Source organism: Jeotgalibacillus malaysiensis (assembly GCF_044789845.1).
GTDB lineage: Bacteria > Bacillota > Bacilli > Bacillales > Jeotgalibacillaceae > Jeotgalibacillus > Jeotgalibacillus malaysiensis_A.
In genome coordinates, this window is the sequence record NZ_CP085252.1 from 1052501 (window position 1) to 1167843 (window position 115343).

Annotated in this window: 103 protein-coding genes, 2 rRNA genes and 4 riboswitches (2 of these 109 running past the window's edge); of the genes, 76 read left to right on the forward strand and 29 right to left on the reverse strand. The window is 43.3% G+C overall.

Annotated elements, in window-relative coordinates:
* The 4 genes from LG330_RS05910 to LG330_RS05925 form a co-directional block, all read left to right on the forward strand.
* Positions 1-1418: ribosomal RNA gene (locus LG330_RS05910) — 23S ribosomal RNA — on the forward strand (it extends 1509 nt beyond the left edge of the window).
* A gap of 186 nt (positions 1419-1604) precedes the next feature.
* A 5S ribosomal RNA gene (rrf, locus tag LG330_RS05915) occupies positions 1605-1720 on the forward strand.
* A gap of 343 nt (positions 1721-2063) precedes the next feature.
* Positions 2064-2723, forward strand: a complete 660-nt coding sequence (locus tag LG330_RS05920; RefSeq protein ID WP_404408210.1) for a type 1 glutamine amidotransferase domain-containing protein — start codon at positions 2064-2066, stop codon at positions 2721-2723.
* A 116-nt stretch (positions 2724-2839) separates the two neighbouring features.
* Complete coding sequence (locus LG330_RS05925; protein ID WP_404408212.1) at positions 2840-3130, forward strand: hypothetical protein; 291 nt, start codon at positions 2840-2842, stop codon at positions 3128-3130.
* A 43-nt stretch (positions 3131-3173) separates the two neighbouring features.
* On the opposite strand, the gene LG330_RS05930 is transcribed toward LG330_RS05925, so the two are convergent.
* Positions 3174-4118, reverse strand: coding sequence for a Gfo/Idh/MocA family protein (locus tag LG330_RS05930; protein ID WP_404408214.1), 945 nt, complete (start codon positions 4116-4118; stop codon positions 3174-3176).
* Positions 4119-4277: 159 nt separating this feature from the next.
* Here LG330_RS05930 and LG330_RS05935 point away from each other — a divergent pair, with 159 nt between their 5' ends.
* The 16 genes from LG330_RS05935 to LG330_RS06010 all read left to right on the forward strand — a co-directional run bounded on the left by LG330_RS05935 (position 4278) and on the right by LG330_RS06010 (position 19590).
* Positions 4278-4847: a DUF2179 domain-containing protein gene (locus tag LG330_RS05935; protein ID WP_404408215.1), complete on the forward strand. Its 570-nt coding sequence runs from the start codon at positions 4278-4280 to the stop codon at positions 4845-4847.
* On the forward strand, positions 4828-5022 hold the full coding sequence (locus tag LG330_RS05940) for an NETI motif-containing protein (RefSeq protein ID WP_322422470.1): 195 nt from the start codon (positions 4828-4830) through the stop codon (positions 5020-5022). The genes LG330_RS05935 and LG330_RS05940 overlap by 20 nt, the downstream gene beginning before the upstream one ends.
* Before the next feature lie 70 nt (positions 5023-5092).
* Positions 5093-5193, forward strand: a riboswitch (purine riboswitch).
* A 289-nt stretch (positions 5194-5482) separates the two neighbouring features.
* Positions 5483-5971 (forward strand): 5-(carboxyamino)imidazole ribonucleotide mutase, encoded by a 489-nt coding sequence (purE, locus tag LG330_RS05945; RefSeq protein WP_404408217.1) that lies wholly within the window; start codon positions 5483-5485, stop codon positions 5969-5971.
* Positions 5968-7116 carry a 5-(carboxyamino)imidazole ribonucleotide synthase gene (gene purK, locus LG330_RS05950; RefSeq protein ID WP_404408219.1) on the forward strand — a complete coding sequence of 383 codons (1149 nt, stop codon included), beginning with the start codon at positions 5968-5970 and terminating at the stop codon, positions 7114-7116. The genes purE and purK overlap by 4 nt, the downstream gene beginning before the upstream one ends.
* Complete coding sequence (gene purB, locus LG330_RS05955; RefSeq protein WP_404408220.1) at positions 7113-8408, forward strand: adenylosuccinate lyase; 1296 nt, start codon at positions 7113-7115, stop codon at positions 8406-8408. Before purK ends, purB begins: the two co-directional genes overlap by 4 nt.
* A gap of 187 nt (positions 8409-8595) precedes the next feature.
* A complete protein-coding gene (gene purC / locus LG330_RS05960; RefSeq protein ID WP_404408222.1) occupies positions 8596-9312 on the forward strand; it encodes a phosphoribosylaminoimidazolesuccinocarboxamide synthase in 717 nt (238 codons plus the stop codon).
* Positions 9309-9563, forward strand: coding sequence for a phosphoribosylformylglycinamidine synthase subunit PurS (gene purS, locus LG330_RS05965; RefSeq protein WP_204730446.1), 255 nt, complete (start codon positions 9309-9311; stop codon positions 9561-9563). Before purC ends, purS begins: the two co-directional genes overlap by 4 nt.
* A complete protein-coding gene (gene purQ, locus LG330_RS05970) occupies positions 9560-10243 on the forward strand; it encodes a phosphoribosylformylglycinamidine synthase subunit PurQ (RefSeq protein WP_404408224.1) in 684 nt (227 codons plus the stop codon). Before purS ends, purQ begins: the two co-directional genes overlap by 4 nt.
* The gene (purL, locus tag LG330_RS05975) at positions 10227-12440 is read left to right on the forward strand and encodes a phosphoribosylformylglycinamidine synthase subunit PurL (RefSeq protein WP_404408226.1); all 2214 of its coding nucleotides are present in this window, start codon (positions 10227-10229) and stop codon (positions 12438-12440) included. The genes purQ and purL overlap by 17 nt, the downstream gene beginning before the upstream one ends.
* On the forward strand, positions 12425-13846 hold the full coding sequence (gene purF / locus LG330_RS05980; RefSeq protein WP_404408227.1) for an amidophosphoribosyltransferase: 1422 nt from the start codon (positions 12425-12427) through the stop codon (positions 13844-13846). The genes purL and purF overlap by 16 nt, the downstream gene beginning before the upstream one ends.
* A gap of 243 nt (positions 13847-14089) precedes the next feature.
* Complete coding sequence (gene purM / locus LG330_RS05985; protein WP_404408228.1) at positions 14090-15124, forward strand: phosphoribosylformylglycinamidine cyclo-ligase; 1035 nt, start codon at positions 14090-14092, stop codon at positions 15122-15124.
* The gene (purN, locus tag LG330_RS05990; RefSeq protein ID WP_404408230.1) at positions 15117-15707 is read left to right on the forward strand and encodes a phosphoribosylglycinamide formyltransferase; all 591 of its coding nucleotides are present in this window, start codon (positions 15117-15119) and stop codon (positions 15705-15707) included. Before purM ends, purN begins: the two co-directional genes overlap by 8 nt.
* On the forward strand, positions 15704-17236 hold the full coding sequence (purH, locus tag LG330_RS05995; RefSeq protein ID WP_404408232.1) for a bifunctional phosphoribosylaminoimidazolecarboxamide formyltransferase/IMP cyclohydrolase: 1533 nt from the start codon (positions 15704-15706) through the stop codon (positions 17234-17236). Before purN ends, purH begins: the two co-directional genes overlap by 4 nt.
* 302 nt (positions 17237-17538) lie before the next feature.
* Positions 17539-18795 carry a phosphoribosylamine--glycine ligase gene (purD, locus tag LG330_RS06000; RefSeq protein WP_404408234.1) on the forward strand — a complete coding sequence of 419 codons (1257 nt, stop codon included), beginning with the start codon at positions 17539-17541 and terminating at the stop codon, positions 18793-18795.
* Positions 18796-18956: 161 nt separating this feature from the next.
* Positions 18957-19136 (forward strand): hypothetical protein, encoded by a 180-nt coding sequence (locus LG330_RS06005; RefSeq protein ID WP_404408236.1) that lies wholly within the window; start codon positions 18957-18959, stop codon positions 19134-19136.
* 174 nt (positions 19137-19310) lie between these two features.
* Positions 19311-19408: riboswitch (cyclic di-GMP riboswitch) on the forward strand.
* Between the two features lie 35 nt (positions 19409-19443).
* On the forward strand, positions 19444-19590 hold the full coding sequence (locus tag LG330_RS06010; RefSeq protein ID WP_404408238.1) for an anti-repressor SinI family protein: 147 nt from the start codon (positions 19444-19446) through the stop codon (positions 19588-19590).
* Between the two features lie 52 nt (positions 19591-19642).
* On the opposite strand, the gene LG330_RS06015 is transcribed toward LG330_RS06010, so the two are convergent.
* Entirely contained in the window at positions 19643-19963 is a 321-nt protein-coding gene (locus tag LG330_RS06015) for a helix-turn-helix domain-containing protein (protein WP_404408240.1), read from the reverse strand.
* A gap of 336 nt (positions 19964-20299) precedes the next feature.
* On the opposite strand from LG330_RS06015, the gene LG330_RS06020 reads away from it, so the two are divergent.
* The 6 genes from LG330_RS06020 (at position 20300) to LG330_RS06045 (ending at position 29214) form a co-directional block, all read left to right on the forward strand.
* Positions 20300-22039, forward strand: a complete 1740-nt coding sequence (locus tag LG330_RS06020) for an adenine deaminase C-terminal domain-containing protein (protein WP_404409516.1) — start codon at positions 20300-20302, stop codon at positions 22037-22039.
* Positions 22040-22115: 76 nt separating this feature from the next.
* Entirely contained in the window at positions 22116-22433 is a 318-nt protein-coding gene (locus LG330_RS06025; protein WP_404408242.1) for a YerC/YecD family TrpR-related protein, read from the forward strand.
* Positions 22434-22822: 389 nt separating this feature from the next.
* The gene (locus LG330_RS06030) at positions 22823-23500 is read left to right on the forward strand and encodes a heptaprenylglyceryl phosphate synthase (RefSeq protein WP_404408244.1); all 678 of its coding nucleotides are present in this window, start codon (positions 22823-22825) and stop codon (positions 23498-23500) included.
* 247 nt (positions 23501-23747) lie between these two features.
* The gene (gene pcrA, locus LG330_RS06035; RefSeq protein WP_404408245.1) at positions 23748-25967 is read left to right on the forward strand and encodes a DNA helicase PcrA; all 2220 of its coding nucleotides are present in this window, start codon (positions 23748-23750) and stop codon (positions 25965-25967) included.
* Positions 25968-25979: 12 nt separating this feature from the next.
* A complete protein-coding gene (gene ligA / locus LG330_RS06040; protein ID WP_404408247.1) occupies positions 25980-27992 on the forward strand; it encodes an NAD-dependent DNA ligase LigA in 2013 nt (670 codons plus the stop codon).
* 7 nt (positions 27993-27999) lie between these two features.
* A complete protein-coding gene (locus LG330_RS06045) occupies positions 28000-29214 on the forward strand; it encodes a CamS family sex pheromone protein (protein WP_404408248.1) in 1215 nt (404 codons plus the stop codon).
* 79 nt (positions 29215-29293) lie between these two features.
* On the opposite strand, the gene LG330_RS06050 is transcribed toward LG330_RS06045, so the two are convergent.
* From LG330_RS06050 to putP, 6 genes are all read right to left on the reverse strand, one after another.
* Positions 29294-31681, reverse strand: coding sequence for a glycogen/starch/alpha-glucan phosphorylase (locus LG330_RS06050; protein ID WP_404408250.1), 2388 nt, complete (start codon positions 31679-31681; stop codon positions 29294-29296).
* A gap of 3 nt (positions 31682-31684) precedes the next feature.
* Entirely contained in the window at positions 31685-33124 is a 1440-nt protein-coding gene (gene glgA / locus LG330_RS06055; RefSeq protein WP_404408251.1) for a glycogen synthase GlgA, read from the reverse strand.
* Positions 33121-34149, reverse strand: coding sequence for a sugar phosphate nucleotidyltransferase (locus LG330_RS06060; protein WP_404408252.1), 1029 nt, complete (start codon positions 34147-34149; stop codon positions 33121-33123). The genes glgA and LG330_RS06060 overlap by 4 nt, the downstream gene beginning before the upstream one ends.
* Positions 34146-35303: a glucose-1-phosphate adenylyltransferase gene (locus LG330_RS06065; protein ID WP_404408254.1), complete on the reverse strand. Its 1158-nt coding sequence runs from the start codon at positions 35301-35303 to the stop codon at positions 34146-34148. The genes LG330_RS06060 and LG330_RS06065 overlap by 4 nt, the downstream gene beginning before the upstream one ends.
* A gap of 16 nt (positions 35304-35319) precedes the next feature.
* Complete coding sequence (gene glgB / locus LG330_RS06070; protein ID WP_404408256.1) at positions 35320-37185, reverse strand: 1,4-alpha-glucan branching enzyme; 1866 nt, start codon at positions 37183-37185, stop codon at positions 35320-35322.
* Between the two features lie 374 nt (positions 37186-37559).
* Positions 37560-38999, reverse strand: coding sequence for a sodium/proline symporter PutP (gene putP, locus LG330_RS06075; RefSeq protein WP_404409518.1), 1440 nt, complete (start codon positions 38997-38999; stop codon positions 37560-37562).
* Positions 39000-39457: 458 nt separating this feature from the next.
* Between putP and LG330_RS06080 the strand changes: the two genes are divergently transcribed.
* The 6 genes from LG330_RS06080 (at position 39458) to LG330_RS06105 (ending at position 45239) form a co-directional block, all read left to right on the forward strand.
* Complete coding sequence (locus LG330_RS06080) at positions 39458-39883, forward strand: YueI family protein (RefSeq protein WP_404408258.1); 426 nt, start codon at positions 39458-39460, stop codon at positions 39881-39883.
* A 168-nt stretch (positions 39884-40051) separates the two neighbouring features.
* A complete protein-coding gene (gene gatC, locus LG330_RS06085) occupies positions 40052-40342 on the forward strand; it encodes an Asp-tRNA(Asn)/Glu-tRNA(Gln) amidotransferase subunit GatC (RefSeq protein ID WP_404408260.1) in 291 nt (96 codons plus the stop codon).
* 11 nt (positions 40343-40353) lie between these two features.
* Positions 40354-41805 carry an Asp-tRNA(Asn)/Glu-tRNA(Gln) amidotransferase subunit GatA gene (gene gatA / locus LG330_RS06090; RefSeq protein WP_404408262.1) on the forward strand — a complete coding sequence of 484 codons (1452 nt, stop codon included), beginning with the start codon at positions 40354-40356 and terminating at the stop codon, positions 41803-41805.
* 12 nt (positions 41806-41817) lie between these two features.
* Positions 41818-43251 carry an Asp-tRNA(Asn)/Glu-tRNA(Gln) amidotransferase subunit GatB gene (gene gatB, locus LG330_RS06095; protein ID WP_404408263.1) on the forward strand — a complete coding sequence of 478 codons (1434 nt, stop codon included), beginning with the start codon at positions 41818-41820 and terminating at the stop codon, positions 43249-43251.
* Positions 43252-43572: 321 nt separating this feature from the next.
* Entirely contained in the window at positions 43573-44145 is a 573-nt protein-coding gene (locus LG330_RS06100; RefSeq protein WP_404408265.1) for a thioredoxin family protein, read from the forward strand.
* 113 nt (positions 44146-44258) lie between these two features.
* Positions 44259-45239 carry a diacylglycerol kinase gene (locus tag LG330_RS06105; RefSeq protein ID WP_404408266.1) on the forward strand — a complete coding sequence of 327 codons (981 nt, stop codon included), beginning with the start codon at positions 44259-44261 and terminating at the stop codon, positions 45237-45239.
* 34 nt (positions 45240-45273) lie between these two features.
* Here the strand turns inward: LG330_RS06105 and LG330_RS06110 are convergent, their stop codons facing one another.
* Entirely contained in the window at positions 45274-45720 is a 447-nt protein-coding gene (locus LG330_RS06110) for an NUDIX domain-containing protein (RefSeq protein ID WP_404408268.1), read from the reverse strand.
* Positions 45721-46131: 411 nt separating this feature from the next.
* Between LG330_RS06110 and rlmD the strand changes: the two genes are divergently transcribed.
* The 8 genes from rlmD to LG330_RS06150 all read left to right on the forward strand — a co-directional run bounded on the left by rlmD (position 46132) and on the right by LG330_RS06150 (position 54449).
* The gene (gene rlmD / locus LG330_RS06115) at positions 46132-47511 is read left to right on the forward strand and encodes a 23S rRNA (uracil(1939)-C(5))-methyltransferase RlmD (protein WP_404408270.1); all 1380 of its coding nucleotides are present in this window, start codon (positions 46132-46134) and stop codon (positions 47509-47511) included.
* A 19-nt stretch (positions 47512-47530) separates the two neighbouring features.
* Positions 47531-47731: a hypothetical protein gene (locus LG330_RS06120; RefSeq protein WP_404408272.1), complete on the forward strand. Its 201-nt coding sequence runs from the start codon at positions 47531-47533 to the stop codon at positions 47729-47731.
* A gap of 16 nt (positions 47732-47747) precedes the next feature.
* Positions 47748-48485, forward strand: a complete 738-nt coding sequence (truA, locus tag LG330_RS06125; RefSeq protein WP_404408274.1) for a tRNA pseudouridine(38-40) synthase TruA — start codon at positions 47748-47750, stop codon at positions 48483-48485.
* A gap of 198 nt (positions 48486-48683) precedes the next feature.
* Positions 48684-49130, forward strand: coding sequence for a staygreen family protein (locus tag LG330_RS06130; RefSeq protein WP_404408275.1), 447 nt, complete (start codon positions 48684-48686; stop codon positions 49128-49130).
* A 193-nt stretch (positions 49131-49323) separates the two neighbouring features.
* A complete protein-coding gene (locus LG330_RS06135; protein ID WP_404408277.1) occupies positions 49324-50010 on the forward strand; it encodes an isoprenyl transferase in 687 nt (228 codons plus the stop codon).
* 219 nt (positions 50011-50229) lie between these two features.
* Entirely contained in the window at positions 50230-51186 is a 957-nt protein-coding gene (locus tag LG330_RS06140; protein ID WP_404408279.1) for a LacI family DNA-binding transcriptional regulator, read from the forward strand.
* A gap of 160 nt (positions 51187-51346) precedes the next feature.
* On the forward strand, positions 51347-52978 hold the full coding sequence (locus LG330_RS06145) for a catalase (RefSeq protein ID WP_404409520.1): 1632 nt from the start codon (positions 51347-51349) through the stop codon (positions 52976-52978).
* 340 nt (positions 52979-53318) lie between these two features.
* The gene (locus LG330_RS06150) at positions 53319-54449 is read left to right on the forward strand and encodes a GGDEF domain-containing protein (protein WP_404408280.1); all 1131 of its coding nucleotides are present in this window, start codon (positions 53319-53321) and stop codon (positions 54447-54449) included.
* 30 nt (positions 54450-54479) lie between these two features.
* Here LG330_RS06150 and LG330_RS06155 read toward each other — a convergent pair whose 3' ends face one another.
* Complete coding sequence (locus tag LG330_RS06155; protein WP_404408282.1) at positions 54480-55787, reverse strand: cytochrome P450; 1308 nt, start codon at positions 55785-55787, stop codon at positions 54480-54482.
* A 210-nt stretch (positions 55788-55997) separates the two neighbouring features.
* Between LG330_RS06155 and LG330_RS06160 the strand changes: the two genes are divergently transcribed.
* The 3 genes from LG330_RS06160 (at position 55998) to LG330_RS06170 (ending at position 58348) form a co-directional block, all read left to right on the forward strand.
* Positions 55998-56627: a transporter gene (locus LG330_RS06160; RefSeq protein WP_404408283.1), complete on the forward strand. Its 630-nt coding sequence runs from the start codon at positions 55998-56000 to the stop codon at positions 56625-56627.
* A 64-nt stretch (positions 56628-56691) separates the two neighbouring features.
* Positions 56692-57474, forward strand: coding sequence for an SDR family oxidoreductase (locus tag LG330_RS06165; RefSeq protein ID WP_404408284.1), 783 nt, complete (start codon positions 56692-56694; stop codon positions 57472-57474).
* Positions 57475-57568: 94 nt separating this feature from the next.
* Complete coding sequence (locus LG330_RS06170) at positions 57569-58348, forward strand: Cof-type HAD-IIB family hydrolase (RefSeq protein WP_404408286.1); 780 nt, start codon at positions 57569-57571, stop codon at positions 58346-58348.
* Positions 58349-58506: 158 nt separating this feature from the next.
* Here the strand turns inward: LG330_RS06170 and LG330_RS06175 are convergent, their stop codons facing one another.
* Positions 58507-58950, reverse strand: a complete 444-nt coding sequence (locus tag LG330_RS06175; protein ID WP_404408288.1) for a MarR family winged helix-turn-helix transcriptional regulator — start codon at positions 58948-58950, stop codon at positions 58507-58509.
* Positions 58951-59084: 134 nt separating this feature from the next.
* Between LG330_RS06175 and LG330_RS06180 the strand changes: the two genes are divergently transcribed.
* The 5 genes from LG330_RS06180 to LG330_RS06200 all read left to right on the forward strand — a co-directional run bounded on the left by LG330_RS06180 (position 59085) and on the right by LG330_RS06200 (position 64699).
* Positions 59085-60515 carry a DHA2 family efflux MFS transporter permease subunit gene (locus tag LG330_RS06180; protein WP_404408289.1) on the forward strand — a complete coding sequence of 477 codons (1431 nt, stop codon included), beginning with the start codon at positions 59085-59087 and terminating at the stop codon, positions 60513-60515.
* 249 nt (positions 60516-60764) lie between these two features.
* Entirely contained in the window at positions 60765-61508 is a 744-nt protein-coding gene (locus LG330_RS06185; protein ID WP_404408291.1) for a YqcI/YcgG family protein, read from the forward strand.
* Positions 61509-61558: 50 nt separating this feature from the next.
* Entirely contained in the window at positions 61559-62344 is a 786-nt protein-coding gene (locus tag LG330_RS06190) for an NAD(P)H-hydrate dehydratase (protein ID WP_404409522.1), read from the forward strand.
* 180 nt (positions 62345-62524) lie between these two features.
* Complete coding sequence (locus tag LG330_RS06195; protein ID WP_404408293.1) at positions 62525-63022, forward strand: DoxX family protein; 498 nt, start codon at positions 62525-62527, stop codon at positions 63020-63022.
* Positions 63023-63982: 960 nt separating this feature from the next.
* Positions 63983-64699, forward strand: coding sequence for a YebC/PmpR family DNA-binding transcriptional regulator (locus LG330_RS06200; protein WP_404408295.1), 717 nt, complete (start codon positions 63983-63985; stop codon positions 64697-64699).
* A gap of 57 nt (positions 64700-64756) precedes the next feature.
* Here LG330_RS06200 and LG330_RS06205 read toward each other — a convergent pair whose 3' ends face one another.
* Positions 64757-65149 carry a hypothetical protein gene (locus LG330_RS06205; protein ID WP_404408297.1) on the reverse strand — a complete coding sequence of 131 codons (393 nt, stop codon included), beginning with the start codon at positions 65147-65149 and terminating at the stop codon, positions 64757-64759.
* Between the two features lie 321 nt (positions 65150-65470).
* On the opposite strand from LG330_RS06205, the gene LG330_RS06210 reads away from it, so the two are divergent.
* Positions 65471-67900 (forward strand): S8 family serine peptidase, encoded by a 2430-nt coding sequence (locus LG330_RS06210; RefSeq protein ID WP_404408299.1) that lies wholly within the window; start codon positions 65471-65473, stop codon positions 67898-67900.
* A gap of 228 nt (positions 67901-68128) precedes the next feature.
* Here the strand turns inward: LG330_RS06210 and LG330_RS06215 are convergent, their stop codons facing one another.
* The 7 genes from LG330_RS06215 to LG330_RS06245 form a co-directional block, all read right to left on the reverse strand.
* A complete protein-coding gene (locus LG330_RS06215) occupies positions 68129-69682 on the reverse strand; it encodes a polyamine aminopropyltransferase (RefSeq protein ID WP_404409524.1) in 1554 nt (517 codons plus the stop codon).
* A gap of 32 nt (positions 69683-69714) precedes the next feature.
* Positions 69715-70110 carry a DUF350 domain-containing protein gene (locus LG330_RS06220; RefSeq protein ID WP_404408301.1) on the reverse strand — a complete coding sequence of 132 codons (396 nt, stop codon included), beginning with the start codon at positions 70108-70110 and terminating at the stop codon, positions 69715-69717.
* 26 nt (positions 70111-70136) lie between these two features.
* A complete protein-coding gene (locus LG330_RS06225) occupies positions 70137-70724 on the reverse strand; it encodes a DUF4247 domain-containing protein (protein ID WP_404408303.1) in 588 nt (195 codons plus the stop codon).
* A gap of 94 nt (positions 70725-70818) precedes the next feature.
* Positions 70819-71484 carry a PspA/IM30 family protein gene (locus LG330_RS06230; protein ID WP_404408305.1) on the reverse strand — a complete coding sequence of 222 codons (666 nt, stop codon included), beginning with the start codon at positions 71482-71484 and terminating at the stop codon, positions 70819-70821.
* 20 nt (positions 71485-71504) lie between these two features.
* Positions 71505-72017, reverse strand: coding sequence for a DUF4178 domain-containing protein (locus LG330_RS06235; RefSeq protein ID WP_404408307.1), 513 nt, complete (start codon positions 72015-72017; stop codon positions 71505-71507).
* Between the two features lie 104 nt (positions 72018-72121).
* The gene (locus LG330_RS06240; RefSeq protein WP_404408309.1) at positions 72122-73957 is read right to left on the reverse strand and encodes a methyl-accepting chemotaxis protein; all 1836 of its coding nucleotides are present in this window, start codon (positions 73955-73957) and stop codon (positions 72122-72124) included.
* Positions 73958-74166: 209 nt separating this feature from the next.
* Positions 74167-74463, reverse strand: coding sequence for a DUF6509 family protein (locus tag LG330_RS06245; protein WP_404408311.1), 297 nt, complete (start codon positions 74461-74463; stop codon positions 74167-74169).
* Between the two features lie 90 nt (positions 74464-74553).
* On the opposite strand from LG330_RS06245, the gene LG330_RS06250 reads away from it, so the two are divergent.
* From LG330_RS06250 to LG330_RS06285, 8 genes are all read left to right on the forward strand, one after another.
* Positions 74554-75072, forward strand: coding sequence for a type 1 glutamine amidotransferase domain-containing protein (locus LG330_RS06250; RefSeq protein ID WP_404408312.1), 519 nt, complete (start codon positions 74554-74556; stop codon positions 75070-75072).
* Positions 75073-75208: 136 nt separating this feature from the next.
* Positions 75209-76720, forward strand: coding sequence for a potassium/proton antiporter (locus LG330_RS06255; protein ID WP_404408313.1), 1512 nt, complete (start codon positions 75209-75211; stop codon positions 76718-76720).
* A 300-nt stretch (positions 76721-77020) separates the two neighbouring features.
* The gene (locus tag LG330_RS06260) at positions 77021-78751 is read left to right on the forward strand and encodes an ABC transporter ATP-binding protein (protein ID WP_404408315.1); all 1731 of its coding nucleotides are present in this window, start codon (positions 77021-77023) and stop codon (positions 78749-78751) included.
* Positions 78741-80576 carry an ABC transporter ATP-binding protein gene (locus LG330_RS06265; RefSeq protein WP_404408317.1) on the forward strand — a complete coding sequence of 612 codons (1836 nt, stop codon included), beginning with the start codon at positions 78741-78743 and terminating at the stop codon, positions 80574-80576. The genes LG330_RS06260 and LG330_RS06265 overlap by 11 nt, the downstream gene beginning before the upstream one ends.
* A 111-nt stretch (positions 80577-80687) precedes the next feature.
* Complete coding sequence (locus LG330_RS06270) at positions 80688-81803, forward strand: DEAD/DEAH box helicase (protein WP_404408319.1); 1116 nt, start codon at positions 80688-80690, stop codon at positions 81801-81803.
* A 92-nt stretch (positions 81804-81895) separates the two neighbouring features.
* Positions 81896-82555, forward strand: a complete 660-nt coding sequence (locus LG330_RS06275; protein WP_404408320.1) for a B12-binding domain-containing protein — start codon at positions 81896-81898, stop codon at positions 82553-82555.
* A gap of 3 nt (positions 82556-82558) precedes the next feature.
* On the forward strand, positions 82559-83305 hold the full coding sequence (locus LG330_RS06280) for an STAS domain-containing protein (RefSeq protein WP_404408322.1): 747 nt from the start codon (positions 82559-82561) through the stop codon (positions 83303-83305).
* A 29-nt stretch (positions 83306-83334) separates the two neighbouring features.
* The gene (locus LG330_RS06285) at positions 83335-83991 is read left to right on the forward strand and encodes a potassium channel family protein (protein ID WP_404408324.1); all 657 of its coding nucleotides are present in this window, start codon (positions 83335-83337) and stop codon (positions 83989-83991) included.
* A 29-nt stretch (positions 83992-84020) separates the two neighbouring features.
* On the opposite strand, the gene LG330_RS06290 is transcribed toward LG330_RS06285, so the two are convergent.
* Complete coding sequence (locus LG330_RS06290) at positions 84021-84662, reverse strand: SOS response-associated peptidase (protein ID WP_404408326.1); 642 nt, start codon at positions 84660-84662, stop codon at positions 84021-84023.
* Positions 84663-84811: 149 nt separating this feature from the next.
* Here LG330_RS06290 and LG330_RS06295 point away from each other — a divergent pair, with 149 nt between their 5' ends.
* From LG330_RS06295 to metH, 3 genes are all read left to right on the forward strand, one after another.
* Positions 84812-85345, forward strand: coding sequence for a DUF4352 domain-containing protein (locus LG330_RS06295; RefSeq protein ID WP_404408328.1), 534 nt, complete (start codon positions 84812-84814; stop codon positions 85343-85345).
* Positions 85346-85663: 318 nt separating this feature from the next.
* Positions 85664-85770: riboswitch (SAM riboswitch) on the forward strand.
* A gap of 195 nt (positions 85771-85965) precedes the next feature.
* Complete coding sequence (locus LG330_RS06300) at positions 85966-87816, forward strand: bifunctional homocysteine S-methyltransferase/methylenetetrahydrofolate reductase (protein ID WP_404408330.1); 1851 nt, start codon at positions 85966-85968, stop codon at positions 87814-87816.
* Positions 87764-91231 (forward strand): methionine synthase, encoded by a 3468-nt coding sequence (metH, locus tag LG330_RS06305; RefSeq protein WP_404409526.1) that lies wholly within the window; start codon positions 87764-87766, stop codon positions 91229-91231. Before LG330_RS06300 ends, metH begins: the two co-directional genes overlap by 53 nt.
* A gap of 226 nt (positions 91232-91457) precedes the next feature.
* Here metH and LG330_RS06310 read toward each other — a convergent pair whose 3' ends face one another.
* Positions 91458-92480, reverse strand: a complete 1023-nt coding sequence (locus LG330_RS06310) for an aromatic acid exporter family protein (RefSeq protein ID WP_404408332.1) — start codon at positions 92478-92480, stop codon at positions 91458-91460.
* Between the two features lie 109 nt (positions 92481-92589).
* Positions 92590-92692: riboswitch (TPP riboswitch) on the forward strand.
* Between the two features lie 108 nt (positions 92693-92800).
* Between LG330_RS06310 and thiT the strand changes: the two genes are divergently transcribed.
* Positions 92801-93373: an energy-coupled thiamine transporter ThiT gene (gene thiT, locus LG330_RS06315; RefSeq protein ID WP_134382373.1), complete on the forward strand. Its 573-nt coding sequence runs from the start codon at positions 92801-92803 to the stop codon at positions 93371-93373.
* A 484-nt stretch (positions 93374-93857) separates the two neighbouring features.
* On the forward strand, positions 93858-94610 hold the full coding sequence (map, locus tag LG330_RS06320; protein WP_404408334.1) for a type I methionyl aminopeptidase: 753 nt from the start codon (positions 93858-93860) through the stop codon (positions 94608-94610).
* 35 nt (positions 94611-94645) lie between these two features.
* On the opposite strand, the gene LG330_RS06325 is transcribed toward map, so the two are convergent.
* The 3 genes from LG330_RS06325 to recQ form a co-directional block, all read right to left on the reverse strand.
* Positions 94646-94981 (reverse strand): hypothetical protein, encoded by a 336-nt coding sequence (locus LG330_RS06325; RefSeq protein WP_404408335.1) that lies wholly within the window; start codon positions 94979-94981, stop codon positions 94646-94648.
* A gap of 69 nt (positions 94982-95050) precedes the next feature.
* Positions 95051-95806: a tryptophan-rich sensory protein gene (locus LG330_RS06330; protein WP_404408337.1), complete on the reverse strand. Its 756-nt coding sequence runs from the start codon at positions 95804-95806 to the stop codon at positions 95051-95053.
* A 50-nt stretch (positions 95807-95856) separates the two neighbouring features.
* Entirely contained in the window at positions 95857-98007 is a 2151-nt protein-coding gene (gene recQ, locus LG330_RS06335) for a DNA helicase RecQ (RefSeq protein ID WP_404408339.1), read from the reverse strand.
* 367 nt (positions 98008-98374) lie between these two features.
* Here recQ and LG330_RS06340 point away from each other — a divergent pair, with 367 nt between their 5' ends.
* The 8 genes from LG330_RS06340 to LG330_RS06375 all read left to right on the forward strand — a co-directional run bounded on the left by LG330_RS06340 (position 98375) and on the right by LG330_RS06375 (position 105745).
* Positions 98375-100171: a M3 family oligoendopeptidase gene (locus LG330_RS06340; RefSeq protein ID WP_404408341.1), complete on the forward strand. Its 1797-nt coding sequence runs from the start codon at positions 98375-98377 to the stop codon at positions 100169-100171.
* A gap of 368 nt (positions 100172-100539) precedes the next feature.
* Complete coding sequence (locus tag LG330_RS06345) at positions 100540-101085, forward strand: GNAT family N-acetyltransferase (protein ID WP_404408343.1); 546 nt, start codon at positions 100540-100542, stop codon at positions 101083-101085.
* Between the two features lie 204 nt (positions 101086-101289).
* Entirely contained in the window at positions 101290-101625 is a 336-nt protein-coding gene (locus LG330_RS06350; RefSeq protein ID WP_404408345.1) for an ABC transporter permease, read from the forward strand.
* A 197-nt stretch (positions 101626-101822) separates the two neighbouring features.
* On the forward strand, positions 101823-102413 hold the full coding sequence (locus LG330_RS06355; protein ID WP_404408347.1) for a PspA/IM30 family protein: 591 nt from the start codon (positions 101823-101825) through the stop codon (positions 102411-102413).
* A gap of 277 nt (positions 102414-102690) precedes the next feature.
* Positions 102691-103425, forward strand: a complete 735-nt coding sequence (liaF, locus tag LG330_RS06360; protein ID WP_404408349.1) for a cell wall-active antibiotics response protein LiaF — start codon at positions 102691-102693, stop codon at positions 103423-103425.
* Positions 103422-104441 (forward strand): sensor histidine kinase, encoded by a 1020-nt coding sequence (locus LG330_RS06365; protein ID WP_404408351.1) that lies wholly within the window; start codon positions 103422-103424, stop codon positions 104439-104441. The genes liaF and LG330_RS06365 overlap by 4 nt, the downstream gene beginning before the upstream one ends.
* Positions 104438-105067 carry a response regulator gene (locus LG330_RS06370; RefSeq protein ID WP_404408353.1) on the forward strand — a complete coding sequence of 210 codons (630 nt, stop codon included), beginning with the start codon at positions 104438-104440 and terminating at the stop codon, positions 105065-105067. The genes LG330_RS06365 and LG330_RS06370 overlap by 4 nt, the downstream gene beginning before the upstream one ends.
* A gap of 75 nt (positions 105068-105142) precedes the next feature.
* On the forward strand, positions 105143-105745 hold the full coding sequence (locus LG330_RS06375; RefSeq protein ID WP_404408355.1) for a DUF1349 domain-containing protein: 603 nt from the start codon (positions 105143-105145) through the stop codon (positions 105743-105745).
* A gap of 35 nt (positions 105746-105780) precedes the next feature.
* On the opposite strand, the gene LG330_RS06380 is transcribed toward LG330_RS06375, so the two are convergent.
* A complete protein-coding gene (locus tag LG330_RS06380; RefSeq protein ID WP_404408356.1) occupies positions 105781-106344 on the reverse strand; it encodes a beta-class carbonic anhydrase in 564 nt (187 codons plus the stop codon).
* A gap of 84 nt (positions 106345-106428) precedes the next feature.
* Positions 106429-107154: a peptide-methionine (R)-S-oxide reductase MsrB gene (gene msrB, locus LG330_RS06385; protein WP_404408358.1), complete on the reverse strand. Its 726-nt coding sequence runs from the start codon at positions 107152-107154 to the stop codon at positions 106429-106431.
* 156 nt (positions 107155-107310) lie between these two features.
* Between msrB and LG330_RS06390 the strand changes: the two genes are divergently transcribed.
* The 6 genes from LG330_RS06390 to LG330_RS06415 all read left to right on the forward strand — a co-directional run bounded on the left by LG330_RS06390 (position 107311) and on the right by LG330_RS06415 (position 112140).
* A complete protein-coding gene (locus tag LG330_RS06390) occupies positions 107311-107778 on the forward strand; it encodes a GyrI-like domain-containing protein (RefSeq protein ID WP_404408360.1) in 468 nt (155 codons plus the stop codon).
* 216 nt (positions 107779-107994) lie between these two features.
* Positions 107995-108492 carry a preQ(1) synthase gene (gene queF / locus LG330_RS06395; RefSeq protein WP_404408362.1) on the forward strand — a complete coding sequence of 166 codons (498 nt, stop codon included), beginning with the start codon at positions 107995-107997 and terminating at the stop codon, positions 108490-108492.
* A gap of 84 nt (positions 108493-108576) precedes the next feature.
* Positions 108577-108729, forward strand: a complete 153-nt coding sequence (locus tag LG330_RS06400; RefSeq protein ID WP_404408364.1) for a hypothetical protein — start codon at positions 108577-108579, stop codon at positions 108727-108729.
* Entirely contained in the window at positions 108726-109559 is an 834-nt protein-coding gene (locus LG330_RS06405) for a DUF421 domain-containing protein (RefSeq protein WP_404408366.1), read from the forward strand. The genes LG330_RS06400 and LG330_RS06405 overlap by 4 nt, the downstream gene beginning before the upstream one ends.
* 216 nt (positions 109560-109775) lie before the next feature.
* Positions 109776-110624, forward strand: coding sequence for a YitT family protein (locus LG330_RS06410; protein WP_404408367.1), 849 nt, complete (start codon positions 109776-109778; stop codon positions 110622-110624).
* 376 nt (positions 110625-111000) lie between these two features.
* A complete protein-coding gene (locus tag LG330_RS06415) occupies positions 111001-112140 on the forward strand; it encodes a nitric oxide synthase oxygenase (protein WP_404408369.1) in 1140 nt (379 codons plus the stop codon).
* Positions 112141-112177: 37 nt separating this feature from the next.
* Here LG330_RS06415 and mreBH read toward each other — a convergent pair whose 3' ends face one another.
* The 3 genes from mreBH to LG330_RS06430 form a co-directional block, all read right to left on the reverse strand.
* On the reverse strand, positions 112178-113185 hold the full coding sequence (gene mreBH, locus LG330_RS06420; protein WP_404408371.1) for a rod-share determining protein MreBH: 1008 nt from the start codon (positions 113183-113185) through the stop codon (positions 112178-112180).
* 284 nt (positions 113186-113469) lie between these two features.
* On the reverse strand, positions 113470-115146 hold the full coding sequence (locus LG330_RS06425) for a methyl-accepting chemotaxis protein (RefSeq protein ID WP_404408373.1): 1677 nt from the start codon (positions 115144-115146) through the stop codon (positions 113470-113472).
* A 10-nt stretch (positions 115147-115156) separates the two neighbouring features.
* A protein-coding gene (locus LG330_RS06430; RefSeq protein WP_404408374.1) for a BMP family protein crosses the window boundary here: on the reverse strand, positions 115157-115343 show its 3' portion. 791 nt of this gene lie beyond the right edge of the window; only the last 187 of its 978 coding nucleotides appear in the window; its start codon lies off the right edge, out of view; it ends in the stop codon at positions 115157-115159.

The following is a 115343-nucleotide window of genomic DNA, read 5'->3' on the forward strand; positions in this document are numbered from 1 at the left end:
CGTGTTTAAGCAGTTAGGCAGGAAATGAGGCAAATCCCGTTTCCGCGTAAGCTGAGCTGTGATGACGAGGGAAATTAGTACCGAAGTCTTTGATTCCACACTGCCAAGAAAAGCCTCTAGCGAGATGCAAGGTGCCCGTACCGCAAACCGACACAGGTAGGCGAGGAGAGAATCCTAAGGTGAGCGAGTGAACTCTCGTTAAGGAACTCGGCAAAATGACCCCGTAACTTCGGGAGAAGGGGTGCTCTATTAGGGTGCAAGCCCGAGAGAGCCGCAGTGAATAGGCCCAGGCGACTGTTTAGCAAAAACACAGGTCTCTGCGAAACCGTAAGGTGAAGTATAGGGGCTGACACCTGCCCGGTGCTGGAAGGTTAAGAGGAGTGCTTAGCGCAAGCGAAGGTGCGAATTGAAGCCCCAGTAAACGGCGGCCGTAACTATAACGGTCCTAAGGTAGCGAAATTCCTTGTCGGGTAAGTTCCGACCCGCACGAAAGGTGCAACGATCTGGGCACTGTCTCAACGAGAGACTCGGTGAAATTATAGTACCTGTGAAGATGCAGGTTACCCGCGACAGGACGGAAAGACCCCGTGGAGCTTTACTGCAGCCTGATATTGAATTTTGGCACAGCTTGTACAGGATAGGTAGGAGCCTTGGAAACCGGAGCGCCAGCTTCGGTGGAGGCATTGGTGGGATACTACCCCCGCTGTGTTGAACTTCTAACCCGCACCCGTAATCCGGGTGGGAGACAGTGTCAGGCAGGCAGTTTGACTGGGGCGGTCGCCTCCTAAAGAGTAACGGAGGCGCCCAAAGGTTCCCTCAGAATGGTTGGAAATCATTCGAAGAGTGTAAAGGCATAAGGGAGCTTGACTGCGAGACCTACAAGTCGAGCAGGGTCGAAAGACGGGCTTAGTGATCCGGTGGTTCCGCATGGAAGGGCCATCGCTCAACGGATAAAAGCTACCCCGGGGATAACAGGCTTATCTCCCCCAAGAGTCCACATCGACGGGGAGGTTTGGCACCTCGATGTCGGCTCATCGCATCCTGGGGCTGTAGTCGGTCCCAAGGGTTGGGCTGTTCGCCCATTAAAGCGGTACGCGAGCTGGGTTCAGAACGTCGTGAGACAGTTCGGTCCCTATCCGTCGTGGGCGCAGGAAATTTGAGAGGAGCTGTCCTTAGTACGAGAGGACCGGGATGGACGCACCGCTGGTGTACCAGTTGTCATGCCAATGGCATCGCTGGGTAGCTATGTGCGGACGGGATAAGTGCTGAAAGCATCTAAGCATGAAGCCCCCCTCAAGATGAGATTTCCCACACGCAAGTGGTAAGATCCCTGAAAGATGATCAGGTAGATAGGTTCGAGGTGGAAGCATGGTGACATGTGCAGCTGACGAATACTAATCGATCGAGGACTTAACCAATATAAGAAAGTGGAAGCGACTGGTCAGCTTTGAGAGCTGGTGGAAGCCTGAATGGATGAGACGTCAGTCTCAAACAGGCAGGGTGAAGCAGCCGAAAAGCTAGGAGCTGAAACTGGACTAGGTTGATTCTCGGGAATCCCTTACTTTGATGAACGTATCCAGTTTTGAAGGCGCGAGCCTTTATAGTCTAGTGATGACAGCGAAGAGGTCACACCCGTTCCCATGCCGAACACGGAAGTTAAGCTCTTCAGCGCCGATGGTAGTTGGGGGTTTCCCCCTGTGAGAGTAGGACGTCGCTAGGCAAACTGAGTCTTCCCCTGAGTGGGAAGGCTTTTTTGTGTTTAAGAGGATAGAATCCTAACGGAATGAAGGGCTAAGTTGCTGGTTTCTCAGGCGCATTCAGAATGAAAAGAATCGACCGTTAATGGTGTAGTTTTCAGAAAAGAAAATTTAACCACCAATAAAAGCAGTGTTACTTGCTTTAGTTCCCGATGCGCATCCAATCATACAAAGTAAAATTACACGTATATGGTAACCCTAGATGATATTTAAATTGAGCTAAACTCGTTTAATGACCTGGTGAACGGGTATTTTAATATAGTGTAAGAAGATAACATCCATTACTAAAAAGGTGGTATGTATACGATGAGTAAAAGTGTATTAATGGTATTAACGAATACGAGTGAAATTGATAAGGATCATCCGACGGGACTATGGTTGTCTGAATTCGCTGAGCCTTATGTGGAATTTAAAAATAACGGCTATGAGGTTACAGTGGTGAGTCCTAAAGGGGGAGGGATCCCCATTGACCCAAACAGCTTAGATGATAGTGAAAATCCTTCAGAGTGGAAGGAAGCAGAGGCAGAGCTTCAGAACACTGAGAAGTTATCGAGCGTTGTATTTGAGAATTTTGATGGAGTCTTCCTTCCAGGTGGACATGGTACGATGTTTGACCTGCCAAATGAGCCGCAGCTTCAGGATGCGCTGGCACATTTCGCTGAAAATAACAAAGCGATCGGTGCAGTATGCCACGGGCCTGCAGGATTTGTAGATGTACAGCTGTCAGATGGCACGTATTTGGTAAAGGATAAGAAGATGACTGGTTTTACAGATGAAGAAGAAAAAGAGACGGGTCTTGACTCATTGATGCCGTTCCTGCTTCAGTCTAAGCTTGAAGAACAGGGTGCACATTTTGTTGCACAGGGCAACTGGGCTGAACATGTACTGACTGATGGAAAGTTTGTTACAGGACAAAATCCACAGTCCAGTCAAAAGGCTGCAGAAGCATTTGTGAAAGTAATTTAATTGATATCAAAAGGGCAGATCCTAGCGGGTTTGCCCTTTTTTTATATCAACTTTGAGAAAATGTGATTGAAACCATTTTACTGGAAGGTCGTATACATAGATAAGGAGGGGTTAAAATGTTTATCATTATATCAATCCTGATCATTAGTACTGTGCTTTTCCTCTTATTTAACTGGCTGATGGGTTATAAGAAGGGAAACATTATCATTGATTTTGATAAACGTTATTTCGATTTCAATGAATACACTGAAGCGATTAAAAAGAAACTTGAGGACGACGGAAGAGAAGTTAATTATAAAGGAAACGGAAAGTTTCAGGTCGACGGAAGGGATTATTTGTTTATCGAGAGGAATGTAAGTATGGGTGGCGTGCCGGTGCAGAGGATAATTTTGAAGCTTGATGAATGATATAAGGCAGTAAAAAAGGAGCCTCACTGAGACTCCTTTTTTATTATAGCAATTGTTCAAATACCTTTTGTACTGCTGTACCTTCTTCAAATGACACGAGATCAGCAGGCTGACCTGTTGTAATTGCGTGATGAAATGCAGTTAAAAGTGAGCTGGAAGCTGAAACTGAGCGTTCCTGAATCAGTGCAAGTTGTTGCCCGGGGGTACCATATTTAAGTTCAGCCCATTGATCAAGGGATATTATGCCTTTTGTGCCATAGATTCTGTAAGTCAGGTCATCTTTCATACCAATTCCGCTATGTCCATTAAGTAATAGTGGGATATGACCGGCGGTTCCAAGTGCAATCACACTTGTTTCACTCTCTTCTTCATTTTCTGGGTAGAGTGTTTCATTTGCTGAAATGATGATTTTGCCAAATAATTTGTTCGTTAATTGAATAAAATGTGGTGTGATCTCTCTAATGAATCCACCTTGCTCACGCTTTGCGATCCATTCATTTTGCTGCCAATAACGCGGCCATGTCTCAAAACGCATTGTCAGTTCGATTCGCTGGATGTCGCCAATCTTTGAAAGCTTTTCTTTTAATCGTGCGACTTCATTACTGTAGTGGAGTGGAAAGTGTATTGCATTGACTACATTTGCTGCTTTGACAGCCTCAGTCATTTCTTCTGCTTCTTTTATTGAATTGGCAAGCGGTTTTTCGCAAAGTATGGCGATACCGCGTTTTGCGGCTAGAAGTGCATAATGATGATGAAATTTAGGTGGAACAGCTATGTATAAGGCATCGAGCGCACCGTATTCAATCATTTCTTCAGCATCTGTATAGTGAATCGCTTTAAGTTGATGCTGTTGTGTAGTTTCTTTCATTAAATTTTTATTGACGTCACTGATTGCTGCAACGGTAAAGCCCTCATGTTGTTCAAATGACGGGATCAGCCGCTGTCCTATAGCACCAAGGCCAATAATTCCAATAGATAACTCTTTCATGATCTTCACTCCTGTACGTATGATAAGACAATTATATCACTTAGACATACGAAGTAATGAAAAGTTCATGATTTGAGGCGAATTGTCCTTTACATTTTCAGTTAAGGCTAGTAGGATTGCTTTTAGGATTTGAAAATATCGGAAAAGAGGAGAATAAAGTTGCTTGAAAACAGCTTAGTAATGGTAGCGATTATTTTTTCAATCAATATTTTCTATGTATCGTTTTTTACCATTCGTATGATTTTAACGTTAAAAGGATACCGCTATTATGCTGCAGGCGTCAGCATGGTAGAGGTCGTTATATATGTTGTAGGTCTTGGACTTGTCCTGGATAATTTAAATGAGATTCAAAACCTGATTGCATATGCAGTAGGTTATGGCCTCGGGGTAATAATTGGAATGAAGATTGAGGAAAAACTAGCGCTTGGTTACATTACAGTGAACGTGATTACAACTGACAACGGTCTTGAGCTGCCAAGAAAGCTGAGAGAACTCGGCTATGGGGTGACAGACTGGGAAGCAAATGGTCTCGAAGGAGATCGTTTTGCAATGCAGATCTTAACACCAAGAAAATATGAATTAAAGCTTTATGACAGAATTAAAGAGATCGATCCAAAGGCATTTATGATATCATATGAACCAAAAGCGATTCACGGCGGCTTCTGGGTGAAGAGTGTGAGAAGAAGAATGTCTCAGGAGGAAAAGAAAAATGAGCAAAAAGTGGTTTGATGTTGAGGAGCACGAGTCAATTGGAGACTGTCTCGACAGAATGGCGAAAGAAGGATATATGCCGGTTAGAAGAATGGAAGAACCGGTATTTAAAGAAGTAAAAGATGGATCTTCTGTAAAACAGGAGCCAATCAGACAGAAAATCAGGTTTCAAGGTCAAAAAAGCGAACAATGAAATGTTCAGAAAATATAATGTTCGCTTCTGGTGTTGACGTTCTGGTGTCAGCTTGTTATGATGATTACGAAATCAATTGAATGAACGGCCTCATATAAAATCGGGAATATGGCCCGAAAGTTTCTACCCTGCACCGTAAATGACAGGACTATGAGGGAAAGAGTCAGGCTACCCGTATATTCTGCAGGTCCCCCTGACATAAGTCAGCAGCTTTCCTTCATCTTTACTAATGAAGAAAAGCTGCTGATTTTTTATTTACTTACTAAATTTACCTTTCTTTAATTTATGAGATTCAGCTGTTGATTGGAGTGGAGGACGGAGACTCCCGCCCCAGGAAGGGACAGGTGAGACCCCGGAATGCGAAGCATGAGGAGGCTCACCGCCCGGGGGCAGGAAAGCGAAGTCCTCCACGGAAATCCACAGCGGTTGTAAAAGAAATAAACCCGGATGGAGTGAGAGGATGTCAGCACTGGTTAGCGTCATTATGGGAAGTACGTCAGACTGGCCATCAATGAAAAAAGCATGCGAAAAACTGGACGAGCTGAAAGTACCTTATGAAAAGCTGGTAGTCAGCGCACATCGTACACCAGACCTCATGTTTTCATTTGCAGAACAGGCAAGATCACGCGGAATCAAAGTAATCATTGCAGGTGCAGGCGGTGCAGCCCATCTGCCTGGTATGGTAGCAGCGAAAACCACCCTGCCAGTAATCGGCGTACCCATTCAGTCAAAAGCGCTGAACGGACTGGACTCACTGTTATCAATCGCGCAAATGCCAGCTGGTGTTCCTGTTGCGACAGTTGCAATAGGGGATGCCGGTGCAGCAAATGCAGGTATCCTGGCAGCGCAAATGCTTTCATCATTTGATGAAGAATTGGCTGATAGAATTGCTGAGATGAGAAAGAAGAGTGAAGAAAAAGTACTTGAAAGCAGTGGTGATCTCGTATGACTAAAATGATTCTCCCGCCAGCAGTCATCGGCATTATCGGCGGCGGTCAGCTTGGCAGAATGATGGCACTTGCTGCAAAGGAAGCAGGCTTCAGAGTCGCAGTGCTTGATCCTGCTGAAAACGGGCCATGTGCGCAGGTTGCTGATTACACGATCCAGACCGCTTATAATGATGAAAAAGGCCTAGCAGAACTCGCTGAATTAAGTGACGTCATAACATACGAATTTGAAAACATAGACTATGAATCTTTAAAACATTTAGCAGTACAAGCACATGTACCTCAGGGTGCTGAACTCATCAGAATCACACAAAACCGTCAGTTTGAAAAGGATACACTTACAAAAGCAGATGTACCTACTGCTTCTTATAAAATCGTAGAAAACGAACAACAATTATATGATATGATAGGAACGTTCGTTTTTCCGATGTTATTGAAGACAATTACCGGTGGATATGATGGTAAGGGTCAGGTAAAGATTGAGAGTGAAGATGATCTTGCAGAAGCAGCACAGCTGATTCAAAACAATGGTACATGTATATTAGAAGCTTTTGTTGATTTTGACTGTGAGATCTCAGTGATCATTCACCGCAACGAAGCAGGTGAAACCGTGACACAACCAATTGCTGAAAATATTCATGAGCATCAGATTCTGCATACCTCCATTGTGCCTGCTAGAGTAAGTGAAAAGGTAAAGGCAGATGCGATCAGGCTGGCTGAACAGGTTGCTGATCAACTTCAGCTTGTTGGAACGCTCGCAGTTGAGATGTTTGTCGGGAAAAATGGAGAGCTTTATGTAAATGAACTTGCACCAAGACCGCATAATTCAAGTCACTATTCAATAGAAGCAAGCTCTTCATCACAATTTCATCAGCATATCAGATCAATTGCAAACTGGCCGCTTGCACCATCAGACCTTTTAAAACCGGCTGTGATGGTCAATTTACTTGGTCAGCATGTTGAACCGGCTTTAAAAGCCATTTCAGAATATCCGCATTGGTCACTTCATTTATATGGGAAAGACGAAGCGAAAACTAACAGGAAAATGGGGCATATCACAATACTGACAGATGATATTGAAAAGACGCTGACAGAAATTGAAGCATCAGACGTCTGGACCCCTGCAGTCAAGGAGGCACAACGATGATTGAACGTTATACGCGACCTGAGATGGGTGCGATTTGGACTGAACAGAACCGCTTTGAAGCATGGCTTGAAGTTGAAATTCTGGCATGTGAAGCATGGTCAGAGCTTGGTGATATTCCGAAAGAAGATGTAAAGAAAATCCGTGAGAACGCATCATTTGATGTTGACCGCATTAAAGCAATTGAAGAAGAAACGCGTCACGACGTGGTGGCATTTACAAGAGCGGTTTCTGAGACGCTTGGTGATGAAAAGAAATGGGTACATTATGGACTGACGTCAACAGACGTTGTTGATACGGCACTTTCTTATCTATTAAGACAGGCTAATGAAATCCTGCTTGCAGACCTTGAACGTTTTGTTGATATTTTAGCGGAAAAAGCAAAAGAACATAAAGATACAGTAATGATGGGCCGTACACACGGTGTCCACGCTGAACCGACGACGTTCGGACTGAAGCTTGCACTCTGGTATGAAGAAATGAAACGTAACCTTGATCGCTTCAAGCGTGCAGCAGATGGCGTTGAATTCGGAAAAATGTCAGGTGCTGTTGGTACTTATGCAAATATCGATCCATTCGTTGAATCATATGTATGTGAAAAGCTAGGCTTAACACCTGCACCGGTTTCAACTCAGACACTACAGCGCGACCGCCACGCAGATTACATGGCAACACTCGCACTGATCGCAACTTCAATTGAAAAGTTCGCTGTTGAAGTCCGAAGCCTGCAAAAGAGTGAAACGCGTGAAGTGGAAGAGTTCTTTGCAAAAGGGCAGAAAGGTTCTTCTGCAATGCCGCATAAACGAAATCCGATCGGCTCTGAAAACATGACAGGCCTTGCACGTCTGATCAGAGGATATATGCAGACCGCATATGAAAATGTTCCATTATGGCATGAGCGCGATATCTCACACTCATCTGCAGAACGCGTGATTTTGCCGGATGCAACAATTGCACTGAATTACATGCTGAACCGTTTTGGTAACATCGTTAAAAACCTGACAGTATTCCCTGAAAACATGAAGCGCAACATGGACCGTACACTTGGTCTGATCTACTCACAGCGCGTATTACTCGCACTGATCGACAAAGGTCTGTCACGTGAAGAAGCATATGACACAGTTCAGCCAAAAGCAATGGAAGCATGGGAAAAGCAAGTCCATTTCCGCGAACTCGTTGAATCAGAAGAAAAAATCACTTCAAAACTGTCACCGGCAGAAATCGAAGACTGCTTTGATTATACGTACCACCTGCAGCACGTAGATACGGTGTTTAAGCGTATCGGCCTGATTTAAGTAAAGCGGCGCGGCGGGGACGGAGTTAACTGTTCCACTTTTAGAATCATTCTAAAAATGAATCACTAAACTCCGTCCCCAATGTGTCACCTAAATAAAGTAAAAACCCAAACCGCTGCATCGCAACATCAGCGGTTTACACATTAAATAATCCCAATATTCCGACATTCGAAAGGATGAAATCCAATTGAAAAAAGAACAGCTTCTCTACGAAGGTAAGGCAAAGCGACTGTATCAGACAGATGAAAAAGACGTTCTATGGATTGAATATAAAGACTCAGCGACTGCATTTAATGGTGAGAAGAAAGAAACAATCGCCGGTAAAGGCGTACTGAATAACCTGATCACCAGTCTTCTTTTTGAAAAATTGAAAGCTGAAGGCATTGAGTCCCACTTTATCAAAAAGATTTCTGATCATGAGCAGCTTGTGAAGGCAGTTGAGATCATTCCAATTGAAGTGGTTGTCAGAAATACAGTAGCAGGAACGCTTGCGAAGCGGATTGGTCTGGATGAGGGAACAAAGCTTCCGAAAACAATCGTGGAGTGGTATTACAAGGACGATGATCTCGGTGATCCGCTCATTAATGAAGATCACATTGAAGTACTCGGACTTGCTTCAGCAGAAGAGCTGACACTTTTAAAAGAAAAAGGACTTCAGGTAAATGAAGTCATGACTGCATTTTTCAAAGAAATCGGTCTTGATTTAATAGATTTCAAGCTTGAATTCGGCCGTGATGAAAATGGACAGGTGCTGCTTGCTGATGAGATTTCACCTGATACGTGCAGGCTTTGGGATATTAAAACGGGTGAGAAGATGGATAAAGATGTGTTCAGACGGAACCTTGGAAGTCTGACAGAAGCTTATGAAAAGGTATTAAACCGACTGGGAGGCGTCAAATCATGATAAAAGTTAAAGTTCATGTAACGTTAAGAGAGAGTGTACTTGATCCGCAGGGAACAGCAGTAAAGAATTCACTTCATGCAATGGATTATCACGAAGTGCAGGATGTACGAATCGGAAAATACCTTGAGCTGTTAATCGAACCGTCTGATCGTCCGATTGAAGAAACAGTGAAAGAAATGTGCGAGAAGCTGCTCGCAAATACAGTTATTGAGAACTATGAGTTTGAAGTGGAGGAGGCAGTTACACAATGAAGTTTGCGGTCATTGTATTTCCGGGATCAAACTGTGACATTGACATGTACCATGCAGTAAAAGATGAGCTTGGTGAGGAAGTTGAATACGTCTGGCACGATGAAGCTGACTTGAGTCAGTTTGACGGCGTATTACTGCCCGGCGGATTCTCTTATGGAGATTATCTTCGTTCAGGGTCAATTGCGCGCTTTTCAAATGTGATGAGTGAGGTCGTGAAAGCGGCTGAAGCAGGTAAGCCTGTCCTTGGCGTATGTAACGGATTTCAGATTCTGCTTGAAGCAGGACTGCTGCCGGGTGCCATGCTTCGTAATCAGGGGCTGAAGTTTATCTGCCGTCCTGTCGAACTTGAAGTTGTCAATAACAAAACCATATTTACACAAGCCTATCAGGAAAATGAGCGGATCACAGTGCCAGTCGCACATGGCGAAGGGAATTATTTCTGTGACAAGGAAACATTGAAGCAGCTTGAAGCAAACGGTCAGATCGCTTTCCGTTATGCAGATAACCCAAATGGCAGCCTGCTTTCAATTGCAGGGATCACGAATGAAAAAGGAAATGTGCTTGGGATGATGCCTCACCCTGAACGCGCAGTGGACGAGCTGTTAGGAAGTGCAGATGGACTTAAATTGTTTCAATCAATCGTAAAACACTGGAGGGACTCTCATGTCGTTAATGCTTGAACCGGCACAGCAGCAAATTAAGGATGAGAAAATCTATCTCGAAATGGGTCTGACTGATGAGGAATTCAACCTTGTAGAGGGTATCCTTGGCAGATTGCCTAACTATACAGAGCTTGGATTATTTTCAGTGATGTGGTCAGAGCACTGCAGCTATAAAAATTCAAAGCCTCTTTTAAAGAAATTCCCTGTAACAGGTGAACAGGTACTTCAGGGACCGGGAGAAGGAGCTGGCATTGTTGATATTGGAGACGGCCAGGCAGTGGCATTCAAAATCGAGAGTCATAATCACCCATCTGCCATCGAACCTTACCAGGGGGCGGCAACAGGCGTTGGCGGCATTATACGTGACGTATTTTCAATGGGAGCTAGACCCATTGCGATACTCAATTCCTTACGCTTTGGAGAACTGGATTCTCCTCGTGTTCGGTACTTATTTGAGCAGGTAGTGGCAGGAATCGCAGGTTATGGAAACTGTATCGGGATTCCGACAGTCGGCGGCGAAGTACAATTTGACAAATCTTACGATGGCAACCCGCTTGTCAATGCAATGTGCGTAGGACTGATCAATCATGATGAGATCCAGAAAGGTCAGGCAAAAGGTGTCGGCAATACTGTGATGTATGTTGGCGCTAAAACGGGCCGCGACGGGATTCACGGAGCAACGTTTGCATCTGAAGAATTGACAGAGGATTCAGATGAAAAGCGTCCTGCAGTACAGGTAGGGGATCCATTTATGGAAAAGCTGCTGCTTGAAGCCTGCCTTGAACTGATCAAAAATGATGCGCTGATCGGCATTCAGGATATGGGTGCTGCAGGTCTGACAAGTTCATCAGCTGAAATGGCAAGTAAAGCAGGTTCAGGTATCGAGATGAATCTTGACCTTGTTCCTCAGCGTGAAACAGGTATGTCAGCTTATGAAATGATGCTCTCAGAATCACAGGAGCGTATGCTGATCGTCATTGAAAAGGGACGTGAAGCGGAAATTCAGGAGCTGTTCCATAAGTACGATCTTGATGCAGTAGCGGTCGGGACGGTAACAGACGATAAGCGCCTTCGCCTTGTTCATGAAGGAAATGTCGTAGCAGATGTGCCGGTTGATGCGCTTGCTGAAGATGCACCTGTGTACCATAAGCCTTCTAAAGAGCCTGCTTACTACCGAGAATTCCAGGCGATTGAAAATGCAGAGCCTGAAGTTGAAAATGTTGAAGAAACGCTGCATGCACTTTTGAAGCAGCCAACGATTGCAAGTAAAGAATGGGTGTATGATCAGTATGACTATCAGGTACGCACAAACACAGTTGTAACGCCTGGATCGGATGCAGCAGTCCTTCGTATCCGCGGCACTGAAAAGGCGCTTGCGATGACAACAGACTGCAATTCACGCTACCTGTATCTTGACCCTGAAACAGGCGGGAAAATTGCAGTGGCAGAAGCTGCACGTAATATTGTCTGCTCTGGCGGACGACCGCTTGCGATTACAGATTGCCTGAACTTCGGAAGCCCTGACAAGCCGGAGATCTTCTGGCAGATGGAAAAATCCGTGGATGGTATGAGTGAAGCGTGCCGGGTGCTGAATGCACCTGTCATTGGCGGAAATGTATCACTATATAACGAAACGAACGGAACAGCAGTCTACCCGACGCCGGTAGTCGGCATGGTCGGACTGATTGAAAACCTTGAACATATTACAACGCAAAGCTTTAAACAGGCTGGAGATGCTGTGTATCTGATTGGGGATACAAAAACTGAATTTGGCGGCAGTGAGCTGCAAAAGTTGACTGCAGGAGAGATTTCAGGTAAAGCACCTGAGCTTGATCTTACAACAGAGCTTGATCGTCAGGAAAAGGTACTGGCAGCAATTAAAGAGGGGCTTGTACAATCGGCTCATGACCTTGCTGAAGGCGGGCTGGCAGTAGCACTTGCTGAATCAGCATTCGGCTCAGGCCTTGGTGTAACAGCTGAAACAGAAGGATCTGCAGTAACTGAACTTTTCAGCGAAACGCAGTCAAGATTTTTAATCAGTGTGAAGCCTGAAAATCAGCAGGCTTTTGAAGCACTGACAGGCGCAAAGAAAATTGGAGAAGTGACAGCACAGCCAGTATTAAAAGTTGTGCATAACGGAGCAGCTCTTATTGACCAGCCGGTTGAAAAATTTGAAGAGAGCTGGAGAGGAGCAATCCCATGCTTGCTGAATTAAAAGGATTAAATGAAGAATGTGGCGTCTTCGGCGTCTGGGGCCATGAACAGGCTGCACAGATGACGTATTACGCACTTCAGAGCTTACAGCACCGTGGTCAGGAGGGAGCGGGTATCGCTGCGACTGACGGGGAGAATTTAACTTTTTCCAAAGGTGAGGGGCTTGTGACTGAAGTATTTACCCAGGAAATGCTTTCTGAACTGAAAGGACACGGCGCAATTGGTCACGTCCGTTATGCAACAGCAGGCGGCGGTGGTTATGAAAATGTTCAGCCACTCGTCTTCCGCTCACAAAGCGGCACACTGACACTTGCCCATAACGGGAATCTGGTGAATGCAAACCAGTTGAAGCATCAGCTGGAGCGCCAGGGAAGCATTCTTCAGACAACTTCTGATACAGAAGTGCTTGCCCATCTGATTAAAAGAAGCGGGTATGCATCACTTGAAGAGCGTGTGAAAAACGCACTGACAATGTTAAAAGGTGCTTATGCATTTGTTATTATGACTGAAACAGAATTAATGGTTGCCCTTGATCCGCACGGTTTAAGACCCCTGACACTTGCTAAAGTCGGAGACGGCTATGCAGTGGCATCTGAAACATGTGCATTTGATATTATCGGAGCAGAAGTCATCCGTTCAGTAGAACCTGGAGAGCTTTTAATTATTAATGATGAAGGTATTCGATCAGAGCGTTTTTCATATGCGACAAACCGTGCAATCTGCTCGATGGAATACATTTATTTCTCACGTCCGGACAGTGACATTGACGGAATTAATATTCACTCAGCAAGAAAGCGACTAGGCAAACAGCTTGCAAATGAGTTTCCGATTGAAGCTGACGTAGTAACAGGCGTTCCGGATTCAAGTATATCAGCAGCAATCGGCTATGCTGAGGAAGCGTCTATCCCTTATGAAATGGGACTGATTAAGAACCGATATATTGGGCGGACATTTATCCAGCCGTCACAGGAGCTTCGTGAGCAGGGCGTTAAGATGAAGCTGTCACCGGTAAGAGGTGTAGTAGAAGGCAAGCGTGTTGTCATGGTTGATGATTCAATCGTCCGCGGGACAACAAGCCGCCGGATCGTAAAAATGTTAAAAGAAGCAGGAGCTACAGAAGTACATGTCGTGATCAGCTCACCGCCGATTAAGAATCCGTGTTTTTATGGCATTGATACAAGCAGTCATGAGGAACTGATTGCATCTAAGCATTCAGTTGAAGAGATCCGCCAGCAGATTGGTGCTGATACACTATCATTCCTGAGTGTAGAAGGCCTAGTGAAAGCCGTTGGTCGTGAAGATGAAGGTGAGAATCGTGGACACTGCCTGGCCTGCTTTACAGGAAAGTACCCAACCGAGATCTACCCGGATACACTTCATCCTTATGAAAAAGAACTAGCGCATTAATACAAATGAAATTTATATGATAAACGATAGAATGCAATGAGTTTATGGAGAAGTTTTCTTAAGATCCACAGCGTAGATCGTAGTGGAAGGCGGCGACTCCAGCGCGAGAAGCCGGACAGGTGAGACCCCGCAGGCGCGCAGCGACGAGGAGGCTCACCGCCGGCCGCGCGGAAAGCGTCCGCCTGGAACGAAGATCGTACGCCAAGTTATTAAGTCCAACAGCGTATTCAAGGAGGAACATTCATGTCTGATGCCTACAAACAGGCCGGAGTTAACATCGAAGCAGGATACGAAGCAGTAGAACGGATGAAAAAACACGTTAAGCGCACAGAACGCGCAGGCATCATGGGCGCATTCGGCGGATTTGGCGGCATGTTCGATCTGTCGGCACTGAACTACAAAGAACCAGTACTGATCTCAGGAACAGACGGCGTCGGTACAAAGCTGAAGCTTGCATTTGCCATGGACAAGCACGACACAATCGGCATCGACTGTGTGGCAATGTGCGTAAATGATATTGCCGCACAAGGTGCAGAGCCGTTGTATTTCCTTGATTACCTTGCAGTCGGTAAAGCTGAGCCTGAAAAGATTGAGCAGCTGGTAAAAGGAATCGCGGATGCATGTGTGGATTCAGGCTGCGCTTTAATTGGCGGTGAAACTGCTGAAATGCCGGGAATGTATGAAGAGGATGAATACGATATGGCTGGATTTGCAGTAGGTGCAGCTGAAAAGAGCAAGCTCATTACAGGTGAAGCAATCAAGCCTGGAGATGTATTAATTGGACTGCCATCCAGTGGAATTCACAGTAATGGCTTTTCATTGGTCCGCAAAGTCCTTCTTGAACAGCAGCAAATGCAGCTGACTGATCGTCCGGATGGCTTTGAACACACACTTGGTGAAGTGCTTCTGACACCGACCCGTCTGTACCCAAAAGCAGTAAAAACAGCGCTCGCAGCTGGTGAGGTCACAGGTATGGCGCATATCACCGGTGGCGGATTCTATGAAAACCTCCCGCGTATGCTGCCAGAAGGTACATCGATTGAAGTGATGAATAACAGCTGGCCGGTGCTTCCGGTGTTCGATCTCATACAAAAAGCAGGAGAGTTTTCAGATCAGGAAATGTTCAGCGTGTTTAATATGGGAATCGGTTTTGTATTTGCAGTCCGACCTGATTATGCAGCAGCGGTTCAGAGAAAACTTGCTGATGAAGGTGAAGAAAGCTTTGAGATCGGCCGTGTGACAGCTGAAAGCGGAAAGAAGGTAACAATCTATGAGTGAGATCAAATTTGCTGTATTTGCATCAGGAAATGGAAGTAACTTTGAAGCAATCGCACAGGCAGTCCGTGACGGCAGATTAAAGGCTTCACTCGTTTTACTTGTAACAGACAAGCCTGGCGCGTTTGCAGTCAATCGTGCAGAAGCGTTAGGCATTGACGTCTGTGCACTGAACCCGAAAGACTTTTCGTCAAAAGCTGAATATGAGACAGCAATCCTTGAAATGCTTCATGAAAAAGAAGTAGAATGGCTGGTATTAGCAGGGTACATGAGACTCATCGGTTCAGTCCTTCTTCAGGCCTATCCAAAACGTATTGTCAATATTCATCCATCATTGCTTCCTGCTTTCCCGGGGAAGGATGCACTCGGACAGGCAATCGACAGCGGTATGAAAGTAACCGGTGTGACAATTCATTATGTGGATGAAGGAATGGACACCGGTCCTGTGATCGTACAGGAACCATTTAAAATTCCTGACGGATGGGAAAGAGAAGAGGTTGAAAAGGTGATTCACGGCATTGAACACCGCCTTTACCCTGAAACACTTAACCAGCTATTTGCTGAAGCATTGGAGGAAACAAAATGACTAAACGTGCATTAATCAGTGTATCTGAAAAAGCAGGCATCGTAGAATTTGCGGAACAGCTGCAAACACTCGGCTATGAGATCCTGTCAACAGGCGGAACAAAAACACTGCTTGCTGATAATGGAGTTAAAGTAAAAGGTGTCGATGAAGTAACGGGTTTTCCTGAAATTTTAGAGGGACGTGTGAAAACTCTTCATCCATCTATTCACGGCGGACTGCTTGCCAAGCAGGATCAACCTGATCACCAGCGTCAGCTTCAGGAGCAGGGAATTGAAGCGATTGATCTCGTCTGTGTGAATCTGTATCCATTCCAGCAGACAATTGCAAAGCCGAATGTTTCATTTGAAGATGCTGTTGAAAACATTGATATCGGCGGGCCGACCATGCTGCGTGCAGCTGCTAAAAACCACGCATACTTAACGGTTGTTGTTGATTCAGAGGATTATGAAATGGTCATTGAGGAATTAAAAGCAGGTGGTGTTTCACCTGAGCTTAAAAAGCGTCTCGCTGCAAAAGTGTTCAGACACACAGCAGCTTATGATGCGTATATCGCACAATATTTAACGCAGGAATCAGGGGAGGAAAACCCTGAGAGAATTACGGTTACTTATGAGCGTAAGCAGGATCTTCGCTACGGTGAAAACCCGCACCAGAAAGCAGCATTCTACCGCAACCCGCTCGGTTCTGAGTTCTCAATTGCTCATGCGCGTCAGCACCACGGGAAAGAGCTTTCCTATAACAATATTAAAGATGCAGATGCAGCACTTCAGATCGTGAAGGACTTTGATCAGGCAGCAGCTGTTGCAGTGAAGCATATGAATCCATGCGGTGTCGGAACCGGTGACAGCCCTCAGGAAGCTTTTCAGAGAGCATTTGAGGCAGACTCAACGTCAATTTTTGGCGGGATTGTCGCATTTAACCGAGGTGTAAATAAGGAAACGGCTGAAAAGCTCGCTGATATTTTTCTTGAGATCATCATTGCACCTGCATTTTCAAAGGATGCACTTGAGATTCTCACGAAAAAGAAAAACATCCGCTTGCTGACTGTTCCGTTTGACCGTCACTTAAAGCATGAATATATCTATACGTCAGTGGAAGGCGGTCTGCTTGTTCAGGATCAGGACCGTTACACGCTTGAGGATGCAGATCTGAAAGTCGTTACAAAGCGTGAACCAACTGAAGAGGAATGGACAGCAATGAAAACTGCCTGGAAGGTGGTGAAGCACGTTAAGTCGAATGCGATTGTTGTTGCTGAACAGCACATGACGCTTGGAATTGGCGCAGGTCAGATGAACCGTGTCGGCGCAGCTAAAATTGCGCTTGAACAGGCAGGTGACCGCGCACAGGGAGCTGCACTTGCTTCTGATGCCTTCTTCCCGATGAATGATACGGTTGAAGCGGCTGCTAAAGCCGGTATCACTGCGATTATTCAAACGGGTGGATCGATTAAGGATGAGGATTCCATTAAGAAAGCTGATGAGTATGGCATCGCCATGGTCATGACGGGTGTACGCCATTTTAAGCATTGATTAGCATGAGTGAAACTTTTCTATTTGTGTAAGAGGTCCATGTCAAAGCCGCTTACAAAAAATTTTTAGCCGGCTTCTTTTTGAGGCCGGCTCTTTTTGAAACTTTTGTATAAAAAACAATTATTGATATTGCACAGCTGTGATTGGAGCGTAAGGGGGCGACTCCTGTGGCAGGAAGGGACGTGTGAGACCGAGCATGGCGAAGCCTGCGGGCTCACCGCCCGGCCACGGAAAGCGTCCCCCTGAAGCGGAAATCACAGCCGACATTAACAGAGCTAAATATAATTTCAGGAGGAATACAAATGAATGTACTTGTAGTTGGACGCGGAGGACGCGAGCATGCGCTTTGCTATAAATTTTATCAGGATGCTTCAGTCAGTAGAGTGTTCTGTGCACCTGGAAATGCCGGGATCGCAGCACATGCTGAATGTCTGGATATAGAAGAAACAGATCAGCATGCATTGGTATCTTTTGCAAAGGAAAATGACATCGCACTCACTGTAATCGGTCCGGAGCAGCCGCTTGCTGAAGGTCTGACGGATCTGTTTTTAGCAGAGGGGCTGAAAGTGTTTGGTCCGACTCAAGAAGCCTCTGCAATTGAAGGCAGTAAAGCATTCGCAAAAGAGCTGATGAAAAAGTACAGTATTCCTACAGCAGGTTATGAAACGTTCACAAGCTTTCAGGAAGCATCTGATTACATAAAGAAAAAGGGAGCTCCAATTGTCATTAAAGCTGATGGTCTTGCAGCTGGTAAAGGGGTTGTTGTAGCAATGACAGAAGCCGAAGCGCTCGAAGCCGCTGAAGGTATGCTTGAACACAATCGCTTCGGTGCATCATCTGCAAAAATTGTTGTAGAGGATTTTCTGGATGGTGAAGAATTTTCATTTATGTGTCTTGTGAATGAAGAAACGATTATTCCACTTGCACTTGCGCAGGATCATAAACGGGCCTATGACAATGATAAAGGACCGAACACAGGTGGAATGGGTGCTTATTCCCCAGTTGCCCATCTGCCATCAGCAACTGAAGACAAAGCGATGAATGAAATTATCAAGCCGGTTGTACAGGCAATGATAAAAGAAGGGACTCCTTTTACAGGTGTATTATATGCTGGATTGATTCTGACTGAGGACGGTCCTAAAGTGATTGAATTCAATGCGCGTTTTGGAGACCCGGAAACACAGGTGGTTCTGCACAGAATGAAATCTGACCTTGCACAGCTGTTACTGAATCTTTTAGAGGATAAAACTGAAGAAGTAAAATGGAGCGATCATACAGTTGTTGGTGTAGTGCTCGCATCAGAAGGCTACCCGGGATCCTATGAAAAGGGACATTCTGTTGAATCTATTTTGAATGCAGAGACATTTTTCTACCATGCAGGCACAAAAAAAGTAGATTCACAAATTGTGGCTGATGGAGGAAGAGTGCTTCTTGCAGCGGGTTCTGGAAAAAATGTTGAAGCAGCGCGGGATCAGGTATATGATGCGCTTAACCATGTTGATGCAAGTCACTTTTTCTATAGAAAAGATATTGGCAATAAAGCATTAAATAGAAGTTAGAATTTTCCGTAAATATATTCAATTTGGAGTAAGTGAGAGTATTTAGGAGAAAAACATTCTTTTTGTACCTGTATAAAGCAATTTTCATACTTGTGATTCCCCAGTTCTGACATATAATGAGGGTACGGTAATTCTCTATAAAGAACAACGGGGGGGATGAAATGGTACGAAAAGAATGTCCTAAATGTATGAGGTCATCTTATAGCAGCAGCACTAGAGAAAACTGGATTTGTCCGGTATGCGGTGAAGACCTTACTACATATCCATCTCTCAGAGCAATCTCTTATTACGAACTGAATCAGCATTTTCGTCAATCTGCTTACCAGCATTCGGCAAAATAAAACAAACGTAATATTGTAACATAAATTTAATGTTGAAAAAGTCAGAATATTTAGGTAAATAGGACTATTTATTTGCTACTATCCTAGTGATAATATAAGTTCATAACAGAAATTATACCTAAACTCAAACTTTAAGTCCCGGAAAGATCCCAGATGCTGCAATCGCTTTGAGAGAACAGAAAAAGGCAAACCATCTGAAAGGGTGGGACGCAAAGCTTACGGGTCTAAGGCCAATAAAGAGACAGGGGAGCTATGACGGCTGAGCCGCCTGAAGTACTGTAGAAAGTATTTTAGGAGGGGAATGTAAATGGGTCGTAAAAACGAAGTGGACGTAGAATGGATGGCGCTGATTGAGGAGGCTGTACAAGCAGGAATTCCGATGGAGGATATTAGAGATTTCCTGGAAGGAGCAGGTTCTACCAATTGGAGGAGGAATGATTTAGTTGTTGGGTAAGACATACATTAATCTATAAAATAGCCTGTGCAAAGCAATTATGCTGCACAGGCTATTTTTGGTTGATTCTCCATTTATTAAATTCAATAAACTCTTTAAACTGTTCCTTAGAAATACCTGATTCCATTGCTGTTTTTGCAAGGTTTACCCATTCGCTGTCAACATTTATTTCGTCACTATCGGGATCGAGCAGAGAGTTGACCGTCACACCAAGCACTGGTGCGATTTTTTCTAAAAATTGAATAGATGGATTCTGTTGAAGATTTCTCTCGAGAGAGCTGATATATGATTTAGCAACGCCTGCCTGATCAGCGAGTTCAGTCAGCGACATTTTCTTTTCTTTTCGTAAAGCTTTAACGCGGTCTCCGATCATAACAATCACTCTCTTTGCTTAAAATATTGTTATCTAAATAATATCATACAAATAAAAAAAGACCACTATTAACTGACTGTGTAAAAACATTTTTTCTGAATATTCTTATCAGTTGCCTGCAAATACATATAACATAGAGTTTCCATCTAAATACAAATTATCATTATGTATTACTTTATAAAAAAATATTTTCTAACATTATTATTAGGAAAAAATGTATTTTGTTAAGATAATGTTCACTTGTGCACAAGTTTAAGAAAAAGTCACAATTCTTTTGTGCGGTGACGCGTAAAATATGGTAAGCTTAATGAAACTTTTAGAGGAACTATTGGAGTGATGAGAGTGGGACAGAGATTCCCGTGGAAGATCAGTCATTTAAGAGACCATACTTCCATCTTGGAAGGGACAAAATCACCTGATCTTGTACTTGCAGATACGAATTATTTGAACTCAACCCTTCATCAGTGGGTGAAAGGGAACGTATGGATATATCAGGATAGAATTATTTATACAGGGAGCGACATGCCTGAAAGTCTGAATGGAACTGAAGTGCTTTATCTAGAGGATAAGTGGATTGTGCCAGGTTATATTGAACCCCATGTTCATCCTTTTCAGCTCTATAATCCACACAGCTTTGGAGAATATGCAGCAAAGCGTGGGACAACGACTTTTATTCAGGACAATTTAATGCTCCTTTTATTATGTGACAAAAAGAAAGCGCTTCCTTTTATGCAGCAGTTTAAAACGTCACCACTCACTTATTATTGGTGGAGCAGGCTGGATTCACAGACAGAGCTTCGTGAAGAAGAAGAAGTTTTTACAAATGGAGAAGTCCTGTCATGGCTTGATGATCCAAGTGTATTACTGGCTGGTGAACTTACTTCGTGGCCTAAACTTGCAGGGGGAGATGACCTGTTACTGAGCTGGGTGCAGGAGGCAAGGCTGCGCTATAAGAGAGTTGAAGGTCATTTGCCTGGTGCTTCGGAGAAGACGATTGCAAAAATGTCATTGCTGGGTGTAACAGGAGATCATGAGTCAATGTCAGGGGATGATGTATGGAAGCGCCTTGAGCAGGGGCTGGCTGTAACGCTCAGACATTCTTCGATCAGACCGGATCTTCCGAAGCTGATCAGTGAATTAAAGGAGCGGAACCTCCATTCATTCGATTCACTGATGATGACAACAGATGGATCAAGTCCATCCTTTTATGAAAACGGCGTCATGGATCAGTTGGTCAGGATAGCGATTGACGAGGGTGTAGAGCCAATTGAAGCTTACCATATGGCTTCCTATGCTGTTGCGAAGTATTACCGGCTTGATTATATGCAGGGAATGATTGCAACCGGTCGCCTTGCTACATTAAATATATTGAGTGATCCTTTAAACCCGGTACCAGAATCAGTGATGTCAAAAGGTGAATGGATTTTAAAAGATGGAGTAGAACAGGAACCGGCCTTTACTCCGGACTGGTCAGAGATTAATCCGCTTAAAATTGACTGGGAGCTTGAGGCAGATGATCTGCAATTTTCAATGCCGTGTGGGATCGATATGGTAAACAATGTGATTACGAAACCTTACTCAGTTTCCATTGATGCGGGTGTAAATGAGCTTCCGCGCGATAATGATGAAAGCTTCCTAATGCTTGTTGACCGCTACGGTGAGTGGAAGATCTGTACGCTAATTAAAGGATTTGCTAATAATCTTGGCGGACTTGCTTCCTCATTTTCAAGTACAGGAGACATTTTACTGATTGGTAAAAGTAAAAAAGATCTGCTTGATGCATTTAAGAGAATGAAGGAAATGGGTGGCGGCATAGTGCTGATTGATCAGGGGGAACTGCTGCATGAGATTCCTCTGCCGCTGGGCGGTGTCATGTCTGATCAGCCGATGGAAATAATAATGAAAGAAGAAAAGAAACTGCGCAGTGTGCTGAAGGAATGCGGATATGCGTTTGATGATCCGGTTTATACTTTGCTATTCCTTTGCTCCACTCACTTACCATATTTAAGAGTGACGCAGCGTGGAATCTATGATGTGAAAAAGAAAACGGTACTCTTTCCAACGATAATGCGTTAAAATGTAAAAGAGTCCTATTTTTAGCTGAGCACACGTTTGCTCTTGCAATACTTTTAAAAGGAGCTGTAACTGTCTGATGCAAATCGATAAGTTAAGAGGGAAGGAACTGGACCAGCTATGTGAAGCCGTTCTTTCGCTTAAAGACAAAGACGAAGCCTACCGATTCTTTGATGACTTGTGCACAATTAATGAAATACAATCTCTTGCTCAGCGCCTTGAAGTAGCACGTATGCTGCGTGAAGGGAATACCTATCATAAAATCGAAACACAAACCGGTGCAAGCACCGCAACCATTTCACGCGTAAAACGCTGTCTCAACTACGGCAACGATACCTATGCAATGGTCCTTGAACGCGTTCATCAGAGTGATGATGGCGGGGAAGATAAAGAGTAATATTTTTGAGAGGGTAGGACAATGAGTCCTGCCCTCTTAATCGTTTTGCGCATATTATCATTAAAACTAACTAAACTGCTGAACGAGAAAGATATTGTATTAAGCTACACATCATTTTGGTGAAATAAAAGTGCAGCGAAGCGGAAGGCGGCGACTCCGGGACGATTAGAGGGAAGCTGAGACCCCGCAAAGCGAAGCTTGAGGAGGCTCAGCAACCTCCGTCCGGAAAGCGTCCGCCTGAAGCGTAGCGGAACGAGTAAGAGGGTGAAACAACATTTGTTCCATCTTCTTTTTTAATACTTTCTAACTTCATTCCCTCATCCCTTTTAGAGTCACTTCTTCGGTGCTATAATAGTACGGATAATGAGTGTTCGAATGGAGGATTTAGGATGTACGATGTCCGGGAATGGAAGCATGTATTTAAACTGGACCCTAACAAAGAAATAACAGATGAAGCACTTGAACTGATTTGTGAATCCGGCACGGATGCAGTCATGGTTGGCGGATCTGATGGTGTGACACTTGAAAATGTGCTCGATCTGATGGCGCGCGTGCGCAGATATACTGTACCCTGTGTACTTGAAGTTTCGGTTCTTGAAGCGATTACCCCGGGCTACGATCTATATTTCATACCGACCGTTTTAAATACAGAAGACCCGAAATGGTTCAAAGGCCTTCACCACGCAGCAGTGAAAGAACATGGTGATCTGATGAACTGGGAAGAGATTCTTGCAGAAGGCTACTGCATTTTAAATCCGGACTGCAAAGCAGCGTCTCTAACGGGAGCGGATGCGGCCATCAGTGATGATGAAGTGATTGCCTATGCACGAATGGCTGAGCATCTATTTTCACTTCCGATTTTTTATATGGAATACAGCGGAACATACGGAGATCCGGCGCTTGTGAAAAAAGTCAGCGGAGAACTCGAGAACACAGTCCTTTTCTATGGCGGGGGCATTAAGAACGAAAAACAGGCCAAAGAAATGGCCGCTCACGCTGACGTCATCGTAGTCGGTGATATCATTTACAGCAGCTTAAAAGAAGCGTTGAAAACAGTTTTAAATTAGAACATATAAAAAGACAGGTAAATTTCTGCACAGCTGATGATTGAAGCGTAAGGGGGCGACTCCTGCGGAAAAACGATCGGGAAAGCCCCCGGAAGGCAGTGGTTTTCTACCTGACCTGAGCGTTCGTCCGCGGAAAGCGTCTCCCTGAAACGGAAATCATCAGCCTATTTCAAGAAAGTACAGATTAAAGTTGTCCGGAAAAAAAGTCCGGGCTATAATAAGAACAAACGTTCGAGGTGGTGCGACGATGCAATTCTTAACAGATCGTCTGCTAAACGGGATGAACCCTGAGCAGGCAAAAGCAATTAAAGCAACAGATGGCCCGCTGCTGATTATGGCAGGCGCGGGTTCCGGGAAGACTAGAGTACTGACACACCGGATCGCGTATTTAATGATTGAAAAAGGTGTAGCGCCTTACAATATTCTGGCGATTACCTTTACCAACAAGGCTGCGCGTGAAATGAAAGACCGAGTGGGAAGCATACTTGGCGGAGCGGCTGAGGATGTCTGGATTTCAACATTTCACTCCATGTGTGTGAGGATTTTAAGAAGAGATATTGATAGAATCGGTTATAACCGTAATTTTACGATTCTTGATTCAACCGACCAGCAGTCAGTGATCAAGCGTATATTAAAGGATAAAAACCTGGATCCGAAAAAGTTCGATCCACGTGGTATTCTTGCTGCAATCAGCTCAGCGAAAAATGAGCTGACAACGCCTGAGCAGTTTGCGAAGGACGCAGGCAGCTATTTTGACCAGACGATCAGTGAAGTATTTACTGAATATCAAAAAAGGCTGCGCAAGAATTCAGCGCTGGATTTTGATGATCTGATCATGCAGACGATTCATCTATTTGAACGCGTGCCTGAAGTACTTGAAAACTATCAGCGTAAATTTCAGTACATTCACGTGGATGAGTACCAGGATACAAACAGAGCGCAATACATGCTAGTCAAACAGCTGGCTTCACGCTTCAAAAATCTTTGTGTAGTCGGTGACTCAGACCAGTCGATTTACCGTTGGAGAGGCGCGGATATCACAAATATCCTGTCCTTTGAAAAAGATTATCCAAATGCGAAAGTGATCCTGCTTGAGCAGAACTACCGCTCAACTGAAAAAATCCTGGACGCTGCGAATGCAGTCATTAAAAATAATCCTAACCGTAAAGCGAAGAATCTCTGGACAGATAATAAAGGCGGACAAAAAATCACGTACGTCCGTGCTGACAGTGAGCAGGGTGAAGGACAATTCGTTGCCGGTAAGATCAATGAACTGGTCCGTTCAGGCGTGAGAAAGCCTTCTGACTTTGCGATTCTCTACAGAACCAATGCGCAATCACGTGTTATGGAGGAAGTACTCATGAAGTCCAATATTGAGTACACCATTGTCGGAGGGACAAAGTTCTATGACAGAAAAGAAATCAAAGATATCCTCGCCTACCTCAGGCTTGTTGCCAATCCGGATGATGATATCAGTCTGATCAGAATTATTAATGTACCAAAACGCGGCGTAGGTACGACTTCACTCGATAAAATTGCAAACTACGCGCGTGATAACGAGATGTCGATGTACAATGCGCTTGAGCTTGCAGATTTTATCGGCTTAAGCGGCAAAGCTGCAAAGACAGTCCTTGAGTTCCGTGATTTTATTAAGAACTTTACACAGATGCAAGAATATTTATCAGTGACTGAACTGGTAGAGGATATTCTTGAAAAGTCAGGGTACCGTGAAGCACTTCAGGCCGAAAAGACAATTGAAGCACAGAGCAGGCTTGAAAACATTGATGAGTTCCTGTCTGTAACAAAAGAATTTGAAAAAGCGAGCGATGATAAGAGTCTGATTGCGTTTCTGACAGATCTTGCACTGGTTGCAGATATTGATCAGCTCGATAAAGATGATGCTCCGTCTGATGCCGTTACATTAATGACATTGCACTCTGCAAAAGGTCTTGAGTTCCCTGTTGTTTTCCTGATGGGGCTTGAAGAGGGCGTATTCCCCCACAGCCGCTCACTGATGGAAGAGGCTGAAATGGAAGAAGAAAGACGCCTTGCATACGTTGGGATTACACGGGCAGAAGAAGAGCTGTTTATTACAAACGCTCAGATGAGGACGTTATTCGGACGGACAAATATGAACCCGGTCTCAAGGTTTATTGCTGAAATTCCAGCTGAGTTGCTTGAAGAGCCGATGAAAAAAGAAATTTCTTCAGGCAGCAGAAGCTTCGGCTCACCTTCAAAACCACAGCCGAGAAAAAGTCCTGTCAGACGCCCTGCACCGCGTAACACCGGAGGCAGTGATCTTGGATGGAGTGTTGGAGATAAAGCACAGCACGGTAAATGGGGCACCGGTACAGTTGTCAGCGTAAAGGGTGAAGGGGATTCAATGGAGCTTGATATCGCATTTCCAAGCCCGACCGGCGTTAAACGCCTGCTTGCGAAATTTGCACCTGTTAACAAAGTGACATAAGGAGTTGAGCCTGTGAGTCAGACCATAGAAAAAAGAGTACAGGAGCTGCATGAGCTGCTGAACAAGTACAATTATGAATATCATGTTCTGGACAAGCCTTCAGTTCCTGATGCTGAATATGACCAGTTATTAAATGAACTTAAAGAAATAGAAGCAGCGCATCCTGAGTATGCAACATCTGATTCTCCGACTCAGCGTGTAGGTGGCTCGGTGCTTGAGCAATTCTCTAAGGTTACACACCGTACATCGATGCTAAGCTTAGGAAATGCCTTTAATGAAGATGATCTCAGAGACTTCGATCGAAAGGTAAGAGAAGTAGCCGGTGACAGTGCGATGTACAGCTGTGAGCTGAAAATAGATGGCCTTGCTGTTTCTCTCAGATATGAAGATGGCCTATTTGTCCAGGGTGCAACTAGAGGAGACGGTTCAGTAGGAGAAGACATTACAGCGAACCTGAAGACAATCAGGTCAATTCCACTCAGGTTAAAAAAGCCGCTTTCCATTGAAGTCCGTGGTGAGGCATTCATGCCGAAATCCTCTTTTCTAAAGCTGAACGATGAAAGAGAAAAGAATGAGGAAGCACTTTTTGCAAATCCAAGAAATGCAGCGGCGGGATCACTCAGACAGCTTGACCCGCGTATCGCTGCTTCAAGAAACCTTGATATTTTTCTCTATGCGATCGGTGACCCCGGCGATACAGGTGTCAGATCTCAAAGTGAGGGAATGGAGCTCCTTGATGAAATGGGATTGAAGGTAAACCCCGAACGGAAAATGTGCAGCTCCATTGAAGAAGTGATGGATTATATTCATGAATGGACTGAAAAAAGAGCAGACCTCTCCTATGATATTGACGGCATAGTCATCAAAGTGGATTCACTTGATCATCAGGAAGAGCTTGGCTTTACTGCAAAAAGTCCAAGATGGGCAATTGCGTACAAGTTCCCTGCAGAAGAAGTCGTCACGGTACTTCGAGACATTGAACTGAGCATCGGCAGAACAGGTGTCGTTACACCGACTGCGCTGCTTGATCCGGTCAGAGTAGCTGGTACTACGGTGCAGAGAGCTTCACTTCATAACGAAGATCTGATCCGTGAGAAGGATATTCGCATTGGTGACCATGTGGTGATAAAAAAGGCTGGAGATATTATTCCTGAGGTTGTCAGCGTGATTACTGACAAACGTACCGGGGAAGAAAAAGAATTTCATATGCCAACGCATTGTCCAGCCTGTGAAAGTGAGCTCGAACGTCTTGAAGGGGAAGTTGCACTGCGCTGCCTGAACCCGAAATGTCCTGCCCAGCTGCAGGAAGGACTGACTCACTTTGTTTCAAGAAACGCGATGAATATTGACGGGCTCGGTGAAAAAGTCATCGCCCAGCTTTATCAGAGCGAGCTGATCGAGGATGTAGCAGACCTTTACCGGCTGACAAAAGATCAGTTAATTGGTCTCGACCGGATGGGTGAGAAATCAGCAGATAATCTGCTGAATGCCATTGAAGCATCTAAAAATAATTCAATGGAAAAGCTGCTGTTTGGACTGGGCATCCGTCATGTTGGTGCAAAAGCAGCCAGAACGATTGCTGAGCATTTCCGGAATATTGATGCACTGAAAGTAGCAACTGCTGAAGAATTGTGTCAAATTGATGAAATTGGTAACAAAATGGCCGATGCAATCGTCACATACTTTGAGAACGAAGAAGTACTCGAACTAATTGAAGAACTACGTGAAAACGGCGTTAATTTAACCTATACAGGTCCTGTGAAGAAAAAAGCAGAAGACATTGATTCTGCTTTTGCAGGAAAAACAATTGTCCTGACAGGTAAATTGGCTCAATTGACACGCGGGGACGCAAAAGAGAAAATTGAATTGCTTGGTGGAAAAGTAACCGGCAGTGTGAGTAAGAAAACGGATCTGTTAATCGCCGGAGAAGATGCCGGCTCCAAGCTGACTAAAGCACAGGACTTAAATATACCGGTATGGGATGAAGACCAGCTGGTAGCAGAAATCACAAAACAAGAGGTGTAGCAGTTACATGAAAAAATGGTTAGCCGCTGCGACGGGTACTGCATTGCTGATGAGCGGCTGTATGCCGTCTTTTCAGCAGGAAGATGAAGTTGTGCAGGAAAATGCCCCGGAAAACAGTGAAGAGCAGACGGTCATTATCCCTAACTTCCAAATATCTGATGAGTATTATCGTACATTACTGCCATATGAAGCATCACCATCAAGAGGAATGGTTGTAAATAACCTGAACACAAACTATGATATCGCAGAGTTTGAAAATGGCTTGATGCGCGTGGCACAGCAGAATTTCACACCTGAGGATTATTTCTTTCAGGCAGGCCAGTTCCTCGAAAGTGATACGATCTCAAGCTGGTTAAACCGCGAGTTTACAGATGAACAGCTTGCAGAATACGGAATGGAGCCTGAAGAAAATATCGGGTTGAATCCTGTTGATAACGGGGAAGGAACCAGGGCTGAAAGAGCTGAGAGAAGCCCGATTTACCTGGCCCACATCCTTGAACATAACTACTTTGTTAAATCAGCTGAAGATGAATCAAAAGTAAGGCTTGGCGGCATTGTCATTGGCCTTGCGATGAACTCAGTTTATTATTACAACAACGATGGTGACCCGTATGGTCCGACATTTGAAGAGAATATTTCTCAGAGCCGTCTGCAGGAGGAAGGGCAGGCAATTGCGGCAGAAGTTGTATCACGTATTCGTGCAATGGGTGCTGAGGATCCTGAAAAAGCAGAGCTTGCTGAAGTGCCAATCACGGTTGCGCTCTTCAAACAGGAGCCTAAAAGTACTGTGATCCCGGGTAACTTCTTCGGTTATGCAACAGCGGACAATGGAAGCAATGAGCTTGGCGGATGGAATGAAATGAATGAGAATTATGTATTATTTCCATCTGAAGAAGCAAGAGAAAGCTACCGGAATGACGAGACAGCCTTCCTGAACTTTAAGCAGGATATTGAAACTTATTTTCCTAACTTCAACAGTGTCATCGGTACAGGTCTATATCGTGGAGACCAGCTGGCACACTTGAAAATTGATATTCCGATTCAGTTCTATGGAAAATCAGAGATTGTCGGCTTTACACAGTATATTGCCGGCAGACTGATCGATCTGTTTCCGGAATACTTTGATATTGAAGTGAGCATCACATCCATTAACGGACCTGAGGCACTGATAATTAAAGAGCCAGATGATACGGAACCATTTGTTCATATTTATGAGCAGTAGGTGACGGGGAAGCAAATCGCTGCGTCACACATAGCAAGAGCCCGGGACTCATCATAAAAGTCACGGGCTCTTTTTTCAATTATAAATTCCAAATCTCATCCGCATACTGCTGGATTGTCCGGTCGCTTGAGAAGTAGCCGGAGCGCGCAATATTATGGATACTTGAAGTCAGCCAGCGTTTACGGTCCTGATATGCATCAGAAGTCAGCTGTTGGGCACGTACATACGCGTCAAAATCCTTAAGTAGGAAATACTGGTCATTTTCCATCAGCAGTGAATCAGCAATCATTTCAAAATCATAGAAGGTATCAGGGAAAAAGCCGGAAGTGAACTGATCAATGATCTTTTTAATTCTCGGGTCCCCGTGATAGTAATCGTATGAATGATAACCGCCGTGCTTTTCATATTTCATTACTTCCTGTGCAGTCAGTCCGAAAATGAAAATATGCTCCGGTCCAGTCAGTTCTTCAATCTCTACATTGGCGCCGTCTAATGTGCCGAGCGTCAGTGCGCCGTTCATCATAAATTTCATGTTTCCGGTACCGGACGCTTCTTTACTTGCTGTAGAAATCTGCTCACTGATATTTGTAGCAGGAATTATCTTTTCTGCAAGAGAAACTCTGTAGTTTTCAAGGAAAACAACTGTCAGATAATCCTTTGACACAGGATCATAATTCACAAGGTTCGCAACTGAGTGAATCAGCTTGATGACCTTTTTAGCATAATGATAGCCAGGAGCAGCTTTTGCCCCGAAGATAAATGTCTGCGGATGCGGCTTGAATGAGCTGTCTTCCTTCATTCTGTTATACAGATGCATCACGTGCATGATATTTAATAGCTGGCGTTTGTACGCATGAAGTCTCTTAATTTGCACATCAAAAATTGAGTCAGGATTTACTTTGATGCCATTTTTCTCATGAATCAGGTCAGCCAGGATGCGTTTTTTATCATGTTTGATCTGATCCACTTCATCCTGGAATGACGCATCATCAGCAAACTTCACAAGATCATTCAGCTTACTTGTATCCTTAATCCAGTCTGTGCCGATCGCGTTATTAATCGCGTTTGTCAGTTCCGGATTTGCCTGCAGCAGCCATCTTCTATGCGTGATCCCGTTCGTTTTGTTGTTAAAACGGTCAGGGTAAAACTCATGAAAGCTTTTCATTTCACGCATTTTCAAAATTTCAGTGTGGAGTCTCGCAACACCATTAATGCTATGACTTCCGACAATTGACAGATGAGCCATTTTTACAAAGCCGTGGGCAATGACTGCCATTGATTCAATGCGATCCCAATCGCCGGGGAATGCTTCCCAGAGTTCCTCGCAAAATCTTCTGTTGATCTCTTCGATAATCAGATAAATACGGGGGAAGAGAGGTCTGAACAGGTCAATTGACCATTTTTCAAGCGCCTCGGATAAAATCGTATGGTTCGTATACGAAATCGTTTGAGTTACAATACTCCATGCTTCCTCCCAGCCCATACCTTCTTCATCCATCAGCACACGCATTAATTCAGGAATCGCAAGTGCCGGATGCGTATCATTAATATGGATCGCAACATGCTCATGAAGCTCTGTCAGGTCGTCATGGTCTTCTTTATAATCGCGCAAAATACTTTCAAGGCTGGCTCTGACTAAGAAATACTGCTGCTTCAATCTAAGAATTTTACCATCATCAGACATATCATCCGGGTAGAGGAATTCAGAGATCTGCTCAGTGTCACGTTTATACTGCATATAGTCCTTATGAGGAGGGAAGTGCTTAGAAGGCTCAGCCCCCCAGAGACGAAGCGTGTTCACACGGTCTGTATCATAGCCGATAACCGGCATATCAAATGGCACTGCAAGGACTGTTTCAGCCTTTTCGTGCGTGAAGATCATCTGACCGTTTTTCTCAGTCCATTTCACTTCTCCCCAGTAGGGCACTTCAACAGCCAGATCCGTTTTTCTTACTTCCCAGACGTTCCCGTTGCGCAGCCATTGCTCTGGAAGTTCAACCTGATAGCCGTTTACGATTTTCTGTTCAAATAATCCATGCTTATAGCGGATCCCGTGACCATGCCCAGCCATCGAGAGAGAAGCCATGGAATCAAGGAAGCAGGCAGCAAGACGCCCTAAACCGCCATTACCAAGACCGGCGTCAGCTTCAGCTTCTTCAAGTTCACTCAGATTAATGCCAAGGTCACTTAATCCTTCATCCACCAGTTCTTTTACTCCAAGGTTCACTAAAGAGCTGACAAGCAGCCTGCCAAGAAGGAACTCAATTGATAAATAATAGACTTCCTTATGGTCGCCTTTACGGGAGTCTTCATTCGAAGCAATCCAATTCGTGCTGACGTATTCCCGCACCATCATACCTAACGTCTGATACTGGTGCTGCTGCGTAGAATGTTCAAATGATAAACCGCTTGATTGTTCAAGCCGCTGTAAAAAGGCTGCTTTAAATGCTCTTTTATTTTGGAACATGCATTATTTCCTCCCTTGAAGTCCTTTATAAAGGTCGTAATATTCTTTTGCAGAACGTGCCCAGCTGTAATCACCTGACATCGCATTTTCCTGCAGAATCGGCCAGACTTCTTCATTGTTAAAATATTCTAAAGCGCGTTCAACTGTATGTTTCATATCATGTGCATTGTATGCGCTGAAAGTGAATCCGTTGCCTGTATGATCAGTTTCATGCCATGAGTGGACTGTATCATTTAATCCGCCGGTTTCACGTGCAATCGGGATTGTTCCATACTGCAGTGAAATGAGCTGACTCAGCCCGCACGGTTCAAATAATGAAGGCATCAGGAAGAAGTCTGCCCCGGCATAAATGCGATGGGCGAGCGCTTCACTAAATCCGATGTATACACCGGTTTTTTCCGGAAAGGCACTTGCCAGGTAATTAAAGTAGCTTTCAAATTCAGGATCCCCACTGCCAAGAACAATCAGCTGCATATTCTGCTCATTTAATAATTCATGCATTACACGTTTAACGAGTGACAGACCTTTTTGTTCAGTGAGCCTTGTGACCATTGCAACAACAGGTACATGCTCAGAGACAGGCAGGTTAAATTCCTTTTGAAGGGCAGCTTTATTAATCCTTTTATCATCAAGCGTTTTAAAGGAATAAGGCTTTTCAATATATATATCTTTTTCAGGATGGTAGTAATCGGTATCAATTCCATTTAAAATCCCGCTCAGTTTAAATGACTGATCACGTAAAAGACCGTCCAGTTTTTCACCGAAGAACGGTGTCTGAATTTCATCCTTATAAGTCGGACTGACTGTCGTGAGGGCATTTGCACTCAGCAGGGCACCCTTCATAAAGCTGACAGCTCCGTAGAATTCAAGCTCTCCGGCTGAAAAGTACTGCTGATCAAGATTCAGCAGGTCACCAATTACGCTTTCAGGGAATAATCCCTGAAACTGCAAATTATGAATCGTAAAAACTGTTTTAATATTTTTATAAAACGGATACGTTCTGTACTGTCGGTCAAGCAGGAATGGGACCATACCCGTATGCCAGTCGTGCGCATGAATTACATCAGGCTTGAATGGAATAAGCGGGAGTGCATCAAGCACAGCTCTGCTGAAAAATGCAAAGCGCTCACCGTCATCAAAGTCTCCATAGAGGGTATTCCGCTTGAAGTAGAACTCATTATCAAGCAGATAGTATGTAATACCGTTATGCTTTAATGTTTCAATCCCACAATACTGGCGTCTCCATCCCACATTTACATAGAAGGTTTTGATCTTTTTAGCTTTTGAAAGCAGTTCATCAGAGATCGTTGAATACTTCGGCAGCATGACCCGCACATCTGCGCCAAGTTTGATTAACTCTTTAGGAAGAGCCCCGGCGACATCGCCGAGGCCTCCTGATTTTGCAAATGGTGCACATTCAGATACCGCAAATAATACCTTCATGATTGCACCACCGCCGCTTCACGCACACTGCCTTTACGAAGCACAAGCGGCTGTTCAGCTGTTCCTTTTAATGATGTGCCGTCAAGCACTCTTACGTCTTTGTCTAAAATAACGTATTCCAGAGAACAGTCTATACCGATCTGCGACTTCTGCATCACAACGCAGTTTTTCACTGTAGAACCTTCACCGATTTTTGCAGCTCTTGATACGATGCTGCTCTCTACGCTTCCACGGATATCCGCACCGTTAGCGATCATGGCATTACGTACTTGTGCAGTAGAGCTGTATTTCGTTGGCGGCTCATCCTTTACCTTCGTATAAATTGGACGTTCCTGCGTGAAGAGCTGGCTCCACACATCATGACGCAAAAGGTCCATTGAATACTTAAGATAAGCAGGGATTGAATCAATGATCGCTGTGTAATCTTTATGTTCATAAGCCCCGATCTTATAATTATGAAGCGGCTGCTTTACAACGTCTGACACACTGATGAACTGTGATCGGCGTCTTGCTTCGATCAGTTCGATCAGAAGTACTTTACTGATTACATAGATCTCAAGAGATTTTCCGTTATGCTGCACCTCAGTAATATCATAATCATGAATTAAGTGTTCAGCTAACGCTTCTTCAAAATCAATATTTGCAATCACGTAGCTGCTTGCAATGACGACGTAATCCTGATGGCTGCGCTTGAAAAATTCAATGTGCTGTTCAAGTCTTGAAAAAGACCCGATGCATGTTGTTTCATCCGGTTCAAAGTAAGGAGGGAAGAAGAAGAGACCATCTCTTTTTCTATCCATATCCCAGTTCTTACCTGATCCGATATGGTCCATTAATGAACGGTACTGGTGCTTCGGGAAGATCGCTACGCTGTCCACACCTGAATTCACCATGTTCGAAAGGACGAAATCAATAAACCGGTAGCGTCCTGCAAAAGGAATAGAGGCAACAGAGCGGTTTAAAGTTAAATCCTGAAGTCCACCCATTACAGTGGCTGCGTCAATTACTCCTAATAAACGGCTCATGCTGTCACGTCCTTTCTTAATCTTTCCACGAGTTCTTCTGTGACAAGGATGATGTCATCATCGCTGTGTTCCGGAGTAATTGTAATACCAGCCGGAACTTCAATATCACCTGGTACGATTGCACGTTTGATCGTCACATTCTTTCCGATTACCGCATCAGGCATAATAACTGATTCATAAATATCAGCACCTTCACCAATTGATACTCCCTGGAAAATAACTGAGTGAGATACCTTACCTTCAATGACACAGCCTTCATTGATCAGTGAATCCGTCACTTTAGATGTTGTTGCAAGATATTGAGGCGGCTGATTCGGGTTACGTGAATAAATTCTCCATGAATGGTCAAACAGGTTCAGACCCGGATTCTCTTTCAACAGGTCCATGTTCGCTTCCCACAGACTCTTCACTGTACCAACGTCTTTCCAGTAGCCTTCAAAAGGATAAGCCATCAGACGCTTACCTTCATTCAGGAACAAAGGAATAATATCTTTACCAAAATCATGTGAAGAATTTTCATTCATGTTGTCCTGGTCAAGATATTTCTGCAGGGATTTCCAGTTGAAAATATAGATTCCCATTGAAGCCAGGTTATTTTTCGGATCTGCAGGTTTTTCATCGAATTCAAGAATCTCAAGATCATCATTTGTATTCATAATGCCAAAGCGGCTGGCTTCATCCCATGGTACTTCAATAACTGAAATCGTTGCTTCAGCTTCGTTTTGAATATGATAATCAAGCATTTTTGAGTAATCCATTTTATAAATGTGATCTCCGGATAGTACAAGCACATATTCAGGATCATATTGTTCAATGTAGTTCAGATTCTGATAGATCGCATTCGCTGTCCCGCTGTACCATTTCACACCACTCGCTTCAGTGTATGGAGGAAGTACTGTAACGCCACCGTTGCGTCGGTCAAGGTCCCATGCGCTTCCAATTCCGATATAAGAATTCAGTACGAGCGGCTGATACTGTGTCAGCACACCAACTGTATGAATCCCTGAATTTGTACAATTACTAAGTGTGAAATCAATAATCCGGTACTTACCTCCAAAAGGTACTGCCGGCTTGGCAATTTTCGTTGTAAGGGAATGAAGGCGGCTTCCCTGTCCTCCTGCCAGTAACATCGCTACACATTTTTTCTTAACCATCATGTCACACTCCTCATTATTTTTTTGCCGGCTTCCAAATCGTGATGCCAAGCGGTGGGATCTTCATATCAAGAGATTGCTTTCTGTTGTGAATCGGATTTTCTTCAGTTACTGCTGTCTGATTTACATGATTCGTTCCGCCGAAGTCCTGCCTGTCACTTGAAAACACTTCTTCCCACTTACCTTCAAATGGAGCACCAATCCGGAAATGATCATAGCTGACATTCGTGAAGTTACAGATCACCATCAGCGTGTCGCTCTTTCTTTTGCCTCTTCTGACAAAAGAATAAATACTTTGTTCTGCATTATCTGCATCAATCCACTCAAAGCCCTGCGGATCATGATCAAACTCATGTAATGCTTTTTGAGCCTGATAGAAACTCATTAACTCTTTAGTAAAAACGTCTGACTGGGCATGTGAATCATAATCTTTCAGGAACCAGTCAAGACCTTGTACATATTTCCATTCATCAAACTGAGCAAATTCTGCACCCATAAAGAGCAGCTTTTTCCCCGGGTGTGTAATCAGGTAGCTGAGCAACAGACGCCACTGAGCGAACTTTTCCCAGTACTCACCCGGCATTTTATGGAGAAGCGAACGTTTGCCATGTACCACCTCATCGTGTGAAAGTGGCAGAATATAGTTTTCTGTATATGCATATACAAGTGAGAATGTCAGCGTGTGATGATGGTGTCTGCGTTCAAAAGGAGGATACTCCATATAATCGAGCAGATCATTCATCCAGCCCATATTCCATTTGTAGTTAAATCCAAGTCCGCCTTCATGTACAGGCTTCGTTACACCTGGCCAGTCAGTTGAATCCTCGGCCATCATAAGAAACCGCGGATTTTCATTAAAAACAGCTTTATTTAATTCCTGAAGAAATTCAGTCGCGTACGGGTTGGCTGTTTCAGGCTCACTATTCGCCCAGTAAATAATATTTGCCACTGCATCCACTCTCAGGCCGTCTATTCTAAAAAAGTGCATCCAGTATAGTGCATTAGAGATCAGGAAGCTTCTGACTTCACCTTTTGCGAGGTTAAAGTTTGCAGTACCCCATTCAAGATTTTCACGATCATTAAATGAGTCATACTCATATAACGGCTGCCCGTCAAACATATACAGTCCGTGAGAGTCCTTACAGAAATGTCCTGGTACCCAGTCGAGCAGGACACCAATGTCTTCCTGATGACAGCGGTCAATGAAATACATTAGATCGTGCGGCGTGCCAAAGCGGCTGGTAGGGGAGAAGTATCCGGTACCCTGATAGCCCCATGAAGCATCAAGCGGGTGTTCAGTTAAAGGAAGCAGTTCAATATGAGTGAATCCTCTTTCCTTTACATAAGGAATTAATTCATCAGCATATTCTCTGTACGTAAAGTAAGAACCATCTTCTTTTTGCTTCCATGAATTTAAGTGAAGTTCATAGATTGCAAGAGGTCTTTCATAAATTGGTCTTCTCTTTCTGACGCGCTGGCGATAAAGCTGATCGCCCCATTTGTAACCGGAGAGGTCATAAACGACTGAAGCAGTCTGTGGTCGCAGCTCAGAGTGAAAAGCATAGGGGTCTGATTTCATAATCAGGTCTCCGGCTGCTGTTGTGATTGCGTATTTATAAAGCGCTCCCTCTAAATCCTGATCAATGAAACAGCTCCAGATGCCTTCATTATTAATTCGGGTCATTTCATACCTGTCAGGTTTCCAGTCAGTAAAGCTGCCTGTTACAGACACTGACTGTGCATGAGGAGCCCAAACGGTGAAGCGTGTGCCGGTCACCTGCTTTTTCTGTTTTACGAGATGAGCGCCAAATATAGCGTGTGCATTATAAAGTGTACCTTCATGGAAAAGGTGTATGTCAAAATCACTAATTGTCTGATCCATGTGCGCCATCCTTTCTCATTAAATTCGTCTATATAATTTCAACATTACCATATAAAACTCCTTGTTTTGTCGAAACTTAGATAAAAATTTAGAAAATTCAGAAGTAAGCGATTACAATATTTTCTTTTTGCCCAAATCCTGAAAAATAAAGGTAAATTCAAGCATGTATAAAAAATTGCTTACTCAATACTGCATAATTTTCCCTCAATAGAGCGGCTTGAAACTAAGATTAGAGATTTAGTTCTGTATAATTTAAAATGATTTAATTGTAATAGATGACGGGGGAGATGAGAAAGTGACCAAATAAGCAGTGCAGCCTGCTGAGGTAATAGAAAAAACGGCTGATCACATTGACCAGCCGTTCTATAAGGAAATTATTTATTTGATTCAACTTCGTGTACTTTTTCGAACTTGTCATACCCTTCACGTACTGGTTCACGTGAGTTATCTGACATCAGGCTGACAACAATGATTGCAAGCGTACTTAAAATAAAGCCTGGAATCATTTCATACAGCCATCCGCTTAGTCCGAATACATATACCCAAAGGATAACTGTAACCGCACCGACAAGCATACCTGCAAGAGCGCCCCAGCGAGTCATACGCTTCCAGTAAAGAGAAAGCAGGATAGCAGGACCAAATGCTGAACCAAAACCAGCCCATGCGTTACTTACGATATCAAGGATCGTGCTGTCAGAATCAAGTGACAGAATGATCGCAATTAATGCAACTAATAGAACTGAGATACGTCCAACAAGTACAAGCTCCTTATCAGAAGCACTGCGCTTCAGGAACGTGTTGTAGAAATCCTCTGTCAGCGCACTTGAGGTTACAAGCAGCTGAGAAGATACTGTACTCATAATTGCCGCCAGAATCGCAGCAAGTAAGAAACCTGAAATTAATGGGTGGAACAATACCTGAGAAAAGAAAACAAAGATTGTTTCAGGATTCGCAAGCTCTCCACCAGTGTTAGCGATGTACGCAATACCAGTTAACCCTGTTAATAATGCACCGATAATGGCAACGATCATCCATGTCATACCGATACGGCGTGCATTTTTAAGCGACTTTACATCACGGATCGCCATAAAACGAACGATGATGTGCGGCTGACCAAAGTACCCAAGACCCCATGCCATCAAACCGATAAACCCAAGGAATGTTGTGCCTTCAAAAAATGAAGTCAGCTGCGGGTCAATCCCATTTAATGTATCAAACGTAGGTCCAATACCTCCAAGCTCCATAAATGCAACAATTGGTACAAGAATAAGTGCTACAAACATGATTACACCCTGTACAAAGTCAGTCATACTAACTGCCAGGAATCCACCGAATAAAGTATAAGCAAGGACAACCCCTGCAGTCACAAATAGACCAACTGTATAGTCCATTCCAAATGCACTTTCAAATAATACTCCACCAGAAACCATACCTGAAGATGTATAAACAGTGAAGAAAATAATGATGACAATTGCGGATACGAAACGCAAAATCTTTGTATCATCTACAAAGCGATTCTCAAAGTAATCAGGGATTGTAATTGAATCGTTTGCCACTTCCGTATAAGTTCTTAAACGAGGTGCAACAAAAAGATAATTTAAATATGCGCCAATGGATAAACCAACCGCAATCCACATGCCCGAGAGTCCGGATACATAGATCGAGCCTGGTAGACCTAACAGCATCCACCCACTCATATCAGATGCGCCGGCTGATAGTGCTGTAACACTTGGTCCAAGCTTTCTGCCACCCAGCATGTACTCTGATAAATTACCGGTCGATTTTTTATAGGCATAATAGCCAATCGCCAGCATACCGATGAAATATAATGCGAGAGATATATATACCTCAAAGCCAATCTCTACAGCTTCCACCAAATCTCCTCCTTGTAAAATGAATTTTTTGTGTCAAATGTTTCATGACGCTTACAGTTGAATAACCTAACAAATATATTCAACCTGTTCAAGTGATATAAACAGCATTATATCAGCATAAAAAGCTGTCATCCTATTAAGCGCAAGGGATAGAGCATGATTTGAAAAAGATTAAAGTAAAATAATTCTGAAAATTAAATCATACTTTATTTTAATCTGAAAACAGAAATTTTGGCAAGTGAAATCGCCTGAAACGCTGATATATAAACGTTCGGACATGGAAGAAACATCCTGAAATGGAGACTAAAAAAGGGATGATATGTGAATTTGTGCACAAATAATGACCTGAAAAGAGATATTTTGTATAATGGGTGTATGATAAAAGAAAGGGTGATAGTATGGCACAGGGAAAGAGTGTTGATGACTATATTCAGGAAGGAATATATGGTGCCAGAGAAACTTTGCCAGACGAAAGAAGAATGTTTTTAACTTCAATTAGAGAAAGAGTGGAATTTGCGCTCCTCCAAAACCAGGTGCGTGAATCAGATGTGTACCCTGAAATTGAGCAGGCCGTTAAAAAACACCGTGATTTGAAGATGTTTTTAAATGGAAATATGAATTACCGTTTCTTATCAAAATATATTCAATTGGCAGACCGGTATAAAGTGTCTTATCAGGTCGTAACAAATAAAGAACACAACTCTGAATATGGGCTGGTATTGTCTCATTCAGAAGCAATTGATAAAGAAGAGATTACGCTTCCTAAAAGACATGCAGATAACGGGGCTGCTCCATCATTTTGGGACCGGCTGTTCCGTTCATAATACGTTTCTTCTATTTAAATATGGATGATCTGGGTACTGCGTACAGTAAATGAAAAAGTTGATACAGCCAATCGGCAGGGGGATTAAGGTAAAGTTGCCTGAGACCCTGCCTTTTTGGTATGATAAACAGTATTGTGAGTGTTCGAACATACACGGAGGTGAGTCACAATGACAAAGATTACAAAAGAAGAAGTTAAACACGTAGCGCATTTGGCGAGACTGAATATTGATGAGCAGGAAGCAGAGAAATTTGCAGAACAGCTCGGCTCAATCATCACATTTGCTGAACAGCTGAACGAGCTTGATACAGAAAACGTTGAACCGACAACGCATGTGCTCGATATGAAGAATATTTTGCGTGAAGATAAGCCTGTTGATGGGCTGCCACGTGAACAAGTACTAAAAAATGCACCGGATCACCAGGATGGACAGGTGAAGGTGCCAACGATTTTAGAATAGGAGGGCAAAAGATGTCTTTATTCAATCACAAGCTGGCTGATCTGCATGATCTTTTACATAAAAAAGAGATTACAATTGCTGATCTTGTCCGTGAATCATATAAACGTATTGAAGAAGTAGATGATAAGGTGCAGGCCTTCCTGACACTTGATGAAGAGCGTGCACTTGCACGTGCAGAAGAGCTTCAAAGTAAAATGGGCACTGACGAAGGCCTTCTTTATGGAATGCCGATCGGTGTCAAAGATAACATTGTTACAAAAGAGCTGCGCACAACAGCAGCAAGTAAAATTCTTGGCAACTTTGATCCGATATACAATGCAACGGTAGCAGATAAACTTCATGCAGCTGACGCAATCACAATCGGAAAGCTGAACATGGATGAATTCGCAATGGGTTCATCAACAGAGAACTCTCATTTTGCTAAAACGAAAAATCCATGGAACCTTGATACTGTTCCGGGCGGTTCTTCAGGCGGCTCTGCAGCAGCAGTAGCAGCTGGTGAAGTACCATTTTCTCTTGGATCAGATACAGGCGGATCAATCCGTCAGCCGGCTTCATTCTGTGGAGTAGTTGGACTTAAGCCAACTTATGGCCGCGTGTCACGCTTTGGTTTAATTGCATTCGCATCTTCACTTGATCAGATTGGACCGATTACAACAAACGTAGAGGATAATGCCTATCTATTAGAAGCGATCGCAGGGCTTGACCCAAATGACTCTACATCTGCTAACGTCAGCGTTCCTAAATACCGCAGTGCACTGACAGGTGACATTAAGGGATTAAAGGTCGCTGTACCAAAAGAATATCTTGGTGATGGTGTAAGTGAAGAAGTACGCCAGTCGGTCCGTGAGGCATTGAAAGTACTTGAAGGACTTGGTGCTACAATTGATGAAGTATCACTTCCCCATTCTAAATACGGCGTAGCAACTTATTACCTGCTGTCTTCTTCTGAAGCATCAGCTAACCTTGCGCGCTTTGACGGTATCCGTTACGGGTATCGTGCTGACAACGCTGAGAACCTGATTGATCTTTATAAAAAGACGCGTGCTGAAGGCTTCGGTGACGAAGTGAAGCGCCGCATTATGCTTGGAACTTACGCACTAAGCTCAGGCTATTATGATGCTTACTATAAAAAAGCACAAAAAGTACGTACATTAATTAAGCAGGACTTTGAAAAAGTGTTCGAAGACTATGATGTCATCGTAGGACCTACAACGCCAACGCCTGCATTTAAGATCGGCGAGCAGATTGATGACCCGCTGACAATGTATGCAAATGACATCCTGACAATCCCTGTGAACCTTGCAGGTGTACCGGGTATTTCTGTGCCTGCTGGACTTTCTGAAAGTGGTCTGCCGCTTGGTCTTCAGATCATTGGAAAGCACTTTGATGAAAGCACTGTATACCGCGTGGCACACGCATACGAGCAGGCAGCAAATCATAATATGAAGCCGGAACTGTAGGAGGGAGAAAACATGACAAACTTTGAAACGATTATTGGACTTGAAGTACACGTAGAGTTAAAAACTGATTCAAAAATGTTCTCTCCTGCACCTGCGCATTTCGGTGCGGAGCCGAACACTAATACAAACGTTGTAGACCTTGGATACCCTGGCGTGCTGCCTGTGATCAACAAGCGCGCTGTTGACTGGGGTATGAAGGCTGCAATGGCACTGAACTGTGAAATTGCTGAACATACGAAGTTCGACCGTAAAAACTATTTCTATCCGGACAATCCAAAAGCTTATCAGATCTCACAATTTGATCAGCCGATCGGCGAACACGGCTGGATCGAAATTGAAGTGGACGGCTATAAAAAGAAAATCGGTATCACGCGTCTTCACCTTGAAGAAGATGCAGGGAAACTGACGCACACAGACAAAGGGTATTCACTTGTTGACTACAACCGTCAGGGTACACCGCTGATTGAAATCGTATCTGAGCCGGACTTAAGAACGCCGGCGGAAGCATATGCTTATCTTGAAAAAATCAAGTCAATCATTCAGTACACAGGCGTTTCTGACTGTAAAATGGAAGAAGGATCACTTCGCTGTGATGCGAACATCTCACTTCGTCCGGTTGGCCGTGAAGAATTCGGTACAAAAACTGAGCTGAAAAACCTGAACTCATTTAACTTTGTTAAAAAAGGGCTTGAGTTTGAGGAAAAGCGTCAGGAAGAAGTACTATTATCAGGCGGATCAATCCAGCAGGAATCACGCCGCTTTGATGAGTCTACAGGCAAGACGCTATTAATGCGTGTCAAAGAAGGCTCTGATGACTACCGTTACTTCCCAGAACCTGATCTTGTATCCATGGTGATTGATGAAGAGTGGAAGGAAAGCGTTCGTAAAACAATTCCTGAACTTCCGGATGCACGTAAAAAGCGCTATGTGGAAGACCTTGGTCTGCCGGCATATGATGCAATGGTGTTGACGCTTACGAAAGAAATGTCTGATTTCTTTGAACTCACTCTTAAGCAGGGTGCAGATGCGAAGCTTGCTTCTAACTGGCTGATGGGTGAAGTATCAGCTTACCTGAACGCTGAGCAAAAAGAGCTTGGTGATACTGCACTAACGCCTCAGGGCCTTGCAGGCATGATCAAGCTGATTGAAGATGGCACAATTTCATCTAAAATCGCAAAGAAAGTCTTTAAGGAACTGATTGAAAAAGGCGGAGATCCGAACAAGATTGTAAAAGATAAAGGTCTTGTACAGATTTCTGATGAAGGTCAGCTGCTTGGTTTTGTGACTGAAGCACTTGATAACAACCCGCAGTCGATTGAAGACTTTAAGAACGGTAAAGACCGTGCAATTGGTTTCTTAGTCGGTCAGATTATGAAGGCATCAAAAGGACAGGCAAATCCTCCGATGGTGAATAAGCTGCTGATGCAGGAGATTAAGAAGCGATAATATATTTTGGGAGAAACGCACTTTTGGGGTGCGTTTCTTTTTTGTGGGGTGGCGTGAGGGAAGAGCATTAAGATTAATTGATTCACCTCTCAGGATATAAGTATCAGCGCTTTGAATAATTGGATCAGCGGCATAGTTAATTGATTCAGCAGCTTTAAATCCCGAATTAATTGATTCAATCGTTCTAATTATTGTCACAACGCTCCTGCGAATTGAATCACTTGGCGACATAATTGATCGCCACACTTCCTGCACATTTTACAGGCAGTTCACTCGAATAAAAATCCTCATTATGAGATGCTTAAAATTGAGGTGATGAACATGACGAACTTAAATGAATGGTTTGAAAAAGGACTAACAGCTGAAGCTTATCAGAATCAGATGGAATCACATAAGGAAAATATGTCTAAAGTCTATGAACTGTTCTCTGTTCCGGCTGAAGATGAAGCGTTTTTTAAGCAGTTAAAGGCTCAGAACTTGCGAGCGATTGTATTGACTGAAGACTGGTGCGGGGATGCGATGATGAATAATCCCGTGCTGTTAAAGCTCGCTGAACGTTCAGGTATGGAAGTCAGATTTATCTTAAGAGACAGCAACCTGGATCTGATGGATCAGTACTTAACAAATGGCAAATCCCGTGCGATTCCGATTTTCGTTTTTATTGACGAGTTAGGTAATGAAGTTGCGAAGTGGGGGCCAAGAGCCGAAAAAGTGCAGGCATTTGTAGATGATGTAAGATCCAACCTTCCGGCAAAAGAGGATCCAGCCTTTAAAGATGGTCAGCAGCTGATGATCAAACAGCTGACGGCAGCCTATACAGAACGTGAAGATTTCTGGGAAGAAGTTTATAAAGAACTGAAAAACAAGCTCACTATGGTAAAAACCGTTAATTAACGGTATGATGAGAGTAAGCCTTACTTGTGGGCTTATTCTTTTTTGTTTACATACAGTGAAAAGTGATTATAATTTTATAGTATGCTTATTATATAAAAGGCAGGCTGAAAATCATGAAACGAGCTAGAATCATTTACAATCCGACTTCAGGACGTGAGCTTTTCAGAAGACACTTACCGGAAGTATTAATGAAATTAGAACAGGCAGGCTATGAAACATCCTGTCACGCAACAACTTGTGCAGGCGATGCGTCTGTTGCAGCTGCAGCTGCTGCAGAGCGCGGATTTGACCTGATTATCGCTTCAGGCGGGGACGGGACGCTCAATGAAGTTGTCAACGGACTTGCTGAAAAGCCGAATCGTCCGAGATTGGGTCTTATCCCAATGGGTACTACAAACGATTTTGCACGTGCGCTTCATATTCCAAGGGATATTGAAGATGCAGTCGACATCATTATAAAGGGTGATACGATCCCTGTTGATGTTGGCAGAATGAATGATAAATATTTTATTAATATTGCCGGCGGCGGACGTATCACTGAACTGACATATGAAGTGCCTAGTAAGTTGAAAACAGTACTAGGGCAGCTGGCATATTACTTAAAAGGAATTGAAATGCTGCCATCATTCAAACCGACAAATGTCCGGATTGAATATGATGGAAAAGTATTTGAAGGAGAGGTCATGCTTTTCCTGATCGGTCTGACAAATTCAGTCGGCGGATTTGAAAAGCTGGCACCGGATTCTTCTATTAATGATGGTTTGTTTACATTAATGTTTTTAAAGAAAACAAACATGGCAGAAACCATCCGTGTCATCTCACTTGCACTTCGCGGTGAGCATTTGCATGATCCTCATCTTGAATATGTAAAAGCTAATCATATTAAAGTCACTTCTCAGGAAACGGTTCAGCTGAATCTTGATGGAGAGTTTGGCGGGCTGCTGCCTGCGGAGTTTCAGAATCTTTATCGTCATCTGAATGTCTGTGCACCGCTTGATAAGCTTCGTAAAGAAGACCGTGTGGATGAAGACAAAAATGTTGTGCTGAAAAACAGTATCATTGATGAAGAAGATGAAGTGAGAAGTGATCAATAAGAAAAGACCGGGCGGTTAATCGCTCGGCCTTTTCTTATTGGATTGCTTCAATCCAGTCCACAGCATTATCCATGTCTGCTGCAAGCTTTGATGCTTCTTCAATTGGACGCCATTCAAAATGGAATTTCAGACCATCATCTTTGCCGTCACTTTCTACTGTATACTCCCACTCATTCTCCACCGGACGTTTAAGTGCAAGGTGGAAAAAGTTACGCTCATAATACTTTGAGCGGTCCTCTGAATAATACATCTGTTTATGAAGTTTTCCCTGTAATTGTAGTTCATCTCTCTTCAAACCGGTTTCCTCTTCAATTTCACGATAAAGTGCATCAATTAGCAATTCATCGTCTTCAACGCCGCCGCCAGGGACCTGGAGGCCTGCTTGTGGATGATCCTTTTGCGAAAAAACAAGCAGTTCAGTCTTCCCGTCGATTTCCCGCGTGATATAAGCGAGTACTTTCTGTTTAACAATCTGTCCCATATCGCTTCCTCCTTAGTTGGAATTTTTAGAATAAAAAGAATAGTTTCTCCATTCTACACACCTTTATTTAAAAAATCAAGGTTATTTTGGTAATTTAATATATACCCCTTATAGGTTAAGGTTAAACCTATAAGGGGTTTATTTTTTAAATGAGAAAATGTTTCACTTGGAACCGCAGAACCTTTCCGTGCTGAACTGCACTTTCCGCGGACGAACGCTCAGGCCAGGCAGAAGATCACTGCTCTGCGGGGTCTTTCACGATCGTTTTTCCGCAGGAGTCTCCGTTCGCCACTACAAGGTTCAGCTGAGAAGTCTTTCGGAAGTTAACGATTATTTTAAGTATACGAGTAACAAGGGATAATATATGCTACAATAATGGGCAGCGATTCTAACGAAGAGGGCGATTAACTAATGACAAAAAAGCAGGCTTTACCTGTAAAGAAAAATGATACTGTAACTGTGACAATAGAGGATTTGACGCATGAAGGGCATGGTGTTGGGAAGGTAGACGGTTACCCGTTGTTTATTCCGTTAACGCTTCCTGATGAGCAGGTAAAAGTGAAGGTCCTGAAAACGACGAAGAATTTCGGTTTTGGTAAGCTGGTTGAGCTTGAGTCTGTCAGTGAACATAGAACGGAACCCCCGTGTCCGGTTTATGACACGTGTGGCGGCTGTCAGCTGCAGCATTTCAGCTATGAAGGGCAGCTTGCTGCAAAACAAAAGCAGGTGCGTGATGTACTTGAACGAATTGGTAAGATTAAAGATGTACCTGTTCATCCGACACTTGGTATGGAAGATCCGTGGCGCTACCGGAATAAAAGCCAGATCCCTGTTGGCAGTGAGAGCGGCCGCGTGATTGCGGGCTTTTATGCTACTCGTAGTCACCGGATTGTGGATACGGATGTCTGTGTGATTCAGGAAGAAGTCAGTGACCGCGTGATGAACATTGTGAAGACAGGAGCAGAACGCTTTGGTATCCAGCCATATGATGAAGAACGCCATAAAGGTGTGCTCCGTCATGTAGTTGTCAGGTATGGCCGGACTTCAGGCGAAGTGATGGTTGTACTAGTAACGAGAACGAGGCATCTGCCTCACGCAGAGGATTTAACGGCTGTCCTGCGTGAAAAAGTGCCGGGACTAAAATCAATTGTTCATAATATTAATGATCAGCGGACGAATGTCATTTTGGGCAACAAAGGGCAGACAATCTGGGGCAGCGATGTCATTTATGATTCAATTGGCGAAGTAAAGTTTGCGATCTCTGCACGCAGCTTTTACCAGGTCAACCCTGTGCAAACAGAGGTACTTTATCAGAAAGCACTTGAGTACGCTCAGCTTACAGGAGAAGAATCCGTTATTGATGCCTATTGTGGAATTGGCACGATCTCACTCTTTTTAGCGCAGAAAGCAAAAAAAGTGTTTGGCGTTGAGATTGTCGAGCAGGCCATTGAAGATGCAAAAGCAAATGCAGAGCTGAACGGTTTTACAAATACTGAATTTGAAGCGGGACCGGCAGAAGAAGTGATTCCTGCCTGGCATAAAAAAGGTAATCAGGCTGATGTGATTGTGGTGGATCCTCCAAGAAAAGGCTGTGACCAGGCACTGCTTGATACAATGCTTGCGATGAAACCGAAGCGCATTGTGTATGTGTCCTGTAACCCTGCAACGCTTGCGAGAGATCTGAGAATATTAGAAGACGGCGGGTATAAGACGCAGGAAGTGCAGCCTGTTGATATGTTTCCTCAAACTTCGCATGTGGAGTGCGTGGCGTGGCTTGAGCTTTCGAAATAAGTTTTAACAGGAGGACGATATGGAGGCAAATAGAAAATGGCTATCGATACCAGAAAATATTAGGAAGCAGCTGATCTTAAATGTATTTTGCTCAAATTGTCTGGATGCTGTAAAGATAAAAGATTTTGTGATTAAGCCTAATCCGGCTGGCGTTGTGCTTGAAGGCAATTGTGCGGTGTGCGGAAATGGTGTGGCAAGAGTAGTCGAAATAGAAGAGTGAAGAACAGGAGATCTGAATGAATAACTATAAATTAACAATCCAGTATGACGGTGGAAGATATAAAGGTTGGCAGCGGCTTGGAGATAGTGACAACACGATTCAGGGGAAGATTGAAAATGTGTTAACAGAGCTCGCAGAAGAAAAGATTGAAATCATTGGTTCAGGGAGGACGGATGCGAGTGTACATGCGCTTGCCCAGATCGCCAATTTTAAAATGCGTAAACACGCGACGGAAGATGAAGTGATGCAGTATTTAAACAAATACCTTCCTCATGATATCAGTGTGACTGATGTGACGCTGATGCATGACCGTTTTCATTCACGCTATAATGCGAAGGATAAAACGTACTTGTATAAGATTTGGAACGAGCAGTACACACATCCTTTCATGCGAAAGTACAGTATGCATGTGGAGAATAAGCTTAATATTGAAAAAATGATAGAGGCAGCTCAATATTTCCTGGGTGAGCATGACTTTACATCTTACTCCAATGCAAAGTCGAAGAAAAAATCATTGGTGCGTGAAATTTACTCACTTAAGATCGATGAAAATGACGGCTTTATCGAAATCAAGATTCGTGGCAATGGATTCCTGTACAACATGGTTAGAAAAATTGTCGGGACCTTAATTGAAGTTGGATTGGGGGAAATGGAAGCTGCTGCAATCCCCGGCATTCTTGAATCAAAAGAAAGAATTCAAACAGGCCGTATGGCTGATGCAGAGGGGCTGTACTTGGAGAAGGTTGGTTTTTAGACCACGCTGCTTCAAATGAACATCAGCAGTTCGATCCACCTATCTAGCTCGAGAAATTAATATCATTATATTTTTAAGCATTCACTTTACTATAGTGAGTGCTTTTTATTATACATTTATGCAATCGAACATACATGATCTGGAAGGACCATAGATTTTATGAACGGGGAGTGATGTATACATTAGGGAGGGGATCGATTGAAAAAGCTCAATCCAGATCAGTTATATGTTGAATTCAGAAATGGTGTAACGATGACTGAACCAATCATAGACCGTAAATATACATTAACACACTCCGACATTACTGCAGAACTTTTTCTTACAATTGGTCTGCAGTATGCTTTTGAAAAGATTAATGCCATGAGGGATGAAGTGCTTGCAGAATGGATAATAGCTAATGGATGTCCATTACTATACGTATATGTTTATGTTGACGGAGAATTTGGTCCGGCAGTTACTGCTGTGCGTGATGCAATTTTCAGGCGTGAGCTGCCTTTAGCTTTGGAGGCAATCAGGTATGGAGATAGAAAATTCTTTGCAGCTCATCCAGCGTTAGATAGTGCACCGATATGGATTCATTTTGATTCAACAAATTCACTGTACAACAAGTTTGAACACTGGGGCACTCCTGGTGATTATATTTAAGTTGCTTCTGAGCTCATTAGAATTTATCGAAAGTATCCTGGTTAATAGACGATCCACAAAGTCTTCCTTCAGGATACTTTTTTGATGGCTCATAAAAAACTAATAAATATATTGATTATCAATAAAAATATATTTATAATCATATTAAATATAATGAAATTCAATTAATTTGAAATAGAAAGGTGATGGGTGGATGAATCAATCAACAGGCATTTCACATATAGCAGTCATTATGGATGGAAACGGTCGCTGGGCAGAGAGAAGAGGGCTGTCGCGGACAGATGGTCATGTCGAAGGGGTATCGACAGTCGTAAAAATTGTGAAAAGAGCAGCTGAAAGAAACGTGCGGTACCTGACGCTCTATACGTTTTCAGCGGAAAACTGGAAGCGGCCGCAGAAGGAGGTTGAATTTATCCTCCAGCTGCCGAAGAAGTTTCTGTTTCAATATTTACCGGAGCTTATGAGAAACAATGTAAAAATCAATATACTCGGTGATCTGCAGCGGCTCCCGTATGGCACACGTGAAGCACTTAAGCATGCAGTGAAAAAGACGGGTAAAAATGATGGGTTACAGTTGAATTTTGCTTTGAATTACGGAGGAAGGCAGGAAATTCTAAAAGCCTTTGAAACGATGAAAGAAGAAAACACTGAGTTTACTGAAGAAGCAGTTTCAAAATATTTATACACGAATGAGATGCCTGAGCCGGACCTGCTGATCAGAACAGGCGGAGAGAAAAGGCTGAGTAATTTTCTGCTTTGGCAGATGGCGTATACGGAATTCTATTTTTCTGATGCACTCTGGCCAGACTTTTCAAATGAAGAATTTGATCTGGCAATTGATGAATTTAATGTAAGACACAGACGTTTTGGTGGTTTATAAGCGGACAGTTTAATAAAGGGAAGGCACAACAGACTTGACCTGAAACGCGTTTCATCCTTTACGTTCTATTTATCAGAACATAGGGAGGGAACGCGTATGTTGTTTTTACCAGTATTATGTGCAATTGTTTATGTAGCTTGTCTGACCGGTTCAAGGGTTAAGCCGGAACAGGTTCAGCCAATTGAATCCATAGAGGATTATTTTCGATGAGGTGAAGATATGGCCAATATTCGTGATGTAGCAAGGATCGCAGGTGTGTCTGTCACGACTGTATCAAGGGTGTTAAATGAACATCCATATGTGCAGGAGGATAAGCGGCAGGCAGTACTTGAGGCGATAGAAGAAAGCGGATATGTGAAAAATATGAATGCGGTTAATCTGAGTACGGGAAAAACTGGAATGATTGGGGTGGTCATGCCTTTTACTGACCATCCCTATTTTGCCGGGCTGCTTAAGGGTCTTGCTGAGGAAGCTCGTTTTCAGCGTAAAAAACTTGTCCTGTTTCAGACTGATTATGAGAGGGAGCAGGAGATCGCAGCGCTTGAAATGTTAAAGCACAAGCAGATTGATGCATGTATTTTCTGCTCAAGGTCCAGTGAATGGAGAATGATAGAACCATACCAGACATATGGACAGATTGTGATGTGTGAAGAGATTGAGGAGGAAGTTTCTTATACATTTATTAATCAGTATCAGGTGTTCATGAACGCGCTGAACTACCTTGATCAGAAAGGCTATAAGCGTATCGGCTATTGCATCGGCAGGCGATCAGGTACCAATAGTCAGGCAAGAGAACGTGCTTATATGGATTTTTTGAAAAGTAAGCATCTGCCGTTTAATGAGGAGTGGATTTTTGATAATTCCTATCATGTCCAGGACGGCGAGCGGGTGTTAAAGGAGATTAGCAGCTTAGTGCAAAGACCTGATGCACTTTTAGTAACAAATGACCAGACAGCAGCCGGTATTTTGATTGCTGCTGAAAAGATGGGTTTTAGTATACCAGAAGACCTTGGTGTAATGGGATTTGATAATCATCCAATAGCAGAGATGCTTTCCATTACAACAATTGCTCTGCCTTTAGAGAAGATGGGGAGAAACCTGTTCAAACAGTCGCTTCAACAAAATATTTTAAGAAAAGAAGTAAATGTCAAGCTGATTGAAAGGAAGACAATATAATAACAAGTCTCCTGAAACCATTATATTAATTCTTAAATATAATAACAATTAAATAAAAATCATTCTAATTAGAAGTTTAATCCAATTACAATTTGGTAATAATAAAGTGTATGAAAAAATAAGTAAAGGAGGAATATTCTTGAATAAAAAAAGAGATGAAATGACAGGTACTTCTGTAGATGGTGCCGGGAATTCAAATGATGAGAGAACAGGAACCGGTGAATCAAAAGAATCATTAACCAATCGCCAGGGCCACCCCGTTACTGATAATCAAAATGTGAGAACGCTGGGGAACAGAGGACCAACCACCTTAGAAAATTACGATTTCCTGGAAAAGATTTCTCACTTTGACCGGGAAAGAATACCGGAAAGGGTGGTTCACGCCAGAGGTGCCGGAGCTCACGGTTACTTTGAAACCTATGGCAAAGCTGGAGATGAAGATGTTTCTACATACACGAGAGCAAAAGTTTTTCAGGGCAAAGGAAAGCAGACGCCTGTTTTTGTCAGGTTTTCGACTGTAGCTGGAGCAAAGGAGTCTCCTGAAACAGCTCGTGATCCAAGAGGGTTTGCTGTGAAATTTTATACTGAGGATGGAAATTGGGATCTTGTAGGAAATAACCTGAAGATTTTCTTTGTACGGGATCCAATCAAATTTCCTGATATGATTCATGCGTTTAAGCCAGATCCAGTGACTAATATTCAAAATCCGGAGAGAATGTTCGATTTCATTTCCCAGTCTCCTGAAAGCACTCATATGGCAACATTCTTATTTTCACCATGGGGAATTCCGGCAAATTACAGACAAATGCAGGGTTCGGGCGTTAATACCTATAAATGGGTTAACGCTGAAGGCAAAGCTGTATTAGTAAAGTATCACTGGGAGCCGCTAATTCAGGGCATCCGCAACCTTACTCAAAAGGAAGCGGACGAAATCCAGTCGAAAAATACAAGTCATGCAACACAGGACCTGTATGAAGCCATCGACCGTGGTGAGTATCCGGAATGGGAGCTTTGTGTACAAATTATGAGTGACGATGAACATCCGGAGCTCGATTTTGATCCGCTTGATGATACTAAACTATGGCCAACTGATAAATTCCCGTTTCTTCCGGTCGGAAAAATGGTGTTGAATAAAAATCCGGAGAATTATTTTGCTGAAGTTGAACAAGCCTCATTTGGGACAGGTGTTCTGGTAGATGGACTTGATTTCTCTGATGATAAAATGCTTCAGGGAAGAACATTTTCTTATTCAGATACACAGCGCTACCGTGTTGGAGCAAATTACCTTCAGCTGCCAATTAATGCGCCTAAAAAGCGTGTGGCCACAAACCAGCGAGACGGGCAAAGTACTTATTATGTGGATACACCGTCAGGCAAAAATCCACATGTAAATTACGAACCGTCAGTCTTGGATGGACTTAAAGAAGCGGATCGTGAGGGTAAGGATCATCAGCCTCAATATAACGGTAAGCTTGTCAGGGAGGGCATCGACCGTCCTAACAACTTTGGACAGGCGGGTGAAACTTACCGCAATTTTGAAGAGTGGGAAAGAGAGGAGCTTATCAGTAACCTCGCTGATGCCCTGGCTGTGTGCCACTCAACGATTCAGAAGACGATGATTGAGCATTTCACTAAGGCGGATAAGGAATATGGCAGACGTGTTGAAGAGAAATTGGAGCAGGTAAAAGCTCAGATGGAAAATCAAAATAACGAACAGCAGACTGGAACTGCTGACAGTGAAAAAGCAATTTACAGCGCTCAAAGAAAAGGGCATAAAGCTGATCCTTATTAAAAAGCAAATCCCCTCTCGACACATGAGAGGGGATTTTTTTGTCCAGCTTCGGAAGGCAGTCCTTCGAAACTTAGGGAACATGGGTAGACCGCTCATTATATCTCATGATCGTTAAGAGTGCCCGCCTGTCTGCATCTTATTGATTTAAAAACAATTTCTTCCTGTATAAGTTTTTGGTAACCTCTCATATATGCAGGAATAAGGCTTCGGTTATATGGTTTAGAACATTCTCAATTGAGAAAAAATTCCTTTGACTTCTGTGTAAAAAGTAGGATAATAAAACTAAAATCGTTAAAATGGGTCTTTTGCTTTGTATCACAATTGGATAGGAGAGGGGAATATGGATTATCTGGTGCAATTTCAGTTGAACGTTTTTGCCTTTGCCATATTGATTATCCTGTATATCATCGTAAAGATGAGATCAAAAGTGGAAACTTTCAGTAAGAAACTGCTGATCTTAATCATGATCACAAGCGCAATTGCGATGATACTGGAACCGGCTACATGGATTTTTGACGGAATGCTTTTTCCCGGTGCATATTTACTGGAATACAGCACGAATTTTTTCCTGTTTCTCGTTGGACCTGTCCTTGGAGGATTGATGCTTTCTTATGTGGATTATCACATTTTCAAAGATCCGAAACGAATTTATAAAAAAGGGTATTATCAGCATTTAAGTGTGATCACTTTTCTTGTCCTGCTGGTCAATATGGTTTATCCAATTTATTTTGATGTGGACGCTGCTACAAACAGTTATTCAAGTGGAGTATTTAAAGAAATTCACTATGTGGTACTTGCCAGTTTTTATATTTACATGATTTATTTTTTATTTAAAAACCGTAAAAAAACCAGCTCATATATCGTTAATATATTTCTTGGATTCTTCTCTTTACCGATTATTGGAATGGTCATTCAGATGGTTGATTCCAAGCTCTACTTTTCCTGGACATCAGGCGTGCTCGGTATTTTGGTCGCCTACATATTCCTTGAGTCAACTTCAACTGAAGAAGACTTCCTGACAAAGCTTTATAACCGAAGAAGTACAGAAGTGTATATGAAGCACCTGAAAGAAGCTGAAAAAACGTTTGGTATTATGCTGATGGACTTGAATTACTTTAAGGAAATTAACGATGAACATGGTCATCATAAAGGAGATCAGGTTCTTGTAGGCTTTGCCAATATACTGAAAAAATCATTTCAGCAAAAAGGGCTGATTGCAAGGCTCGGCGGAGATGAATTTATTATTATTTTTGAAGGCGGACACATTAAGCCTGATCAGATTGCTCAGGAAATCCGCCGTCAGCTGAAAAAACAACATGACCCCATTTTGACATCACTCAGCTTTAGTTACGGATATGAATTATATGAGCATCATCAGTCTTTAAATGATATGTATATGACTGCTGACGAAAAGATGTATAAGGATAAACATGCTTCTAAAATGATTCAGGAGCAGGGGAAGATGATCTAAAAAAAGAGGCCTCGGCCTCTTTTTTTAATACTATCTGATTGCAGAAAAACCATCCATTAATTCACTGAGATTCTTTTGATAATCCGCTGTTTTTTTCACATTTTGAATGATCAGTCTGCTGTTAGGGAAGGTTGGCATTCTTTCCATGCTGTAAGACAGGTCCTGCTCAGGGACATCATATGTCAGGTTCTTCGCAAAGAACTCAAAAAATGAACTCATGACAATGACAGTCAGCCACTCACCGGCGCAGCGGTGTCCTGTATGATGATCTCCCCCGCCCTGAGGAATAAATGAAAACGGGCTGCCTTTCCAGCCGTCAAACCGTTCAGGAATAAAAGAATCAGCCTTTTCCCAGCTGTCAGAGTGACGATTCGTTCCGAAAATGTCTAATACGACGAGTGTATCCTTTTTAAATTTATATCCTTTAAACTCAAAGTTCTTTCTCACTTTAGCAGCCATGGCAGGAACAAACGGATAGAATCTGCGGGTTTCCTGGGCAAACATGTGGCTGTATTTAGGGTGGTGCTGAAGCTTTTTAACTGTCTCCGGATGCTCATGCATCGCAAGTACACCGAAAGTCAGAAAGTAAGCAGTTGCCAAAAGCGGTCGGAATGAATTACTTAATTCCACAGCAGCCGTCCCATTATCAAATCTCTTTCCATTGTTCTCTCTATGGTGAGCCATTATATAGGCAGCTGTATTGGGCGGTGGATTCATTTTACCTTTCCTGACGCCTTTTATGATCTCCTGCAGCCATGCTTCATGACTGTCACGTGCTTTTTTTCCATCTTTAAATCTTGATAGAGAACCACCGAATGAATCGATCATTTCAATCATTTCACGTGTGCGCTGCTTCACTTCATTCTCTTCAAGTGGAACACCTGCCCACTCACAGCCGGCTCTTGCAAGAATCTCCTGCATTTCATCAAAAATAAAAACCTCATCCGCTATTTCCCACTGACTCACCTTTGCATCCAAATGTTCAAGCGCCATTCTTTTTAAATCCTCCACCCGGTCAGGTGTGAACATCGAAAGAAATGTACGCTTCCGGTTCCTATGTGCTTCACCGTCCATCCCGTGCAGGCTGCCATCACCAAACAGTGACATCTTAAGCGGCTTTGGCATTGCATCCTCACGCTTAAATTTTTCTGTGTCATAAAATAGTTCGGAAGCTTCTTCACCAGCCATACAGATTGCTTTTTTACCAAGCAGTCTCGTTTCGAAAATATCCGAGCCAAGCTTTTCACGCTGATTTGGGAGGAAATAGAAACCCTCTTTTATTAATGAAAGTGAATTGTCTATCCCTTTAGCGCGGGGCACAGGCTTTTTAACGTCCATTCAAAGCAGCTCCTTTTCAAAAATTCATTATGTATATACTCACTCAATTACCCTTACAGCTTTGGGATAAACGCTGCCAAAGGTCACTTACTGACAGAAATAATATGGTACTGGCGCGATGAGTCGTGTAAAAAAATCATTATTTTGAAACCAAATGTATGATTCTTTGGTACGATAAATAAGAAGTTTTTTTAAGGAAGGTGATCATTGATGTCAACTCTACTGTCAAAAATATACGAGGGCTTCATGATCATACTTGTTATCTTTACGATTACAACGTTATGGAGTGACCAGCCCTACAGTTCAATCACAAACTGGATCGTGTGGCTGATCTTTTTTATTGATTTTGCCGTAAGGTTTTTCAGATCAGATTCAAAATGGGGATTTATAAAGAAGCACCCGTTTTTAACGATTGCCATCATCCCGCTTGATCAGTTTTTTCAGGCTGCGAGAATCGTCAGGGTCATTTACCTTTTCCGAACTAAAACGATTACCAAGCACTACGTTCAGCCTGTGATCGATAAAGTCAGTAACGCTTCAAAAATGATTTTGCTGGCGGGTGTGTTCGGCTTATTTTTCATAGAATCATTACTCATCTGGCAGCTCCCGAATGTCATTACAACTTATACAGAAGCACTCACCTTTATCTTCAGTCAACTGCTGTTTTTTGGCCGCCGCATTTATGAAATAGAGTCTGCACTCATGCATACCTTTGTGATTATCAATTCTATTATCGGTGTGATCATGCACGGAATTGCGCTCCAATGGCTTTTTAATAAATTTGATGATACATTTGCCGCTGTTAAAAAGTACATGAAAGATAAAGTATCGCCATCGTGACGTTTTAAATTTCCTTCAACTGGGAACAAGTGGGGTATGACTTGTATACAGGAGGAATTTACTTATGAGTAAGACGATCTTTATCACCGGTGCAGGCACAGGCCTTGGCAGAGGCGCTGCACTGGGACTTGCCAGAGAAGGACATAAAGTGATTGCGACAACAGAACTGACTGCTCAAAAAACAGATTTAATGAGAGAAGCCGATGAACAGGGTCTTGAAATGGAAGTGTTCAAGCTCGATATTACGAATCAGCGTGACCTGGCAGAAATCACTAAGCATGATTTTGACATTTTCGTAGCTAATGCAGCGATCAATGAGGGTGGACCACTCGGTGAAGTGCCGATGGACCGCTTCCGTGCATTATTTGAAGTGAATGTATTTGCCACTCTTGAATCTGCACAGCTTGCAGCCCGGAAGCTAGTGAAAAAAGGCAGCGGTAAAATCGTCTTTTTGAGCTCAATGGCAGGGATCTCCGCTACACCTTATGTTGGTCCGTATACTGCAACAAAGCACGCACTTGAAGGCATCGCACAGACAATGAAAGCCGAGCTTGAAGAACACGGAGTGAAGGTGGCTACGATCAATCCAGGCCCATTTGCAACAGGCTTTAACAAACGCAGTGCCGAAGAAAAGTGGAAATGGTACAATGAAAACGAACATTTCACACGTAAAGAAGATATGATCGAGCAGGAAGAAGGATTAAAAGAGTTTGACCCGGAAGACATGATCAAAAAAATGATCGAAATTATTCCAGCAGATCACCATAAATTCCGAACGGTTTATCCGCAGGAAACGGAAGATCAACTGAAGGAAACGCAAAAAGAGCGCTGGGATATGGAGATATAACAAATAAAGCAGCTGACATTCAGCTGCTTTTCTGTGCGCTAAAACCCTATCTGCGTTAAACTGTATATACAAACTAAAAAAGGTAGGATGAATAATGGAAAAAAGTATTATTTTCTTCGATATCGATGGAACATTACTCAACCACGACAAAAAACTGCCCGCTTCCACAAAAGAAGCAATTTTTAAACTGCAGGAGCTTGGCCATGAAGTCGCCATCGCTACAGGGCGTGCACCATTTATGTATGAAAGCCTGAGACAGGAGCTTGGCATCCGCTCATTTATCAGCTATAACGGTCAATATGTTGTGTTGAATGATGAAGTAATTTATGCAAATCCTCTTAATGCAGATGCACTTGAACAGCTGACTGCAACCGCGGTTGAAAATGAACATCCGGTCGTATACATGGATCATGAGGATATGAAAGCCAACGTCCGACAGCATGCTTATATTGAAGAAAGCATCGGGACATTGAAAATCGGTATGGAACCGACGCATGATCCTGATTATCATGTGGATCGTCCACTATACCAATCCCTTTTATTCTGCGAACGCGGGGAAGAAGAGCAGTATAGAGAAACATTTAAAGACTTTGATTTTATCAGGTGGCATGCTTATTCAGTTGATGTCCTGCCAAAGGGTGGTTCAAAGGCACAGGGAATTGCCAAAATGATTGAACAGTTAGGCTATCCGCCTGCGCGCCAATATGCATTCGGAGATGGTCTGAACGATATAGAAATGCTGACTGCTGTTGGGAACAGTTTTGCGATGGGGAATGCGTTAGAGGAAGTTAAGAAATCTGCTAAATTTGTGACGAAATCTGTTGAGGAAGATGGTATTTTGCACGGATTGAAAATGGCAGGACTGATTAAATAGAAAACCATCCGGCGCGTGGACGCCGGATGGTTTTTAGTATGTGCGGATTGTATAGGTCTTTTGGCATGATCTCCTGAAAGGTAATAATAATCTTCTGAACGATGAAGGTAATCTCATGAACAACACTGTTAATTTCCTGAACCACCACAAAGACTACCTCACTCCTCACCCGACCAATACGCTTTCACCGACTCATTAAACTTCTTCAGCAGACGGCCAAACTGCTCGCGTTCTTCATCGCTCCAGTCATAAAGCAGTTCATCGACTTTTTCACGACGGATCTTCTGATATTCCACCATTTCACGCTGGCCGGCTTCAGTAATCTCATATAAATAGGATCGTTTGTCCTTTGGATAGGGTACTTTCTTGATATACCCCTTTTGATCAAGGGATGCAGCCTGTCTGCTGACAGTGGAAATATCAAGCTGAAGTTCTTCAGAGAGGCCTTTTACACCTGCGGGACCATATGATGAGATTTGAAATAATAGCAGATAAGCTGCCCTGACGAGATTTTCTTCCCGTTTGCTTCTGGACACTGATGCAATTCTTCTGGAGAGAACAGCCATTTCGAGCTCGATTTGTGCTAATGATTCTTCTTTCATGTATATACCGCCTTCAATTCATTTTAAGCAAGTTTCTTGCCACCTATTAGTTGTATGATACAATCATATAGTTGTATAATGCAAATACTTAATTCGTTTTACGAAATTTAACAGACAGAAAGAAGGAAATCAATATGGCACATGCAGAAAGTCAGCCTGCTGCCGGGGCTGGTATTAATAAAGTTCCACTGCTCATTGTGTTGATCTCAGGGGCTTTTGTTGCAATCTTAAATCAGACGCTTCTGGCAACTGCGATTCCTGTGATTATGAAAGATCTTCAATTGAATGCGTCTACTGCACAGTGGCTGCAGTCAATCTTCATGCTGGTAAACGGGATTATGATTCCAATCACTGCCTTTTTAATTGAAAGATTTACGACGCGAAGATTATTTCTTACGGCAATGGGATTATTCGCATTAGGTACGCTCGTCTGTGCGATCGCACCAAACTTCGGATTCCTGCTGACAGGCCGTGTCTTACAGGCATCTGGAGCCGGGATTATCATGCCGCTGATGCAGACAATTTTGTTTTTGATTTTCCCCATAGAAAAAAGAGGACAGGCAATGGGTATGTTCGGTCTTGTCATTGCATTCGCACCGGCAATCGGTCCGACATTATCAGGCTGGATGGTAGATCAGTTCCCGTGGAGAAGCTTATTTTATATCATTCTGCCAGTCGTGATCATTGATATCATTGTTGCTTATTTTATTTTAAAAAATGTAACGAAACAGACTTTTCCGAAGGTGGATCCGATTTCAATTGCGCTTTCCACACTTGGTTTTGGTGGATTATTGTATGCCTTCAGTACAGCCGGCAACAGTGGGTGGGCAAGTGCCCATGTGCTGATTTCACTGGCTATTGGTCTGATTGCACTGCCGATTTTTATTACAAGACAGTCTAAGCTTGAACAGCCAATGCTTGAGTTTAAAGTATTTCGTAATAAAATCTTTACGATCACGACAATTATCGGAATGGTTGTATTTATTGCAATGATCGGTGGAGCAGTTGTACTGCCACTACTGATGCAGAACATGCTTGGGTTTACAGCATTTGAATCAGGGTTAATGCTGCTACCGGGTGCAGTGCTGATGGGACTGATGAATCCTGTATCAGGAAAGCTGTTTGATATGTTTGGTGCAAGATGGCTGGCAATTACCGGCATGGCACTGCTGACAATTACAACCTTTATGTTTACAAACCTGACAACGGAGACAACCTTTACGTATTTAGCTTCTGTGAATGCTGTCCGGATGTTCGGGCTGGCACTTGTGATGATGCCAGTTACGACTGCAGGACTGAATCAGCTGCCGACACGTCTGATTCCCCATGGGACAGCGATGAATAATACGATGCGTCAGATTGCCGGTGCGGTCGGAACAGCGCTGCTTGTAACAGTGATGTCAACGGCTGCGATCCCGTCACAAGGAATGGAAGGGATGGTCCATGGGGTAAATATTTCATTTATCGTGGCAGGCATCACGGCATTGATCGGGCTGATTCTCGCTTTCTTTGTGAAATCAAAAAAAGAAATCGATCGTGACATAGCAAATGAAAATCGTGCTTAAAACAGGACAGTGCTCAAGGAGGGCACTGTTTTTTTATGCTTAGCTTTGTTGTTTTTTCACAGCTGATGATGGGAGCGGGAGGCAGTGAACTTTTGCCTTAGGAGCCTTGAGCGTTCGCCCGTGGGAAGCGTCTTCCTCTCCCTGCAATCGACAGCCAATTAAAAGAGAGCTTTATATTAATGTGTAACCGGTTTTCAGTCTGGAAATATAGGGTAGAGTCAAACATCATTGATAAATGGAGGAAATCAAATGGTATTAAAAAGTTCAGGACTACTGACAAAAGAAGATATGGAAAATCACGAGCAGCTGCCGGATTGGCTGATTAAAGAATATAAAACATTTGAAAAAACGGTACTTGACCCGACATTCCCCTGTTATTTTGGCATGAAAGGCCAGCGGAAAGGGGAACTTCGCTATGCATACATATCACAGGATGACTGGACCAATCTACCGGATGCTGTAGGAGAATTTCTCACGCTGTTTAATGAAGCGACAAAAATAAAGCATGGTCTGTTTATTTTTGTTGAGCCATTTGAAGAAGAAGGAAAACTCGATGAATATCGTGCACAGTTTTGGGATATCATTCAGTATCTCCATGACAAAGATACAGTTGAATGGCCTGAGGACCACCCAAGAGATCCTGAGCATTTTCTATGGGATTTTCATTTTAAAGGTGAGCCGATTTTTGTATTTGGGAATGCACCGGCCTATAAACAAAGAAAAACGAGAGATCTTGGGAACAGTCTGGTACTCGGTTTTCAGCCCCGTGCTATTTTCCAGGGACTTGAAGGAACCGAAAAAGGTGGTATTATGTCCCGCGAAAAAGTCCGTGAGCGCGTAGAAGCATGGGACCAACTGCCAAAGCACCCTGATATCAGCCACTACGGTGACCCTGAACACAATGAATGGAAGCAGTCATTTATCGGAGATGATATTGAACCGATCACTGGTAAATGCCCGTTTATGCATAAGGAAATGAAAATACACTCATGAAAGGAGCCGGCATGATGAAAAAGTGGAATACAAAAGATGTGAAGTGAACGCTGCCTGAGAGATTAGCAGATGCACATAAAGGAACATATGGCACTGCGCTCATCGCAGCAGGAAGCAGATTCATGCCGGGAGCTGCTGTCCTTTCAGCAATCGGGTGTATGAGAAGCGGAGTAGGAAAGCTTGAAGTCGGTACAGAGGAATCAGTCATTCCATATGTGATACAGCACCTTCCCGAAACAACGTTTGTGCCGGGTTTTTATGAGCGGCTTGATAATCTGTCATTTGATCAGTACCGTGTACTAGCTGCAGGTCCGGGGAGAGAAGCGGATGATGAGACTGAGCATACGGTAGAAGCATTTTTAAAAACGGAATTACCGGTTATCCTCGATGCCGGAGCATTAAGTAAAAGAAGCTATCAAAAACGTAAATCACCCGTCATTTTAACCCCTCATCCAGGTGAATTCCTTCGTATTTCCGGATGTGAAAAAGAAGAACTTGAGCAGAATAGACATTCAACTTTGAGTCGCTTTGCCACAACTGCAGGCGTTACAGTTGTTTTGAAAGGTAAGCAGACACTCACTGCATTTCCTGATGGAGAAGTCTATGAAAACACCACAGGCAACAGTGCATTATCCAAAGGTGGAACAGGTGATACTTTAACCGGTATGATCACAGGAATGATCTGCTGTCATGAAAACTGGAAGCACGGTGTTTTAAACGCAGTTTATCTACATGGAGCCTGTGCAGACGAGTGGATTAAAACAAAGTCAGCACACACGATGCTTGCTCATGAAATTAATGATTTGCTACCTGAAGTATGGAAAAATCTTGAGTGAAATACAGTTCATGAACAATTTGTGAAATAATGAACAAACTATTGCAAGTGTTGAAAACATGCTTTATTATAAAGGTATCAAATAAATGTGAAACATTTCACAAATGAAGCAACAGTAAACAGCACTTATTTTTTTAAACTAACTTGTGAAAAGTTTCACAATAAAAAGGAGAGTTTTACAATGGGTGAAAAATGGTGGAACGGTAAAGTGGCTGCAGGAATTTGGACAGTATTAAGAGTCTGGCTTGGTGTTCAATGGCTTCAGGCAGGATGGGGTAAAGTCACAGGAGAATTCGATGCGACAGGTTATCTGCAGGGGGCGATTGCAAAAGCGGGAGGGGAAACACCAGTGGTAGCCGGATGGTACGGAACATTCCTTGAAACATTCGCACTGCCAAATGCAGAAATCTTTAACATACTGATTCCCTGGGGAGAACTATTTGTCGGATTAGGCTTGATTGTTGGCTTACTTACAATGCCGGCATTAGTGGCAGGTGCATTCATGAACCTTAACTTCCTGCTTGCAGGAACAATCAGCACAAACCCTATACTGTTAACAGCAGCCGTACTACTTATGTTCGCAGGCTACACTGCAATCCGCTTCGGCTTAGACAGATGGGCAGTGCCAATGGCAAAAGAAAAAGTGACAAGACGTACTTTGAGAGAAGTACACGCATAGGAAAAGGAGGAGCTGAAGGGTAAAAAAAGCCCTTCAGCTTTTTACTTTTAGATAAAGTTCGGGATGTCTTCGTCTGGCATTAAACGTTGACAAGAAGCATTGGCATTAGCGTACTCGAGCGGAGATGTTAATTGAATCAGCGGCGAGATTAATTGAATCAGCAACGCGAATAATTGATTCACCTCTGGGGTTAATTGAAGCGATCGTAAGTTTGAGCAAGATAATTGTAACAGCGAATGAATGAATTGGGACACCAATTCATTTAATTGGATTAGCAAACTCATTAAATGAACGCCGCCCTTAGTCCATTCCCCGCTCTGAATCTTACGCCTGTAGGAGCTAAAAGAGTGCCTTCTGCTTTTCCACGTTTGTCCAGATCCAGGCGCTAGCTCCTCGGGATAAGCCAGCTTGAGAAAATGGGAAAGGTCGCCCATTTTTCTCAAACCGTCTTATGCTTGTCGGACCTGAACGCCTGCTTCCGCTTTTCTCTTATGTCCAGCTACAGGCGCTAGCTCCTCGGGACATAAGCCACGCATCGGTAAACGGGGAAAAGCACCCGTTTTCCGCTCCGCGTCTTATGCCCGTCAGAGCTGACCAAGCGCCTTCCGCTTTTCTACATTGTCCGGTAAGTCAACATCGGCTCACTTCGTTCCCCGTGTTTACTTTATCTCCGGTGCCTCAGTACAACGTTCATTCTTTTTTGACAAATGCTTCTACTGTTGCAAGTCCAATTCCTGATGCGCAACCGGTTACAATTGCAGTCTTTCCAGCTAAATGTATCATCATTTTTCCTCCTTAAAATTGACTTCATATCTTTTCATTCGACATAAATTTCCAGCTTCCTTCATAAGGTGTAAATTGTTTTCATATTGTAATAATCAGGTAAGTGATTTGCCTTCTTTTCCTAAAATCAGTATAGTGAAAAGGCAGACAGTTATTGAATGAAAGAGAGTGAAATATATGGGACGTAAGTGGAATAATATTAAAGAGAAAAAAGCAGCTAAGGATGCAAATACGAGTCAGGTATATAACAAATTTGCGAGAGAGATTTATGTAACAGCTAAGCAGGGAGACCCGGATCCGGAAGCAAATACAGCACTTCGGATGGTGCTTGACCGTGCAAAAACATATAATGTGCCAAAAGCGATTATTGAAAGAGCAATTGAAAAGGCGAAAGGCGGGGGCGAAGAGAACTATGATAGCCTGCGTTATGAAGGTTTTGGGCCTGCCGGTTCAATGATTATTGTGGATGCACTGACGAACAATGTGAACCGTACAGCTTCTGAAGTACGCGCAGCTTTTGGTAAAAACGGCGGCAACATGGGTGTGAGTGGATCAGTATCTTATATGTTTGATTCAACTGCTGTATTTGGTGTTGAGGGTCAGTCAGCAGAAGAGATTCTTGAGCTGATGATGGAGAATGATATTGATGTGCGTGATGTACTTGAAGAAGAAAGCACAGTCATTATTTATGCAGAACCTGATCAGTACAATGCGGTTCAGCAGGCATTAAAAGAAAATGGGATCACTGAATTTACAGTGGCTGAACTGACGATGCTTGCGCAGAATGATGTCGCAGTATCAGAAGAGGATCAGGAGCAGATTGAAAAGCTTCTTGGTGCCCTTGAAGAGCTTGAGGACGTTCAGCAGGTTTATCATAATGTAGATATGAATTAAATGGAGGGACGGAAGACCACTAAGGTCGTCCGTCTTTTTGAGTGTGGCAGTCTGTTATTACTTCTCTACTTCATAAGTGATCTGGTGCTTAAATGATCCGGTGTATTCTTGGCAGGCGTTTACCGTAATACGGAGCACTTTATCGTAGACGAAAGTCAGAGAAGATCCGCCCTGTACAGTAGTGACAACCTGGTCATAACCTTTTCGGAAGATGGTCACGATGATCGCGTCCGTACTGAAGTTTTCAATTGTTGCCGCTATTGTGACTGGAAGAGAGTCCGGCTGAGTATCATAGATCGTGTTGTATGGTGTGTATTTGTTTCCGGCAAATGGTGCACAGTTTTCAAATAGCATCAGTACATGTTTGTCCGGGCGCGGACGTTTAGGGCAGTCGCAGTCGCATTTTCCAATAGAACCAAGTGGTTGTTTGTAGTGGTTTTTACAAGTCATTCTTTTCACCTCCTGATAATAGAATATGAATTTAATAGAGTTCGGACAGGGCTTCTATTAAAAAATGCGAAACACTATGAGAAACAATCTAGGGAAACGAACTATTTATCTATACGATAGGTGGGTATGTTATGTCCAATGTCCTATATAAGAAAAAAGACATGCGTAATATATCATATAAAATTTATTGGAAAAATAAGAAAATCAACTCTGGGAAAATATCCTTAAATGTCTGAATATTATATATGTTCGATATTTTTAAATAATGGAAGGAGTGGATGATAAAAGTATTACAGTGAAAAATTTGAAAGGGGAAAAAGGATGAAAAAGAGATCGGTAAAATCACTCATTTCAACATTGGTACTAGTGTTATTATTATCAGCATTCGGCACGGGGGCTGGGGCAAACCAGGCACCAAAAGATGCAGACAGCCTGGCTCAGCTTAAAGGGAATTTCAACTTTCAATCCGGTAAAGAAACAACGGTTATTGTGGAATTAGAAGAGCCTTCAATTGCAGAGGCAAAGTCGAGAGGCGTATCACAATCAAAAGGAAACCTGAAGAATAAACGCGCGGAAGTTCAGTCTGACGTGCTTGATCAGATTTCAGGTGCAGAAATTCATAATGAATACGATACAGTATTCTCAGGATTCTCACTAGAGCTATCTGAAAAGGATGTACCGGCTTTACTATCTGTTGAAGGTGTAAAAGCAGTTTATCCAAACGTTACATACACAGCATCAGTGGTAGATGAAGCAACACCGGTTTCACAGGATAACCTGAAAGCTGAAATGTTCGACAGTGCCCCGTTTATCGGTTCTGACGAAGCATGGGCTGAAGGTTTTACCGGTGAAGGTGTAACGGTTGCTGTCATCGATACTGGTGTAGATTACACTCACCCGGATCTTGCCCATGCATTTGGCGAATATAAGGGCTATGACTTTGTAGACAATGATCAAGATCCACAGGAAACACCGGCAGGAGACCCTCGTGGTGCATCAACGCTTCACGGATCTCACGTAGCCGGAACGGTTGCTGCTAACGGCGCAATTAAAGGTGTGGCACCTGACGCTACGCTTCTTGCATACCGTGTGCTTGGACCTGGGGGAAGCGGTTCAACTGAAAATGTAGTAGCAGGTATTGAAAGAGCCGTGCAGGACGGTGCAGACATTATGAACCTTTCACTGGGTAACTCATTGAATGCACCTGACTGGGCAACTTCTATCGCACTTGACTGGGCAATGGAAGAAGGAGTAGTTGCTGTTACTTCTAACGGTAACAGTGGTCCAAACAACTGGACAGTCGGTTCGCCTGGTACATCACGTGAAGCGATTTCAGTTGGTGCAACACAGCTTCCTTACAACGTATATTCTGCGTCAGTTGATACTGCAGGAGATGCAGAATTTCCATCAGCTAAAGTGATGGGCTTTCCGTCAGATGAAGCGATCCTTGGATTAAATGGTCAGGAGCTTGAATTCGTATATGTTGGACTAGGTGGTCCGGCTGATTTTGAAGGAAAAGATCTTGAAGGTAAAATCGCACTGATTCAGCGTGGAAACTATCCATTTGTTGATAAGGCAGACAATGCAAAAGATGCCGGTGCAGTTGGCGCCATTATATTTAACAACGTACAAGGGGAACAGCCTGATGTTCCTGGGATCTCTCTTCCAACGATCAAAATGAATAATGCAGACGGACAGAAAATGCTTGCTGAACTTGAAGCAGGAAATAACACTGTTACATTTAGCACAGCATTTTACCGTGAAGTAGGTGAGTCAATGGCTGGATTCTCTTCTCGTGGCCCAGTAGTAGACACATGGATGATCAAGCCTGACGTATCAGCACCTGGTGTGAATATCGTCAGCACAATCCCAACGCACAACCCGGCAGCGCCACACGGTTATGCAGCACTTCAGGGTACAAGTATGGCAGCACCGCACGTAGCGGGCGCAGCAGCACTCGTCCTTCAGGCAAACCCTGACTGGTCAGTAGATGATGTAAAAGCAGCACTGATGAATACGGCTGCTGAAATCATTGACCCGGCAACAGGCGAGCCTTATGCACATAACTCACAGGGCGCAGGAAGCATCCGTGTCGCTGATGCGATTGCAACTGATATCCTTGTAGGAAATGGCAGCCATTCATTTGGCAAGTTCGTTAAGTCAAATGGTAAGCAGGTCGAGCGTAATCATTTTGAAGTAAAGAACCTTTCTGACAAGAAAGTGGATTATTCGTTTGATGTAGACTTTGGAGAAAACAACAAGGCAATCAAAGTTATGACAAGCGGTAATACAAAAGTAAATGCGAACAGTTCTAAGAAGATTAACCTGAACGTTCAGGTTGATGCATCTAAGCTTGAGCCTGGCTATTATGAAGGCAGCATTACTGTATCAAACGGTAAGCAGACGGTAGACGTACCAACGATTCTATTTGTAGGCGAACCTGATTATCCTCGTGTAACAAGCATGGGTGTCTACCAGGACGGAGATGTATTCACAATTGAAGGGTACTTCCCGGGTGGTGCAGAAGTCGTTGATTTGTTTGTATATGAATCCAATGAAGCTGGCGCACCAGTAGCTTATCTTGGTGACATTGCACTCGTTGAAAATGTTGAAGCAGGATTCCAGACATTTGCCTGGGACGGTAAAGTAAATGGGGTTAATCTTGAGGCAGGAAAGTACTATAATGTCTATGCTTACGCAACATTAAAAGGCAAAACAGATCTTGCAGGAGCAAACTTCCTGATGGAATAGTATTTAAAGAAATTTGAACAATTGATTTCATTAAATGAGAAACTTAAAAGCTTATTTATGAAATCTTAGTGTAGCGGAGCGTAAGGCGGCGGCTCCTGCGGGGGAAAGGGACAGGTGAGACCGTGCGGCGAAGCCGGAGGGGCTCACCGCCCGGCCGCGGAAAGCGCCCGCCTGAAGCGCAGCGAAACGATTAAAGCGCCTGTGACAAAATTGTCTCAGGCGCTTTTGTTAATAATTAGTCCATGCCCTGTCATACATCTCAAGCAGAATCGGATCAATTAAGGTATTAGGCTGATAGTCAAAAGGATTTCCACGGTTATCAGTCATATCACGATCGATGTCTTTACCGAACGTTCTTAAGCTTTGCAAGGTTTCTTCATCTAAAAACTCCGTCTCAACGTTGAATGTCATTTTATCTAAAGCCTCAGAATCCTCGCGTTCTGCAAAAATAAAGCCCCAGTCACCAAAGCTTGGTACATCCACATGAAGATTTTCAGCATGCAGACCGGTTTCCCTGACCGTATGATCAATCGTCCAGTATACTTCTGTTGCAAAAGTCGGACTCGTCGCCTGAATCATCATCGCTCCGCCGGGTAAAAGGGAATTACGAAGAAGCTGATAAAACTGAAGTGTATACAGCTTGTTAAGTGATTCATTATTCGGATCAGGCAGGTCAACGATGATCACATCATAAAATTCATCAGTCTGTTCCATAAATGAAAATGCATCTTCATGGTGAACCGTTACACGCGGGTCACTAAAGGAATCTTCATTTAGCTGCAGCAGATCATAATTCGATTCTGCGAGGTCAACCACTGCAGGATCGAGATCTACTAAATCCACTGATTTAACGTCATTATATTTCCACAGCTCACGTAGAACGAGTCCATCTCCGCCACCAAGCACTAATACATTTTCAGGTGAATCAGCGGCTTCAACAGCAGGATGGACAAGTGTTTCATGATAGCGGTATTCATCCGTTGAGCTCATCTGAAGCTGTCCATCTAAAAACAGTCTGACATCGCCGCGCTCTTTAGTGAGAATGATCTGCTGATAATCCGTCTGCTCATGATAGATGATCGGATCACGATACAATTTCTGTTCAAATGAAAAAGCCATTTCCTCTCCCCAGAAAATGCCGGAAAAGAGAACAAGAAAAAATCCAATGCCTGCTGTGAGGTGAAGTCTGAATCGCTTGATTTCTTTTCTAAAATAAAATAGGACCCAGAGTGCAACGGCGACGTTAATTAAGCCGACCATAAAAGCCGATTTTACAAGGCCAAATTCAGGGCGCAGGAAAAATACAAAAAGTAATCCGCCGATCAGACCGCCGGCGTAATCAGAGAACAAAACCCTGGCAGTACTTTTACGCAGTGTAACGCCGATATCATTTGCTTTCCTGATTAAGATGGGAAGTTCAAGTCCGGTTAATCCGCCTACAATTAAGGTGATCGAGTAAAGAAATATGGCATCAGTTCCATCCGGCAGGAAAGCTGTTACGCCAAAAAATAGAAAGGTGGAGAGTCCGCCAATGATGCCAATTGCATATTCGATCCAGATAAAAGAGGGGATCAGATTACGCGTAACGCGTTCACTGATTGAAGCCCCAATCCCCATTCCAGTTAAAAAAAGTGAGATGGTGAGCGTATACTGCTTCACACCATCTCCCAGGATATAAGAGCCTGCAGCTCCAAATAATACTTCAAATATAATACCGCATATCGAAACGATTCCTGAAGCCCAGTAGATCGTCTTACTCTGTTTGATGCCCAGATCATTCATCGTCTTCATGGTGAAGCTCCTAACCGTTTTAATTATGTAATTGATGCACCAATTACAAATGCAAGTCCAACTGATACACCAAAACTGATAATCCCGACTGCAAGGTTACCTTTATGAAGCTGCTCTTCAACCGAGAATTTTCGAGTGAATGTTTCGAAAAGTAAATAACCGATCATCTGCAGCGCTACGCCAAGTCCACCCCAGATCAATGTTTCCCAGACTGCGAAGCTGTGATAGATCGCAAAAGCAAGAATAATGCTGATACCGATAATTTTTCCGCTGATTGATAGTGCAACTGCTTTATTTCCCGCAAGGATTTCATCCCAATCCTTATATTTCGTCGTGATTAGTTCAAATACTGCAACCCCAATCAGGATGACGACAATCGCAATTGCAAAATACATAATCGTTAATAAAAATGGTTCCATTTCTTTTGCTCCTCTCAAAATAGATGTTATTTTCCGAATCCGATGCCGCCACCGCGGTTACTTGATCCGCGAATTGTCGGTGTGGAATTTTTGCCTACATAAGAGCCTGCTGAATTATAGCCGCCATAGCAGCGCTCAGGGTTCAAATTACATTGTCTGTTACGTGAGTCATACCAGTTGTTACCGAAAATATTTGAGATCAGACTTGCAAGAAGGTATCCCTCAAAGAAGCTTGGACCGTAGTTATTACGGGCAAATTCTTCTTCTGCCACTTCAATCAGTGTGGTTTCCGGGTCCTCTTCAGATTCAGTCAGTGTCACAAACACATTGTCATAGATGAAAATCTGTTTCCCATTATTAATGTCACTCATTTCATCAGGAGTTTCATGGTTTTGAAGCTCCTCAGAAACTGAGGCGAGATCTGTATTGTCCGCCTGATAAATCCTTGCATAGCGGTCACTGTTTTCTGCGCTTTCTACTGTATCGTATAAAGTGTATGTAGTGCTGATATAATCTTCAACGCCATCCTTAAAAATAGAGCCGCCACTGCTTCCGCATGCAGCTACAAACAACATAACAGCAACAATCATGACTGACATGATCGACCGTTTCATATTCTCACCGTCCTTTCTGAATGGATTTATTTAGTACCTTACCGCAAAAGAAGGGCCTCGGTGACAATTACTGTCACACCGGCCCTGGCTGAAATTACTCTTTACCCATTTTCTTTTTAAGTGCAGCAAGCTCATCATCAACGCTGTTATCAAGCGCATCAAATTCATCATCCAGACTGCGGTTAGACTGGTGAAGATCCTCACTTGTTTCAGCTTCCGCTTCATACTGCATCACTTTTTCTTCCATTCTTTCAAAGCCGCCGCGTGATGCATCGTTGTTGATTCCTGAAAGTGTTCGGTTCATCTTCGTACGTGTTTTTGCAGATTCTGCACGTGCTTTCAGTGAATCTTTTTTCAGTTTCATTTCATTGTATTCTTTTTTCATCTCATCAAGCTTTGTTCTTAGAACTGCAACGTCTTCTTTCGCTCTTGCATATGAATCCTCAAGAGAAGTTGCCTGGTCTGCATGATTCTTTTTGTCTTCAAGCGCGCGGCGTGCAAGGTCTTCATTTCCAGTTTCAATTGCCTTCATTGCCTGCTCTTCACGCTTTTTCATCATGCTTTCAGCGTCTTCAACTTTCTTTTGAAGCATTTTTTCGCTGGCGATCTGCTTAGCAACTGCAGTTTCTACCTCGCGGATATCTGCTTCCATTTCACGCATGAACTGATCAAGCATTTTTACCGGATCTTCCGCCTTATCGAGCATGGAATTCAACTCTGATCCTACTACTGTTTTTACCCGTTTAAAAAATTGAAACATGATTCATTCCTCCAATTAGTTTAGTGTGATCCTGCAATAATTTTAAGTTCATATTCTTCAATACTGTAGCCTGTACTTGCTTCTATATCGCCGCCCCAGATCTCTACAGATAATGCTTTTTCGTCATCTTCATCATAGTATTCAGCGTATTTGCATTTAACACCGTCTACATTCTGACTTCTGCCTTCACCTTTAACAATTGCTGAGCCGGTTTCATCAAGGTAATACATTGTGCCTTCATACTCAATTTCTTTAGGCAAAGGCTCCTGAAGCTTCAGTGTTGATTTTTTGTAAATGCCGAGTTCGAGCTCATCATCCATTTCAACCCCGAGCCAGATTACTTCCTGTACACCCTGAAGCTGATAGGCTGACCATTTGAAGCCGTGATCATTATATGATAGCTTGCCGACTACTTCATAGTCCTGAAGGTCATAAGTGACGATATCACCGATTTTCAGGTTATGAACGGTTCTGTCCGTAACTTCAGGTCGCGTTTCTGTTTTTCCGCCAAACAGCCGCTTGAAAAAGCTCATCTGTTCATCATCCTTTTTTCTATGTCTTTCCTGCTACAATACCTTATACGTGTGAAAATATAAAAGGTTTCCGCTTTTAAAAATAAAAGCGGAAACCTTTTTACTTAAGAAACTTTTTCACCTGTAGTGTTTTGGTCTTCTTCTGCCACTGCGGCCTCATCATATTCTTCATTCTCAGATTCTTCTGAAGAATTCAATTCATGGTGATCAGGGTATTCTTCTTCATATTCATTCAATGACGTTTCACCCGGAAGTTCAAACCTTGCAATCAGTTCCTGGAGTTCTTCTGCCATACCTGTCAGAGCAGTGGCAGAGGATGTGACTTCTTCCATAGAAGCGAGTGTCTGCTGGGCAGCAGCACTGACGCTTGCAGAGTGATCATTTGTATCTTTGGCAATGCCGGTCATGCTGCCGACCGTTACAGTCACCTCATCTGATTTTGCAGCGATTGCCTGTGCAGTTTCGTTCATCTGCTCAATCTGGGTGGTCATTTGTTCAACAGAGCCGACAATCAGCTGGAATTTTTCCTGCGTTGCCTGTGCTGCATTGATACCGCGTTCAACCTCAGCTTTTACCTCATCCATTGTTTCAACAGACCTTGATGAATCCTTCTGCATTTCAGCGATCAGGTCATTAATCTTATGAGTGGAGCCTGCAGATTGTTCGGCGAGCTTTCTCACCTCATCAGCAACGACTGCAAAACCTTTACCGTGTTCACCTGCACGAGCCGCTTCAATTGCTGCATTTAATGCCAGGAGGTTTGTCTGGTCGGCAATGCCTCTGATTACATCTAAAATTGAACCAATTTCGTCTGTACGTGAAGACAGGTTCTGAATGGCCTGATCGGATTCACCAACGCGGTGGCTGATTGATTCCATATTTTGAACCGTGTTTTCAACTAATGTGCCACCTTCATTTGCATGGGAAAGGGACTCATTTGAATAATTTTCAATGACATTTGCACTTTCAGCAATTGTCTGGATGCCGACTGTTACACTTCGAAGGGACTCAACGCTTCTGTCAGCAGCGGATACCTGATTTTCAGATCCTCTGGAGATTTCTTCAATCGAGCCGGCCGTCTGTTCTGTCGCTCTCGAAGTTTGTTCAGCGTTGGCAGAAAGCTCTTCAGATGAAGCGGCAACCTGTGCAGAGTTCAGCGAGATCTGCTGTATTAGGTTTTTCAGATTATCCTGCATCGCAATGAATGAATGCTGCAGCTTTGCAATTTCATCCTTACCCTTCATTGGAATGGGCTGATCAGTCAGGTTACCGTCAGCTACGCGTTCAGCCATCGCAGTCATAGACTTGAGTGGCTTGGTGATGCGGGACGTCAGAATGACCCCAAGTAGGATCGCAATGAGAAAGGCTGCCCCCATCATAACCGCTGAAAGTGTACGTGCCTGTGCGATAGAGGCATTGGATTCGAGCAGTGTAGAGGAAATGTCTTCATTGATCCGGTCAATCATCTCATTCGCCTCACCTGCAAGCTGATTGGCAAGCGGTGTCATCGTACCGGTGGCTCTGACTCTGGCAATGTCAGGATTTGCTTCAAAAAGAGGAAGCAGGTCTTCACCTATTGTCAGCATTTCGGTATTTTTATTATTGATGGAAGAAAGAAGCTGCAATGACGTTTCGTCAGTAATGAGTGATTCAATCCGTTCGCTGATTGCTTCAGTTTCTGCATTTAATTCGTAAAATGTATCAAGATAAATCGATTGAGAAGATAATAAAAACCCTCTATATGTACTGTTTTGCTCATGAACCGTGCTTTCAAGTTCAAGTATGGCGGCTCTTGCTTCAAAAAGTGACTCAGTGACATCTTCAAATGTCTGGCTCATTGCCCTCATATTGATATAAGAATAAACGCCTGATGCTGCAAAAATTAATGCAACGACTAGAAAGGCAGATACCAGCTTTTGACCTACGGACCCCTTCATCATGTCATCCTTCCTCCAATTTTATAGGTATAAAGTATTGATCATTTCATCATAATATTAGGTGAATATGTATTTCGAGTCAAGAAAAGATTTTGACGATTCATGAAATTTGCATAATAAGGTCTGTATCATCTGAAGTGATGTGAAAAATAAAGCTAGCACAAAAAAAGCAGAAACCCTGATCAGGATTTCTGCTCAAATCATCCATGTCATTAATTTTCCTGCGCATCCTGCCAGTGATCGCTGCAGAATGCTTTAACTGTTTCCAGCTCTTCATCTTCAAGCTCAAAGTCCAGGACCTGACCATCACTGCTTTTGATCAGATCATATTTCATTAACTGTTCTTCACCGTCTTCGATCTTGTATAGCGCTTTAATGCTGACGTCGCCATCCTGAAATAGCTCATCCTCTTCATCTTTTGCAAGCTCAAGCATGAATTCAAAACGGTCCCCTGTCAGGATACCGAATGTATCATTTATTTTTTCAACTGTATAAGTAGTTATGTTCATATATACATCCACCTTTCATGTGTTATTGTTTCAGTATACATCAAAGCGGTAATGGTATGTACGAAAGGGATAAATGAGGAGGTATAAAAAATGAAGTTAAATGCTAAAAAAGTGATTGCACTTGTGAGTGATGATTTTGAGGACCTGGAACTATGGTATCCGGTTATGCGCCTGAGAGAAGAGGGAGTAGTCGTTCATATTGTCGGTGAAAAGAACGGACATGAATACATTGGGAAGTATGGTGTACCTGCTGTAAGTGATTATGCTTTTCATGAAATCAATGTAGAAGAATATGATGGTATTTTAGTTCCGGGCGGGTGGTCTCCGGATAAATTAAGACGCTATAAAGAAGTGATTGATATGGTTCAGCACATGAATCAGCATCAGAAATTGATTGGTCAGATCTGTCATGCAGGCTGGGTATTGATTTCAGCAAATATTTTAAAAGGTGTGAATGTAACGAGTACACCTGGTATTAAAGATGATATGACCAATGCGGGCGCCATCTGGCATGATGAAGCAGTAGTAACAGATGGTCACATTGTCTCGAGCAGAAGACCACCTGATCTGCCGGCATACGGAAACGCACTTGTAAAAGCGCTAAGTTAATCTGAATAACTGAAACACCTGGACGATTTTACTAAAAATTGTTCAGGTGTTTTTTAAAATGTATAATCCTTCCCAAGCGTATTGAAAGGAATTTTTGATATAATTAAATTATTGCACGATTTAAAGGAGTGAGTACGTGGATTTTACGGTAGATGGTTTAATTTTTCTAATGGCTGCCATGCTGATTATCGGGGTTGCCGCTACGAAGTTTTCTTCACGTCTGGGTATGCCCTCTCTGGTTCTCTTCTTAATTGCTGGTATGCTTCTCAGTGAATTTATCTTCTTTGAAAATACCGAATTTGTTCAGCTTGTTGGGATATTAGCACTTATTATTATCTTATTTGAGGGTGGTACACAAACCAGCTGGCAGAGTATCAGACCGGTTGTCGGTGCATCGACTTCACTTGCTACTGCCGGAGTGCTGATTACTTCCGGAATTGTAGGTGTAGCAGCGGTATGGATACTTGATCTGTCGTGGCTGGAAGGTTTACTGCTCGGTGCCATTGTCGGTTCAACAGATGCAGCAGCAGTATTTTCTGTACTTGGTACTAAAAACATAAAAGCGAAGCTGACTTCAACGCTTGAAGCGGAATCCGGTACAAACGATCCAATGGCTGTTTTTCTGACAGTGATGTTTATTGAATTAATTCAGGTGCCTGATACAGGTTTCTGGTCTATGTTTTCAACGTTCCTGATTCAGATGTCAGTTGGACTTGTTGCGGGTCTTATTCTCGGGAGATTCACCGTGTTTGTGATCACGAGAATTAATCTTGATGCATCAGGTTTATACCCTGTGCTGGCATTATCTTTTGCAATATTTACATATGCTGGAACTACTTTTATAAATGGAAGCGGACTACTTGCAGTTTATGTGATGGCAGTAGTAGTCGGGAATTATGAAATACCTTACCGTCATTCAATCTTAAGATTTAATGAAGGCTTTGCATGGATGATGCAGATTGTAATGTTCATCATGCTAGGACTGCTCGTTTTTCCAAATCAGTTGATTGATGTGATTTGGCAGGGAATCCTGCTATCAGTTATTCTGATGCTGATTGCGCGGCCTGTTGGCGTATTCCTTAGTATGATTGGAATGAAATATAATGTAAAAGAAAAACTTTTCATTTCATGGGCCGGATTAAAAGGGGCAGTACCGATCGTATTGGCAACATATCCGATTGTTGCGGGTGTGGAAAATGCCATGCTGATCTTCAATACAGTATTCTTCGTTGTGCTTACTTCTGCACTGATCCAGGGCGGAACACTGTCATGGCTTGGTAATAAGCTGGGTCTCTCAGGTGAAGGGAAGTTGCAGAGTCCTTACAGTCTTGAGCTGATTGCCCTTGGAAAAACAGAATCTGAAATGGTCGAGCTGACGATTCCGGATGATGCAGCTGTAGCTGGCAGGAGCTTATCAGAAATCACATTGCCAAAATATACACTTATTACGGCGGTTATCCGGAACGAAAAAATTCTTACACCAACGGGCGTCACCAAACTAAAAGAAGGCGACACCCTATACGTCCTTACGAAAAAGAAGACCCGTGATCTCGTCAAAGTCCGCTTTTATCAAAAGAAATGGGTAGCTGAAGAGACAGTGGAAATAAAAGAACCGGATACTGGTGAAACAAAAGAGTCAGGCTCATGAGCCTGGCTTTTTTATATATACAGTTGTAGATCACAAGTTCAATTAACCGCTAAGCTGAATTAATTAACCATAGGCACGAGCCAATCATCTTGACCGGTGATTCAATTCCCCTTCAATAGGGAATAGATGATGCAATCATGTTATGCGGTGTATCAAACATCTGGCGCGGTGACTCTATAAACCCGACTGCTGATTCAATTAACTTCCTCACTCAGCTAAAACTCTCTGAAAAGTGGCAAAATTATGGTACAGTACGTATAGGTATTTCGAGTCTCAAATGGTCTGGAAGGAAGAATGCGTATGACAAAGATCACTTCATTTTTAACACCATACAAAATCGCTATCATCATTGCACTTTTACTTATGCTGACTGAGCTTGCCGTTGAGCTGGTTCAGCCTTTAATTATTTCTTATATTATTGACCAGGGGATTCTTCAAAATGATTTGTCTGCTGTAATGATGTGGGGAGCGATCCTTATCGGGTGTTCACTTGCAGCATTTGCAGCAGGGGTGACGAACTCCTTTTACTCTTCTCACGTCAGCCAGAGCTTCGGCTTTGATATCAGGGAAGCACTGTATAAAAAAGTGCAGGATTTCTCTTTTTCAAATTTTAGTGTATTTCCAACATCTTCGCTCATCACAAGACTGACAAATGATGTCACGATGCTCCAGAATACAGTGTTTATGAGTCTGAGAATTATGATGCGTGCACCGCTGCTCGTGATCGGGAGTGTCATTATGGCGCTGCTTGTTAATCCGATGCTCGCACTGGTGCTTGTTATCTCGGTTCCGGTCCTTATCTTATTTTTAATTATCATTATGAGTAAGGCGGGAAATTTGTTTAAGTCTGTTCAGGAACGTCTGGATCATGTGAATAACGTGATGCAGGAAAACCTGATCGGGATCCGCCTAATAAAAGCTTTCTTAAGAGGGAAGCATGAAATGAAGCGGTTCCGTCAATCCAGTGAGCAGCTGATGGACAAGACGGTGTCAGCACTCCGTCTGATTGAGGTTACCATGCCAGTGATTCTGCTTTTAATGAATATCAGTATACTCGTGATTCTCTGGTTTGGAACCGTGGAAGTGAATACAGGAGGAGCGAGTGTCGGGGAAGTAGTGGCGATTGTGAACTATGCAACCAGAATGACTGGCGCACTTTCAATTGTCACAATGATTATCATGGTTTTCTCTCGTGCAAAGGCTTCAAGCACCAGAATCAGTGATGTACTGAACACAGATATCGACCTTTATGATCATGTATCAAGCAAAAAATTTACAATCAAAAAAGGTGAAGTCTCATTTGAACATGTGAGTTTTACATATCCGGAGACTTCTATGAAAGTAATTGATGATTTGTCATTTACAGTGAAAGCTGGTGAAAGAGTATCGGTGCTTGGAGGAACAGGTGCAGGTAAATCAACGATCTTTCAGCTGATTCCACGATTATATGACGTCAATGAAGGAACGATCAGAATTGATGGACACCCGATCAGCGAAATGACGTTAAAAAACCTGAGAAATCAGATTGGTTTTGTTCCGCAGGAAGCAATGCTCTTTACCGGCACGATTCAGGAAAATATTAAGTGGGGAAATGAACATGCCACTTTTGAAGAAGTACAGGAAGCAGCAAGGCGCGCTCAGATTCACGATACTGTGATGAGCCTGCCAAAGCAGTATGACACCATTCTCGGTCAAAAGGGTGTGAACCTTTCAGGCGGACAGAAACAGCGATTGTCTATTGCACGTGCGCTCGTGAAAAAGCCTGTCATTTTATTACTGGATGACAGTACGAGTGCACTTGATATGAAGACAGAGGCAAGGCTGCTGCAGGCGCTTGAAGAGCTGTCCTGCACGACGATTATGATTACACAAAAGATCAGTACGACGATGGCATCAGACAGAATTCTGCTGATCGAAGATGGAAAGCTGCTTGATGAAGGTCATCATGACGAGCTTGTGAAAACCTCTGAGCTTTACAGAAAAATTGTGGAATCTCAGGCGGGAAGGGAGGCATTGCCATATGCTGAATGAAATCAGACGTCCTTTTCAATATAAAAGGAGATCCCTGGAGGAAATTGAAGAAGCCGGAGCAGGGGCAAAAAAACGTAAAGCGGATGACTTTACAGGGACAGTGAAGAAGATCTGGCATTATCTAGCGATGAATAAAGTAAAGCTTTATCTTGTGCTTCTGATGGTACTGATCAGTTCTGCAATGGCGCTTCTTGGTCCTTTTCTGGTCGGGATGGCCATTGATGATTACATCGTCTCAGGAGATACGGACGGGCTGCTGCAGCTGATCTGGGTGCTGGGAGCGGTATACATCGTTTATTCTTTGTCTATGTGGTTTCAGGCGATGTGGATGGTCAGAATTGCGCAGCAAACCGTATTTACAATGAGAACGCAGCTTTTTAATCACCTTCAAAAGCTGCCGATTCCTTTTTTTGATAAAAGGCAGCATGGCGAATTAATGAGCCGTGTAACAAATGATATGGAAAACGTCAGTTCAACACTGAACAGTTCAGTGATTCAGATCGTCTCAAGTGTCCTGACTCTGGTCGGAACAGTTGGGGTGATGCTTTATCTGAGTCCGCTGCTTACACTAATTACCGTTCTCGTGATACCAGCCATGGTTTTTGGACTGAAATGGATTACAAAAAGAACGGGCAGACTGTTTAAAGAACAGCAGCGCAACCTGGGTGAAATAAATGGGTACATTCAGGAAACGCTGTCAGGTCAGAGAATCATTAAAACTTTTTCACAAGAAGAACGTGTGATTCATCAGTTTGAAGAGAAAAATGAAAAGCTGAGGCTTGCGGGTTTCTGGGCACAGACATTTTCAGGTTTTATCCCGAAGCTGATGAACTTCCTGAATAACCTGAGCTTTGCTGTGATCGCGCTGATTGGCGGGGTACTTGCGTTAAATGGTTATATTACAATCGGGGTGATTGTGATCTTCGTAGAGTATTCGAGACAGTTCACAAGGCCGCTGAATGATCTAGCTAACCAGTTTAATACGTTATTATCTGCAGTTGCAGGAGCTGAGCGGGTATTTGACATTATGAATGAAAGTGAAGAGAGGAAAGATGAAAAGAATGCCCGTGACCTAAAGAAGCTTGAGGGACACGTTGCGTTTGAAAACGTCGCTTTCTCTTATGAAGAGGATGAGCCAATTTTAAAGGGCATCTCATTTAAAGCCTCACCCGGTGAAACGATTGCACTGGTCGGTCCTACAGGTGCCGGGAAAACGACCGTTATTAATCTTTTATCTCGCTTTTATAATCCGACCGGTGGAAGGGTACTGATCGATGGGATAGACATAACTGAGATCAGAAGGTCAAGTCTGAGAAGTCACATGGCTTTTGTTCTTCAGGATTCAATTATATTTCAGGGGACAATCCGTGAAAATATCCGTTACGGAAAGCTGAATGCTTCAGATCAGGAGGTTGAAAAAGCTGCAGCCATGGCGAACGCAGACGGCTTTATTAAAAAGATGCCTGACGGCTATGATACAGTGCTTAAGGCAGACGGTGAAGGAATCAGTCAGGGGCAGCGGCAGCTGCTTGCAATCGCAAGAGCCATGCTTGCGGATCCCGATCTGTTAATTCTTGATGAAGCGACTTCAAGCATTGATACCGTAACAGAAATCAAGATTCAGGAAGCGCTGGAGGTGCTGATGAAGGGCAGAACGAGCTTTGTCATTGCACACAGACTGAACACGATCCAAAGCGCTGATCAGATTCTGGTGCTTAATAATGGTCAGCTGATTGAAAAAGGAAATCACGAGGACCTTCTAAAGCAAAACGGGTTTTATGCAGACCTGCAGAAAAGCCAGCTGAAAGAACAGCTGCTCAGTTAATGCAAATAAGGAGACCTGGATAATAATGATCCGGTCTCTTTTTCTATTCCTGCGTAAATTCAATGAAAATGGTACAATAATAAGCAATGAGATGAACGGAGAGTGGAAAAGATGCTTGAAAAAACACTTACAAAATGGAATGAAACAGGATTTGTGAAAATGACAGCGGTACAGGAAAAGGTAATTCCTCTGATGATCGAAGGAAAAGATGTCATTGCTGAATCACCTACAGGTACAGGGAAAACACTTTCTTATGTACTTCCTCTGATTGAAAATCTTCATGCTGAGCAAAAGCTTCCGCAGGCTTTAATTCTTGCCCCGTCTAAAGAGCTGTCGATGCAGATTTTTGATGTCCTTCAGCAGTGGGGGAAGGATGCAGGTATGAAATCTGCCTCGATCATCGGTGGCGCAAACCCTAAAAGACAGCTTGAAAAGTTAAAAAAGCAGCCTCATGTGATCGTCGGTACACCAGGACGTATTCTTGAGCTGATTAAACAGAAAAAGCTGAAGACGCATGAGATCAAAACAGTCATTCTAGATGAAGCAGATCAGCTTCTTTTACCGGAGCATATAGAGTCAATTGGTCAGATTATCAAGAGTACACTTGCAGATCAAAGACAAATGGCGATGTTCTCTGCGACTTTACCGGAAGAAGTAATTGAAGACGGCAAAGGGATCATGAAGTCCCCTGAAATTGTGAAAGTCGGACGTGAAGAAATTCAGCAGGGTGATGTGCGCCATCAGTATATGATCTGTGAAAATCGTGAAAAGATCGATATGATCAGAAGAATGGTCCGGATGGATTCCATGAAACAGGAAAAGTCACTGGCATTTATGCAGGAAGTGCTTGATGTCATGACAGCAGCTGAAAAGCTCAATTATAAAAACCTTGAGATCGCTGTATTGCATAGTGATTTAACGAAAGAGGAAAGAGCTGCTGCTATGAGGAAGTTCCGTAAAGGTGAGCTTCCGCTTCTGCTGGCGACGGATCTTGCAACGAGAGGGCTTGATATTGAAGAAGTTACTTATGTGATTCATATGGATGTTGCTGAATCACTTGATCAATACATCCACCGCTCAGGCAGAACTGGCCGTGCAGGAGCAAAAGGAACAGTACTTTCGTTCGTTACACCAGGGGAAGTGAAGAAAATTAAGCGATATACAAAAGAACTCGGGGTAGAGCCTGAAGAAGTAACGATGTACCGCGGTGAGTGGCAGTCTGTCTGATCCCTGAAAGTGGAACAGTTGACTTTCAATAGCAGAACAACGAGAATCTGTAAATAAGTTAGACACTCGAAAATATGAGGAGTGATCATATAATGGAAACCGTAACAGATTTCACGCATGTACTGCTTGATGGAGATCAGGATAGGGCATGGGAATATGTGATACGCGAGGTCGAAAAAGGTACTTCTTCGGAAGATATATTTTATAAATTATTAACACCTGCAATGGTGGAAATTGGTCAGAAGTGGCAGGAGAACGAGATTTCAGTTGCAGACGAGCACCTTGCAACAACGACCTGCGACTTTACACTGGCACGTTATAAGCACGAAATTCTTTTACCGAGAATTAAAAATAAAGAACAGGATCAAGGAAGAGCTTTATTTTTCTGTGTAGAAAAAGAGGAGCATGACCTTGGCATTCGGATGATTGCCCAGATCTTTGAGGAAAAAGGCTATGAAGTCCGGCTGATGGGTGCAAACCTGCCAGTAGAGTTTGTGTTAACAATGGCAGTGCACTGGGAGCCGGATGTGATTGGAATGTCAGCAAGTATGCTTAAGCAGGGTGAAAGAGTTCCCTCATATATTCAAAGACTGATGGAGCGTTTTGAAAATACAGAGCTGCTAATCGGCGGCCGTTTTCTTACATTACCGGATCGTCTGTTAGATAAAGCTGACGACTCCAAAGTAACGATCATCCAGGAAGGAAGCGAGCTGACTACATGGTTATCTGATCGCGCTAAAGGAGGAAAATAAACATTGATCCATCTTGATGCCATGCCAATGCCTGTGGTGATCATTGATCATAAATTAAACATAAAAGAAGCTTCAGTCAAAGCACTGAAACTGCTTGGAAAAGCCCCTTCATTCCTTGACTGGGTTGATGAGGAAAGCCGGGGAAAAGCCGTTAGATTTATACAGGATAAGCATGTAGAAAAGTTAGAATTAAACTTGGTCACGGCGGAAGGAACAATTTCACTTTTTACCATTTTAATAGAATGGGATAAAGAGCAGGCAGCTTTAGTTCTTCAACAGGAAGATCATCTGATCGTTCAACTGATGAATAAAGTAAAAGAGCATCAACGCCGTCTTGAGGAAAGTGACATGGAACTGATTTTAAAAAAGAATGAGCTGGAAAAATCATTTATGCGAATTAGTGAATTAAGTACCGCAGCGATTCATCTGACTGATGAAATCGTTTTGATTCCGATTGTTGGAGATTTAAATGTCACGCTCATTCACAATAATCAGGAACGGATTTTAGAAAATCTCTATGCAAACGATATTGATGAAGTTATCATTGATCTTCAATCAGTAGGATTAATCGAAGATACCGGTGTGAATGAATTAATAAAAATGATTAAAAGCTTTTCACTATTTGGAACAGATTGTACAATTACAGGTGTTAAGCCAGAGCATGCACCATATCTTCATCAGATTAAAATGATGCAAAAGCTTACTTTCATTAATAATCTTGAGGATAAACTTTCCCGGATTCTTTACTGAAAGTACGTGAAGGAGAAAGAAGGATTGACATGAACAAACAATTTGCAGTACTCGGACTGGGCAGTTTTGGTGGACATCTGGTTGAGGAATTCCACGAAATCGGTGCAGAAGTGTTTGCGATGGACCGCAATGCAGAGTTAGTAGACAAATACTTTGATATTGCCACACATGTCATCCAGGGAGATGCACAGGATGAACAGCTACTGATTCAGGCTGGAATCAGAAACTTTGATCTCGTTGTCGTATCATTCGGTGAAAATATAGAGGCAAGCATTTTAACGACAATTATTTTAACTGACCTTAATGTCAAGGAAATCTGGGTAAAAGCCTCCAGTCTTTATCATCAGAAAGTACTTGAGAAAATTGGTGCAACACGCGTGATCCGTCCTGAAAAGGATATGGCGCGCCGGATTGCCCACAGACTGGCATCCAAACATTTTATAGATTACGTCGAGCTGACTGAAGAGCATTCAATGGTTGAAATAAAAGCAACGCCCAAAATTATCGGTAAAACAATTGCCGCGTTAAATGTGAGAAACCGCTTCGGCTGCAACATCGTCGGGATCTATAGAAACCATGACATGATTGTATCGCCAAGCGGTGATGACCGTATTGAAAAAGAAGATGTGCTCATTGTGATCGGGGAAAACCGAAAGCTTCATCGTTTTGAGAAGCAGGGTGTCTGATGATTAACTAAAAAGATCCGGAATCTCTCCTATGAGGTTCCGGATCTTTTAAATCTTTCTCCTGATATTACTTCTGCTGTCAGTAGTTCACTTTTACAAGGCTTCAGCAGTTTTTTTAGAGAACCCTTATCTTCTTCAGGGTTGAGCCACTGATCAAAGTTGTTCCGCTCCAAAATCACAGGCATTCTATTATGAATATCAGCCATCAGATCATTCGGTTCAGTCGTTATAATCGTACAGCTTCTGATGATTTGATCGTCATAGCGCCATGATTCCCAAAGACCGGCAAATGTGATCGGATCCCCATCACGCCTTTTGATCTCAAAAGGCTGCTTTTCTTTTTCTGATTTTTTCCATTCGTAAAATGATGTTGCCGGAATCAGGCACCTTTTTGATTCAAATGCTTTTCGAAAGCTTGGCTTCTCAGCAACCGTTTCAGATCTTGCATTAAACGTTTTATAACCGATCTTTTCATCTTTTGCGAAAGGGGGAATGAGTCCCCATCTGAACGAGGCGGGATAACATTTTCCGTTTAACTGCACAACCGCTGCAGCCTGCTGACTCGGTGACAGATTCCGATTAGGTGAGTAGAGAAAATCCTCTCTCATTTCAAACTGATAATACTGCTGCAAATCATACATTGCTTCTACTAAAGAAAATCGTCCGCACATGCTTCATCTCTCCTTTACATGCATTCTAACAAAATATTGCGAAGATAGAGAAGATTACAACTTATTTCCTTTTAAAGGTAATTGGTTGATTTATTTCGATATACGAATCATACTGGAGTCCTACATACATATTCAGGAGGGTTTTCCATATGAAGAAATTTTGGTTAGTATCTGCAATGGCAGCGGCACTTATGCTTGCAGCCTGCTCAGATGATTCGTCAGAGCCTGCAGAAACTGAAGAAGCGACAACAGAAGAAGCTGCAGAAGAAACAGAAGAGTCGTCAACAGAAACGGAAGAAGCAGCTGAAGGAGAAAGCACTGAACCGGAGCTTTATCTCGTTGGGGATGAGGTAATATCAGGTGACCTGACAGTAACTGTTACTGATACAGGTGTTGCTGAACAGCTCGATGACACAAATCGTGTTTATGAAATCAAAATGACTGTAACAAACAACGGTGAAGAAGAGGTATCTTTATCGTCAGAAGACTTTACACTGACTGACCTGACAGATGAAGAAAAAACGGCTTATGGCGATGTATCTGAATGGACAATCGCTGCAGGAGAATCAGCTGAAGGCTCATTACAATATGAATCAGCAGCAGCAACTGCATTCAAACTTTTCGGCACAATCGGTGAAGAAGAAGTTGAATGGAGACTGCCTGGGATTACATCATTAGATTAAATCCTTTTCCGGGAATTAAAGAAGAAACTCTATCATATTTTTTAACAACTTAAGTGTAGTGGAGCGTAAGGCGGCGACTCCTGCGACAGGAAGGTCCTGGTGAGACCCCGGAAATGCGAAGCATTGAGGAGGCTCACCGGACCGGCCGCGGAAAGCGTCCGCCTGAAGCGCAGCGAAACGATTAAGAAGGCTCGAACAATTATGTTCAGCCTCTTTTTTATACCAAATCATCTACCTAAATGTATTTTAATCACTACTCCTATTGACATAACAGCCTTCTTTCTTGTAAAGTTGTCATAATTAATTGAATAGCGTGGATTCTTATCAAGAGAGGCGGAGGGAACAGGCCCGTTGAAACCTCAGCAACCTACACATATGTGAAAAGGTGCTAAATCCATCCTGCAATCATGCAGGGAAGATAAGAAGCTTAGTAGTCTAAAGCCTTCTTATCTATGCTGATAGAAGGCTTTTTTGTTGTCCAGCTACAGGCGCTAGCTCCTCGGGTCATAAGCCACGCATCGGTAAACGGGGAAGTTCACCCGTTTTCCGCTCCGCGTCTTATGCCTGTCGGAGCTGACCAAGCGCCTTCCGCATTTCGATACATCAGGAAGGGTGAAAAAATGAACTTACTCGAAGAAATGAAACAAAGAATTCTGATTGGTGATGGTGCGATGGGAACCCTCCTGTATTCATATGGTTCAGATCAGTGCTTTGAAGAGTTAAATCTGTCACATGCAGAACATATTCAGCAGATTCACCAGGCATACATCGATGCAGGTGCTGATGTAATACAGACGAATACCTACGGAGCGAATTATCATAAGCTTGAGCGCTACGGACTTGAGGAAAAGGTAAAAGAAATTAATACTGCTGCTGTCAAAAATGCTAAAGCTGCGGCGAAAGACAATACTTTCATTCTCGGTACAATCGGCGGGATCAGAAGCTTTCGTCCGCAATCCATTGACCTGAATGAAATCAAGCGGACATTTAGAGAACAGCTCTACTGTTTACTGTTAGAAGGAGTAGACGGGTTGTTATTTGAAACGTATTACGATTTTGAAGAGCTGGCGGCGGTCATTGAAATCGCCAGAAAAGAAACGGACCTGCCGATTATTGCGCATATTTCAGTTCAGGAGCCTGATGTGATGCAAAATGGTAAACCGGTTGCTGAAGCACTGCTTGAGCTTGAACAGCTTGGAGCTGATGTAGTCGGACTTAATTGCAGACAAGGCCCTTTCCACATGATTAAGTCTCTTGAACAGGTACCTCTTCCTGAGAAGGCTTATTTATCCTGTTATCCAAATGCGAGTCTGCCATCTTACTCAGAAGGCTCACTTCAGTACAGTAACAATGCTGAGTATTTTGGAGAGGTTGCACCTGCATTCAGAGAGCAGGGAGTCAGGCTCCTTGGAGGATGCTGCGGAACGACACCGGACCATGTAAGAGCATTCAGTCAGGCGCTTAAAGGACTTGCCCCGATTACTGAGAAAAGAGTGGAGAAGGCAGAAAAAATTGTGCTGCGCTCAAGACAGAAGGACCTTCCTGAGCCGCTCACTGATATTGTAAGAGAGCGGAAATCAGTCATTGTTGAACTGGACCCTCCGAAAAAGCTCTATACCGATAAATTTATAGAAGGTGCAAAAGCACTCAGTGAGGCCGGTGCGGATGCCGTTACACTTGCTGATAACTCACTTGCAAGCCCGCGTGTCTCCAATGAGTCACTAGGCTATCTGATTAAACAGCAGGGCGTCCGTCCGCTTGTTCACCTGACGTGCAGAGACCGTAACCTGATCGGGCTTCAAAGTCACCTGATGGGACTTCACACGCTGGGTCTGCATGACATTCTGGCTGTTACAGGGGACCCGACAAAGGTTGGGGATTTCCCTGGCGCAGCTTCAGTCTATGACGTATCCTCATTTGAGCTGATCGAAATGATTCAGCAGTTGAATAACGGCATGTCAATGTCAGGAAAAGATTTAGGTGAAAAAGCTTCATTTACAATCGGGGCTGCATTTAACCCAAATGTAAGGAGTGTAGAAAGGGCTGTACAGCGTCTGGAAAAGAAGATCTCAGCAGGCGCGGATTACTTTATGAGTCAACCGGTATTCTCTGAGGAAAAGCTGATTCAGACGGCTGAAGCAGTAAAGGATCTGGGGAAACCTGTATACATTGGCCTGATGCCGCTGACAAGCAGTAAAAATGCTGACTTCCTTCATAATGAAGTGCCGGGCATCAAATTAACTGATCAGGTAAGAGACCGGATGGCAGCAGTGTCCGGTGACCGTGAAAAATCATATCAGGAAGGGCTTGCGATTACGAAGTCACTGATTGATACGGCGCTTGATCTATTTAATGGCATCTATCTGATCACGCCATTTATGCGCTATGAAATGACAGCAGAACTAACACGCTATGCCAATGAGCAGGCGGCAAAGCGAGGAGGAAACCAACGTGCGCACATTATTCAATGAACAGCTTAAAAAAAGAATCCTGATTATGGACGGTGCAATGGGTACGATGCTTCAGGATGCTAATCTGACAGCAGAAGATTTTGGCGGTGAGGACCTTGAAGGGTGTAATGAAAACCTGAACCGCACGCGTCCTGACCTGCTTGAAACAATCCACGATGCCTATTTTGAAGCAGGCGCAGATATCGTGGAAACAAACACATTCGGCAGTATGAGCGTTGTCCTTGAAGAATATGATATCGCTTCTGAAGCCTATGAGCTCTCAAGACTTGGTGCTGAAATCGCTAAAAAATCAGCAGCTAAATGGTCAACAGAAGACCGTCCGCGTTTTGTTGCAGGCTCAATGGGACCTACGACTAAAACGTTAAGTGTTACTGGTGGGGCGACATTTGAACAGCTGAAAGATTCATATGCAGAACAGGCAAGAGGCTTAATTGACGGCGGAGCAGATCTCCTGCTGATTGAGACAAGTCAGGATTTATTAAATGTGAAAAGTGCATTTCTTGGAATTCAGGATGCCTTTAAGGTAACGGGCAAAGAATTGCCGTTGATGATCTCAGGGACGATTGAGCCGATGGGTACAACACTTGCTGGTCAGACGATCGACTCTTTTTATATCAGCGTTGAACATATGAACCCTGTATCAGTCGGATTGAACTGTGCAACAGGCCCTGAATTCATGCAGGATCATATCCGTTCACTTTCAGAGATCAATCAGTCATATGTCAGCTGTTACCCGAATGCCGGACTGCCTGATGAAGAAGGGATCTATCATGAAACACCTGAAACACTTGCTAAAAAGTTGAGCGGCTTTGCTGAAAAAGGCTGGCTGAATATTGTGGGCGGCTGCTGTGGAACAACGCCTGCTCATATTAAAGCCATTGCTGAAGCGATGGAAAAATATGAGCCGCGAACGCACAAGCCTAAAAAAGAACATACTGTATCAGGTATTGAGCCATTAATCTATGATGACCCATCGATGCGTCCACTGATGATTGGTGAGCGTACAAATGTCATCGGTTCACGTAAATTCAAGCGCCTCATTGCAGAAGGGAAAATTGAAGAGGCCTCAGAAATCGCACGTGCACAGGTGAAAAAAGGTGCTCATGTCATTGATATCTGTCTCGCTGACCCTGACCGTGAAGAAGAAGCGGATATGGAAGTCTTCATGCAGGAAGTTGTGAAGAAAGTGAAAGTGCCCCTTGTCATTGATTCGACAGATGAAGCGGTCATTGAAAAAGCGCTGCGCTATTCACAGGGGAAATCAATCATTAATTCAATTAATCTTGAAGATGGACTTGAACGCTTTGATGCAGTAGTGCCGCTTGCTAAACAATACGGCGCTGCACTCGTTGTCGGCACGATCGATGAAAAAGGGATGGGGGTTTCAGCTGAAAGAAAGCTTGAAATTGCTGAACGTTCCTACAAAATCCTGACCGAAGATTACGGTGTTGACCCGACTGATATTATTTTTGATCCTCTGGTATTCCCGGTTGGCACAGGGGATGAACAGTATATCGGTTCAGCTAATGCCACAGTTGAAGGAATCCGCCTGATCAAAGAAGCTTTTCCTGAAACCCAGACTGTGCTCGGTGTCAGTAACGTGTCATTTGGTCTTCCCCCGGTTGGCCGTGAAGTGTTAAACGCAGTCTACCTGTATCACTGCACACTCGCAGGACTAGATTATGCGATTGTGAATACAGAGAAGCTGGAGCGTTTTGCTTCGATTGATCCTGAAGAAGTAAAAATGGCTGAAAAGCTGTTATTTGATACAACAGATGAAACACTTGCGGCATTCACAGCATTCTACCGTGGCAAAAAGAAAGAGACATTATCTGATCTGCCTGATATGACGCTTGATGAGCGGCTTGCTTATTATGTTGTGGAAGGTACAAAAGAGGGGCTGCTGCCTGACCTTGACCTCGCACTAAAGGAATTTGATGAGCCACTTTCTATTATTAACGGGCCTCTGATGACAGGAATGAAGGAAGTCGGCAGACTCTTTAATGACAATCAGCTGATTGTAGCTGAAGTACTCCAGAGTGCTGAAGTCATGAAAGCAGCAGTTGCCTTCCTAGAACCGCACATGGAGGCATCTGATGAATCATCATCTAAAGGGAAAGTCATTCTTGCAACTGTAAAAGGTGACGTGCATGATATCGGTAAAAACCTAGTTGAGATTATTTTAAGTAATAATGGCTATGACGTGGTCGACCTTGGCATTAAAGTAACACCGCCTGAATTAATCGAAGCCATTGAGCGCGAAAAGCCGGATATCGTCGGTTTGTCAGGACTACTCGTTAAGTCAGCACAGCAAATGGTGATCACAGCAGGCGATATGCGTGAAAAAGGTCTTGAGGTTCCAATCCTTGTCGGAGGCGCAGCGCTGTCCCGTAAGTTTGTTGATACAAAAATCTCCAATCATTACGATGGACTTGTGCTGTATGCAAAAGATGCAATGAATGGACTGAGCCTGGCCAACCAGCTGCAGGATGAGCTCGAGCGTGCAAAACTGAGTGAGGAAATCTTTGCGAAGCAGGAAAAGCTTCAGTCCCAGGAACCAAGACCGGCTAGGGAAGCAGCAGTCAGTGTCCTTGAAAAGCCGCCTGTGGCAGAAGCTCAAGTATTTGTACCGAACGATACGAAACGTCACGTGATCAACTCTTATTCAGTCGCTCACGTTGAAGCGTATATTAATATGCAGATGCTCCTTGGTCACCACTTAGGTGTAAAAGGAAAAATCTCAAGATTGCTTGAAGAAAAAGATGAAAAGACGCTGATGGTAAAAGAAACAGTGGATCGCCTGATTGAAGATGTGAAGCGGGAAGGACTCATCACCCCGGCTGCTGTCTATCAATTCTTCCCGGCTCAAAGTGAAGGGAATGACGTCATTATCTATCACCCTGAAACCGGTCAGGAGATTGAACGTTTTACATTTCCGCGTCAGCCGAGAGCACCATACCTTTGTCTTGCAGATTATCTCCGTTCAAAAGAGAGCGGCGTAATGGATTATGTAGGATTCTTTACTGTCACAGCCGGCAGAGGGATCCGTGAAAAAGCGCAGCAATATAAAGAAGAAGGCAGGTTCCTGGAAAGCCATGCACTTCAGGCGCTCGCACTTGAAACAGCAGAAGGATTCGCAGAATTGCTGCACCAGCAAATGAGAGATCGCTGGGGCTTCCCGGACCCTGTTGACTTCACGATGCAGGAACGCTTCAGTGCCAAATACCACGGTCAGCGTTTTTCATTCGGTTATCCGGCATGTCCTGAGCTTGAGGATCAGGAAAAGCTCTTCAAGCTGATCAGCCCTGAAGAAATCGGCGTTCAGCTGACAGACGGCTTTATGATGGAGCCTGAAGCGAGTGTGTCAGCGATTGTGTTTGCGCATCCTGATGCGAGATATTTTAATGTGATGTAATTGTGCGTTGTGTGTGGGATGGTGGTTCGACGCTCGTTCGCTGGTGTTCGGCGTTTGAGTAGGCATGTTCGAGAGTAAATGCGCGGTGTTCGCTGTTAACGTAGTGATGTTCGACGTTTAACAGGTACACTTCGACACTTCAGGACTATTGACTCACCACCGAAACATGTTTTAGCCAACCAAAAAAGCCGGGGATTTGCTCCCCGGCTTTTCGCATGTCCATCTATTAAAGTTCCTCCGGCCTCGCACTCGGTACCTTTACAAACGATCTGCGCTTTTTTAGCAGCGCATGAATCGTTAATAATTCAAAATAAATATAACTTTTATCAGGCAGCTCTTCTTCGTCCGTCTCACCCTTGAGCTCATGCCGCAGCAGCGCAAGTGCATCTGCATCCATCGGCTCCTGTTCACCGGTTCTGATAATCCGGTTGTTCAGCTGTGAAATGAGTGTGCGGACTGCCTGTTTTTCTTCAACAGACCATTCAGGTGCATCATCTGAAGGCAGTGAAATCAGATTTGCTAAATGAAAAGACAGCTGTCTCAGCAGGTAAATCTTTTTTTGCAGCGTCTGGATTTCGTTCATTTCCTCCCGTTTATAAGAATGATAGTGCCATTCCTGAAGCTGAAATCTGCAGAACATATCTGCCCGGTCTAGCTGAGTACGCAGCTGGTTGGATGCGGATTCAAGATTCATAGGTGAGTTTTTCTGATCCAGCAGCTCATTCATTCTTTCAGCAAGCAGCTGGGTGAGTTTAGCCTGTGAATCAGAAATGAGTGAAATGATCTGATCCTTATATTTTGGCGGCATCAGTAAAAAGTTAACGAGTGTGGAAGTTAAAATGCCGATTCCTGTTGTGCCAAGTCTTTTAACAAATTCAAGCAGAAAGTGATCTTCTGTCCCTGGAATCATCGCAACCGCAGTCAGTGTCGCAACCAGCATTCCTGCATCAAGCTTCAGTTTATAACAGATCCAGATCGTCAGCACTGCCGAAATTGTATATGTAATCGCCGTATCCCCGAGCAGGAAGGTGGCGAGCATCGCAATGGAGGCCCCGATCGCAGATGCAGGGAAACGGATTATTCCCTTTTTGATTGAATCGGCAGCTGTCGGCTCAATCGTTACAATCGCTGTAATGACAGCAAAAACAACTGGCAGATTAAACAGCTGACAGATCAGCGCAGTTAAAAACACTGCAACACCTGTCTTTAAAATTCTGCCGCCGATAAATCTTCTTTTTAACCATTGCATATGATCCAGGAACCTCCTTTTTTAGTAAATTAGACGTGTTATAGTATAGCATACAAAAAGTTGGGGAGATGACATGATTCAGAATATAAGTTACAATGTTCATAGATGCAATTTCCACAAGGGGAGCCATATAGGCTGAGAGTGAACGGATTTGTTCAGACCCTTCGAACCTGTAAGTTAATGCTTACGCAGGAATGTGGATGGAAACGGACTTTTCAAGGGTCTCTGGGTTTCTATCCCCGGGACCCTTTTTGTATGGAGTGGCCCGTTGAATTCCCCTCTGTGCGAGCTGCATCGATTTCGCAAAAGGAGGAAGACATATGGAGCGTAAAAAGTTATTATTTTTAGTGGAGGTTGCGATTTTTTCAGCAATCGGTATTATCCTTGACCAGTTTTCATTCAGTCTCTGGCCACAGGGTGGTTCAATCAGTTTTGTGATGGTACCAATTATCCTGATGGCATTTCGCTGGGGCTTAAAAGGTGGTCTGTTAACAGGATTTCTTGTAGGTCTGCTGCAGACAATGTTCGGTGCCTATATTATTGATCCGGTTCAGGGGATTCTTGATTATCCGCTGGCATTCACTGTGATTGGATTTGCGGGTCTCTTTGCAGGTGTAGTGAAGCGTTCACTTGAAGAAGGCTCAATGAAAAAAGCTGCCGTCTACATCACAGCTGGTGTATTCATCGGTGCACTTCTGAGATTTATCTGTCATTTTCTTGCCGGCGTGATCTTCTTTGGATCGGGCAGTGAAGGCGTACCGGCATGGCTGTTCTCACTTGGCTACAACGGTTCATACATGGGCCCTGCGTTCATCCTGACATCCATTGTCCTTGCGACACTGCTGATCTCAGTACCAAGAGTCGCAACGAACCGTCAGATGACAAGTGCCTGATAGGCTTAAATAACTGGTTCATTTACGCTTCAGGCGGACGCTTTCCGGACGGAGGTTGCCAAGCCTCCTCGCCTTCGGCTCAGGGGTCTCGGCTTCCCTCTACTCGTCCCGGAGTCGTCGCCTTACGCTGCAATGAACCTAAATTTAATACAAAAAAGAAGATGACTTTTGACAAAAACGTCATCTTCTTTTTTATTTTCAGTCTAGATATATTCATCACTTACTACAAACGTGATATGTACTTTACTATCTTAAAGGAAGACATATATAGTTTAATCGGAGCGTAAGGGGGCGACTCCAACGCGAGAAGCAGGACAGGTGAGACCCCGCAGGCGCGAAGCGTTGAGGAGGCTCACCGCCGGCCGCGTGGAAAGCGTCCCCCTGAAGCGCAGATTAAACGGTTATTCAAGAACTAGCATCTTTCATGCAATCCACACCATACATATGATATAGTGAACCATTATAAAGCAAGGGGAGAATCGGAATGATCGTAAAAACGAACGAAGAATTAGAAGCGCTGAAAAAAATCGGCGCAATCGTTGCTGAGATCCGCGATGACATGCGTGCAGCAACTAAGCCCGGTGTAACGACCGCTGAGCTTGATGAAATCGGTAAGCAGAAATTTGAACAGTACGGTGCCATTTCAGGCCCTAAAGGTGAATATGATTTCCCTGGCTATACATGTATCAGTGTAAATGACGAAGTTGCGCACGGCATCCCTGGTGACCGTGTCATTAAAGAAGGGGACCTTGTGAATATTGATGTTTCAGGCTCTCTGGATGGTTACTTTGCTGATACAGGCATTTCATTTGTTGTAGGTGAGAATGCAGCGCTTGAAAAACTGTGTGCAACAGCAGAAGAAGCTTTTACACTGGCGCTGAAAAAGGCAAAAGCCGGTTCTAAAAAGAGCCAGCTTGGGAAAACTGTTTCACGTGTTGCCAGACAAAACGGCTATCGGGTCATTACGAATCTGACAGGACACGGTGTCGGAAAGTCTCTTCATGAAGCACCGGACCATATCCTGAACTATCATGATCCGTGGGATAACGAATTATTAACAGAAGGTACGGTCCTTGCATTTGAACCGTTTATTTCATCAGGGGCTGACTTTGTTGAAGAGCAGAATGACGGCTGGACGTATAAGACACCGGATGGCAGCCTAGTGGCACAGATCGAGCATACGATTGTAATCACAAAAGGCGAGCCTATTATTCTAACTGAATCTAAAAAAGCATAGGAAAAAGGACTTGTGACGATCACAAGTCCTTTTTCTTATAATTGAATTTCCTTCGCTTTTTTACGCTGCTGCATAAAAATCGCAGCTGCAAGCAGGAAGAATGACAGGGCTGTCGGGACAGAAATCCATGATGAGATTAATAGCATCACAAGGACCCCCGTTCCTCCAGGCGTGGGATTCTGTGTGGCGATCTGATCAATCTGCAGCAGGTAATAAGCTGAAATAATGAAGGTGAAGATCAGAAAGACCACGTTTGTGATCCAGAGCCATTTAACATTTTTTCTTAAACCGAAAACGATTGAAATTGTCATTAGTATTGGTCCCACGAGAAGTGTGATCAAAAACATTGCGAATAATAATTGCCCGTCCAACATAAAACCTCTCTTCAAAAAATCTTCTTTCACTATTCTAACCTATTTGAGAGGGAAATGCCCCGGTCATTATTTAAAAGTTAGTGTCCTGCTGCTGTAGCTGGATTTTTTCTTTTTGCGGAAAACGAACAGGCCGATAAAAATCACTGCACTGAGCACATAAGCTGTGAATACGACTGCAGATTCTTCACCTTCATTCTGTACACCGATCCCGATAAATGCCCATATAAAAACGAGCGGGTAAATCCAGTCGCTTTCTTTGTAGCGGATCCCAAGCGCCAGTGCTGTTGAGATCAATAGCAGGGCAATAGTCCATATTGGTGATGAGATGCCGAGCCCATCCCAGCCGGCTTCATTCAAGGTGTAAGCCGTGTTGGCAACGGTTGCTACACTGACCCAGCCCATGTAAACAGAGAAGGGGAGGATGTCAAAGAAACTGTACTTTGTTTGCTTGATTTTTGCGTAAATAATAATGATTGAGATGAGTAAGCCAACAATCACCGCGACTGATACAGGAAAGAATTCATAGTGCCACAGCAGAATCCATGAAATATTTAAAAGGCAGCTGATCTGAAACATAAAGGAAGTGGATTTATAGACTTCTCTTTTTCTCTGAGACTTAAAAGCACCTTTTAATACCCACAAGCCAAGCAGTATGTAGATCAGTCCCCATATAGAAAACACATAACCGGCCGGTGTGAATAATACATTCAGCCGATTTGAAATTTCGCCTGTGGTCTGTCCGTTAATCGGAAGTATGTTTGCCAGTGCATTAACGGTAATGACAGCTGCAAGCGCAATGAAATTGAGCCAAAACTGTTTCATGTTAAAACCTCCTGTCTGTGTTCTATTCCCTTCAAACAGAAAAAAATCCTTCAGACGAGCTGGTTTTTTACAAGCGTCATTTTTAATTGCAGATAGCTCACTTCCTCAGGCAAAGCCTCTTTTAACGCCTTAAGCCCCGGAACGTCCACTTGTTCTCTTGTGGACAGAATTAACTGTTCGGTTTCTTCATCAAACCACTTCTCAAAATCAAGCGGGTGACCTTCTTCAAATGCCTTTTGCAGATGACGCTCAATTGTTTGCGTTGTAAGTGCTCGGAGTTTTGCAATCTCTGAAATAGTTTTCCCGTCCTGATATAACTCGTAAGTGAACAGGTGACTTGGCTGATCAGGGTCTGCAGTCACTTCAGGCTGCTTTGGCGCCTGAGACTGGTCAGGTGCCGGGACCATGTTTTTGTTTTTGCCATGCTGTTTTGTATAGGCTGCAATGACTTCTGTAAACGGTGTTCCGTACGATTGAAGCTTTCGTTCACCGACCCCTTTGATGATGCGCATCTCAGCTTCAGTTTCCGGATAGTGCTGGGCCATTTCACGGAGTGTCGCATCTGAAAAGATTACGTAAGGCGGAACTGCATGCTCTTTTGCAAGCATTGAACGCACTTTTCGCAGCTCTTCAAATAGTGGCTCATCATAATCAGCCTGCTGCTGATGAAGCTGAAATCCGGATTTGAGCCAGACTGCCTGCTCACCTTTTAACACGGGAACCGCATCCTGCGTTAATCTTAAAATCGGGTACTGACCGCCTTCTAATGCGAGGTAGCCTTCAGCAATTAGTAGCTGAATCAGTTCAGTAATCTGTTTTTCTGACTTCTGGCTCATCAGTCCATATGTGGTGACCTGATTTAGACCGCCTTCTAACAGTTTTTTATTGCGTGAGCCCTTCAAAACTTTTGAAGTCATTCCTGTTCCGAAGCGCTCACCCATTCTTTTAACCGTTGAAAGGATCATTTGAACTTCACGCGTACGGTCTGTTTTCTCGCGGCTGTCAAGGCAGCTGCTGCAGTGACCGCAGTCCGCTGTCATCTGATGATCCTCAAAGTATTCAAGAATAAAGCGGGGCAGACAGCTGTGACTGTGACAATAGTTGATCATCTGCTGAAGCTTCGCATATTCCTCATTGCGCTTTCGTTCGTTTGCAATGGATTGTTCAATTAAAAATTTCTGAAGCATGGAATCCTGCGGGCTGTAGAGGAGGTAACAATCTGCAGGCTCCCCGTCACGCCCGGCACGACCTGCTTCCTGATAGTAGGATTCCATGTTCATTGGCAGCTGATAGTGGATGACAAATCGCACATTACTCTTATCAATCCCCATGCCAAATGCATTTGTCGCAACAATCAGCTTCGCTTCATCATAAATAAACTGACGCTGCGCTTCATTTCGATCATCCTCTGACAGTCCGGCATGATAGCAGACAGTACTCGCATTCTGCTGATTCAGCCAGCCAGTCAGCTGATCCGCTTCTTTTCTGGTAGCGGTGTAAATAATCCCTGTCTCATCCTGCTTTTCTTTTAAAAAGCTTGTTAAAAATGAATGCTTGTCAGCACCCTTTACAACGTGAAAGGACAGGTTATCACGTGCAAAACCTGTGTTAACGATGTGGTGAGGATCAATGGACAGCAGATCAGTAATATCCTGAATCACTTTATCTGTTGCAGTTGCAGTGAGTGCAGTTAAAACAGGTAAATTTGGCAGCAGTCTGATGGTGTCAACGATTGTCCGGTAGCTTGGACGGAAATCATGACCCCACTGGGAAATACAGTGCGCTTCATCAAAAGCAATCAGTGACAGGTCGATATCTGAGATTGCATTGAAGAAGGATGCGGAATCAAACCGTTCAGGCGCTGCATAGACAAATTTATAGCGCCCTTCACGCAAGTTCTGCAGGCGCTCTCTCGTTTCGGCAGCAGATAGTGTACTGTTAATATAAGTGGCGGAAATGCCGTTCTCATTTAATGCATCAACCTGATCTCTCATGAGTGAAATCAGTGGTGATATGACAAGTGCTGTTCCCTCCATGACTAGGCCGGGTATTTGATAGCAGAGGGATTTCCCTCCGCCTGTGGGCATAATACCAAGTGCGTTTTTATGGTCAAGTATGGACTCGATCATCCGGTCCTGTCCGGGTCTGAACGAGTCGTAACCGAAGTATGTATGGAGGACTTGCTGTGCCTCATTCATCATGGTGAATCATCCTTTCTGATGGTGCTTAATTTAGCTTTGTAACCATGGGCGAAAGATCTGCGTTTTAGGCGGACGCTTTCCGTGGCCGGGCGATGAGCCCGCAGGCTTCGTCATAAGCCTCACACGTCCCTTCCTGCCACAGGAGTCGCCGCCTGCCACTCCGATTTTCGCTGTGCATATAAGATAGTCTGGAATTAGACAATATAAGTAATAAATTATCGCTCAACAAATCAAATCCATGCATTCTATTATTTTATCATGAATTCTATAGGAGTTAGTGAGGAGAAAGTAAGTGTTTCGAATGGCGAAGTATTGTGTTAAGATAGTACATGCAGTGTTCAGAATATTTAAAACAGGGGGAATGACAATGTCTACAGCGACGTATCCGGAAACATGGGATTTAGATGTGTTTTTTAAAGGTGGAAGTGAATCAGAGGAATTGAAACAGCATTTACATACATATGGAGAAAAAATTGAGGTTTTTGCTAAAAAGATAGAGCAGTTCCAGACGCCTGCTTCTTCTGAGAGCAGTTATCTTGTGTATCAGCATATCCAGGAAGCAAAAGGCATTATGATGGGACTCGGGCAGGCAGGTGCGTTTGCAAGCTGTCTTGAAGCGCAGGATATGAATGATACGGGTGCCGGTGTGATTCGCGGGAAGGTCACATCGATGGGGGCTGACTTTAGTGCAGCGTTCCAGGCATTCCAGCAGAAGCTTTCTAAAACTGAGGATCAGGTATGGGATGAGCTGCTTGAAGATGATGGGCTGAAGGAATATACATTTATTATGACAGAATGGCGTGAAGCAGCAAAGGATAAATTATCAGAAGCTGAGGAAGGACTGATCAGTGCGCTTGGCGTTGATGGTTATCACGGCTGGGGACAGATGTACAATGCCCTTGTATCAGAAATGTCGATCGAAATTGAAGTGGACGGCGAAGTGAAGACGTTATCTGTCGGTCAGGCGAACAACCTGAGATCTCACGAGGATCCAAAAGTGAGAGAAGATGTTCACCAGAAGCTTGAGGAAGCATGGTCAAAAAATGAAAATCTTTTTGCCCAAACGCTGAATCACCTTGGCGGCTACCGTCTTGCGATGTATAAAAAGCGCGGCTGGGATGACTTTATGAAAGAACCGCTTGAGTACAACCGTATGAAGCCTGAGACGCTTGACGCAATGTGGGGCGCGATCAGTAAGAGCAAGGATGCATTCGTGAAATTCCTTGATCATAAAGCAAAGCTGCTTGGCCTTGAGAAAATGTCATGGGCGCATATCGGTGCCCCGATCTCTGAAAGTGTGAAGAAGCTTTCATATGATGAAGGTGCAGCATTTATTTTAAAACACTTTAAAAAGTTTGGACCTGAAATGGCTGCTTTTGCTGAAAAGGCCTTTGAAGACGGCTGGATTGAAGCAGAAGACCGTGCCGGCAAGCGCCCTGGAGGATTTTGTACAGGATTCCCACTCAGTGAGCAGTCAAGAATCTTTATGACATACAGCGGCTCAATGTCTAACGTGGCAACACTTGCACACGAGCTTGGACATGCATTCCATACGTATGCACTGCGTCCGATGGATCCATTAAATCGCCGCTATGCAATGAACGTAGCGGAAACTGCTTCCACTTTTGCTGAAATGATTGTATCAGATGCAGCGGTGAAAGAGGCGGATACAAAGGATGAGCAGGCAGCGCTTTTAGAAGATAAGGTGTCAAGAAGCATTGCATTTTTCATGAATATCCATTCAAGATTTATTTTTGAACAGCGTTTTTATGAAGAGCGTAAAGAAGGGTTTGTGACAGCGAAGCGTCTGAACGAACTGACGGTAGAAGCGCAGAAAGAAGCGTATGCCGGTGCAGTAACTGACAATGAACCGCACTTCTGGGCTTCAAAGCTGCACTTCCATATTACAGGCGTTCCGTTCTATAACTTCCCTTATACATTTGGCTACCTGTTCTCACTCAGCGTTTACGCAAGAGCGCTTGAAGAGGGTACAGCCTATGAAGAGAAGTATATGGCACTGCTTCGTGATACAGCTGTGATGACGACAGAGGATCTTGCAATGAAGCATCTTGGCGAAGACATCACTACTGAAGCGTTCTGGATGAAAGGCATTGAGCTTTGTATTCAGGATGCGGAGGAGTTTGTACGACTGACTTCTGAATAAGATAGACTTTTGACCAGGGTTTGGGCCCTGGTCTTTTTTTTTGCATGAAAAGAGTGCAGAGCGGCAGAATGCGGCGTGGTTAATTGGATCAGGAGCGGAGATATATGGTTCAGCGCCGGCAATAATTAATCCACAGCTCAAGGTAATGGAATCAGCTCTATGTAGACGAGCCGGAATCGATTCATCTCTTCTGACAATTGAATCATCCGGCCCGTGAATTGCATCACCCCCAGCAGTAATTGAACACGTGTACACGGCACATGCACAAACCATCAAAATATTTTCGAATTTTTTTACATGTCAACAGTCGATCTTTTTGCTTCATGGGTATACACTTAATATAGAATCTTGAAATGGGGAGAACGTATATGGTGCTATTAAAAAGCAGTCGGCTTTACTTTCGTCCGCTTACAGAACAGGATATTGATGAATTTGTAGACCTGCTTATCCGCAATAAGCAGTTTTGGACGATTTTTGAACCGAAGCATCCTGAACCATTTTATACACGTGAAGCACAGCTTGAGAAGCTAGCAGAAGCAAGGCAGGCCCAGCGTCTTGGGAAAGAATACAGCTGGGGGATCTATCACAGTGATACAAACCGGCTGATTGGCAGTGTATCGATCTATTCAATCAGGAGACTGCCTTTTGCCTCAGCGTACATCGGCTACTCCCTTGATGAACATCATACAAAGCAGGGGTACGGGACAGAGGCAGTTGAAGCAGCGCTGCGCTTTGCATTCCGGGAATTCGGTCTTCACAGGGTTGAAGCAATGGTGTCACCTAAAAATGAAGCATCACAAAAGGTGCTTGAAAAAGTAGGAATGATCAGAGAAGGGACGCTGCGTAAGAACCTGTTTATCAATGGTGTCTGGGAAGATCATTATCTATACAGCATGCTTGAGGAGGATTTTTGAAAGGGAAAGCCCTTTTGGGACCGGGTACTCGGCAGGCTGATCAATAAAATTAATCGATGAACCGCTTCTTTTATGGAGGCGGTTTTTAATTTGTCTTAAGAACATCTACGCCTCAGGTCCTATGCCAAAATCAAGCCGAGGCTCCTGTCGGCAAAACGATAATCCACGTACACTTAGGTTACAAATAACAAAGGAGGCAACAACATGAACAAATTCTGGTTAACAGTCATTGGGATCACAGCTGCAATCGTCGCACTATCAAATCTCGGGTCGATCGCAGGACTCGCAGTCAGCCTGCTGATTACTTACATCGGTGTGAAATGGTATTTCTCAAGCAATAAAACCTGGGTGAAAATCACATCAGCAATCGTTGCAGCAATCGCCGGTCTGTCAGCCGTATTCAACGTTCCGGCAATCCTCGGTGTCATCGCAGTCTACGTACTTTATATCGTATGGAAAAAGTGGAACAACGAAGAAGCAGTCAGCGACTTTTCATACTTTGAAAAGCAGTGGCAGGAACTAAAAAAGAAATCAGTTTAACTTTAATATTCTAATGAATTTCTTCACTACAGCGTTGATCGAAGTGGAAGGCGGCGACTCCTGTGGCAGGAAGGGACGTGTGAGACCGAGCATGGCGAAGCCTGCGGGCTCACCGCCCAGCCACGGAAAGCGTCCGCCTGGAACGTAGATCAGACGCCAACATATTAAACCAATAAACCTAAAAGGAGACGATCAACATGACAAACGTACTGACAAAAATAACTGAAGTAATCAAGCAGGACATCCTCGAGTCAAAGTGGAATAGAGAACAGTCGAACCCTGTAAGTGAAATCCAGCGTGAAATCAAAGAATGCCAGGCTTCTGTGAAAAAAGCAAAACAGCTGACAGAGCGCCAGGAGCTTTTAAAAAGAGAGTTCGAAAAAGAATATTCTCACGCAAAGTCAATGGCAGCAAAGCGTAAAGAGCACGTTCAGCTTGCAGAAGAAGCGGGTGAAGAATCACTGGCAGCAGCTGCGCTTCGTGAATATAATTTTTACAGCGACCGCGCTGAGCGTCTGGAAAAAACAATGTCAGAAGCAAATGCACAGCTGGAGAAACTTGAGCTTCAGCTTGAAGAACATACATTCAGATTAAAGGATCTGGAACTGAAGCTCCTTGAATACATGGCAAAAGAAAATGCCGTAACCGGTGAAAAACAGTCAGCACCTCTTAAAGAAATAACAGATGAAGACCGTCGCTACGAACAGATCGAAAAACATCTAAAAGAAAATGCTGAGAAAAAAGAAGAGCTGTCCATTGATGAGCAGATAGAGCAGCTAAAGCAATAACTTTATTGAAACCAAATAATATTTTTTCACAGCTGATGATGGGAGCGTAAGGGGGCGACTCCTGCGGCAGGAAGGGACGTGTGAGACCGAGCATGGCGAAGCCTGCGGGCTCACCGCCCGGCCGCGGAAAGCGTCCCCCTGAAGCGGAGATCATCAGCCAATCTTAAGTAAGCTAAAACAATAGGTTGTCGGGAGCGGGTATTTCACCTTCTCCCGAATTTACTCTTTCTGAATCACAGACGAATCGATAGAATAGAATGACAGGGAGGTGGACTGAATGGAAAAACTTAGACAAATGTCACTATCCAATTGGCTGACAGCAGGTTTAATCATTGTGTTAGTTGAAATTGTCTTATTTAATAGTGGAATGATTTTCTCCCTGGTGCTCTCAGGCGGTCTGCTATACTTCGGGAAACAGGCCTGGCAGCACATGTACGGAAAAATACTGGTTGGTGTCGGTGCAATCATGCTGCTGACGGCCATTCTCTCAATGGTGACCCTCCGCATTCTATTTGTCATACTCATTATCAATCTTATTTTAAAATATATGGAAACAAAAAAGAACCCGCTGACCTTTGAGCCTGTTATGAAAACAGAACAAAAGAATCACGGGAAAGAACAATTATTTGTTACAAAAAGACCTTTCTTTTTAAATCAGTGGGTTGGTTCACATGAAACACCCGATCATTCATATGAATGGGAAAACATTCACCTTCAAAACGGGATCGGGGACGTTCAGATCGATCTGAGTAATACTGTTCTTCCGGAAAGAGAGGTTTTTATATCACTTCGAAATGTTGCTGGTAAGATCACCATACTCATCCCTTATGAACTTGAGATTTCCGTGCAGCACTCGGCTCTTGCCGGAGAAGCCTCTATTTTATCTTCCTATTCAGCCAGGCTGTGGAATGAAAATGTTGTCTATCAGACTGAAGACTATGAAGCTGCCCGCCAGAAATGTACGATCCTTTCATCAGTATGGATTGGAGATATTGAGGTGAGGCGCGTATGACGGCTAAAGTTGTATTGCACGCGGTCAGTATCAGCCTTTTCAGTGCGCTGATGACACTTGGGTTATATGTGATTTTTTTTCCGCCTGAGGAGTGGGGGATGCTATGGAATGTCACAATTCTTGATGTTCCATTTATTTTCTTTTTACTGATCCAGCTGCTGTTAATCGGTTTTTTATGGGGTGTGATTCAAAGTGGCGGTATGAAAAAACAGGTGGTGTCAATTGAGCAGAAGGTGGATGATCTGAGACAGGGACGCGCATTTTCAAAGACTGAACAGCCACAGACTGCTGAATTTTCAAGACTTGCTGATAAAGTATCTGACCTGCAGCGTATGTGGAATGAGCAGGTCAAAATGAATCAGCGGCTGGCCAGTGAAAAGGTGGAGCAGCAGGAACAGAAGATTCAGGAGATGGTATCACTTGAAAGACAGCGGCTCGCGCGTGACCTTCATGATTCAGTCAGTCAGCAGTTATTCGCTGCATCCATGCTGATGTCAGCAATTAATGAAACTGAACCTGAAAACCGTCAGCTTCAAATGGTTGAGAAAATGATTCATCAGTCTCAAGTGGAGATGAGAGCACTTTTATTGCATTTAAGACCGGCTGCCTTAAAAGGAAAGACGCTTTCTGAAGGCATTGATGAATTATTAGTCGAACTGAAGCAAAAGGTTCCATTGGATATCTCGTGGAAAGCAGAGCCGATGGAAATTGAACGCGGAATTGAAGACCACCTTTTTAGAATTCTGCAGGAATCCATTTCAAATACATTGAGACACGCTGAAGCCTCCATGCTGAATGTTTTATGTATTCTAAGGGACGGGGCAGTAATCCTGAGAGTATCGGATGATGGAAAAGGATTTGAACTATCTGAAGATAAAGCAGGTTCATATGGGTTGAATAACATGAGAGAAAGGGCTGCTGAAATTGGCGGCACGTTTAAAATTGTTTCATTGCCTGATCAGGGCACGAGGCTTGAAATTAAAGTACCTTTTGAAGGAAAGGAGGGGCTGACATGATTCGTGTATTATTTGTAGATGATCATGAGATGGTCAGAATAGGAGTAGGATCATATTTATCCTCACAAAAAGATATTGAGGTTGTGGGGGAATGTGATGATGGTGAGCCGGCAGTTGAACTGGCACTTGAACTAAGGCCGGATATCATTCTGATGGATCTCGTGATGAAAAGAATGGACGGAATAGAAGCAACTGCAAAAATTATTGAACAATGGCCTGAAGCGAAAATTATGATTGTAACAAGTTTTCTCGATGATGATAAGGTGTATCCCGCACTTGAAGCAGGAGCGGTCAGTTACCTTTTGAAAACTTCAAAGGCAAGTGAGATTGCTGATGCGATCAGAAAAACGCATTATGGTGAAACGGTGCTTGAGCCTGAAGTGACAGGAAAAGTTATGCAGCGGATGAGAACAAAAGAAGTGAAGCTTCACGAAGAGTTGACCGGCAGAGAGCTTGAGATCCTGATGCTGATTGCACAGGGAAAAACAAATCAGGAAATTGCAGATGAGCTTTACATAGCACTGAAGACAGTCAAAACACATGTCAGTAATATTCTCGGAAAGCTTGAAGTTCAGGACCGCACGCAGGCAGTCATTTATGCCTTTAAGCATGATCTTGTAAAATAGTTCCTGTGCATGTGTTATGGAGCTGACTTTATGGGTAAACATGAAGTTAGATCCATACCGAAAGGAGCCCTAACCATGCTTTCACTACTGGATGATCAGGGAAAGGACTGTTGCTGGCTGAATCAGCCTGAGGAGTGGACTCTTCATAATAATGAGCTCAGCATCACTACGCAGCCGAAGACTGATTTCTGGAGAAAAACGTTCTATGGCTTTGATCAGATGAATGGTCATGCTTTTTATAAAGAATTGCTCGGTGCTTTTGAAACAGAAGTCATACTTACCATGAAAGATCCTAAAGAGCGCTACGATCAGGCTGGATTGATCATTTTGGTTTCTGATGATTGCTGGATGAAGGTATCGCTTGAATATGTACCTGAAAAATACTCATATCTTGGCTCAGTAGCGACAAATAACGGCTATTCTGACTGGTCATCCAAAAACTTCCCTACGCCTGATGGAGAGATCACTTTGACTTTTAAAGTGACCCGTGCCGGTGGGGACTACCGTATATGGGCAAAATCGAATCCTGAAGACGAATTTGAACAGCTCAGAATTACAAGGCTCCAAGATGAACCGAATGGACCTGTAAAGCTTGGATTATATGCCTGCAGTCCATCAGCAGAAGGCAGTTTTACAACTGTTTTTCATACCTGGACTGTCCAAAAAGAAGTGAAGTAAAAAATGTGTGCGGATTGCGATCCGCGCACATTTTTTTATTTTGCATATCCTTCTTCAACTAAATCAAGCTTACCGTTACTCGGGTCCACAACTAGTCCGTGAACCGGAACGTTTTTATCCATCAGCGGGTGGTTCCTCACCATTTCCACGCTGTTTCTCACACTTTCTGTTACATCATCAAAGCCTTTTAGCCAGCCGTGAATATCAATGCCTGAATAAGAAAGTGTACCCAGCACGTCTTCTGACACACCGCGCGCTTTCATTTTTTCAACTGTTTCATGGCTGTTGACTGCACTCATGCCACAGTCATAGTGACCGATGACAAGTACTTCCTCAGCCTGTAATTCATAAATTGCGACAAGCAGACTTCTCATAATACTTCCGAATGGGTGAGTGATGACAGCGCCTGCATTACGCACCATTTTCACATCACCATTTTTAACGTTCATTGATTTCGGTAAAAGCTCTACCAGTCTTGTGTCCATACAAGTGAGAATCACAAGTTTTTTGTTCGGGATTTTCGTTGTTACATAAGGCTCGTACTGCTTCTCTTCAACAAACGTTTCGTTAAATGTCAGAATATCCGATAATAGTGTCATATGTATCCTCCTTAGCGTAACTTATTTCTATTTTATAAAAAAGAACAGCGATCTGTCTAATTTTTAGACAAATCGCTGTATGAATTAAGATTCAAATAGGTACGAAAATTCCCCGTACCCTTCTTCTTCAAGATCTTCTGCCGGAACAAAGCGCATTGCTGCTGAGTTCATGCAGTAACGAAGTCCAGTCGGTTCGGGACCATCTTCAAAGACGTGCCCGAGGTGTGAGTCAGCATATTTACTTCTGACTTCAATTCTCATACCGAAAATACCCGGATCTTCAACTTCAACGATATTCTCAGGTATGAGCGGCTTTGTAAATGAAGGCCAGCCGGTCCGTGAATCGTATTTGTCCTTTGAACTGAATAGTGGTTCCCCTGAGACGATATCAACATAGATGCCGTCTTCATAAAATCCATCAAATTCGTTGTTAAAAGCTTCCTCAGTACCGTCTTCCTGAGTCACCTCATACTGAATATCTGTCAGCATGTCACGTAGTTCTTCGTCGGTATAATTAACAGCGTATGGACTTTCCGCTTCGACTTCTCTATATTCAGGTTTTTTTTCATCTCCACCCGTGTAGCCGGACACTGCGTCTCTTACCCCTGCAAGCTTTTCAAAAGGAGGCTCCATGCACCAGAAACAGCCGCCTGCAAAAATCGCAACCTCTTCATTTGGTGCGAAATCAGCTGCATTACTTGCTTCACTTCCATATGAACGGTTCAGCAATTCATCTGAGAATACAAAAAAGATGATGGTACCGATCAAAATCACACCAGGAATCAGCATCACCCAACTTTTCTTTTTCATCTCTCCACCCCATTTAGCAGATTCTAAGCCGTTTATAGCATAAAAATAACATATTTTACGATTGTTTAATAAAAATAATGTGCCTGAGTTAACCAAAAGTATTCAGAATTTGCTAAAATATAAGAATAATCGCTTCCGTATGAAAGGAGTGCAACAATGGCTGACTTTGAAATCGTAAGGAAATCCAGCTTTTATTTTATTGGCATGAAATGGACAGGTACTTATGAGGCAGCTGCACATGGAGATATCTTTCCTGTGATGGAAGAAGCCCGTGACAGGTTATTAAGTATGGGAATTGCACAGGAAAACTCAGATTTCATCGGTTTATCTTATCAAGACATGCCGGGGGGCTTTACGTATTATTTTGGAACAGAAGCATTCAGAAACACTGCGTTTCCTTCTGAAATGTACAGAATTATTGTGCCGTCCCATGACTATGTGGTAACAGAGCATAAGGGCCAGCACGCCTGGAAGAGCTATGAAAAATTAATGAAGTGGGCTGTTGAGCAGGGGCTTCAGGTTCAGCAGAATGGGCTGGATCATATTGAAGTATACGGTGCATATGATGTACCTTATAAAATGTCACCTACTCTGAAGATCGGCATCCCTGTTAAAAAACGCTGACCTTGCTTTTGGGTTAAGCAGTCAGTAAAATAATCTTACAGGTTAAAAGCATCTGGGATGATGCTTTTTCTGCGTGTTTAAAATAAGTCCTTGTTAAAGTTGGCTGATGATTTCCGCTGCAATCATCAGCTGTGCATAAATAAAAATGGGCTTTATCAACAAATATAATAATTAAAGATCAGTATTTTTCTGAACTTATATATGGAGGTAATACACATGTCAGGACGTAATGAGAAAGAGCTTGAAGGCGTAAATCTGTTAGGGGAAATGAATGTACCTTATTCATTCGATTATGCCCCTGAAGTACTTGAGGCATTTGATAATAAGCACGTAAATAGAGATTATTTTGTGAAATTCAACTGCCCGGAATTCACATCACTCTGCCCAAAAACGAATCAGCCGGATTTTGCAACGGTTTATATCAGCTATATCCCTGATCAAAAAATGGTAGAGAGTAAATCACTGAAATTATATCTTTTCAGCTTCAGAAATCACGGAGACTTCCATGAGGATTGCATGAATATCATTATGAATGATCTGATTGAACTGATGGATCCTCGCTATATTGAAGTATGGGGTAAATTCACACCACGGGGCGGCATCTCGATCGATCCTTATACCAACTACGGTAAGCCTGGAACGAAATATGAGGAAATGGCTTATCACAGACTGATGAATCATGATATGTATCCTGAGAAAATAGATAATCGATAGCATTTAAAACCGGCTGACCCAGCCGGTTTTTTGTATGCCTGAAATCAGATTTGGAAAAGATAATACATAAAGGATGTGACCTGAGTGCAAAAAAAAATTGAACAGCTTGAGCAGCAGCTTTTCATGATACAAAAATGGATTGAAGATAAAGATAAAATGCTTGAGTATGCTGATATCTATGAAGAGATTTCAAGAATGGAAAAAGAATTGAATGATTTAAAGGAGAGACATTCATGAGTGACTGGCTGTTAGTGATTATCAGAGGCCTTCTGATGGTTCTTGTACTTTTTGTCTGCACCAAGCTGCTTGGTAAAAAACAGATCTCCCAACTGTCTTTCTTTGAATATGTAACGGGGATCACCGTTGGGAGTATTGGAGCAGAAGTCATTACAGGACTGGACCGTCAGTTTCTGCATGGCGTGCTTGGCATCGTATCATTTATCTCCATTCCGCTGTTAGTAGACTACTTATCATTAAAAAGTAAAAAGGTTAGAGACCTGGTTGAAGGAGAGGGGACCGTATTTATTCAACAGGGAAAAATCATAGAAAAGAACCTGAAAAAAGAAAGATATACAACTGATGAATTGATGGAACTTTTGCGGAAAAAAGATGTCTTTGCTTTGTCTGACGTTAATTTCGCCATACTTGAACCTTCAGGTGAGTTAAATGTCATGCTAAAAAAATCAAAAACACCTGTCGTTCAGGAAGATCTTAAAAAGAACGTTCAGGATGGAAAGCCTCCTGAAGCCATTATCATGGATGGAAATCCCGTTGAAAAAGCGCTTCAATCAATCGGTAGGGACGTTGACTGGCTTAGAGGACAGATTGAAAAGAAAAATGTGAGTATTTCGGATGTCTTTTTAGCGCAGATTCATGATGATGGAAGAATCTTTATGGATCTCTATGACAGGACCGAGGAAGAGCAGGAATTGATCTCTCTGCTCAAACAAAGTAAAAGAGATTTCCTGAAAATCGGTAAAGAAGCGGATGATCGTGAAAGTCTGATTTTTTATAAAAATGCTGAAATTCTTGAAGAATGTATGAGAATGGTGCGTCAGCGTGTATGAATATACACCGGACAGAATCATTAAAAATATCTGAAAAAGTCCACGATTCTGTATGGAATTTTCCTTCTTTACATGCCGTCAGAGAGTGCGTATAATGCGTTTTTGTGAATGAAAAATGCTGATTATGGACTTGGAAATATCCAGCTCCGGGCGCCAGTTGCTCGGGTCATAAGCTGAGCAGGCGCCCTGCGCTTTTAAGAGGGGGAGACGTTTCGTATGACTAAAAAACTTATTACATTTTTACTGATGAATCTCGGAGCATTTTTTGTTGCAGTAAATGTTCATTTTTTCTTATCACCGAATAACCTGGCAACGGGTGGCGTCAGCGGAATGTCGATTGTATTGAATTCATTATTCCCTGGCATTTCAATTGGACTATTTATGATTTTTGTTAATATCGTATTATTTATACTGGGTGTTATATTTCTGGGCTTTCAATTTGGTGCTAAGACGATCTATACGAGTTTCGCACTGTCAGGCTACGTATGGCTGCTTGAGCTTGTTGCGCCGATTACAGCACCGCTCAGTGATGATATTTTAATCCAGCTGATTATCGGTCAGTGTATTGCTGCAATCGGTATGGGCATTGTCTTTCATCAGCGGGCATCAACCGGTGGTACAGATATCATTGCGATGATTCTAAATAAGTATATAAAAGTTGAAATTGGCAGAGCCGTTCTATTCTCTGACCTTGCTGTCGCGCTTTCTTCTTCACTGTTATTTGGAGTGCAGGCTGGTATGTATGCCTTCTTTGGTGTGATCTTAAACGGCTTAATGATTGATTACACGCTTCAGCAGTTTAATGCGAATAAAGAAGTCGTGATTATTAGTCAAAAGAGCGCACTGATCCGTGCGTTTATCGTTGGAGAGCTTGGAAGAGGAGCGACAATCCATACAGCTAAAGGTGCTTTTAACTATGAGCAAAAAGAAGTCATTACGACAATTTTAGGACGTAAGGATTTATCACGGCTGAAAAATTATGTGGGTAAACAGGATGAAAAAGCATTTATTACCGTACACAATATGAATGAAATACTCGGTCAGAATTTTAAGAGACTTGCTTAATAGAGACAGCTTTCGGGCTGTCTTTTTTTATATTGGGAAATCTATAGGCAGGGTGGATGAGTGGGTGATGAATTGAATCAGCGGACGTGTGAATCGGTTCAGCAAACGGGATTATTAATTCATCGCCGGACTTGATTGAACGAAACATCGTTCTCTCTGGTTGAATTGAATGATCGAGCGGAATAAACGGTTCACCACCCCAAGTTATTTGCGTCACCAGTCTCAATAATTGAACGCTTAAGAGTGCACTTCTTTATCCAGTCCCCAATCTGCCTCAAGTTCCTCAAAGTTCAACAAAACGTGCATATCCACACCCCCTCCACAGGATTATTCTGTGATAAGATGAGCCATATATGACTACGAGGTTGTGAAAATAATGAGGGAACATCCTATTTATCAAAAAGCAGAAACATTTATCAGGCAGTTTTACGAAGAAAACAACTTAAGTGAAACGGACTGTGAAAGTAGATTAACAGAGATTTCAAAAGCAATCAGCCGGAATGGAACCTACGAGCACACAAGTCATGAGCTTTCATACGGAGCAAGACTTGCCTGGAGAAACAGTAACCGCTGTATCGGAAGACTGTTCTGGAATAGTCTGAATGTGTTTGACCGGAGAGATGCAGCGACTGAAGAAGAAGTGAAAGAAGCATTGCTTGAGCATATTGAGTTTGCCACAAATGGAGGGAAAATTCGTTCAACAGTGACAATTTTTAAACCTTCAGTGCAGACTCATGACCCGGTCAGAACTTATAATCATCAGCTGATTAGATACGCGGGTTACAGACAGCAGAACGGAAGTATCATTGGTGACCCTCACTCAATTGACATGACTGATTTTTGCAGAGAACTAGGATGGCAGGGGGAAGGGACGGCATTTGATGTTTTACCAATTGTCATTCAGATTGGTCACAATGATCCGTATTTATTTGAAATACCGGAGAGTTATATCAAGGAAGTTCGGATTACACATCCGCAAAATCAGTCATTTAATGAACTTGGTCTGAAATGGTATGCTGTACCGATTATTTCTGAAATGAAACTTGAGATCGGAGGAATTGAATATCCTGCCGCCCCTTTTAATGGCTGGTATATGGAGACAGAGATTGCTGCACGTAACTTTACTGATGAGAACCGGTATAATATGCTGCGCGCTACAGCGGATGCATTCGGGCTTAATACACAGCTGCAGTCGACGATGTGGAAGGACCGGGCTGTGATTGAATTATGTACAGCTGTTATGCATTCATTTAAAAAAGCTGGAGCCAGTATTGTCGATCATCATACTGCCAGCCAGCAATTTGAGCTGTTTGAACAAAGGGAGAGTGACGAGGGAAGGGAGATCACCGGAGACTGGACGTGGCTAATTCCGCCTGTGTCACCTGCATCCTCGTATGTCTTCCACAAAGAATATGATAATACGTGGAAATCACCAAACTTTTTTTATCAGGATTCGCTGCTCAATCGCCCCGAGTCTGAAAAGCTAACGTGTCCTTTTACAGGATCCAGACCATGAAAAAACAGGACCTTTTACGAGGTCCTGTTTTTTGGTTTTATTTAGCTGCTTTTTGAAGCTTATCAATAACTGATAGTGATTTTCCGGTACCAATCGCTACAGATTCAAGTGGGTTCGGTGCAATATGAACAGGCACGACAATTTCTTCACTCAGCCATTGCTGAAGTCCGTTCAGTAATGCGCCGCCACCAGTTAAGATGACACCGCGGTCAACGATATCACCGCTCAGTTCAGGAGGACAGTTCTCAAGTGTTGAACGGATTGCTTCAAGGACACTTAAAAGTGATTCCTGAATCGCTGACTGAACTTCAGTAGACTGAAGTGTTATCGTTTTTGGCAGACCAGTCACAAGATCACGTCCGCGAATTTCCATTTCTCTTGTTTCATGTTCAATTGGTGCATGTCCTACTTCCATTTTAATCTGCTCTGCTGTACGCTCACCGATTAACAAGTTATAAGCTTTTCTGACGTGCTGGATAATATCTTCATCCATTTTATCACCGGCTACGCGGATCGTGTTACACGACACAACGCCGCCATAAGAGATAATAGCGACTTCAGTTGTACCGCCGCCAATATCGACAACTACGTTCGCTACAGGCTCGCCAACCGGCAGATCTGCACCAATCGCAGCTGCAACAGGCTCTTCAATTAAGTGAACGTGCTTAGCACCACTGAACTTAACAGCATCCTGAATGGCTCTTCTCTCAACTGATGTAGCGCCTGATGGTGTACATACGACCACACTTGGCTTGCGCAGTGAAAAGCCCATTTTTTTACCGATTGAAGACATAATATGCTTCAACATTTCAGTCGTCACATCAAAGTCAGCAATCACGCCGTCTTTAAGAGGGCGGACAGCTACAATATTACCAGGTGTCTTACCGATCATGCTTTTAGCATCTGTTCCGACAGCTAACACTTTTTTAGTATTCACATCGATTGCAACAACCGATGGCTCATTCATAATAATTCCTTTACTTTTACTATACACGAGTATATTAGCAGTACCCAAATCGATACCGATTTCTGCATTTGAAAGCATTATACATTCCTCCGTTATCATCATCATCGTCTGAATTTAACAGTGTTCTCCGAGTAGTATAGACTAATTTAGGGGAAGCGTAGAGGGACAAAGGTAGGTAGACACGAATGTTACATCTATGCAGTGGTGGACTTAGTCGTCTCATGAGACATGACTCCCTTTATAACAGGGGTCATCGCCATCAATCATTCAGCATCAGCAGAGTTTGTAATAAAAGAATAATGAATTTGTAACGAAAAAAACCCTTTCACATGTAGTTATGAAAGGGTTTTGTAATCACTTTTCTAACTTTTATCCCCGTTTGTGGGTAATTTGAATCTGCTCATCTGTTGCTCCATCGTGTGACTCATATCCTGTAAATGAAGAATTGATTCCCTCACTTTTCCAAATGAAACCTGCTGCTCTTCAGCAGATGCTGAGATTTCCTCAGTTCCAGCTGCAGTTTCTTCTGTAACTGCAGAAACATTCTCCATAGCTGCAGTAACTTCAGTAGTATAGTCGGAAGATTGTTTCATGCTGCTGGTAAGTGAAGTTAGTTCCTGATCAATTTCCTGAACTTTTACTGCAATTTCTTCGAAGGCAAGTTCAGTCAGGTTCATTGATTTCAGCTGTTCAGCAGATACACTTTGACCAGTCGAAGCAGCTGCTGTAATGCCGTTCATCCCATTTTGAATATTTAACACCATAGCAGTGATTTTCTCAGTGGCCTCAGCTGATTGACCTGCAAGCTTTTTTACTTCATCTGCAACGACTGCAAACCCTTTGCCCTGTTCACCGGCTCTTGCTGCTTCAATTGCGGCATTAAGTGCCAGCAGGTTTGTTTGATCTGCAATTTCTTTTACAAAGGTCGCAGCATCCTGGATTTCTGTTGTAAATGAGGCAAATGCTGCAAGCTCCTGTGAAATGAGAGAGGCTGCTTCGGTATTTTCGATTGTAAAAGCCTGTTGTCTTTCGAGTGAGTCACGACCTGTTTTAACAGCGGATAATGCCTGACTGCCTTTTTCTGCAGAGCGTATCGCGAGTGCTTCACTTTCAATAAATGTATGATTCAGCTCAACCATTTTTTCTGAAGTAGATTGTATATCCTCTGATATCGCCTGACTGCCTTTAGCGAGATCATCTGTTGAAGCAGAGATTTGATTACCGCTTTCCTCGAGCTCACTGATCTTACCCGATACATCTTTTGAAAAGTCTGCCACGCGTGAACTCGTCTTTTCAACTGACATAACGGTTTCCCTTAAACTGAGAATCATTTCTCTAAATGATTGGGATAAAAGATCAATTTCAAATCTGGAATTGACCGACTGATCAGGGATTTCAACAGTTAAATCGCCTTCTGCAACCATTGATGCCTGACTCAGCATATCGCTAAGGGGTCTTGTGATTTTTTTTGAAATAATTGCAGCAGCAATAAGAGAGATCGCTATAATGATGACAATCGAGCTTAATGAGATCAGTACAATGATGGAAATCTGACGGGCGGTTTCAGCAAGCTTGTTTCCATACCAGTCATCTGCAAGAATCTGGAGGTAATACATATCGTTTGTGATTCCGCCTGTACGGGACGCCTGCCTGCTGGCTTCTGCAATGTCTCCTTGATCAAGCGCATCATGAGCATCTGATTTCAGCTGCTCATATTTATTTTGAATTGTCATTAACTGATTTTCCATCGCAGCGTCGTACATGACGCTGACTAAATCAGTTATCAGCAGGGCCGTTTGTTCTAATTGGTTCTGAGTAGTCAGCCGGTTATTTTCAGTTGGACTCAGGCTGAAGTTTGATAAAGACTGCTGAATAATTAGAAGTTCACTATTTAATTTCTCTAGGTCTGTCAGGATTTCGACGTCTTCTTCCCCTGAGGCATTCAGGCTGACCATCTGCCAAACAATAAATAATATGATGGTAGAAGAGAGTATTAATGGAATTAATGATAATAAAAATAATCTTTTGCGCAGTGTCATAGTTACTCCTTTACTGGACAGATTCAGGGACTTCAATCTCACCTGAAATAATGTTCTTTTTGGTTTCTGTTATTAGATCCTGTCCGGATTGATCCAGCTGTAAAAGCCTGATTTCGGCAAGGCCAACGCCGTTTTCAGCCAGACCAAGTTCATACTGCTCGGCTGACAGTCCTTCTTCTGTTAATTGTTGAACAAGA

Bases quoted from the DNA above. Each gene is read 5' to 3' on its own strand.
- LG330_RS06210 (WP_404408299.1), top strand. From the start codon at position 65,471: ATGAAAAAGAGATCGGTAAAATCACTCATTTCAACATTGGTACTAGTG.
- LG330_RS06005 (WP_404408236.1), top strand. From the start codon at position 18,957: ATGGTACGAAAAGAATGTCCTAAATGTATGAGGTCATCTTATAGCAGC.
- LG330_RS06215 (WP_404409524.1), bottom strand. From the start codon at position 69,682: ATGAATGATCTGGGCATCAAACAGAGTAAGACGATCTACTGGGCTTCA.
- LG330_RS06100 (WP_404408265.1), top strand. From the start codon at position 43,573: ATGACGAACTTAAATGAATGGTTTGAAAAAGGACTAACAGCTGAAGCT.
- msrB (WP_404408358.1), bottom strand. From the start codon at position 107,154: ATGAAAAAGAAAAGTTGGGTGATGCTGATTCCTGGTGTGATTTTGATC.
- gatB (WP_404408263.1), top strand. From the start codon at position 41,818: ATGACAAACTTTGAAACGATTATTGGACTTGAAGTACACGTAGAGTTA.
- LG330_RS06240 (WP_404408309.1), bottom strand. From the start codon at position 73,957: ATGATGAAGGGGTCCGTAGGTCAAAAGCTGGTATCTGCCTTTCTAGTC.
- purN (WP_404408230.1), top strand. From the start codon at position 15,117: ATGAGTGAGATCAAATTTGCTGTATTTGCATCAGGAAATGGAAGTAAC.
- mreBH (WP_404408371.1), bottom strand. From the start codon at position 113,185: ATGCTTTCAAATGCAGAAATCGGTATCGATTTGGGTACTGCTAATATA.
- purK (WP_404408219.1), top strand. From the start codon at position 5,968: ATGACTAAAATGATTCTCCCGCCAGCAGTCATCGGCATTATCGGCGGC.
- LG330_RS06150 (WP_404408280.1), top strand. From the start codon at position 53,319: ATGGATTATCTGGTGCAATTTCAGTTGAACGTTTTTGCCTTTGCCATA.
- LG330_RS06310 (WP_404408332.1), bottom strand. From the start codon at position 92,480: ATGCAATGGTTAAAAAGAAGATTTATCGGCGGCAGAATTTTAAAGACA.
- LG330_RS06045 (WP_404408248.1), top strand. From the start codon at position 28,000: ATGAAAAAATGGTTAGCCGCTGCGACGGGTACTGCATTGCTGATGAGC.
- LG330_RS06065 (WP_404408254.1), bottom strand. From the start codon at position 35,303: ATGGTTAAGAAAAAATGTGTAGCGATGTTACTGGCAGGAGGACAGGGA.
- queF (WP_404408362.1), top strand. From the start codon at position 107,995: ATGTCAGGACGTAATGAGAAAGAGCTTGAAGGCGTAAATCTGTTAGGG.
- LG330_RS06235 (WP_404408307.1), bottom strand. From the start codon at position 72,017: ATGAGCTTTTTCAAGCGGCTGTTTGGCGGAAAAACAGAAACGCGACCT.
- LG330_RS06050 (WP_404408250.1), bottom strand. From the start codon at position 31,681: ATGTTCCAAAATAAAAGAGCATTTAAAGCAGCCTTTTTACAGCGGCTT.
- LG330_RS06370 (WP_404408353.1), top strand. From the start codon at position 104,438: ATGATTCGTGTATTATTTGTAGATGATCATGAGATGGTCAGAATAGGA.
- LG330_RS06245 (WP_404408311.1), bottom strand. From the start codon at position 74,463: ATGAACATAACTACTTATACAGTTGAAAAAATAAATGATACATTCGGT.
- purL (WP_404408226.1), top strand. From the start codon at position 10,227: ATGTCGTTAATGCTTGAACCGGCACAGCAGCAAATTAAGGATGAGAAA.
- LG330_RS06365 (WP_404408351.1), top strand. From the start codon at position 103,422: ATGACGGCTAAAGTTGTATTGCACGCGGTCAGTATCAGCCTTTTCAGT.
- LG330_RS06380 (WP_404408356.1), bottom strand. From the start codon at position 106,344: ATGACACTATTATCGGATATTCTGACATTTAACGAAACGTTTGTTGAA.
- LG330_RS06425 (WP_404408373.1), bottom strand. From the start codon at position 115,146: ATGACACTGCGCAAAAGATTATTTTTATTATCATTAATTCCATTAATA.
- purM (WP_404408228.1), top strand. From the start codon at position 14,090: ATGTCTGATGCCTACAAACAGGCCGGAGTTAACATCGAAGCAGGATAC.
- liaF (WP_404408349.1), top strand. From the start codon at position 102,691: ATGGAAAAACTTAGACAAATGTCACTATCCAATTGGCTGACAGCAGGT.
- LG330_RS06170 (WP_404408286.1), top strand. From the start codon at position 57,569: ATGGAAAAAAGTATTATTTTCTTCGATATCGATGGAACATTACTCAAC.
- LG330_RS06260 (WP_404408315.1), top strand. From the start codon at position 77,021: ATGACAAAGATCACTTCATTTTTAACACCATACAAAATCGCTATCATC.
- purS (WP_204730446.1), top strand. From the start codon at position 9,309: ATGATAAAAGTTAAAGTTCATGTAACGTTAAGAGAGAGTGTACTTGAT.
- LG330_RS06080 (WP_404408258.1), top strand. From the start codon at position 39,458: ATGGCACAGGGAAAGAGTGTTGATGACTATATTCAGGAAGGAATATAT.
- LG330_RS06270 (WP_404408319.1), top strand. From the start codon at position 80,688: ATGCTTGAAAAAACACTTACAAAATGGAATGAAACAGGATTTGTGAAA.
- LG330_RS06175 (WP_404408288.1), bottom strand. From the start codon at position 58,950: ATGAAAGAAGAATCATTAGCACAAATCGAGCTCGAAATGGCTGTTCTC.
- purE (WP_404408217.1), top strand. From the start codon at position 5,483: ATGTCAGCACTGGTTAGCGTCATTATGGGAAGTACGTCAGACTGGCCA.
- truA (WP_404408274.1), top strand. From the start codon at position 47,748: ATGAATAACTATAAATTAACAATCCAGTATGACGGTGGAAGATATAAA.
- LG330_RS06265 (WP_404408317.1), top strand. From the start codon at position 78,741: ATGCTGAATGAAATCAGACGTCCTTTTCAATATAAAAGGAGATCCCTG.
- LG330_RS05925 (WP_404408212.1), top strand. From the start codon at position 2,840: ATGTTTATCATTATATCAATCCTGATCATTAGTACTGTGCTTTTCCTC.
- LG330_RS06355 (WP_404408347.1), top strand. From the start codon at position 101,823: ATGACAAACGTACTGACAAAAATAACTGAAGTAATCAAGCAGGACATC.
- LG330_RS06250 (WP_404408312.1), top strand. From the start codon at position 74,554: ATGAAGTTAAATGCTAAAAAAGTGATTGCACTTGTGAGTGATGATTTT.
- LG330_RS06200 (WP_404408295.1), top strand. From the start codon at position 63,983: ATGGGACGTAAGTGGAATAATATTAAAGAGAAAAAAGCAGCTAAGGAT.
- glgB (WP_404408256.1), bottom strand. From the start codon at position 37,185: ATGGATCAGACAATTAGTGATTTTGACATACACCTTTTCCATGAAGGT.
- LG330_RS06155 (WP_404408282.1), bottom strand. From the start codon at position 55,787: ATGGACGTTAAAAAGCCTGTGCCCCGCGCTAAAGGGATAGACAATTCA.
- LG330_RS06285 (WP_404408324.1), top strand. From the start codon at position 83,335: ATGAACAAACAATTTGCAGTACTCGGACTGGGCAGTTTTGGTGGACAT.
- LG330_RS06140 (WP_404408279.1), top strand. From the start codon at position 50,230: ATGGCCAATATTCGTGATGTAGCAAGGATCGCAGGTGTGTCTGTCACG.
- LG330_RS06225 (WP_404408303.1), bottom strand. From the start codon at position 70,724: ATGAAACGGTCGATCATGTCAGTCATGATTGTTGCTGTTATGTTGTTT.
- LG330_RS06185 (WP_404408291.1), top strand. From the start codon at position 60,765: ATGGTATTAAAAAGTTCAGGACTACTGACAAAAGAAGATATGGAAAAT.
- LG330_RS06030 (WP_404408244.1), top strand. From the start codon at position 22,823: ATGTACGATGTCCGGGAATGGAAGCATGTATTTAAACTGGACCCTAAC.
- LG330_RS06300 (WP_404408330.1), top strand. From the start codon at position 85,966: ATGAACTTACTCGAAGAAATGAAACAAAGAATTCTGATTGGTGATGGT.
- LG330_RS06405 (WP_404408366.1), top strand. From the start codon at position 108,726: ATGAGTGACTGGCTGTTAGTGATTATCAGAGGCCTTCTGATGGTTCTT.
- LG330_RS06340 (WP_404408341.1), top strand. From the start codon at position 98,375: ATGTCTACAGCGACGTATCCGGAAACATGGGATTTAGATGTGTTTTTT.
- recQ (WP_404408339.1), bottom strand. From the start codon at position 98,007: ATGATGAATGAGGCACAGCAAGTCCTCCATACATACTTCGGTTACGAC.
- LG330_RS06205 (WP_404408297.1), bottom strand. From the start codon at position 65,149: ATGACTTGTAAAAACCACTACAAACAACCACTTGGTTCTATTGGAAAA.
- LG330_RS06105 (WP_404408266.1), top strand. From the start codon at position 44,259: ATGAAACGAGCTAGAATCATTTACAATCCGACTTCAGGACGTGAGCTT.
- purH (WP_404408232.1), top strand. From the start codon at position 15,704: ATGACTAAACGTGCATTAATCAGTGTATCTGAAAAAGCAGGCATCGTA.
- LG330_RS06295 (WP_404408328.1), top strand. From the start codon at position 84,812: ATGAAGAAATTTTGGTTAGTATCTGCAATGGCAGCGGCACTTATGCTT.
- map (WP_404408334.1), top strand. From the start codon at position 93,858: ATGATCGTAAAAACGAACGAAGAATTAGAAGCGCTGAAAAAAATCGGC.
- LG330_RS05920 (WP_404408210.1), top strand. From the start codon at position 2,064: ATGAGTAAAAGTGTATTAATGGTATTAACGAATACGAGTGAAATTGAT.
- LG330_RS06060 (WP_404408252.1), bottom strand. From the start codon at position 34,149: ATGAGCCGTTTATTAGGAGTAATTGACGCAGCCACTGTAATGGGTGGA.
- LG330_RS06375 (WP_404408355.1), top strand. From the start codon at position 105,143: ATGCTTTCACTACTGGATGATCAGGGAAAGGACTGTTGCTGGCTGAAT.
- purB (WP_404408220.1), top strand. From the start codon at position 7,113: ATGATTGAACGTTATACGCGACCTGAGATGGGTGCGATTTGGACTGAA.
- LG330_RS06165 (WP_404408284.1), top strand. From the start codon at position 56,692: ATGAGTAAGACGATCTTTATCACCGGTGCAGGCACAGGCCTTGGCAGA.
- LG330_RS06015 (WP_404408240.1), bottom strand. From the start codon at position 19,963: ATGATCGGAGACCGCGTTAAAGCTTTACGAAAAGAAAAGAAAATGTCG.
- purQ (WP_404408224.1), top strand. From the start codon at position 9,560: ATGAAGTTTGCGGTCATTGTATTTCCGGGATCAAACTGTGACATTGAC.
- metH (WP_404409526.1), top strand. From the start codon at position 87,764: ATGAGCAGGCGGCAAAGCGAGGAGGAAACCAACGTGCGCACATTATTC.
- putP (WP_404409518.1), bottom strand. From the start codon at position 38,999: ATGCTGGCGATTGGCTATTATGCCTATAAAAAATCGACCGGTAATTTA.
- thiT (WP_134382373.1), top strand. From the start codon at position 92,801: ATGGAGCGTAAAAAGTTATTATTTTTAGTGGAGGTTGCGATTTTTTCA.
- LG330_RS05930 (WP_404408214.1), bottom strand. From the start codon at position 4,118: ATGAAAGAGTTATCTATTGGAATTATTGGCCTTGGTGCTATAGGACAG.
- LG330_RS06020 (WP_404409516.1), top strand. From the start codon at position 20,300: ATGAGAGTGGGACAGAGATTCCCGTGGAAGATCAGTCATTTAAGAGAC.
- gatC (WP_404408260.1), top strand. From the start codon at position 40,052: ATGACAAAGATTACAAAAGAAGAAGTTAAACACGTAGCGCATTTGGCG.
- LG330_RS06275 (WP_404408320.1), top strand. From the start codon at position 81,896: ATGGAAACCGTAACAGATTTCACGCATGTACTGCTTGATGGAGATCAG.
- pcrA (WP_404408245.1), top strand. From the start codon at position 23,748: ATGCAATTCTTAACAGATCGTCTGCTAAACGGGATGAACCCTGAGCAG.
- LG330_RS06145 (WP_404409520.1), top strand. From the start codon at position 51,347: ATGACAGGTACTTCTGTAGATGGTGCCGGGAATTCAAATGATGAGAGA.
- LG330_RS06160 (WP_404408283.1), top strand. From the start codon at position 55,998: ATGTCAACTCTACTGTCAAAAATATACGAGGGCTTCATGATCATACTT.
- LG330_RS06345 (WP_404408343.1), top strand. From the start codon at position 100,540: ATGGTGCTATTAAAAAGCAGTCGGCTTTACTTTCGTCCGCTTACAGAA.
- purD (WP_404408234.1), top strand. From the start codon at position 17,539: ATGAATGTACTTGTAGTTGGACGCGGAGGACGCGAGCATGCGCTTTGC.
- LG330_RS06410 (WP_404408367.1), top strand. From the start codon at position 109,776: ATGACTAAAAAACTTATTACATTTTTACTGATGAATCTCGGAGCATTT.
- LG330_RS06290 (WP_404408326.1), bottom strand. From the start codon at position 84,662: ATGTGCGGACGATTTTCTTTAGTAGAAGCAATGTATGATTTGCAGCAG.
- LG330_RS06110 (WP_404408268.1), bottom strand. From the start codon at position 45,720: ATGGGACAGATTGTTAAACAGAAAGTACTCGCTTATATCACGCGGGAA.
- LG330_RS06415 (WP_404408369.1), top strand. From the start codon at position 111,001: ATGAGGGAACATCCTATTTATCAAAAAGCAGAAACATTTATCAGGCAG.
- LG330_RS06195 (WP_404408293.1), top strand. From the start codon at position 62,525: ATGGGTGAAAAATGGTGGAACGGTAAAGTGGCTGCAGGAATTTGGACA.
- gatA (WP_404408262.1), top strand. From the start codon at position 40,354: ATGTCTTTATTCAATCACAAGCTGGCTGATCTGCATGATCTTTTACAT.
- LG330_RS06180 (WP_404408289.1), top strand. From the start codon at position 59,085: ATGGCACATGCAGAAAGTCAGCCTGCTGCCGGGGCTGGTATTAATAAA.
- LG330_RS06120 (WP_404408272.1), top strand. From the start codon at position 47,531: ATGGAGGCAAATAGAAAATGGCTATCGATACCAGAAAATATTAGGAAG.
- LG330_RS06390 (WP_404408360.1), top strand. From the start codon at position 107,311: ATGGCTGACTTTGAAATCGTAAGGAAATCCAGCTTTTATTTTATTGGC.
- LG330_RS06010 (WP_404408238.1), top strand. From the start codon at position 19,444: ATGGGTCGTAAAAACGAAGTGGACGTAGAATGGATGGCGCTGATTGAG.
- LG330_RS05940 (WP_322422470.1), top strand. From the start codon at position 4,828: ATGAGCAAAAAGTGGTTTGATGTTGAGGAGCACGAGTCAATTGGAGAC.
- purF (WP_404408227.1), top strand. From the start codon at position 12,425: ATGCTTGCTGAATTAAAAGGATTAAATGAAGAATGTGGCGTCTTCGGC.
- LG330_RS06230 (WP_404408305.1), bottom strand. From the start codon at position 71,484: ATGTTTCAATTTTTTAAACGGGTAAAAACAGTAGTAGGATCAGAGTTG.
- LG330_RS06350 (WP_404408345.1), top strand. From the start codon at position 101,290: ATGAACAAATTCTGGTTAACAGTCATTGGGATCACAGCTGCAATCGTC.
- LG330_RS06330 (WP_404408337.1), bottom strand. From the start codon at position 95,806: ATGAAACAGTTTTGGCTCAATTTCATTGCGCTTGCAGCTGTCATTACC.
- LG330_RS06220 (WP_404408301.1), bottom strand. From the start codon at position 70,110: ATGGAACCATTTTTATTAACGATTATGTATTTTGCAATTGCGATTGTC.
- rlmD (WP_404408270.1), top strand. From the start codon at position 46,132: ATGACAAAAAAGCAGGCTTTACCTGTAAAGAAAAATGATACTGTAACT.
- LG330_RS06135 (WP_404408277.1), top strand. From the start codon at position 49,324: ATGAATCAATCAACAGGCATTTCACATATAGCAGTCATTATGGATGGA.
- LG330_RS06025 (WP_404408242.1), top strand. From the start codon at position 22,116: ATGCAAATCGATAAGTTAAGAGGGAAGGAACTGGACCAGCTATGTGAA.
- glgA (WP_404408251.1), bottom strand. From the start codon at position 33,124: ATGAAGGTATTATTTGCGGTATCTGAATGTGCACCATTTGCAAAATCA.